This is a genomic window from Streptomyces sp. NPDC091416, from assembly GCF_044756845.1.
GTDB lineage: Bacteria > Actinomycetota > Actinomycetes > Streptomycetales > Streptomycetaceae > Streptomyces.
Map to the genome: position 1 here is coordinate 613,507 of NZ_JBIVTU010000003.1, position 84,506 is coordinate 698,012.

The 84,506-nt window shown below is 70.5% G+C and carries 63 protein-coding genes and 9 pseudogenes (1 of these 72 running past the window's edge); 39 read left to right on the plus strand and 33 right to left on the minus strand.

All coding sequences use genetic code 11. The features are described from left to right. From ACIQMX_RS13275 to ACIQMX_RS13300, 6 genes are all read right to left on the minus strand, one after another. Positions 1–539 carry the 5' portion of a transketolase C-terminal domain-containing protein gene (locus ACIQMX_RS13275; protein ID WP_363072477.1) on the minus strand. Its footprint begins 418 nt before the window's first position, so 539 of the gene's 957 nt are visible here — the first part of the coding sequence; the start codon lies at positions 537–539; its stop codon lies beyond the left edge, outside the window. Beyond that, complete coding sequence (locus tag ACIQMX_RS13280) at positions 536–1,444, minus strand: transketolase (RefSeq protein WP_402477369.1); 909 nt, start codon at positions 1,442–1,444, stop codon at positions 536–538. Before ACIQMX_RS13280 ends, ACIQMX_RS13275 begins: the two co-directional genes overlap by 4 nt. Next, positions 1,441–2,484: a TIM barrel protein gene (locus ACIQMX_RS13285; RefSeq protein WP_363072481.1), complete on the minus strand. Its 1,044-nt coding sequence runs from the start codon at positions 2,482–2,484 to the stop codon at positions 1,441–1,443. Before ACIQMX_RS13285 ends, ACIQMX_RS13280 begins: the two co-directional genes overlap by 4 nt. A 97-nt stretch (positions 2,485–2,581) precedes the next feature. Beyond that, on the minus strand, positions 2,582–3,982 hold the full coding sequence (locus ACIQMX_RS13290) for a glycoside hydrolase family 28 protein (RefSeq protein WP_402477371.1): 1,401 nt from the start codon (positions 3,980–3,982) through the stop codon (positions 2,582–2,584). A 184-nt stretch (positions 3,983–4,166) separates the two neighbouring features. Continuing rightward, on the minus strand, positions 4,167–6,122 hold the full coding sequence (locus ACIQMX_RS13295; RefSeq protein WP_402477374.1) for a glycoside hydrolase family 127 protein: 1,956 nt from the start codon (positions 6,120–6,122) through the stop codon (positions 4,167–4,169). 8 nt (positions 6,123–6,130) lie between these two features. Beyond that, on the minus strand, positions 6,131–6,862 hold the full coding sequence (locus ACIQMX_RS13300) for a GntR family transcriptional regulator (RefSeq protein WP_363072487.1): 732 nt from the start codon (positions 6,860–6,862) through the stop codon (positions 6,131–6,133). Positions 6,863–7,287: 425 nt separating this feature from the next. Between ACIQMX_RS13300 and ACIQMX_RS13305 the strand changes: the two genes are divergently transcribed. The 12 genes from ACIQMX_RS13305 to ACIQMX_RS13360 all read left to right on the plus strand — a co-directional run bounded on the left by ACIQMX_RS13305 (position 7,288) and on the right by ACIQMX_RS13360 (position 23,342). Next, a complete protein-coding gene (locus tag ACIQMX_RS13305; RefSeq protein ID WP_402477377.1) occupies positions 7,288–8,805 on the plus strand; it encodes a pectinesterase family protein in 1,518 nt (505 codons plus the stop codon). Between the two features lie 10 nt (positions 8,806–8,815). Beyond that, positions 8,816–10,021, plus strand: a complete 1,206-nt coding sequence (locus ACIQMX_RS13310) for a hypothetical protein (protein WP_402477380.1) — start codon at positions 8,816–8,818, stop codon at positions 10,019–10,021. A gap of 80 nt (positions 10,022–10,101) precedes the next feature. Beyond that, a complete protein-coding gene (locus ACIQMX_RS13315) occupies positions 10,102–12,390 on the plus strand; it encodes an Ig-like domain-containing protein (protein ID WP_402477383.1) in 2,289 nt (762 codons plus the stop codon). Between the two features lie 187 nt (positions 12,391–12,577). Further along, positions 12,578–13,537: a dihydrodipicolinate synthase family protein gene (locus tag ACIQMX_RS13320; RefSeq protein WP_363072495.1), complete on the plus strand. Its 960-nt coding sequence runs from the start codon at positions 12,578–12,580 to the stop codon at positions 13,535–13,537. Next, a complete protein-coding gene (locus ACIQMX_RS13325) occupies positions 13,537–15,540 on the plus strand; it encodes an ABC transporter substrate-binding protein (RefSeq protein WP_402477387.1) in 2,004 nt (667 codons plus the stop codon). Before ACIQMX_RS13320 ends, ACIQMX_RS13325 begins: the two co-directional genes overlap by 1 nt. 18 nt (positions 15,541–15,558) lie before the next feature. Continuing rightward, positions 15,559–16,560: an ABC transporter permease gene (locus tag ACIQMX_RS13330; protein ID WP_363072499.1), complete on the plus strand. Its 1,002-nt coding sequence runs from the start codon at positions 15,559–15,561 to the stop codon at positions 16,558–16,560. Between the two features lie 6 nt (positions 16,561–16,566). Then, positions 16,567–17,718, plus strand: a complete 1,152-nt coding sequence (locus ACIQMX_RS13335) for an ABC transporter permease (RefSeq protein WP_402477390.1) — start codon at positions 16,567–16,569, stop codon at positions 17,716–17,718. 9 nt (positions 17,719–17,727) lie between these two features. After that, positions 17,728–18,786, plus strand: a complete 1,059-nt coding sequence (locus ACIQMX_RS13340; protein ID WP_402477393.1) for an ABC transporter ATP-binding protein — start codon at positions 17,728–17,730, stop codon at positions 18,784–18,786. After that, positions 18,783–19,841: an ABC transporter ATP-binding protein gene (locus ACIQMX_RS13345; RefSeq protein ID WP_402477396.1), complete on the plus strand. Its 1,059-nt coding sequence runs from the start codon at positions 18,783–18,785 to the stop codon at positions 19,839–19,841. The genes ACIQMX_RS13340 and ACIQMX_RS13345 overlap by 4 nt, the downstream gene beginning before the upstream one ends. After that, a complete protein-coding gene (locus tag ACIQMX_RS13350; RefSeq protein WP_402477399.1) occupies positions 19,838–20,950 on the plus strand; it encodes an exo-alpha-sialidase in 1,113 nt (370 codons plus the stop codon). Before ACIQMX_RS13345 ends, ACIQMX_RS13350 begins: the two co-directional genes overlap by 4 nt. Then, entirely contained in the window at positions 20,947–22,368 is a 1,422-nt protein-coding gene (locus ACIQMX_RS13355; RefSeq protein WP_402477402.1) for a DUF5060 domain-containing protein, read from the plus strand. Before ACIQMX_RS13350 ends, ACIQMX_RS13355 begins: the two co-directional genes overlap by 4 nt. After that, positions 22,365–23,342, plus strand: a complete 978-nt coding sequence (locus ACIQMX_RS13360) for a DUF5605 domain-containing protein (RefSeq protein ID WP_402477405.1) — start codon at positions 22,365–22,367, stop codon at positions 23,340–23,342. The genes ACIQMX_RS13355 and ACIQMX_RS13360 overlap by 4 nt, the downstream gene beginning before the upstream one ends. Position 23,343: 1 nt before the next feature. On the opposite strand, the gene ACIQMX_RS13365 is transcribed toward ACIQMX_RS13360, so the two are convergent. Then, a complete protein-coding gene (locus ACIQMX_RS13365) occupies positions 23,344–24,828 on the minus strand; it encodes an extracellular solute-binding protein (RefSeq protein ID WP_363072513.1) in 1,485 nt (494 codons plus the stop codon). 145 nt (positions 24,829–24,973) lie between these two features. Between ACIQMX_RS13365 and ACIQMX_RS13370 the strand changes: the two genes are divergently transcribed. After that, positions 24,974–27,031 carry a hypothetical protein gene (locus ACIQMX_RS13370; RefSeq protein WP_402477409.1) on the plus strand — a complete coding sequence of 686 codons (2,058 nt, stop codon included), beginning with the start codon at positions 24,974–24,976 and terminating at the stop codon, positions 27,029–27,031. Here the strand turns inward: ACIQMX_RS13370 and ACIQMX_RS13375 are convergent. Genes ACIQMX_RS13375 through ACIQMX_RS13390 form a run of 4 tightly spaced genes read right to left on the minus strand, consistent with a single transcriptional unit; the run spans position 26,977 to position 33,122 of the window. Further along, complete coding sequence (locus ACIQMX_RS13375; RefSeq protein ID WP_402477412.1) at positions 26,977–28,656, minus strand: DapH/DapD/GlmU-related protein; 1,680 nt, start codon at positions 28,654–28,656, stop codon at positions 26,977–26,979. The two genes, ACIQMX_RS13370 and ACIQMX_RS13375, sit on opposite strands and share 55 nt — an antisense overlap. Continuing rightward, complete coding sequence (locus ACIQMX_RS13380) at positions 28,643–29,995, minus strand: glycoside hydrolase family 28 protein (RefSeq protein WP_402477415.1); 1,353 nt, start codon at positions 29,993–29,995, stop codon at positions 28,643–28,645. The genes ACIQMX_RS13375 and ACIQMX_RS13380 overlap by 14 nt, the downstream gene beginning before the upstream one ends. Further along, a complete protein-coding gene (locus tag ACIQMX_RS13385; protein WP_363072520.1) occupies positions 29,992–31,404 on the minus strand; it encodes a glycoside hydrolase family 28 protein in 1,413 nt (470 codons plus the stop codon). Before ACIQMX_RS13385 ends, ACIQMX_RS13380 begins: the two co-directional genes overlap by 4 nt. Beyond that, complete coding sequence (locus tag ACIQMX_RS13390; protein ID WP_402477419.1) at positions 31,401–33,122, minus strand: hypothetical protein; 1,722 nt, start codon at positions 33,120–33,122, stop codon at positions 31,401–31,403. Before ACIQMX_RS13390 ends, ACIQMX_RS13385 begins: the two co-directional genes overlap by 4 nt. Before the next feature lie 237 nt (positions 33,123–33,359). Here ACIQMX_RS13390 and ACIQMX_RS13395 point away from each other — a divergent pair, with 237 nt between their 5' ends. Genes ACIQMX_RS13395 through ACIQMX_RS13415 form a run of 5 tightly spaced genes read left to right on the plus strand, consistent with a single transcriptional unit; the run spans position 33,360 to position 42,663 of the window. Continuing rightward, complete coding sequence (locus ACIQMX_RS13395) at positions 33,360–34,367, plus strand: zinc-binding dehydrogenase (RefSeq protein WP_402477422.1); 1,008 nt, start codon at positions 33,360–33,362, stop codon at positions 34,365–34,367. 34 nt (positions 34,368–34,401) lie between these two features. Continuing rightward, a complete protein-coding gene (locus ACIQMX_RS13400; protein WP_402477424.1) occupies positions 34,402–35,667 on the plus strand; it encodes a RuBisCO large subunit C-terminal-like domain-containing protein in 1,266 nt (421 codons plus the stop codon). Next, entirely contained in the window at positions 35,664–37,049 is a 1,386-nt protein-coding gene (locus ACIQMX_RS13405; protein ID WP_402477426.1) for a four-carbon acid sugar kinase family protein, read from the plus strand. The genes ACIQMX_RS13400 and ACIQMX_RS13405 overlap by 4 nt, the downstream gene beginning before the upstream one ends. Beyond that, the gene (locus tag ACIQMX_RS13410; protein ID WP_402477429.1) at positions 37,046–39,598 is read left to right on the plus strand and encodes a family 78 glycoside hydrolase catalytic domain; all 2,553 of its coding nucleotides are present in this window, start codon (positions 37,046–37,048) and stop codon (positions 39,596–39,598) included. Before ACIQMX_RS13405 ends, ACIQMX_RS13410 begins: the two co-directional genes overlap by 4 nt. A gap of 56 nt (positions 39,599–39,654) precedes the next feature. Continuing rightward, on the plus strand, positions 39,655–42,663 hold the full coding sequence (locus ACIQMX_RS13415; RefSeq protein WP_402477431.1) for a glycoside hydrolase family 2 TIM barrel-domain containing protein: 3,009 nt from the start codon (positions 39,655–39,657) through the stop codon (positions 42,661–42,663). On the opposite strand, the gene ACIQMX_RS13420 is transcribed toward ACIQMX_RS13415, so the two are convergent. After that, positions 42,606–44,831, minus strand: coding sequence for a beta-galactosidase (locus ACIQMX_RS13420; RefSeq protein WP_402477433.1), 2,226 nt, complete (start codon positions 44,829–44,831; stop codon positions 42,606–42,608). The genes ACIQMX_RS13415 and ACIQMX_RS13420 overlap by 58 nt on opposite strands. A 50-nt stretch (positions 44,832–44,881) precedes the next feature. On the opposite strand from ACIQMX_RS13420, the gene ACIQMX_RS13425 reads away from it, so the two are divergent. Beyond that, positions 44,882–46,408 (plus strand): alpha-L-fucosidase, encoded by a 1,527-nt coding sequence (locus tag ACIQMX_RS13425; protein WP_402477436.1) that lies wholly within the window; start codon positions 44,882–44,884, stop codon positions 46,406–46,408. A gap of 11 nt (positions 46,409–46,419) precedes the next feature. Continuing rightward, positions 46,420–49,155, plus strand: coding sequence for a family 78 glycoside hydrolase catalytic domain (locus ACIQMX_RS13430; protein WP_402477438.1), 2,736 nt, complete (start codon positions 46,420–46,422; stop codon positions 49,153–49,155). A gap of 225 nt (positions 49,156–49,380) precedes the next feature. Here ACIQMX_RS13430 and ACIQMX_RS13435 read toward each other — a convergent pair whose 3' ends face one another. Beyond that, entirely contained in the window at positions 49,381–50,376 is a 996-nt protein-coding gene (locus tag ACIQMX_RS13435) for an aldo/keto reductase (RefSeq protein ID WP_402477441.1), read from the minus strand. A 260-nt stretch (positions 50,377–50,636) separates the two neighbouring features. Here ACIQMX_RS13435 and ACIQMX_RS13440 point away from each other — a divergent pair, with 260 nt between their 5' ends. Genes ACIQMX_RS13440 through ACIQMX_RS13450 form a run of 3 tightly spaced genes read left to right on the plus strand, consistent with a single transcriptional unit; the run spans position 50,637 to position 53,835 of the window. Then, positions 50,637–51,959 (plus strand): four-carbon acid sugar kinase family protein, encoded by a 1,323-nt coding sequence (locus ACIQMX_RS13440; protein WP_402477444.1) that lies wholly within the window; start codon positions 50,637–50,639, stop codon positions 51,957–51,959. A 41-nt stretch (positions 51,960–52,000) separates the two neighbouring features. Continuing rightward, positions 52,001–53,053, plus strand: coding sequence for a 4-hydroxythreonine-4-phosphate dehydrogenase PdxA (gene pdxA, locus ACIQMX_RS13445; protein ID WP_402477446.1), 1,053 nt, complete (start codon positions 52,001–52,003; stop codon positions 53,051–53,053). Further along, complete coding sequence (locus ACIQMX_RS13450) at positions 53,050–53,835, plus strand: DeoR/GlpR family DNA-binding transcription regulator (RefSeq protein ID WP_363072545.1); 786 nt, start codon at positions 53,050–53,052, stop codon at positions 53,833–53,835. Before pdxA ends, ACIQMX_RS13450 begins: the two co-directional genes overlap by 4 nt. Before the next feature lie 200 nt (positions 53,836–54,035). Here ACIQMX_RS13450 and ACIQMX_RS13455 read toward each other — a convergent pair. Further along, positions 54,036–55,257, minus strand: a pseudogene (locus ACIQMX_RS13455) (oxygenase MpaB family protein). A 1,234-nt stretch (positions 55,258–56,491) separates the two neighbouring features. On the opposite strand from ACIQMX_RS13455, the gene pepN reads away from it, so the two are divergent. Continuing rightward, the gene (gene pepN, locus ACIQMX_RS13460; protein ID WP_402477449.1) at positions 56,492–58,924 is read left to right on the plus strand and encodes an aminopeptidase N; all 2,433 of its coding nucleotides are present in this window, start codon (positions 56,492–56,494) and stop codon (positions 58,922–58,924) included. A 557-nt stretch (positions 58,925–59,481) separates the two neighbouring features. Here pepN and ACIQMX_RS13465 read toward each other — a convergent pair. Then, a complete protein-coding gene (locus ACIQMX_RS13465; RefSeq protein ID WP_363072551.1) occupies positions 59,482–60,108 on the minus strand; it encodes an alpha-ketoglutarate-dependent dioxygenase AlkB in 627 nt (208 codons plus the stop codon). A gap of 228 nt (positions 60,109–60,336) precedes the next feature. On the opposite strand from ACIQMX_RS13465, the gene ACIQMX_RS13470 reads away from it, so the two are divergent. After that, the gene (locus tag ACIQMX_RS13470; RefSeq protein ID WP_363072553.1) at positions 60,337–60,630 is read left to right on the plus strand and encodes a hypothetical protein; all 294 of its coding nucleotides are present in this window, start codon (positions 60,337–60,339) and stop codon (positions 60,628–60,630) included. 516 nt (positions 60,631–61,146) lie between these two features. Here the strand turns inward: ACIQMX_RS13470 and ACIQMX_RS13475 are convergent. Further along, positions 61,147–61,662 carry a hypothetical protein gene (locus ACIQMX_RS13475; protein ID WP_363072555.1) on the minus strand — a complete coding sequence of 172 codons (516 nt, stop codon included), beginning with the start codon at positions 61,660–61,662 and terminating at the stop codon, positions 61,147–61,149. A gap of 593 nt (positions 61,663–62,255) precedes the next feature. Between ACIQMX_RS13475 and ACIQMX_RS13480 the strand changes: the two genes are divergently transcribed. Further along, positions 62,256–62,624 (plus strand): hypothetical protein, encoded by a 369-nt coding sequence (locus ACIQMX_RS13480; RefSeq protein WP_363072557.1) that lies wholly within the window; start codon positions 62,256–62,258, stop codon positions 62,622–62,624. Positions 62,625–63,017: 393 nt separating this feature from the next. On the opposite strand, the gene ACIQMX_RS13485 is transcribed toward ACIQMX_RS13480, so the two are convergent. Beyond that, positions 63,018–63,458, minus strand: a complete 441-nt coding sequence (locus tag ACIQMX_RS13485; RefSeq protein WP_363072559.1) for a hypothetical protein — start codon at positions 63,456–63,458, stop codon at positions 63,018–63,020. A 96-nt stretch (positions 63,459–63,554) separates the two neighbouring features. Here ACIQMX_RS13485 and ACIQMX_RS13490 point away from each other — a divergent pair. The 3 genes and pseudogenes from ACIQMX_RS13490 to ACIQMX_RS13500 form a co-directional block, all read left to right on the plus strand. Beyond that, positions 63,555–64,191: pseudogene (locus tag ACIQMX_RS13490) on the plus strand (transcriptional regulator); the annotation flags it as partial. Then, positions 64,180–64,358: pseudogene (locus ACIQMX_RS13495) on the plus strand (XRE family transcriptional regulator); the annotation flags it as partial. The pseudogenes ACIQMX_RS13490 and ACIQMX_RS13495, both read left to right, overlap by 12 nt. Before the next feature lie 224 nt (positions 64,359–64,582). Beyond that, positions 64,583–65,143, plus strand: a complete 561-nt coding sequence (locus tag ACIQMX_RS13500; protein WP_363072560.1) for a hypothetical protein — start codon at positions 64,583–64,585, stop codon at positions 65,141–65,143. 98 nt (positions 65,144–65,241) lie between these two features. Here ACIQMX_RS13500 and ACIQMX_RS13505 read toward each other — a convergent pair whose 3' ends face one another. The 3 genes from ACIQMX_RS13505 to ACIQMX_RS13515 form a co-directional block, all read right to left on the minus strand. Further along, positions 65,242–65,442 (minus strand): hypothetical protein, encoded by a 201-nt coding sequence (locus ACIQMX_RS13505; RefSeq protein WP_402477454.1) that lies wholly within the window; start codon positions 65,440–65,442, stop codon positions 65,242–65,244. Positions 65,443–65,581: 139 nt separating this feature from the next. After that, positions 65,582–65,953, minus strand: coding sequence for a MerR family transcriptional regulator (locus tag ACIQMX_RS13510; protein WP_402477456.1), 372 nt, complete (start codon positions 65,951–65,953; stop codon positions 65,582–65,584). Between the two features lie 26 nt (positions 65,954–65,979). After that, a complete protein-coding gene (locus ACIQMX_RS13515) occupies positions 65,980–66,747 on the minus strand; it encodes an SDR family NAD(P)-dependent oxidoreductase (protein ID WP_402477458.1) in 768 nt (255 codons plus the stop codon). A gap of 424 nt (positions 66,748–67,171) precedes the next feature. On the opposite strand from ACIQMX_RS13515, the gene ACIQMX_RS13520 reads away from it, so the two are divergent. Further along, positions 67,172–68,047 (plus strand): glycosyltransferase family 2 protein, encoded by an 876-nt coding sequence (locus ACIQMX_RS13520; protein WP_402477460.1) that lies wholly within the window; start codon positions 67,172–67,174, stop codon positions 68,045–68,047. Between the two features lie 321 nt (positions 68,048–68,368). On the opposite strand, the pseudogene ACIQMX_RS13525 reads toward ACIQMX_RS13520, so the two are convergent. The 7 genes and pseudogenes from ACIQMX_RS13525 to ACIQMX_RS13555 form a co-directional block, all read right to left on the minus strand. Continuing rightward, positions 68,369–68,686: pseudogene (locus ACIQMX_RS13525) on the minus strand (NAD-dependent epimerase/dehydratase family protein); the annotation flags it as partial. A 246-nt stretch (positions 68,687–68,932) separates the two neighbouring features. Continuing rightward, positions 68,933–69,535, minus strand: a complete 603-nt coding sequence (locus ACIQMX_RS13530) for a gamma carbonic anhydrase family protein (protein ID WP_402477463.1) — start codon at positions 69,533–69,535, stop codon at positions 68,933–68,935. Further along, positions 69,519–69,801: pseudogene (locus tag ACIQMX_RS13535) on the minus strand (hypothetical protein); the annotation flags it as partial. The pseudogene ACIQMX_RS13535 and the gene ACIQMX_RS13530, both read right to left, overlap by 17 nt. A gap of 396 nt (positions 69,802–70,197) precedes the next feature. After that, positions 70,198–70,806 (minus strand): annotated as a pseudogene (locus ACIQMX_RS13540) (hypothetical protein); the annotation flags it as partial. A gap of 56 nt (positions 70,807–70,862) precedes the next feature. Further along, positions 70,863–71,630 carry a phosphatase PAP2 family protein gene (locus ACIQMX_RS13545; RefSeq protein WP_402477465.1) on the minus strand — a complete coding sequence of 256 codons (768 nt, stop codon included), beginning with the start codon at positions 71,628–71,630 and terminating at the stop codon, positions 70,863–70,865. Between the two features lie 6 nt (positions 71,631–71,636). Further along, positions 71,637–72,590 (minus strand): YihY/virulence factor BrkB family protein, encoded by a 954-nt coding sequence (locus tag ACIQMX_RS13550; protein WP_402477468.1) that lies wholly within the window; start codon positions 72,588–72,590, stop codon positions 71,637–71,639. Beyond that, positions 72,591–74,345, minus strand: coding sequence for a diacylglycerol kinase family protein (locus ACIQMX_RS13555; RefSeq protein ID WP_402477471.1), 1,755 nt, complete (start codon positions 74,343–74,345; stop codon positions 72,591–72,593). A gap of 245 nt (positions 74,346–74,590) precedes the next feature. Between ACIQMX_RS13555 and ACIQMX_RS13560 the strand changes: the two genes are divergently transcribed. Continuing rightward, a complete protein-coding gene (locus ACIQMX_RS13560) occupies positions 74,591–75,892 on the plus strand; it encodes a hypothetical protein (protein WP_402477473.1) in 1,302 nt (433 codons plus the stop codon). A gap of 448 nt (positions 75,893–76,340) precedes the next feature. Here ACIQMX_RS13560 and ACIQMX_RS13565 read toward each other — a convergent pair. Then, positions 76,341–76,697, minus strand: a pseudogene (locus ACIQMX_RS13565) (diguanylate cyclase domain-containing protein); the annotation flags it as partial. Between ACIQMX_RS13565 and ACIQMX_RS13570 the strand changes: the two are divergent. Together ACIQMX_RS13570 and ACIQMX_RS13575 are read left to right on the plus strand one after the other, a co-directional pair. Next, the gene (locus tag ACIQMX_RS13570; protein WP_402477523.1) at positions 76,605–76,823 is read left to right on the plus strand and encodes a hypothetical protein; all 219 of its coding nucleotides are present in this window, start codon (positions 76,605–76,607) and stop codon (positions 76,821–76,823) included. The pseudogene ACIQMX_RS13565 and the gene ACIQMX_RS13570 sit on opposite strands and share 93 nt — an antisense overlap. Before the next feature lie 371 nt (positions 76,824–77,194). Beyond that, positions 77,195–78,127 (plus strand): aminoglycoside phosphotransferase family protein, encoded by a 933-nt coding sequence (locus ACIQMX_RS13575; protein ID WP_402477475.1) that lies wholly within the window; start codon positions 77,195–77,197, stop codon positions 78,125–78,127. On the opposite strand, the gene ACIQMX_RS13580 is transcribed toward ACIQMX_RS13575, so the two are convergent. From ACIQMX_RS13580 to ACIQMX_RS13590, 3 genes are all read right to left on the minus strand, one after another. Next, entirely contained in the window at positions 78,098–78,562 is a 465-nt protein-coding gene (locus ACIQMX_RS13580; RefSeq protein ID WP_402477477.1) for a hypothetical protein, read from the minus strand. The two genes, ACIQMX_RS13575 and ACIQMX_RS13580, sit on opposite strands and share 30 nt — an antisense overlap. 130 nt (positions 78,563–78,692) lie before the next feature. Beyond that, positions 78,693–79,124, minus strand: coding sequence for a hypothetical protein (locus tag ACIQMX_RS13585; RefSeq protein WP_402477479.1), 432 nt, complete (start codon positions 79,122–79,124; stop codon positions 78,693–78,695). Next, positions 79,091–79,354 carry a helix-turn-helix domain-containing protein gene (locus tag ACIQMX_RS13590; protein WP_402477482.1) on the minus strand — a complete coding sequence of 88 codons (264 nt, stop codon included), beginning with the start codon at positions 79,352–79,354 and terminating at the stop codon, positions 79,091–79,093. Before ACIQMX_RS13590 ends, ACIQMX_RS13585 begins: the two co-directional genes overlap by 34 nt. Positions 79,355–79,530: 176 nt before the next feature. Here ACIQMX_RS13590 and ACIQMX_RS13595 point away from each other — a divergent pair, with 176 nt between their 5' ends. After that, positions 79,531–79,917 (plus strand): hypothetical protein, encoded by a 387-nt coding sequence (locus tag ACIQMX_RS13595; RefSeq protein ID WP_402477484.1) that lies wholly within the window; start codon positions 79,531–79,533, stop codon positions 79,915–79,917. Then, positions 79,914–81,176, plus strand: coding sequence for a caspase domain-containing protein (locus ACIQMX_RS13600; protein ID WP_402477485.1), 1,263 nt, complete (start codon positions 79,914–79,916; stop codon positions 81,174–81,176). Before ACIQMX_RS13595 ends, ACIQMX_RS13600 begins: the two co-directional genes overlap by 4 nt. 118 nt (positions 81,177–81,294) lie before the next feature. Here the strand turns inward: ACIQMX_RS13600 and ACIQMX_RS13605 are convergent. After that, positions 81,295–81,507: pseudogene (locus ACIQMX_RS13605) on the minus strand (transposase); the annotation flags it as partial. Between the two features lie 75 nt (positions 81,508–81,582). Between ACIQMX_RS13605 and ACIQMX_RS13610 the strand changes: the two are divergent. The 3 genes and pseudogenes from ACIQMX_RS13610 to ACIQMX_RS13620 form a co-directional block, all read left to right on the plus strand. Next, positions 81,583–82,400, plus strand: a protein-coding gene (locus ACIQMX_RS13610) for an IS5 family transposase (protein ID WP_402477515.1) whose coding sequence is annotated in 2 segments (ribosomal slippage) — positions 81,583–81,906 and positions 81,909–82,400 — 816 coding nt in all. Because the reading frame shifts where the segments join, the coding sequence is not laid out codon by codon here. Between the two features lie 130 nt (positions 82,401–82,530). After that, a complete protein-coding gene (locus ACIQMX_RS13615; protein WP_402477518.1) occupies positions 82,531–82,989 on the plus strand; it encodes an SMI1/KNR4 family protein in 459 nt (152 codons plus the stop codon). Between the two features lie 92 nt (positions 82,990–83,081). Beyond that, positions 83,082–83,291, plus strand: a pseudogene (locus tag ACIQMX_RS13620) (hypothetical protein); the annotation flags it as partial. On the opposite strand, the gene ACIQMX_RS13625 reads toward ACIQMX_RS13620, so the two are convergent. Next, the gene (locus ACIQMX_RS13625; protein WP_402477488.1) at positions 83,251–83,823 is read right to left on the minus strand and encodes a hypothetical protein; all 573 of its coding nucleotides are present in this window, start codon (positions 83,821–83,823) and stop codon (positions 83,251–83,253) included. The pseudogene ACIQMX_RS13620 and the gene ACIQMX_RS13625 sit on opposite strands and share 41 nt — an antisense overlap. A gap of 272 nt (positions 83,824–84,095) precedes the next feature. Here ACIQMX_RS13625 and ACIQMX_RS13630 point away from each other — a divergent pair. Continuing rightward, positions 84,096–84,506: hypothetical protein (locus ACIQMX_RS13630; protein ID WP_402477490.1), on the plus strand; the 411-nt coding region annotated here is incomplete at its 3' end.

Sequence of the window (84,506 nt, forward strand, 5' to 3'; positions counted from 1 at the left end):
TCCGGCATGACGGCGGGCACCTTGAACCGGGGGATGCGGAGGTATGCGGGCCTGCCGGAGGCGGCCGCGTAGCGCACGGCCCCACGGGTCTCGGACGGATCGGCCGGAACGATGAGCTCCAGGCCGGGAACCGCGCGCATCCACGACAGATCCTCGATCGAGTGATGGGTGGGGCCCAGTTCCCCGTACGCCATGCCCGGGCTCTGGCCGCACAGGACGACATGGCGTCGGGTGTAGGCGATGTCCGCCTTGATCTGCTCCAGGGCGCGACCGGTGAGAAACGGCGCGGCGGCGGACACGAACGGGATGAATCCGGCGTTGGCGAGTCCTGCGGCGACACCGACCATGTCCTGCTCGGCGATGCCGACGTTGATCAGCCGGGTGGGGAACTCCTCCCGGAACCGTGCGAGGTTGCTGGAGCCGACCGAGTCGTTGCACACCGCCACGATCCGCTCGTCGGCACGTGCCAGGGCGGCCAGCTCGGCGGCGAAGTCGACCCGGCAGTCGTACAGCACCGTCTCCCGCGCAAGGCGGTTCACCGGCCCAGCTCCGCGAGTCCGAGGCGCACCTGCTCGTCGGTGGGTACTTTGTGGTGCCACTCGACCCGGTCCTCCATGAACGAGACGCCCTTGCCCTTCACTGTCCGCGCGATGACCGCGACCGGGCGTCCGGTGGCCGACGGCGCGTAGGCCTCCTTGATCGCCCGGTGGTCGTGCCCGTCGATGGAGCGGACCTCCCACCCGAAGCTCTCCCACTTCCTGCCGAGGGGTTCCAGGGACGATGTGTCCTCCGTGCGGGCCCCCTGCTGGAGCCTGTTCCGGTCCACCACGGCGGTGAGGTTCGCCAACCCGTAGTGGGCGGCCGTCATGGCGGCCTCCCAGTTGCTGCCTTCCTGCATCTCTCCGTCGCCGAGGACGACGACGGTTCGCCAGCTCTCCCCCAGCAGGAGCGAACCGAGTGCGATTCCGGTGGCGACGGGGAATCCGTGGCCGAGCGGACCGGTGTTGGTCTCCACGCCGGGCACCTTGAGCCGGGCGGGATGGCCGTTCAGAGGCGACAGGGGTGCCATGAACTCGCGCAGCCGGGCACGTGGGAAGAATCCGCAGGAGGCGAGCGTCGAGTACAGAGCCGCGGCGCAGTGCCCCTTGCTGAGCACGAAGCGGTCGCGCTGCGGGTGGTCCGGCTCCTCGGGGTGCATGCGCAGGGTCCCCCAGACCGCGGTGACCAGCAGATCGGTGACGGAGAGGTCGCCGCCGACATGCCCCATCCCCGCCGCCTGGATCGTGGTCAGGACATCGCGTCGAACGGCGGCGGAGAGTCCGGCGAGTTCGGCGGCCGCCCCGGCGGGCGAGGCGGCGCGCAGGCGCGCGCCGGTCCGGTGGTACGCCCGGGCCGCGGGCTCGTCGACGGCGAGCGGGGCGGTGGCCTGTGAGGTGGCGGTCACGCGGACTCGCTCTCCGACTCGGCGAGGGCGCGGAACAGCGCCCGCTTCGCTGTGCGCTGGGCGCCGAGCGCGTCCTGCGAGGCCTGAGCTGCGGCCAGCGCGTCGCGGTCGAGGTAGCCCAGGGCGCGGTGGAAGGCGCGCATCGTGCGGATGCCGGCGCGTGCGGCCTCCACCGGGTCCTCGCGGAAGGGGAACTGGTCCAGCTGCCACACCCCGTCCCACCCGGCGTCGTGGAGGGCGAAGAAGAACTCGAACGTCTCGAGAAGGTGGACGGAACCGACGACCATGTCGTCGTCCCAGCCCCGGAAGTTGTCGTTGACGTCGATGGCGAAGAGCTTCGACCGGGCGATCGCCATCCGGGCGGCCTCCGCGGGGGTCTCGCCCCCGTACAGCGAGTGCCCGAAGTCCAGCAGCACTCCCACGTTGTCCACCCCCATGTCCTCGATGGCGAGAAGGGTTCGCGCGACGGAGGAGAAGACCATCCGGTTGCGTGGCTCACGGGGCTTGTACTCGATGGCGAAGTTCACGTCGGGGAAGGTCCGGGCGAGTTCGCGCAGCGCACCCACCGACTTGGCCCACAGATCCGTGTAGTCGGCCTGGAAGGGGTAGTCGTACCCGTCCTGCCCCGGCCAGATCTTCACGTACTCGACGCCGAGCTCGCGCCCCACTTCGGCGGAGGCGGCGACCAGGTCGATGGCCTGGCGGCGTACGGCCGGGTCGGGGTTGGTGAAGCCGCCCCTGGCGAACTTGCCCGTGTAGAACTCAGGAGTCACGGCGATGGCCCGCAGCTTCTGCTCGGCCAGCGCGTCGCGTACCTCCGAGGTGCTGATGCCCCCGGGTGGGAAGGGCCAGTTGAGGTCCAGAACGGACAGATCGCCGACGGCACCGGCCAGTTCGATGGCGTCCAGGACCGTGCGCGGTTCGCCGTATCCGTCGGTGGCGTAGCGGTCGACGTACGTGGCGAAGTGCCAGACGCCGGCACCGTACACCGGCTCACTCGGACTCGATGGGTGAATATCCATGCGTGGGTGAGTGGACATGCTCATCAACGTACGAACGCGCGTCGGTCGCGTCAACCCCCCGTACGGCGAGAGCTGTTGACCGTGCACGGCAGCCCCTGGGGGAGGCCTCCTGGGGCTACGGCGCGCCTTCCTGGAGGCGGCCGTTGACCACGACGCGTCGCACGGTCAGGTCGTTCACGGACTGGAGCAGGATGTCCTGCGCGGCGTCGTCGAAGATCAGGCGGTCCAGGGTGACGTCGCTGACCGGCGCCTCGGGCCGGGCCCGTACGCGCACCGGGTACTCGCAGGGACCGCGCATCGACCAGCGCGCCGCCGACAGCCGGGTCACCTCGGCAGGCGTGGTACCGCCGGCGTCGCCGGCGTACTGGAACGTCACCTCGAACGGAACGTACGTCCAGGCCGGCGCGTCCACGTCGACGACACGGACGTCCCTGACGTAACCACCGCGTGCCGGGGTGGACTTGACGACCAGGACCGAGGCGACGGACGCTTCGCCCGGAACGGGGTCGAAGGGCAGGCTGAGCCGCTGGGCGAGCACGTCCGACACGCCGCCGCTCATCTCACTGCCGATGGCCACGGCGGCTCCTCCGCTGAGGTACACGCAGTCCCGGATCCGGATGTGCCGTGACGGCACGCCCACCCGGCGGCCGTCCCGGTCGCGGCCGGACTTGATGGCGATGCAGTCGTCGTGCGTGGCGAAGGTGACCCGTTCGATCGTGACGTTCTCGCACGAATCGGGGTCGCAGCCGTCGCTGTTGGGGCCCTCGCACTCGATCCGGACGTCGCGCACGGTGATGTCACGGCTCAGCACCGGGTGGATGTTCCAGAAAGCGGAGTTGCGGAGCGTGACGCCCTCGATCAGGACGTCCGTGCACGCGTACGGCTGGATGAAGCTGGGGCGCAGGTAGTGACCCTCGCCGAGCACACGCTCCATGACCGGCACGTTCTGCGCGCCCCACTCCTCCAGCGTTGCCCAGTCGGCCCGTTCGCTGGGCATTCCGGGCTTCCAGCCGTACTGTCCGGAGCCCTTCCACGGCCACCAGTGGGCGTTGTCGCTCCGGGCGTCGAGGATTCCTCGCCCGGTGACGGCGATGCCGTGCTGGCCGTAGGCGTAGATCATCGGTGAGTAGTTGAACACCTCGATGCCCTGCCAGCGGGTCCGCACCACCGGCAGATAGGCGGTCGGATCGGTGCTGAACAGCACGGTCGCGCCCTCGGCCACGTGCAGGTCGACGCCGCTGAGCAGGTGGACGGGGCCCGTCGCCCAGCGTCCGGCGGGTATCAGTACGTGCCCGCCCCCGGCCGCGTGGCAGGCGCTCACTGCCGCCCGGACGGCGGCGGTGCAGTCCGTGACGCCGTCGCCGACCGCACCGTGGCCGGTCACGGGGAACCATGCGTCGGGGAAACGGGGGCCGCCGCGGCCGGCGGCCGCCGCGCCGACCGGGCGGGCCGCCGGCAGAGCGGCGGCGGCCAGCGCTCCGAGGCGGAGGAGTTGTCTGCGTACGGGATCACTCATGGATGTCTCCCTCGGTGGGACGGATGGTGGTCCGCGGTCACTTCACCGCATGCCGGAGGCGCCCCGGCCGGCTGGGCGGTCGGGGCCAACGGCGCGAAGGCGTTCCGTCGGGAGGGACGCCAGATGCTTTCGAGGGCGCCTGCACGCAGGCCGCCGGCCCCGGGGGCCTGCGTGCACGGAGGGGTTATGCGGAGGCCGGCCCGGTGTCCGCGGCGTACAACGGCATCCAGACCCGCATCGCGCCGTCACCGCGGTTGTCCCACAGGTGGTAGGGCACGGCGGTGGCGGTGACGGGCCGTGCGGTGTCCACCGCGAAGGGGCCGCCGAGCGTGCGGTAGGGGAGTCCCGCCTCATGGGCTCCCGACACGGCGACGGCGGGGGCCCGCAGGGTGACGGCGGGACCCAGACCGCCGAGGTCGCCGTGCGCGACCTCCTCGAAGACCGTGTCGGGGGAGATCGCCAGGTCGTCCACCTCGACGCCGTCCGGCTGGTCCACCTGCTCGAAGCAGTAGACGAGCGGGCCGCGTTCGACGGCCACGCATCCGCGCACCGCGTCGACGCGCGGGTGCGGGAGCGTCAGCCGGGGAGTCATGTCCAGATTCAGCACCACGGTGTCCCCGGCCCGCCACTCACGCTCCACCACCACGTAGCCGTCCCGGTCGGCGGTGACCGCGACGTCCTTGTGGTCCGGGGTGTCCAGCCGGGTCCGGGCGGACCACGGCGGGACGCGCAGCGCCAGCGCCCACGGTCCTCCGGGCGCCTCGGCGACGGTGATCGCGACCCGGCCCTGCCAGGGGTAGTCGGTCTCGACCCGCAGTCCGATCCGGCCGCCGGCGAAGGGGGCGGTCAGGGAGAGCGGCGCGTACTGGTGCAGATGCACGGTCGGCACACCGGCGTGCTCGGAGAGCGTCGCGGCATAGTGCTCCAGGGAGGCCACCAGCCGGGTGACCGCAGGGGGACAGCAGGCCGAGAAGAACCACTCGTCGCGGCAGCGTGGATCGCCGACCGCCTCGGCGTGGTCGGCCCGGCGCTGGAGCGGGTTGCCCTTGTAATAGGTCCGGCCGTCGGCCGAGCGCGCGGCGGCGAAGGCGTTGTAGAGGGTGCGCTCGATCAGGTCGGCGTACCGTGCCCGGCCGGTGGCCAGCAGCAGCCGCCAGCTCCACTGGATGCTCGCGGCCGACGCGCACGTCTCGTTGTACGAGAGGTCCGGCGGGAGTTCGTACCGTTCGCCGAACACCTCGCCGACCTGGCGCGAGCCCAGACCGCCGGTCAGGGACGTCCGGGCGGCGACCATGTCCAGCCATCGGCGCTCCGAGGCATCGACCAGGGAGGCGTCGCCCGTCTCCGAGGCGAGGTCCACGACGCCCGCCTCCAGATAGAGGCCCCGCACCGCGTGACCGGTGACCGCCGGAGCCTCGCGCACCGGCAGATGGTCCTGACGGTGCCTCGTGCCGTGCTTGTGCGCGCCCACCAGCCCGCGCCCGCGCCGCTCCACGAAGACGGAGGCCAGCGCGAGATGGCGTTCCTCACCCGTCGTCCGGTACAGCTCGACGAGGGCGGTCTCGATCTCGGGATGCCCGTCCAGTCCGGGCCCCTCGTCCTCCAGGAACACATCGGCCAGGTGGTCCGCGAACCGGCGCGCGACGTCGAGCAGCGCGGTGTCGCCGGTGGCGCGGTGGGCGGCCACCGCGGCCTGGATCAGATGGCCCGCGCAGTACATCTCGTGGCTGTCGACCAGCCGGGTGTAGCGCTGATCCGGCCGCTTCACGTCGTAGGCGGAGTCGAGATAGCCGTCGTCCCGCTGGGCGCGGGCCAGTAGCCGGGTCGTGTCCGCGAGGAACCCGGCCAGATCGGGATCGGCTGCGGACCCGAGTTCCCAGGCCGCCGTTTCGAGGATCTTGTACACGTCCGAGTCCATGTAGACGGGACCGCGGTGCTCACCGGCAGCCTCCCCCGTGGCGATCCGGAGATTGTCCAGATTGCCGGCGCGCTCCAGCCACTCCAGGGCGAGCGGCAGGCTGACGGCGCGGTTGACGTCGCGCCACCGGCGCCACGGTCCGCCGTTCAGCTCCGGTCGCTCCAGTTTGAGCGGACGGTGTGCGGTGCGCGCGTTGCCGGTGGGTACCGCAGGTCCCGACATGGTCTCCCCTAGATCGTGGGACGGGCCAGAAAGGCGATCGTCTGGTCACGCACCCGCAGGATGTGCGCCTCCAACAGGTCCCGGGCCGCCGACCGGTCGCCACGTTCCAGCGCGTCGACCACGGCGCGGTGTTCCGAGACGGCGGTGCTCAGCCTGGACGCGGTGATGGGGGCCTCCATACCGGTGCGGGTGACATGGATGCTGAGATGCAGGTCGTCGTGGAGCTCCAACAGCCGGGGGAGTCCACCCAGTTCCACCATGGCGCGGTGGAACCGACCGTCGTTCTCCCGGAAGTCGATGTAGCGCGTGTGGTCCGCCACCGACTCCCGGGCCAGTACGTCGGCCTCGTCCACGAGTTCGCGCAGCCGGGCCGGCGGCTGCCGGTCGGTGCGCTCTCCGAAGAGGCGCAGGGCGTGCGATTCGAGCATCAGCCGCAGCTCGAACAGTTCGTAGATGCTGGACAGTGAGGGAATGGCGACGGTGAAACCGGCGACGGGGTCGTAGGCGAGCAGGCCGCGCTCGTAGAGACGGCCGACCGCGCTGCGCACCGGGGTGCGGCTCATCCCCAGCCGCCGGGCGAACTCCCGCACAGGGACCGGCTGGCCGGGAGCGGGGTGCTCCTTCGTCAGCCAGTCCACCAGCGCTTTGCGTGCCCGGTTCTCCAGGCTCTCCTCTGCCGCGACGGCGATCGACGACGTGGCCGGTTCGCGCGGGGTCGAATCCGCCTTCGGTGGGGTCATGCCGTCCTCCTGGCACTCCGTGACTGTGGTCCGGGCCACCGTACCGTTCGTCCCGCACGCCCGTGACGAATGGTATGCCACTGGTAGGCCAACTGTCCGCCCCTTGGGCGAGATCGATCCCGTGAGCACCTCGGGGGCAGGTCTCGGCGCGGGGGATCTCCCCTCTGCGGGATGCGATCGGACGGACGACGGAGGGCGGCCCCATGCCGCCCCGACCAGCGGTTCCGAGGGCCGGCATCCGTCCGGACGGGTGCCGGACCATGGCGAAGAGACCCGGTCGGTCCGGCTGGTCCGCCTTGTCCGCGTCGATCCCAAGTCGTCGTGCGGGCCGTCGTTCCGGCGCTGTGCAAGGGGTGTTCACCCTGCGGGTCATGTGCTTCCATCGCTGGCATGCCATAGGTATGCCGGGATGAGGAGCCGCTCCCATGCGAACGCAATTACGTCAGCTCGTTGCCCTCGTACGACCGGCGCTCCGCGCCGGTTCTGTCCTCGCCGTCCTGCTCGCCCCGACGGCCGTGCCCCTGCCCGCGACCGCCGGGGTACAGCCCGGCACCCCCGGGCTGCCGGCCGCGGTCGCCCCCAGCGGCACCGAACGCGCCGTCTGCGCCGACACACCACTGAGCCTCACCTTCGACTCGGACGTCCGGGCCGGTTCCGGGGGCCGCCTGACCGTGCACCGCCCCGACGGCAGCGCCGTCGACACCATCGACCTCGCCGACCCGGCGTCGTACCAGCGCCTCATCGGCGGGGCACGCTCCGACTACGGCGAACCGCATCGCTGGACCTACGAGCCGGTCGTCGTCGAGGGCCGCACCGCCACCGTCCTGCTGCACCGCCCCCTGGACCCGGGGAAGCAGTACTACGTCACCGTGGACCCGGGCTTCTTCGAAGGGCACGCGGGCATCACCTCGCCCCGTGCCTGGCGATTTCGCACCGCCGCCGCGCCCCGCCGCACAACCGCGGAACTGCGCGTGGACGCACACGGCGGCGGCGACTTCTGCACCGTGCAGGGCGCTGTCGACTTCGTGCCGGAGGGAAACGGGCAGGAGACCACGATCGATGTGGCCCCCGGCACCTACCGGGAGATCGTCTACATCGGCCAGAGCCGGCCGCATCTGCGGGTGAACGGCTCCGGAGCAGGCCGTACCGTCGTCGCCTACCCCAACAACAGCGTGCTCAACGGCGACTCCGCCATGGCAGACGTGCCCCCGGAGCAGAGCTACTGCCCGCGACGGGTACTGCCGGAGCCGGACCGGTTCAACTGCTGGCGTGCGGCGTTCGGCGTGGACGCCGACGACTTCCGGCTGCGGAACATCACCGTGCACAACCTCACCCCCGACGGCGGCTCGCAGTCCGAGGCGTTCCGGGGCAACGGCGACCGCATCGTCCTGGACCGGGTGCGCGTCCTGAGCCACCAGGACAGCCTCCGCCTCCAGGGGCGCGCGTACGTGACCGATTCGTACATCGAGGGAGACGTCGACTTCTTCTGGGGGACCGGCGGCGTGTTCGTCCGCAACTCCGAACTCAAGGCGCTCGACCTCGGATACATCAGCCAGGTCCGCAACGCTCCCGACGGGCCGGGGGTGGTCCTCTCCGGCACCCGGCTCACCCGCGCGCCGGGCGTGGCCGACGGCAGCGTCCTGCTCAGTCGCATCGACAGCCGCTTCCCGGCCAGCCAGGCCGTCTTCATCGACACCGCCATGGACGCCCATGTGGCGCCCGTCGGCTGGGGCCTGACCGGATTCGACTGCACGACCGGTCAGCAACTGCGCTTCTGGGAGTACGGCAGCACGGACCTGCGCGGGGCTCCGAAGGACACCTCGCAGCGACTGTCCTGCTCACGGCAGCTGACCGAGGCCGAGGCGCTCACCTGGCGCGACCCGGCGACCCTGCTGGACGGCTGGGACCCGTCCGCCACGACCGGCCGCGGCCGGGGAAACTGAGGTGCCCACCATGTCGAACGTCAGCCGCAGAGCCCTCCTGGGAACGGCGGGCGCCGCCGCGACCACCCTCGCCCTCGCGACCGGCACCGCCCGGGCGCAGAGCGCCACGCCCCCGGCCCGCCCGGCACGTCCCCGCCCGGTGGCGCCCGTCAACCAGGAGGTGGCCGCCGCCCACGGCATCGACTACAAGGCACTGCCCCAGCAGGTCGTCGGGGTCGACGCCGAGCAGTTGATGACCGTGCACACCGAGGCGGACGTGGAACGGCTCCGCGCCCGACTCGTCGCCGAGGTCTGGAAGTCCGCCGACGGCCTGCTGCCCGACACACTGCCCGAGGTCGAACAGGGCGTCGTCGTACCCGAACTGCCCGCCTTCACCGGACTCCGGCGCGTCGACCGCCTCACCGTCACCCTGCCGTACGACCTGAAATCCATCGTCTACCTGCTGCTGCCGCGCCGCCCCGCCGCCCACGGGCGCTTCGCCATCTACCACAACGGACACGGCGAGACGCCCGAGACCATGCAGCGCACCGCACAAGCCCTGGTGGACGCCGGTTACGGCGTATTGCTGTGCGCCATGCCGCTCTACCACTGGAACCCCAGGCAACTGCGCAGCCCCACCGACCCGGGCACCTTCGTGACCCCGGAGAACCACAACGACTTCGGCACCTGGGAGACCGCGGAGTTCTCCACCCTCCGGTTCTTCCTGGAACCCCTCACGGTCGCCGTCAACCACGTCACCCGGACCTACCGGCCCCCCTCCCTCCAGATGATCGGCCTGTCCGGCGGCGGCTGGACCACCACGGTCTACCCGGCACTCGACCCGCGCGTCACCCGCAGCTACCCGACGGCCGGGTCGCTGCCGTTCTTCCTGCGCTCCGCACCGCCCAAGCCGAGCCCGACGACGGGCGACTGGGAGCAGAGGCTCGACCGGCACCCGGTCTTCTACGGGATCAGCGACTTCCCCGACATCTACGCGCTGGCTTCCGTCGGCAGGCACCGCCGGCAGATGCAGATCCTCAACCGGTTCGACGCCTGCTGCTTCAACGGCGTCGGCCACCGCAGCTACGAACCGGTCGTGCGCCAGCGCATCGAGGTGATCGGCAACGGCCACTGGGAGCTCCTGGAGGACGCCACACACGGCGAGCACGCCATCAGCCCGCACGCGCTCGACGTCATCCTCTGGGACCTCGACGTGAACTGCTCCGACGAGCCCTGAGCCGTGCCCGCCCCGACGGTGTACCGGGCCGCACGCCCGGTGCGCCGGACCACCTTCCACCCACCGAGGAGAGCAACGTCATGACCCCACTGAACGCAACCGCAGCCACGGGCAAGGAGAAGGGCGATGCGATGGCCCGCCGCGCCTTCGTCGTCGGAGCCGGCGCGCTCCTGGGCACCGCGGCACTCCGAGTGCCGACGGCCCAGGCGTCGGAGAAGCTCGACGCGGCGGCCGAGGCGGCCGGCGATGTACTCGCCTTCCCCGGGGCGGAGGGCGGTGGCCGGTACGCCACCGGGGGCCGCGGCGGCTCGGTCTACGAGGTCACCACCCTCGCCGATTCCGGGCCCGGCTCGCTGCGCGACGCCGTGTCCGGCAGCGACCGAACCGTCGTCTTCCGGGTGTCCGGAAACATCGAGCTCAAGGGCGGACTCGACATCACCGGGTCCAACCTCACCATCGCGGGCCAGACGGCCCCCGGTGACGGCATCTGCGTGGTCGGCAACGAGACCAAGGCCAACGGGGTCGAGAACATCATCATCCGGCACCTGCGCTTCCGCGGTACGGACATGCTCGGCACCGCGATCGACACCTTCGGGATGGAGGGCTGCCGCAACGTCATGATCGACCACTGCTCCTTCAGCTGGGCGGTGGACGAGTGCTGCTCCGTCTACGGCAACGAGAACCTCACACTCCAGTGGTGCATCGTCGCGGAAGGTCTTTCGGTCTCCGTCCATCCGAAGGGCCGGCACGGCTACGGCGGGCTGTGGGGCGGCGACAACGTCACCTACCACCACAACCTGCTGATCCACCAGGGCGGCCGCAACCCGCGGTTCAGCTTCGTCGAGGACGTCCCCATGCACACCGACCACCGCAACAACGTCATCTACAACCACGGCTACACCTCCTGCTACGGCGGCGAGTGGGCCGACGGGGTCAACATCGTCGGCAACTACTACAAGCCGGGCCCCAACACCCTGGCCGAGATCGCGCCGGTCATCGTCTCGCCCGACCGCGGCGGGAGCTGGCACGTCGAAGGCAATGTCGTGGAGGGGCAGGCGGAGGTCACCGGTGACAACGGCCGGGGCGTCAAGTTCCCGCTCGGTGGCGTGACGTTGCGCGAGGAGCCGTTCGAGGTCCTGGACCCGATCGAGTCGCAGACCGCCAAGGCGGCCTACAAGGCGGTGCTCGACAACGTCGGAGCCCTGCTGCCGCGCCGCGACGCGACCGACGCCCGCCTCGTGGCCGATGTGCGCAACGGGACCGGCCGCATGATCAATTCGCAGAAGGAGGTCGGCGGCGTTGCTCCGCTCGCCACCGCCGAGGCGCCGAAGGACTCCGACAAGGACGGCATCCCCGACGCCTGGGAGAAGCAGCACGGCCTGAAGGGCAAGGACGCCGCCGACGGCAGCGCGATCGACCCGGCCACCGGCTACAGCAACCTGGAGCTGTACCTGAACTCCCTCACCCGTACCGGGGCCGCCAACCCGGTGGTGAGACTGACCGCCCCGCAGACCGACGCGGTGCACACCTCGGACACCGGGGTCCACGACATCACCTTCCGCGCGGAGGCGGAGGCCCAGGACGGTGCGGTCATCGCCTCCGTGGTCTTCTTCGCCGACGACAAGCAGGTCGGCGAGGCGACCTCGGCACCCTTCGAGGCAGTCTGGAAGAACGCCCCCGAGGGCACCCACCACCTCACCGCGCGTGCCACCGACTCCACCGGCACGTCCACCACCTCCAGCATGGTGCCCGTCCACGTCGACCGGGTCGGACCGCTCGGGAACTGGACGGCCGTCGACATCGGCGCGGTGCCCATTCAGGGCGGATCGGCCCTGGCCGGCAGCTCGTTCACGCTGCGCGGCTCGGGCAAGCTCCGCGGCCGCGCGGACTCCTGTCACTTCGTTTACCAGCAGGTCGACGCCCCCGGCGACGAGGTGGTGGAGCTGATCGCCCGCCTCGACTCGGTCAGCGACGTCTACCAGGAGGTGCTCGGCGGCATCATGATCCGGGAGAACCTGACGCCGGACTCACCGTTCAACCTCATCGGCGTCCACCTCGGCGACGGCGGCCACAAGGGAGTCGTCAAGCGCATCCACTCCCACGGCACCGAGATGAGCGTCGGCACCTGGCCCTACGAGGAGGACGAGGTGCTCAGCGCGAAGCCGTACTGGCTGCGCATTACCCTGCGCGGCGACGAGTTCACCTCGGAGATCTCACCCGACTCGCTCCAGTGGACCCGCATCGGCTACGAACGCATCCCCATGGGCGACAAGGTCTATGTGGGCATGTTCGTGGACGGCAACAAGGAGGCCAACGGTGTCGCCCACTACACGACCGCCAAGTTCAGCCAGGTGAAGATAAACCACTGACCCCGCGCCCGGCTTTCCGGGCCGCGGAGAGACGTCCGAACGTCTGTGAAGACACCTGGTATGCCGCAGGTGGACCACTGCTGATGGAACATCACGTGCACGGACTATTGCCTTTGTCGAAAGGGTTGACGACCGATGTCGCACTCAAGAGACTCGTGGCATTCCACCGACATACCGCGAGGAACCGATGTCGACGCATGAACTCCACGGGATCATCGCGCCCACCGTTCTGCCCATGGACGAGAACGGGTGCCTCGCGCGGAAGTCGCTGGAACGCCACCTGACCGGACTGATCGAGGCCGGCGTACACGGACTGTGGATCAACGGAACCACGGGCGAGTTCCACGCCCTGGACCACGAGGAGCGGGCGCTCGCGGTGGCCGTCGCCGCCGAGGCGGCGGGCGGCCGGGTACCAGTCATCGCCCATGTGGGCGACGCGGCAACCGCTGTGACGGTGCGTCATGCCCGAGCCGCCGTGGCCGCCGGGGCTGACGAGATCGCCGTCATCGCCCCCTACTTCGCCGGCTACGGCAAGCAGGAGCTCCGCGACCACTACCGCGCCGTCGCCGAGGCGGTGGGCACCCCCGTCCTCGCCTACCACATGCCCCAGCTCACCCCGTCCGCCCTGACCGTCGACTGCGTCGTCGAACTCACCCGTGAGGGAGTGCTCTGCGGCATCAAGGACAGCGCGGGCGACATGAGCTGGCTGCGGCAGCTGCTGCGCCGCGGCGCACGCCAGGGGGTGGAGGTGCGCTGCTTCGCCGGCGGAAGCAGCCTGACCGACGTCTCGCTCTACGCGGGGGTGGCGGGCGCCACCACCTCGCTCGCCAATGTCACTCCCGTCCTCCTGGTCGAGCTCTACGAGTCCGCCCGTGCCGGGGACTGGGAACACGCCCGGAGCCTCCAGGAAGAGCTGGAGGACCTGCTGGATCTCATGCGCGAGGCCCGCCGCGAACCGACGCTCGCCGCACTCGTCGCAACCTTCAAGTTCGTCCTGGCGGCCCTGGGCCGTATCGACGAAGCCCACGCCGCCGAGCCGCTGGCACGCCTGGACGACGAGGAGCGGGGCCGGCTGGCCGCGACCGTCGTCCCCAGGGTCCGCGAGCTGGAAGAGGCGGCACGTACACGCAAAGGAGCGTGGACCTGATGACCTACCGCACGCCATCTTCCGACCGGCGCGGCATGCTCGACCGGCGTTCGCTCCTGCGGGCGGGCGGCGGCCTGGTGGTGGCCGCCTCGCTGTCCGGCTGCGGGTTCTTCGACACCGAGCCCGAGGGCGCGGGAGCGGCGACCGGCGCCAAGGGAAAGGAGGCGCCCGCCCTGAAGAAGCTCGCCGACGCGGGGAAGCTGCCCAAGGTCGCCGACCGGCTTCCGGCCTCACCGCTGAAGGTGAGGCCGTTGGAGAAGACCGGCGCCTACGGCGGCACCTGGCACTCGGCCATGATCACGCAGGAAGACGTGATGTGGCTGCACTACAGCATGGGATATGAGCCGCTCGTCGCCTGGGGCCCCGCCTGGCAGGGCATGACGAAGACGGAACTCCTGCCGAACGTCTGCGAGAAGTACGAGGTCAAGCAGGGCGGCGCGGAGTTCGTCTTCACCCTGCGCAAGGGCCTGAAGTGGTCCGACGGCCGGCCGGTGACCACGGACGACTTCGCCTTCGCCTTTCACGACTACAACGTCGACCCCGACCTCCACCCGGGCGGCGTGTACGACCTGTGGATGTCGAAGTCCGGGAAGAACGCGACCTTCGAAGTGGTCGACGACCACACGGTCCGTTATGTGTACGAGGAGCCCAAGCCCGGCTTCCTGGAGGAGATGGCGGGTACCTCGGGCATCGTCATGCTGCTGCCGGCGCACTACATCAAGCAGTTCCACCCCAAGTACGGCAAGAGCGCCGACGCGCTTGCGAAGAAGGCCGGCCTGAGCAGTTGGGCCGACTACCTGCCGCTGCGCGCCGACTGCTGGGCCAACCCTCAACTTCCCTCCCTCAACGCCTGGCTGTCGAAGAACGAGCTGGGCAAGGGCAGCAGCCTGGTTGCCGAGCGCAACCCGTACTACTGGAAGGTCGACCCGGACGGGAGCCAGCTCCCGTACATCGACAAGGTCGTCGTGGAGAACATCCAGGACGTCGAGGTCGAGGTGCTCAAGGTCACCAACGGCGACCTCGACATGCAGCTCACCCACTTCGGGACGATCCGCAACAAGCCGGTGATCTCCCGCAACCGGAAGAAGGGCGCCTACCGTCTGATCGAGGTGAAGTCGGCCCTCGCCAACACGATGATCATCGGGTTCAACCAGACCCACTCCGACCCCGAGAAGCGCAAGCTCTTCGCCAACAAGGACTTCCGGATCGGCCTGTCGTACGCCATCGACCGGAAGAAGATCATCGACACCATATACGGCGGCCAGGGCATCCCCTGGCAGTGCGGTCCCGCGGAGGGCGACGAGCTCTACAACGAGCAACTCGGAAGCCAGTACACCGAGTACAGCGTCGAACGTGCCGGCGAGTACCTCGACAGGGCCGGCTTCACCCGCCGCAACGGCGACGGAATCCGCCTCACGAAGGACGGCGACGCGGTCGCCTTCACCGTGCTGGTCGTCTCCGACCAGCCGGACCAGGTCGACGCCTGCGACCTGATCCGCGGCGACTGGGCGAAGGTCGGCGTCAAGGCCAACATCCAGCGGCTCGCGGAGACCCTGTACTGGGAGCGTGTCGAGGCCGGCAAATCCGAGGCCGCGACCTGGCAGGGCGGCTCGTTCGACCTCCGCACCGGCGCCGGCGGCAACCACTACTACCTGCCGACCAACCCCCGCGGCTCCTCCCGCTTCGGCGGCAAGTGGGCCGAGTGGTACACCAGCGAGGGCAAGTCGGGCGAGGAGCCGCCGGCCCGCGTACGCGAGCAGCTCGAACTCAACGACAAGCTGCGGGGCACCTTCGACGCCGGCCAGGCACTGGGCCTGGCCAGGAAGATCCTGGCCATCACCCAGGAGGAGTTCTACTACATCGGGATCTCCACCCCGCCCTCGGAGTACGGCATCGTCCGCAACAACATGTTCAACGTGCCCGAGGACTTCAGCGGGGCGGTGGCGCACCAGGCCCCCGGGCCGAGCAATCCCTCGACCTACTTCTTCTCCGGCAAGGCCTGACCCGGACGGGGGACACCCATGCTCTCGTTCCTCTCCCGCCGTGTCATGTGGATGGTCGTCACCCTGTGGGCGGTCTCCCTGGCCTCGTTCTTCATCATCAGCCTGCCCCCCGGCGACTACGTCTCGACCCTCCAGGCCGAGGCGGAGAGCCGCGGCGAGATGATGAGCGATTCGCAGCTGACCGCCCTGCGCTCCCGCTACGGCCTGGACCAGTCCTTTCTCGCCCAGTACTGGAAATGGATCTCCAACATCGTCTTCCACGGGGACTTCGGGCAGGCGTTCGCCTGGAACAGCCGCCCGGTCTCCGACCTCATCTGGGACCGCGTCGGACTCTCGTTCTTCCTCTCCGTGTCCACCCTGCTGTTCGTCTGGGCCATCGCCTTCCCGATCGGGATCTTCTCCGCGGTGCGCCAGTACTCGGCCGGCGACTACCTCGCCACCTTCTTCGGGTTCTTCGGCATGGCCGTGCCCGAGTTCCTGCTCGCCCTGGTCTTCATGTGGGCCGGCATGCGGTTCTTCGGGACCAGCCCCGGCGGCCTGTTCTCCCCCGAGTACCAGGACGCCGCCTGGAACCTCGGCAAGGTGCTCGACCTGGGAGCCCACCTGTGGCTCCCCATCGTCATCATCGGACTGTCCGGAACGGCCGGCCTGATCCGCATCACGCGCGCCAACCTCCTGGACGAGCTGTACAAACCGTACGTCGTCGCGGCGCGCGCCCGCGGGATGCCCGAATGGAAGCTGCTGCTGAAGTATCCGGTCCGGATGTCGATGAGCCCGTTCTTCTCCACCGTCGGATGGCTGCTGCCGGGCCTCATCAGCGGCGAGACCATCATCTCCATCGTCATGAGCCTGCCCACCACCGGACCGCTCCTGCTGAGCGGTGTGGAGAACCAGGACATGTACCTCGTGGGCAGCTTCATCCTGATCCTGTCCACCCTCACCGTCATCGGGACCCTGATCAGCGACCTCGCCCTCGCCTGGTGGGACCCCAGAATCCGGCACCGCTACGAGGGAGGGTGAGCCGCCGTGCTGACCAGGAACCACAAGCCGGCCGCACCGCCGGCCCAGGCGGACCCGGAGCTCGAATTCGATGCCGCGGCCGCCAGGAGCTCTCCCTGGCGGCTGGTGTGGCGCAAGTTCCGCAAGCACAAGCTGGCCGTGGCGGGCGCGGTGGTCGTGCTCCTCGCGTACGTCGTCGTCGTCTTCGCCGAGTTCCTCGCGCCCGCCTCGACCAGCACCAGTGACTCCACCCTCACCTACGCCCCGCCCCAGATGGTCAAGGTCGACCTGAGCTGGTCGGACGGTCTGCAGATGTACGTCAACGGCTACCGCACCGAGCGGGACCCCGAGACCTTCGAGCAGATCCACACCCTCGACCCCGATCTGCGCGTCCCCCTGAGGTTCCTCCCGCGCGGGGACTCCTACGAGATGTGGGGGCTCATCCCCTGGGACCGCCATCTCTTCGGCGCGGCCCACGCCAAGGACAAGGTCTTCCTGCTCGGCAGCGACCGGCAGGGACGCGACCTGCTGTCCCTGATCATCCAGGGATCGCGGGTCTCGCTCTCCATCGGCCTCATCGGGGTCGCGGTGAGTTTCCTGCTCGGCCTGCTGTTCGGCGGCATCTCCGGCTACTACGGCGGCGCCCCCGACACACTCATCCAGCGCGTCATCGAGTTCCTGATGGCGATCCCCACCCTGCCCCTGTGGCTCTCGCTCTCCGCCGCCGTGCCGGCCGACTGGGGGCCCATGATGCGGTACTTCGCCATCACCACCATTCTGTCCGTCCTCGGCTGGACCGGACTCGCCCGCGTCGTGCGCGGACGGTTCCTCTCACTGCGCGAGGAGGACTTCGTGACAGCCGCGCGGCTGGACGGCTGCGGCCGCATCCGGATCATCTTCCGGCACATGGTCCCTTCGATGTCCAGCCACGTCATCGCCTCGCTCACCATGGCCGTCCCGGCGATGATCCTCGGCGAGACCGCCATGAGCTTCCTCGGCCTGGGCCTGCAGTCGCCCGCGGTGAGCTGGGGCGTCCTGCTCCAGGAGGCCCAGAACGTGCGGACGCTGGAGACGGCGCCATGGCTGCTGATACCCGGCGCCGCGGTCTTCGTGACCGTGCTCGCCATGAACTTCGTCGGTGACGGGCTGCGGGACTCCGCGGACCCGTACAAACAGTAAGGAGGTGCGATGCCGACGACAGAGGCGTCGCGGGAGCGTCAGCAGACGCCACCGCGACAGAACATTCTCGAAATCGAGTCTCTGCACACGCAGTTCGAACTCGATGACGGCGTCGTGCAGGCCGTCAGCGGCGTCGACCTCACCATCGCCCGGGGCGAAGTCCTCGCCGTGGTGGGGGAGTCGGGCTGCGGCAAGAGCGTCATGGCGCGTTCCGTGCTGCGCCTCGTGGACCGGCCCGGAAGGATCACCGGCGGACAGATCCGGGTGCGCACCGACGACGGCGCGGCGGACATGGTGAGCGCCGCCCCCGAGACCGTCCGGGAGGTGCGGGGCAAGCGGGTCGCCATGGTCTTCCAGGAACCGATGTCCTCGATGAGCCCCATGCACACGATCGGCAACCAGATCGGCGAGGCGATCCGGCTCCACGAGCGTGTCACCAAGGCCGAGGCCCGTGCCCGCGCCGTCGAACTCCTCGGCCGCGTCGGCATCCCCGCACCCGAACGGCGCGTCGACGAGTACCCGTTCCAGATGAGCGGCGGCATGCTGCAGCGCGTCATGATCGCCATGGCGCTCTCCTGCGGTCCGCAGCTGCTCATCGCCGACGAGCCGACGACCGCGCTCGACGTCACCACCCAGGCCCAGATCCTCGACCTGCTGCGCGGCCTCCAGGAGGAGACCGCGATGGCGGTCATGCTGATCACCCACGACCTCGGGGTCGCCGCCCAGATGGCCGACCGGGTCGCCGTGATGTATCTGGGCACCGTCGTCGAGGAGGGACGCGTCGAGGACGTGTTCCGGGCGCCGCGCCATCCGTACACCAGAGCGTTGCTGCGCTCGGTGCCCAGGCTCGGGTCCGGATCGCGTGAACGGCTCCGGCCGGTACGGGGCATGGTGCCCCATTCCTATCGGCGGCCGCCCGGATGCCCCTTCCACCCGCGCTGCGACGAGTTCATGGCCGGCCGTTGCGACGTGACGGTCCCGCAGCCGCAGCGGGACCGGAGCCGTCCGGGCGCGGTGAGCTGCCTGCTGTACGAGGAGCACGAGGAGCACGAGGAGACCACCCCATGACGGCACCGCCCTCCGAAGTCACGGCCCCGGCAACGGCCACCGGGACCGCCCCGCTGCTGCGGACACACGGCCTCACCAAACACTTCCCCATCCGGCGAGGACTGCTGGGCCGCGCCGTCGGCCGGGTACGCGCGGTGGACGGAGTGGACCTGACCGTCCCCGCAGGCCGCACGGTGGCCCTGGTGGGGGAGTCGGGCTGCGGCAAGAGCACCCTGGGCCGCTGCCTGATGCGGGTCTTCGAACCCACCTCGGGCGAGATCTCCTACCGTCGCACCGACGGCACCGTGATCGACCTGGCCAAGCTCGACGAACGCGCCCTCAAGCCCTACCGCAGCGAGATCCGGCTGGTCTTCCAGGACCCGTTCGCCTCGCTCAACCCCCGCATGACGCTGCTCCAGATCATCGGCGAACCCCTGCGCGTCAACCTCGGTCTCGGCGCGGCCGAGACCGAGGAGCGGGTCGCCGGGCTCCTGCGCCGCGTCGGGCTGCGCCCCGAGTACCTGCGGCGCTACCCCAACGCCTTCAGCGGCGGCCAGCGCCAGCGCGTCGGGATCGCCCGCGCCCTCGCGCTCGCCCCCCGCATGGTCGTGGCGGACGAGGCCGTCAGCGCGCTCGACGTGTCGGTGCGGGCGCAGATCCTCAACCTGCTGAAGGACCTCCAGGACGAGTCCGACCTGACGTATCTGTTCATCTCCCACGACCTGGGCGTCGTGGAGTACATGGCCGACGAGATCGCGGTGATGTACGTGGGCAAGGTCGTGGAGACGGGGGCTACCGACGAGCTGTACGGGCAGCCGCTGCACCCCTATACCGAGGCCCTGCTGTCCGCGGTGCCCGAACCCGACCCTGCGGCGCGCCGCCGGGAGCGCGTGGTGCTGCGCGGTGAGGTGGCCGACGCCTCGAACGTCCCGAAGGGCTGCCCGTTCCATCCGCGCTGCTTCTACGCGCGCGACCGCTGCCGAACGGAGGTGCCGGCCTTGCGGGAGGTCGCCCCCGGCAGGACATCGGCCTGCCATTTCGCCGGAGAGCTCGAACTGAAGGGAGTCGGAGCATGACGGGTACCGAACAGCAGAGCGGGCCGGTGCACGACCCGAGATTCGACGGTGTGCTGCGGCCCCGGCCGGATGATCCCGGGGTGCGGGAAGCGCTGCTCCCCGCTCCGCACCCGGGCGACAGCCACTCCGCGAGCCTCCTCGAACTCGACGACGGCGACCTGCTGTGCGCCTGGTTCAACGGACCCGACGAGGGCGACCGCGACACCAACGTCGTGCTGTCCCGGCTGCCGCTCGGCGGAGACCGCTGGGCCGGGGCCGTGGCCCTGTCCGCCGACCCGCACCGCTCCGAGCAGAACCCGGTGCTCGACCAGCGGCCGGACGGCACCGTGTGGCTGTTCCACCCGTCCAACGAGCCGCACGACCAGAAGACCGCGCACCTGGTCGCCCGCACCTCGCACGACGGCGGCCGCACCTGGGACCCCGCGCACATCGCCCATGACGGGCCGGGCGTCTTCGTCCGCAATCCACCGCTCGACCCCGGTGACGGAAGCCTGCTCCTGCCCGCCTACCGCTGTCGTGCCGAGGGAGAGCACAGCACCGTGCTGATCAGCGAGGACGAGGGTGCCTCCTGGAAGGAGCACGACGTCGGGGGGTCCGACCACCTGGTCCAGATGAGCGTCGTGCGGCGGGTCGACGGTACGCTGCTCGGCCTGCTGCGCAGCCGCGCCGCCGACCGCATCCACGCCACCGTCTCCACCGACGCCGGACGCACCTGGAGCGGGGCGGTGCCGACCGAACTGCCCAACAACAACTCCGGCGTCCAGGTCACCCGGCTCGACAGCGGTGCCCTGGCGCTGGTCTACAACCACGCGAGCCTGGAACGCGGCGAGTTCCGCTGGGTCGGCGAGGGCGAGGGCCGCCGCAGGAAGGCACTGCGCACCCCGCTCACGGTCGCCCTCTCCGACGACGACGGCCGCACCTGGCCGGTGCGCCGGGACCTCCAGCGCGCCGACGACGAGTACTGGGAGGCCGGCGAGTTCGGCTACTCCTACCCCTGCGTCATCCAGAGCCGCCGCGACGGCCTGCTCCACATCGCCTACTCCTACCTCCGCCGGACGATCAAACACATCACCGTCTCCGAGGACTGGATCAGGGAAGGACACTCATGACCACCGGCACCACGGTGGAGCGCTGGGGCACCTTCGAGCTGACGCTCGACGGCCCGGCCGACGGGAACCCCTACCGCGACGTCGAGTTCGGCGCGCAGTTCCGCCACGGCCACCGGGTGGTGCCGGTCGACGGGTTCTACGACGGCGGCGGCGTCTACCGCGTCCGGTTCATGCCGGACCGGGAAGGCGCCTGGACGTACACCACGCGCTCCCATGTCCCGGCCCTCGACGGCACCACGGGCGGCTTCACCTGCACCCCGGCCGGCCCGGACAACCACGGCCCGGTCCGGATCGCGGGCCCGAGGACCTTCAGGTACGCCGACGGCACCCGGTACCTGCCGTTCGGCACCACCTGCTACCACTGGACCCACGACGAGGACCCCAGGGCGGAGGAGGAGACGCTGCGCACCCTCGCCGCGTCCCCCTTCAACAAGCTCCGCATGTGCCTGCTGCCGACGCTCGACATGACACCGCCCCGGCTGGTCTTCCCCGGCACCGGCCCGGGACGGCCCGGGCCCGGCAAGCTGGACAGGTCCCGTTTCGACCCGGCGTTCTTCGCCCACTTCGAAGCGCGGGTGCGCGACCTGCTGGAACTGGGCGTCGAGGCCGACGTCATCATCCTGCACCCGTATGACAAGGGGCACTGGGGCGTGGACGACATGAGCCCCGAGGAGGACCTCTTTCTTGTCCGGTACGTCGTGGCCCGCCTCGCCGCGTACCGCAACGTCTGGTGGTCGGTCGCCAACGAGTACGACTTCAACAAGGCCAAGACCGTGGAGGACTGGACCCGCATCGGCCAGTACGTCCAGCGCCGGGACCCCTACCAGCACCTGCGGTCCATCCACAACGGCACCCGGATGTACGAGTACGAGCAGATCTACGACTTCCGCCACGCCTGGACCACCCACCAGTCCATCCAGCACTGGGACGCGCGAATGGCCCCCGAGTGGCTGGATGCGGTGAGCAAGCCGGTGGTGATCGACGAGATCGGCTACGAGGGTGTGCTCGGCCGCCGCTGGGGCAACCTCTCCGGCCGGGTGCTCCTGCGCCAGTTCTGGCACGGGATGGCCGCGGGCGCCTATGTCGGGCACGGAGAGTGCTTTCCCGAGCAGGATCCGGACGACTGGGCCTGGATCTCCCGGGGCGGCCGACTGCACGGCGAGATCCCGGAACGTCTCGCGTTCCAGCGCCGGCTGTGGGAGGAATCGCCGGACGCACGGTTCCGGTACTTCGGTGACCGGCTGCACCGCCACTACGACGTGGAACTGCCCGACGACGGTGCCCCACGGGTCCTCGACCTGATCGATACCTGGAACATGACGGTGAGTGCGCTGCCCGGCGGGCCGCACCGCGGCACGGTCCGCGTACCGCTGGACCGCCGGCCGGACCTGGCCCTGCGAATCCGGAAGGTGACATGACCACGCACGCCGCGACTGCGCGAACGGACCACGGGCCCGTTCGCGTCCACGGAACCCGCTTCCGGCACGAGGACGGCACCCCCTTCCACCCGTTGGCCACCAGCGTCCCGCGGGCCGACGAGCAGACCCTGCGGGCCCTCAAGGACGCCCCGTTCACCAAGGTGCGGCTGCTCGACCACGCCCTTGCGCTGGACGTCCTCGACCATCAGGTCGCCGCGCTCGGCGCGCTCGGCCTCCAGGCGGAGGTGATGCTGGAGGGCCGGGACATCCCCCGGACCGTCGCCCGGCTGGCCGGCCGGTCCAACGTCTGGTGGTGCGCGCCCCCCGTCCACGAGGCGCAGACGGATGTGCAGGAGTACGACCACGGACACCATCCGCTGACCGTGCACGGCCCGCCCGGGACCGACTTCGGTGCCCCGTGGATCACGCACGCCTCGGTCGCGCACCCGCAGACGCGGGCCGTGTCGGGCCTGGTGCGGGATCTCGGCAAGCCGGTCCTCGTGGACGACTGCGGCGCCGAGGGCGACGACCCGGAGGATCCGGAGCGCGCCCTGACCGGAACGGAGCTGCTCTGCCGCCTCTGGGAGGCGGTGTGCCGCGGCGGCTACGGCGGGCACGCCGAGGCGTGGGGCGAGGACGCCTGGAGCGACGGCGGCGGCCGGCTGAGCGGCACCGCGGTGGAGCGCGTCGCCTTCCTCGGGGATGTGCTCGGCTCGGCCCCGGCGGGCCTCGGCCACACCCCCGAGACGTACGACGCCTCGACCCTGGAGGCGCCCGGCGAGTACGTCCTGCAGTACCTCGGGCCGCACCGCTACCCCAGGCGTTCCTTCGCGCTGCCCGGCGGCACCTGGAGCGTGGAGGTCCTGGACACCTGGAACATGTCGGTGCGGGAGCTCGGCCACGCCGGCGGTGACCGGGTGACGGTCGAGCTGCCCGCGGAGCCGTACCTCGCGATACGGCTCCGCAGGCGGTGACTCACCAGTCGAAACCGGCCGCCACCTGGGACTTGATGTAGGCGGGGATGTCGGTCTTCTCGGTGATCTCCAGCGCCGAGGAGACCTTCAGCCCGTCCCGCAGGACGTGCTGCCGGAACACCATGTACAGCGGCAGGTCCCAGAACTCCGTGTTCTCGTAGTCCCGCACGACGGCGTTGTCGCCCCAGAAGACCGCCGAGGTGTCGATCCTGTCCAGTTCGGGGATCGCGGTGCCGAAGGCGGCCTCGACGGCGCCCGAGCGCAGCGCGGGCTTCAGGGCGTGGCGGGACAGCTCGGTCTGGCCCTCCTGCGACACCAGCCACTTGAGGACCTGGAGCGCCTGGGCCTTCTTGGAGGACTGCGGCGGCAGGAACGCGGCGATGGTGTTGGGCTGGTAGACGGCGTTGTCGCCGCTGCCGAGGACCGGCACGGACGTGATCCCCAGATCGATCTTCTTGGCCAGCTCGCGCCACTCGTCCGCGTCGTCCTCCTCCAGGTACAGCGAGCTGCCGGCGTACGCGGGAAGCTTGCGGAGGTTGTCCACGGCCATCGCCACGCTGCCGGTGGTCAGGTAGTCGTCCACCGTGGTGAAGATGTTGTGCGGGTGGAGCAGGAAGCGCTCCAGGTTGGCGCCGAGCCGCTGCCAGCCCTGCGAGGTGATGTTCACCTTCACGTCCTCGGGCGCGGGTGTGCCGCCCTGCCCGGGCACGAACGGATACAGACCGAGCTGGTTGAACTCCAGGTACATGTCCGGATGCTGGAGGTATCCCTTGTACGCGACCAGGTCCTGCTCGAAGGTCAGCTTCTTGGCGAGGCGGAAGGCCTCGTCGTAGGTGACGCCGTTGGCCGGGGTCCGCAGCCCCTTCCGGTCGAAGACCTTCTTGTTGTGGAACATGATGTACTCGTCCAGGAACACCGGAACGCCGTAGAGGCCGCCGTCCGAGCGGGCCTTGATCTGGGCGACGGCGCCCGGGTTGAGGGAGCCGAGGTCGATGCCGGTGGCCCGCAGGTCGTCGGTGAGGTCGCGGGTCCAGCCACGCGGTTCCAGGTCACGGTCGATGCGCCGGCGCGGGTCCTCCAGGATGATGTCGGGAACGACGCCCGCCTTGTCCAGGTCCTCGTACCGGACCGGCTGGTCCCAGGCCACGGCCTTGATCTTGAGGCCGGGGAAGGCCGCGCGCATCGCGTCGCCCACGACCGTGTCGAAGAAGCCGGGGTACTCGAACGGCTTGTAGTTGGCCATGAAGACGAACAGCTCGTCGTCGCAGACCTCGAACGGCTCGCCGTACTTGTTCGGGACGGCGGTGCAGGAGGCACCGGACGCGGAGGTGGTGACCCGCCCGGTGGCGGTACGGGCCTGGGCCGGAGTGGACGCGCCGATGCCTACTCCGGTGAGCGTCGCGGCGCCGACCGCGGCGGCGGCTCCGCCGACGAACTTACGGCGGCTCGGTGGCTGCTGTTCACTCTGGTGCGGGTGCGGGGTCATACGTGTGTCTCTCCTTCTGGGGGGAATCGCCGACGGCAGGACGAGGAGGCCGACCAGGAACGCCACTGGTATGCCAGGCGAATGCCACAATGGTTCACCTGACGGATCGAACGGTCAACAGTGCCTACAGAAAAGGGAGTTGTGAATGCTGAGGATCAGCAGCGGAGCCAGGTACGCCGAGTTCGCCGAAGACGACGGAAGGAGCCCGTCGCGGCTGGTGCTCGGCCACGACGACGAGGTGGGTCCGGACCGGCTCGCCATCCCGCTGGACGACCTCCTCGTCGTTTCCACCGGCCGCCCCTGGGCCCCCGCCCGGCCCGGCGTCAGAGCCTTCGAAGCCCGGTCCGCAGGGAACCGGCTGGAGATCCGCTGCACCCTCGCGGACCCGTCCGAGCTGGAGGTCCGCCTCCGCCTGGCCTTCGAGGGCGACCTGCTGCACCTCCGGACCACCTGGCGCTGGAACGGCGGCACCCCCTGCCGGGACGCCGTCCTGGGCATCGCCCTGCCGCTGCCCGGCGTGCACCCGGAGGCGGTCACGCTGCCCCAGGTCCTCTACCGGGGCAACCCCTCCTCCGACCCCGGCCGCGTCGTCCCGCGCCTGGCGGCGGACACCGGCGGACTCGTCGTCGAGGACCACCGGCTGCCCGTTCCCTGCGCACACGCCGAGTGGGCGAGTGGTGGCGCGGACCGGTATGCCACTCTGTTCGCGGCCCGGCCGGGCCCGGGCTCCCTCGGCGCGGTCCACCGGCCCCGGGGCGTCACCCTGCTCGGCGTGAGCGGCGCCCTGCTCCTCAACGGAGAGCCCGACGTCGCCTACGTCCACAAGGCCCGCACCGCCCCGTGCGCGGCCGGCTACCGCGACCTGGCCCCCGGCGACGAGCACCACGCCCACCACGCCCTCGACTGGGGCCGCACCAGCCGGCCGGGACACGGCTTCCGCACCCTCGTCCACCGCGGTCTGGCCCTGTACCGGCCGCGGGGCGCGAACCCGCTCTCCCAGGACGCACTGGTCCGCCTCAAGACCCAGGCCCTCGACCGGCGCTGGTACGACGACGGCGAGGCCGCCGGCTACCTCAAGTTCACCGGCCCCGGCCACCGGGCCGGGTTCATGTACGGATGGACGGGCCAGAGCCTCCGGCTCGCCTGGTGCGACGCCCGCCTGGGCATCGAGAACGACGAACCCCGGCGCGTCGAACGCTGCCGCAGGGCCGTGGAGTTCCATCTCGCCGGCAGCGCGGTCCCCGGCACGCCCGGACTGCGCCTCAGCTTCTACGCCACCCGGGAACGCCTCTGGACCGGGTTCGACGGGGATCAGGGCCCGTACGTATCGGCCCGGGCGTTCGGCGACAACCTCTGCGATCTCGCCGACATCGTACGGCTGTTCCGCCGGCACACCCTCGACGTCCCCGACGCATGGGTGCGGACGCTCACCGCGGGTGTCGCGGCGGCCTGCGGTGACGGGCCGCCGCCCTTCGGCTGGCACACCGACGGCACGCCCCTGGCCTCCTTCGCCGGGACGGCCGGGCTGCCCTGTGTCCTCGCGATGCTCAAGACGTACCGCGTCACCGGCGAGCCGCACCTGCTCCGGGACGCCGAGGCGCTCGTGGAGGTGTACCACCGGCGCTTCGCCGACGACTACACGACCCCCTTCGCCCGCGCCACGCTCGACGCCGCCTGCGAGGACAAGGAAGGCGGCATGGCCTACTTCCTGTGTGCCTACGAGCTGCTGCGGCTCACCGGCGCGCAACGGTGGGCCGATCGTGCCCAGGAGGCCGCCGACTGGCTCCTGACCTGGGTCTACCAGTGGGACACGCCCTTCGGGCACGGCTTCTCCACCACCGGCTGGCCCGCTGTCAGCGTCCAGAACCACCACGTCGACGTGTTCTTCCCGGCGTACGAACTCGCCCGGCTGGGCGACCTCGTGGACCGGCCGGTCTACCGCGAGCTCGGCGAGCTCATCCTGAACGCCCTCGGCCAGGGCGTCTGCACGCGGCCGGGGGAGTGGGGCTTCGACGACCCGGGAGAGCAGGCCGAGGGCTTCTTCCCCACGAACTGGCAGGACCGCGGAAGCAGCAACACCTGGAACCCCTCCTGGGTGACGGCCCAGGTGTTGTCCCAGGTGCTGCGCATGCGGTCCGGCCGGTCGCCTCAGCCGGCGCCGCCGGGCGCCGGCTCGGGCCGGTGGATGCCCCGGGGGCGGTAGCCGAGCGCCTCGCCGACCCCCAGCAGGTCGGCGAGCAGCCAGGTCACCGCGAGCCACATCTCCGTGCCCTGCAGTCCGGGAAGGCGGTCCTTGCGCTCCCCGGGCTCCAGGGCGAAGGAGAACCCGGCGCCGTCCTGCCACCTGCTCAGAACCCGCTCCAGCTGTCCCCGCGCCCAGTCCCGGCCCTCGCCGGCCCGGTGCCCGGTGCGCCGGGCGCAGAGCCACAGCGGATGGGCCACGTCCAGGACGTCGCACGCCGTGCCCCGGTCCGGACCGAACCACGCCGGATCGAGGCTGTGCTCCAGCACCGTGTCCACCACCCGCTCCGGATACGGAACCGGCAGCCCGAACTGCGCGAAGGACCCGCGCGAGACCCGGTAGAAGCCGTTGACCGGCTGCCGCCAGCCCTCCCTGGCATCCGGCTCGCCCCACAGGCCGTGCCGCGGGTCGGCCCGCGACAGCAGCCAGCCGAACAGCGCCTCGGTCTGTGGCGAGGCGCCCGGGGAGCCGTCCCGGGAGGCGAAGTACAGCGCCGTCCCCACCCCGTCCACCCAGTTCCCGCTGCGCCACGCCTCGGTACGCCACGGCAGCGCGTCCAGCCGCTCCACCAGCCGCCCGGCCGGAAGTCCGGTGACGGCCCGCACCGGGTGCGCGAAGCGTGAGCCGAGCAGGCCGAGCGCGTAGCCGGCACAGAGGATGTGGTACATCGCCGCGTGGTCGTCCAGCGACGGGGCGGGACCGCTGATCTCCGGCACGAGGCCCGTTTCAGGGTCCTGGAGCGCCCGCAACCGCTCCACCAGCGCGTCGCGGTCCTCACCGGGCGGCGGGCCGCCCAGCAGCAGGTCGGCGATCTCCACCGCGTCGCAGCCGGCGCGCACCGTCGGCGCGGCCCCCGGCCGGTCGGCGGGCACGCCCTGCGTACGGCAGCGGTCCAGTACCCCGGTCGCCTGCTCCCGGGCCCGCCGCGCGAACGCCTCCAGCCGTGCGTCGAGACCGCCCGCCGGCGTCCGGGCGGAGGAAGAACCCGGGGCCGGCGCGGTGTCCCGCCGGTCCCGCAGCCGCCGTGCGGGGCTGCCCGCCGCCACCGACCAGGCCGGCAGGTCCTTGGTGACCACCGCCCCCGCCCCGACGACGCAGTGGTCGCCGATGGTCACCCCGTCCACGACCACCACGTGGGAGCCGATCCACACGTCGTCGCCCAGCACGATCCCCTTCGAGGTCAGGGGCTGTTTGTGGACCGGCGCGCCGGGCGCGAAGCCGTGGTTGAACCCCAGCAGCGAGGTGTGCGCCCCCACTCGGACCCCGTCTCCCATCAGCACTTGGCCGCGGGCCGTGGAGAACGGGTTGAGCGTGCAGTTGCGGCCCATCGACACCTCGTCGGTGACGACCGCGTGCGCGCCGACGTACGACCGGTCGCCCATGCGCAGGGAATCGGTGTGGACGCCCGCCCACGGAGACACGAACACCCGGTCGCCGAACTCGGCCGTCCCGCCGTCCGCGCGCAGCCGCTCGGCGAGCGCCGCCTGGTGGGCGAGCTGCGCGGCCCGCTCCTCGTCGTCGCTCCTGCTCCAGAACTCCCAGGGGCAGTGATCGAACCGCCCGGGGCGTGCCTCACCGGCCGTCATGGCCACCCGTCACCTTCTCCCTCATGTATCCGGACACGTGCGTGACGATGTCCTCCTCCGCCAGTTCCCCGAAGCTCACGTCCTCCAGGAGCAGTTCCCGGATCGGCGCGTGGGCGTATCCCCGGGCGAGCACGCCCCGGCGGGCCCGGCCGACCGTCGCCCGGCTGACGCTGACGTTCTCCACCCGGGGCGGGTGGGCACCCGTGTCACCCTCGCCCCGGTCGAAGTCGCAGGTGATGAACTCCTTGGTCAGGTGGGTGACCGTCAGGTCCGTCAGGTGGACGTTCTCCGCGAAGCCGCCGCGCACCGAGTTGGTCTTGATGTACAGGCCGAAGTACAGGCCCGGGCCGCCGATGCGGCAACGCCGTACGTACACGTTGCGGATGCCCCCGGTCATGTCGCTGCCCAGGGTGATCGCTCCGTAGCGGTGACGCAGCACGCAGTCCTCGACCACGATGTTCTCGCTCGGCGTGGCGACCCGGCGGCCGTCGGCCTCGCGCCCCGACTTGATGGCGATGCAGTCGTCGCCGGCCGTGATGTCGCAGCGCCGGATCACCACGTCCCGGCAGGACTCCGGGTCGATGCCGTCGTTGTTGGGGCCGATGCTGTCGATCACCACGTCCTGGACGGTGACGTTGGTGCACAGCACAGGGTGGATCTCCCACATGGGCGAGCGGATGATCGTCACCCCCTCGATCAGCACGCCGTGACACCGCCGGAACTCGATGAAGTCGGGGCGGAAGTACCGTCCGTCGGCGTACACGCGCTGTTCGACCGGGTCGTTGTCCTCGGCCTGCCGCCACAGCTCGGGCCAGTCCTGCTCCTGGTGCGGCATGCCCGGACGCCAGCCGAACTCCTCCTGCCCGGCCCAGGGCCACCAGTGCTCCTCGTCGGCCTGGCCGTCCAGCACACCGGAACCGGTGACCGCGATGTCCCGCTCGTCGTGGGCATGGATGAACGGGGCGTAGCCGTAGCACTCCACGCCCTGGAACCGGGTCAGCACGGGCGGCAGGTACCGGGCCGGCTCCTGGACGAAGCGCAGCGTGGCGCCCTCCTCCAGATGCAGCTCGACCTGGCTGCGCAGCCGCACGGGACCCGTGAGGAAGACTCCGGGCGGGACGGTGACCCGGCCGCCGCCCGCCGAGTGGCAGGCGGTGACGGCGAGTCTGATCGCGAGCGTGCAGTCGGTCCGCCCGTCGCCGGACGCGCCGTACGTGGTCACCGGGAAGTCGCGGGCGGGGAACCGGGGCGGCACCACCCTGGCGGTCACCGCGTCCGCCTCGGCCCACGGGTCCCGGACCGGAGGACCGGCCGGATCCATCGTCCGCGGGCCGGTCAAGGCGACGCCTCCTGGCCGTTGATGGTGACGTTGCGCAGCACCAGCCCCTCGATGTTGCGCTGCTCGTTCGGGCCGGTCATGCCGTTGAAGGCGCAGTCGCTCAGCAGTACGTCGTGGATCGGGTTGGCGTCGTTGCCGATGAAGGTCCAGGCGCGCGGTCCCGCGCTGGTGGTGACCCGGTGGATCTCGATCCGCCTCACATCCGGGTAGAAGTCGCCGCTCTCCACCCGCTCGTAGTCCAGCGCGATCTCCACGACGGCGTCCCCGACCTCGCCGACGGTGATGTCGTGGCACAGCACATCGCGCAGGTAACCGCCGCGCAACGGGTTCGACTTGAGGCGGATGGCCCGGTCCAGGCGCGGGCTGTCCATCACACAGTTGCGTGCGACGATGTCGGAGATGCCGCCGGAGTTCTCGCTGCCCAGCGTGACGCCGCCGTGCCCGTCACGCATCTCGCAGCGCTCGACCAGGGCATGCTCCATCGGCACACCCACCCGCCGGCCGTCGGCGTTCTTGCCGGCCTTGAAGGCGATGCAGTCGTCGCCGGTGTCGAAGAGGCAGTCCTGGATGAGGACGTACGAGCACGACTCGGGGTCCACACCGTCGTTGTTCGGCCCGACCGGGCTGTCCACGGTGACACCGCGCACGGTGACGTTGGTGGACAGCACCGGGTGGATGTTCCACATCGGCGAGTTGCTGACCGTGACGCCCTCGACGAGCACGTCCTGGCAGCGGTAGAACTGGATCATGTTGGGCCGCAGATGGTGACCCGCGCCGAACACCCGTTGCGGCACGGGGACGTCCGCCTCCCCCATCGCCAGCAACTGCTTGATGTCGGGGTTCTGCGGTGAAGGGCCCCCGTCCACCCCCTTGGTCCAGTCCCACCAGTGCGTCCAGTCGGCCTGCCCGTCGAGGGTGCCCCGCCCGGTGACCGCCACCGTGCGGCACTCGAAGGCGTACACCAGCGGCGAGTAGTTGAAGCACTCGACGCCCTCGTACCGCGTGTAGACGGCCGGCAGATACGCCTCCGGCTCCTGCCGGAACCGCAGGGTGGCGCCCTCCTCCACATGGAGATCGATCCGGTCCCGGAGGTGGACCGCCCCGGTCAGCCATTCGCCGGGCGGCACCACGACGTGCCCGCCGCCCGCCCGCGCACATGTCTCGATGGCGTCCCGGATGGCGTCCGTGCAGTCGTGCACGCCGTCCCCGACGGCTCCGTGGTCGGCGATCGACACCCGCCGGTCGGGGAAGCGCGGGTCGTGGATCCTGGCGAGAATGCGGGCGGCCCGGCGCTGCGCCCCGGGCACGGCGGACCCTTCCGCCTGCGCGGCGGATGCGGTGCCTGCGGCCACCCCGGCGGCGGCGAGCCCCGCCGTGGCGAGGAAGGTCCTTCGGTCGGGGGCGTTCACCAGGACCACTCCTTCGCGGGAACGTGCAGCGTGTGCTCGCGCAGGGGGGCCTGCGGCGAGGGGGTGCGGTGGGGATACATGGGTCGGGTGACTCCTTCCGGGTCGATGCCGATGACGTCGTCGCCGCGCCAGCGCGTGCGGTACACACGTCCGGCGGCGGTCTCGTCGGTGACGTTCTCGGGCAGGGGAAAAGTGACGGTGACTCGCTCGCCCGCGCGGGGCTCGCGGACCGAGAGCGATCCGTCGAAGGCCCACAGGCCGGGCTCGTGCCCGTGCAGGGTGCGCTCGCTCCCGCCGGGCGTGGCGCGCACCACCCGTACCTGCGCGTAACCCGCCCAGGCGGGGACGCGCAGCCGCAGTTCGCGGCAGTCCTCGCGGATGTCGAGGTCCACCCTCCCGGTGTGCGGGAGGTGGCTGAGCACATGGACGAACCGGCTGCCGCGGTTGAGCAGCAGGTTGACGCGGACCAGCCGCTCGTCGCCGGTGACGGCGAGGGACCAGCCGGTGAACAGGCCGCGGACGCCGGATCCGACGCAGCAGGCCTGTACGTCCGCGGTGTGGCCCCGGCCGAGGACGCTGTCGCTGACGTAGTCGTTGGGCGCGCCGTATCCGGCGAACGCGCCGCGCAGCCGCTCACCGATCCGGTGGTGGGTCACCCATCCCGGCTCGTCGAGCGTGCGGTCGGGGGCCGAGCGGACCCACGAGACGTCCAGGAGCTGAGCGGAGGTCAGATGGCCTCGCAGGAAACGCTCCAGTACGCCCCAGTAGCGGTGGTGGCCCGCGCCGGCCAGGGTACCCGCGATGGCGATCAGGTCCACCAGGGAGCAGGTCTCGTGCTCGTAGCGCTGGCCGGCCAGGTCGCCCGGCGTCCACCCGAAGGCGGTGCACCGGCCGAGCGCCCAGTCGAAGGAGCGGCGCACGAACTCGGTCAGGGCGTGGTCGCCCGAGTCCACCGCGTACCGCGCCAGGCCGTCCAGGGTGCCGAGCCGGGTGTGGAAGTGCCCGCTGCGGTAGGCGAGCGCCGCGTTGAACGAGCCGTCCGGCAGGAACACCCCGCTGTGCTCGGTGATCAGCCGGGCGAACCGCCCGCACAGTTCCCAGGCCTGTTCGTTGCCGGTCAGCCGGTGCCAGCGCAGCAGCGGCATGATGAGCCGCCCGCAGAACGACGCCGGATCCGGGGCCAGATGGAGCTGTACCGCGTTGGCGGAAGGCCAGCCGCGGTCGGTGTACTCGGACGCCGGGTAGTACCAGACGTCGCGTTCCTTGACCGCGATCCGGTGCAGTGCCGCAACCAGCCGGTCGGCCGCTGACGCGGCCTCCTCGTCGCCGCACTCCTGGTACCGGGTGGTGAGCGCGAGCAGGGTGGCGCGCTGGTCGATCATGTTCGCGTTCGGCTCCCAGTGGCCGCGCGGATGGCTGCGCCGCCGGGTGAGCCCGTCGTCGCCGATCAGGGCGATCAGTGTCTTCCTGTACACCGCCTCCACGTCGCCCCACGACGAGACGCCGGTCATCTGCCGGGCGAGTACGCAGGCGTCGGTGAGCCGGCCGTGGCTGGAGCCGTAGTCCCAGTCGCCGTGCCGCAGTTCGGCCGGTTCGGCGGTCAGGTCGGCACCGAAGAAGGGGATGCCGCCGAGATCGGGGTCGGCCAGACCCACCACGGCGTTCATGGCCAGCTCGGCCCGTTCTTCCAGGAGCAGGGTTGCTGGTATGCCAGTCATCTTTTCCACGCCGTCTCTGAGTCCGGTGATTCAGTGGTGCGCGCGTCGGGGAAAGACGCTAAGCGTGGTGGCCAAGGGCGTCAAGAGCGGCGAAAGTGCTGTACACGACCGCTTGTTGGGGTGGTTGAGGGTGTTGACGTCACCTTTCAGGGGTTCTACGGTTCCGGACGTTCGCCCCTCTCCAGGTGGCATGCCAGCAACCGGTGAGACAGGGGTGAGGGAGTGGGCGGAGGACCGATGCGCAGTGCCGTGCTGAAACGGGCCGGCGGAATCGAGATCGAGGATTCGGGGATTCCGTCCTTCGGTGAGGGGGAGGCCCTGGTCGAGATGCGGGCGGTCGGCCTGTGCGGCAGCGACACCGCGGCCTTCCGCGGCCGCCATCCGTTCCGGGAGCCACCGGTGGTTCTGGGCCACGAAGGAGCGGGCCGGGTGGCGGAGGCCGCCGACGGGACGGTTGCCCGGGGCACCAAGGTCGCCGTACTGCCACTGGCCTCCTGCGGGCGGTGCGGACACTGCGAGAGTGGGCTGTCCCATCTGTGCGCCTACCGGCGGCTGCCCGGCGCGGGCCTCCCCGGGCTTCTCGCCCAGTACGTCGTGCTGCCGCGGCGCGCCCTGGTTCCGCTGCCGGGTGCGCTGTCGTACGCGCAGGGCGCGCTGATCGAGCCCGCCGCCGTGGCCTGGCACACCGTCGGGACGGCGGGCGTGCGGTACGGGACCCGCCTGGCGGTGCTCGGCGCGGGCACCATCGGCCATCTGACCGCGGCGGTCGCCCGCCTGCACGGCGCCGAGGACGTCCTCGTCACCGACGTGCGCCCCCGGGCACTCGGCCTGGCCGCCCGCGCCACCGGCTGCCGCACCCTGGACGCCCGCTACGGAGAGGTGGCGGGCGAAGGACGGGCCGGTGCCTTCGATGCCGTCGTCGTCGCCTCCGGGCACCCGGGCTGCATGGACGAGGCGCTCGCCCTGTGCCGTCCGCGCGGCACCGTCGTCGTGCTGCCGATGTTCGGCGAGACGGCGCGCACCGGCCTGAACCCGCTGGTGCTCAAGGAGATCCGGGTCAAGGGCTCCTCCCTGTACACCCCCGGCGACTTCCGCGCCGCGGCCCGTGCCGTGGCCGGCGGCGCGCTCGACGTACGACCCCTGATCACGGCCGAACCGGCGCCGCTGGCCACGGCCCAGGACGCCTTCGAGGAGCTCGACCGGGGGAGCGACGTCATGAAGGTCCTGCTGGATCCGGCGCGCTGACCCCGAAGAGAGCCCCTACGGAAGAGAGGCAGGCATGGCGGACGAACAGGTCGTCGCGGTCTACGACGTCGAAAGCTGGCTGCAGCCCCGGGCAGCGGCCGCGGTACTGGCGAACGAGCAGTCCACCGGCACCTTCGTACGCGTCCCGGGCGAGAGCGACGAACTGCGCACCCGGTTCGCGGCGACCGTCCTGGAGGTGACCGCCCTCCCCGACTCGGGCAACCCCCCGCTGCCCGGGGCGACCAGACCCCCAAGGGCCGGCCCCCGCCCACACCGTGCCCGCGTCCGGATCGCCTTCCCGCTGCACAACTTCGGCCCCTCCGTTCCGAACCTGCTGGCAGCGGTCGCGGGCAACCTCTTCGAACTCCGCGAGATGGCCGCCGTACGCCTGGTCGACCTCGACCTTCCCGCCGCGTTCGCCGGACGCTACCCGGGCCCGGCCTTCGGCACGGCCGGCACCCGGCGCCTCATGGGCGCACCCGACGGCACCCTGATCGGCACGATCGTCAAGCCCGGGGTCGGCCTCCGGCTCGATGCGCTGCGCCCTCTGGTGCGTGAACTGGCCATGTCCGGGATCGACTTCATCAAGGACGACGAACTCAACGGGAACCCGCCGCACGCCCCCCTGGCTGAGCGGATCAAGGTCGTCAACGAAGAGCTCGACCGGGCCGCCGGCCTCACCGGCCGCCGCACCATGTACGCCTTCAACATCACCGACGACATCGGACGCCTGGAGGCCAACCACGACCTGGTGCGCGAGGCCGGCGGCACCTGCGTGATGGTGTGCGTGCAGACCGTCGGCCCGGCGGGCGTCGCCCATCTGCGCGAACACGCGACGCTGCCGATCCACGGGCACCGTGCCATGAGCGGGGCGCTGCTGCGCAGCCCCCAGCTCGGCCTCGGCCCCCTGGTGTTCCAGAAACTCGCCCGGCTCTCCGGAGTCGACCAGCTCCACGTCGGCGGCATCGGCAGCAAGTTCTACGAGACCGACGAGGACGTGGTCGCCTCCGTCCACGCGATGCGCACCCCGTTCCTCGGCGGCTACGAGGCCCTGCCCGTGCTCTCCTCCGGCCAGTGGCCCGGCCTCGCCCACCGCACCCTGGAACTCACCGGCACACCCGACCTGCTCGTCCTGGCCGGAGGCGGTATCCACGCCCACCCGCAGGGCCCCGGCGCCGGCGTCGCGGCGATGCGCTCGGCGTGGCGGGCGGCGGCGGAAGGCGAACCACTGGCCGAGGCCGCCGCCCGGGACCGGACACTCGCCCTCGCCCTCGAACGGTTCGGCGGGATCCGCGGATGACGGCCGCATCCACCGGCCACGGCCCGGCCTCCGGCGTGACCCCGCCCCTGGCGGCGTTCTACGGCGACGACGTCACCGGGTCCACCGACGCTCTCGCCCAGTTCCACCGGGCAGGCCTGCGCGGTGTCCTGCTCTTCGACGCCGGCGCGGTGCGGGAGACCGCCGCAGGGGGAGGGTTCGACGTGATCGGGGTGGCGGGCGCCGCCCGCGCGCTGCCCACCGCCGAGATGGCCGCCGTGATCCGGCCCGCTCTGGAGCAACTGCGCGCCACCGGGGCCGGGTTCATTCAGTACAAGATCTGTTCCACCGCCGACTCCTCACCCCGGACGGGGAGCCTGGGCCGTGCCGCCGAGATCGGCCACGAGGTGTTCGGCCGGGCGCCCGTGCCCGTCCTGGCCGCGCAGCCCGACTTCGGACGGTACACCGCCTTCGGCCACCACTTCGCCCGGGACGACGACGGCCGGGTGCACCGTCTCGACCGCCAGCCCACCATGTCCCGCCACCCGGTCACCCCCATGGGCGAGTCCGACCTGCGCGAGCACCTCCGCAGACAGACCGGACTCCCGGTCAGCGGCCTCGACCTGACGGCGTACGAACTTCCCCTCGCCGAGGCCCGGCTCGCCTACCGGGCGGCCGCCGCCGGCCGCCCCGGACTCGTGGTGCTGGACGCGCTGACGCCCGCGCACGCCCGGCACGCGGCCCGACTGGCCCTGGGCGGTCCGTCCCCCGTCTTCGCACTCGGTTCGGGCGGCCTCAGTCTCGCGGCCGGTCAGATCCTCGCAGGCACCGGGCGGACCCTTCCCTACGGCTCGCCCGAACCCGCCCGGGCGATCGTCGTCTCGGGCAGCCGGGCGCTCCGCACCGCCGCCCAGATCCGCCACGCCACGGAGCACGGCTGGGCGGGCGTGCCCGTGCCGGTGGACCCGGACCACGGCTGCGACGACTCGCCCGCCGCCCTGGCCCGGCTCCGCGGTGCGGTGCTGCGCGCCCTCGGCGGCCGCGCACCGGGTGTCGTCGTGCACGCCGTGCCGGCCGGCCGCCGCGACGTTCCGGGCACCGACCCCGCGGACCGCCTCGGCGGCATCCTGGCCCACGCCGTACGGGCCGCCGTCGATGCCGGAGTGCGCAGGGTGGTGGTGGCGGGCGGCGACACGGCGGGACGGGTCGCCGCCCGCCTGGGCACCCGCACCGCCGAGATCGACACCCTGCTCGCCCCCGGCGCGGCCCTGTGCCGGCTGTCGTTCGAAGACCCGCGCCTCGACGGCGTGTCGGCCGTCCTCAAGGGCGGCCAGGCCGGCCCGGCCGACCTCTTCGACCGCGTTGCCGGACGCATCCGCTCCACCGATCCGACCACCGACCCACCCAGGGAGCCCGGGACGTGACGACCGCACCGCACACTCTGCGTACGGCCTATCTCGCCGACCCGCTCGGCATCGACGAGCAGCATCCGGACCTGTCATGGCGGCCCGGCGGCCGGCAGCGGGCCTACCGGATCCAGGCCGCCACCGACCCCGGCCTGCTGCGCTCCGGTACCTGCGACCTCTGGGACAGCGGACCGGTGGAGGACCCGCGCAGCACCTGCGTCCGCTACGGCGGCAAACCGCCCGGCGCCCGCCGGCGAGTCTGGTGGCGGGTCCGGGTCCGGTACGACGACGGACTCTCGCCCTGGAGCTCCGCCGCGACGTGGGAGACCGGGCTGCCCACCGCGGCGGAATGGTCCGGCGCCCGGTGGATCACCGCGCCTGACACCGGCGGGCCCACCCGGCTCCCGCTGCTCGCCCTGGACTTCCATCTGCCCTCCGCCCCGGTCACGGCCCGCCTCCACGCCACCGCCCTCGGTTCCTACGAGGCCTCCGTCAACGGCGTCCGCGCGGGCCGCGCGCTCCTCGAACCCGGCTACACCGACTACGGAACCCGTCTGATCTACACCACCTACGACATCACCGCCGCACTGCGCCCGGGCGACAACACCGTGGGGCTGAGCCTCGGCAACGGCATCGCGCACGCCCCCGAGGTCCCGGGGCGGTACGCCAAACTCCACATCGACCACGGCCGCCCCCGGGCCATCGCCGTACTCCACGCCGTCCTCGCCGACGGGACCTCCACCAGACTCGTCACCGACGGGGCCTGGCATGCCGCCGGGGGCCCCGTGACCCTGTCGGCCTGGTTCGGCGGCGAGGAGTACGACGCGCGCCTCGAACGGCACGGATGGGACCGGCCCGGACACGACCGCACGGGTTGGAGCGCCGCCGTCGAGGCCCCGCTGGCGGGCGTGACGCTGAACGCCCGCACCCACCCGCCCGTCGAGGCGGTCGACACCGTCGCGCCGGTATCGGTCGCCGGACCGAGGCCAGGCATCCATGTCTTCGACCTCGGCGTCAACGTCGTGGGCCGCCCGCGCCTGACGGTCACCGGACCCGCCGGCGCGTCCGTCGTGATCCGCCCCGCCGAACTGCTCGCCGACGACGGCACGGTGAACCAGCGCTTCACCGGGGCCCCCTGCTACGACCGCTACACCCTGCGCGGGGACCCGGAAGGCGAGGCATGGGCCCCGGCGACGGTGTACCACGGATTCCGCTACCTCCAGGTGGAGGGACTGCCCGCAGACCCCGCGCCGGACACCGTCCGCGGCGAGGTCATGCGGACCGCCAACGCGCGTGCCGGAGGTTTCAGCTGCTCGTCGGAGCTGCTGAACGGCATCCACCGCATCATCGACCGGGCCGTGCAGGGCAACATGTTCAGCGTCCTCACCGACTGCCCGAACCGCGAGAAGCTCGGCTGGCTGGAGCAGACCCACCTCGTCCTCCCCGCCGTCGCCGGCGGCTACGACGTCGCCGCGTACTACCGCAAGCTGGTGCGCGACATGGCCGACGCGCAGACCGCCGAAGGCCTCGTGCCGGGCATCGCACCCGAGTACACCGTGTTCGAGGACAAGTTCCGCGACGACGCCAACTGGGGCGGCGCCCTGGTCCTCGCCCCCTGGCACCTGTACCGCATCTACGGCGACACCACGACACTGCGCACCCACTACCCGGACATGCTGCGCTACCTCCGGCACCTCCACTCCCGCTCGGACGACGGCCTGCTGCTGCACCACGGACTGGCCGACTGGATCGCGTTCGACAACTCCACCCCCAAGGCAGTCACCGCGACCTACGCCCATCAGCGCATCGCCGCCGCGCTGGGCGACATCGCCGAGGCGATCGGCCGGCCCGACGACGCCGCCGCCCACCGCCGGCTCGCGGACCGCGTCGCCCGGGCCTTCCACACGGAGTTCTTCGACGCGGGCCGCCACACCTACGGCAGCGGCAGCCAGGCCTGCGACGCGCTGGCCCTGGAGACGGGCGCCGTCCCCGCCGAGGAGATCCCGGCCGTGCTGAACCACCTGGTCGACTCGGTCCGGGCGGCGGACGATCACGTCACCGTCGGCGAGATCGCCCTGCCCGCACTGCTGCGCGTCCTGTCCGCGCACGAACGCGACGACGTCGTCGCGGACCTGCTGAACCGCACCGACCGCCCCAGCTACGGCTACCAGCTCGCCCATGGCGCGACGGCGCTGACCGAACGCTGGGACGGCCCCACCCGCGGCTCCTCCCAGAACCACTTCATGCTCGGCGCCGCTTCCGAATGGCTCACCGCCTCCCTGGCGGGCCTGCGGCAGGCGGCGGACTCCGTCGCGTACGAGCGCATCGTCGTCCGGCCCGCCCCGGTCGGCGGCCTCACCCGGGCCGGCGCCTGGTACGAGACACCGCGGGGACGCGCCGCCGTGGCCTGGCACCGACGGCCGGACGCATTCCGGCTGACGGTCACGCTGCCGCCCGGCGCACCGTCCCGGGTGGAACTGCCACTGCCCGGCGGCGGCCGGGACGTACGGGAAGTGGAGCCAGGCACTTGGGAGTTCACGGTTCCGGGCGACTGGACGACGCGATGACCGAGCGGCCGCCGCCCGAGCGGCGACCGCAGCCGCGGGACGAAGGAGAGGGACCGATGACGGACACGGACCACCCGGCGGCGACCGCGCCGCACCACGGTGGCCCTACGGCCACCACCGCCTCGGGGGCCTACTGGGCGGATCTGACCCCGGGCAGCGGCCGTCTCGCCCCGCGCGCCCGTTTCCCGCTCGGAGGCCGGCGGCTGGACCTCGCAGGCACCTGGTCCTTCCGCCTTTCGCCGGTCGCCGACGCGCCGCTCGACTTTCTCGCGCCCGGCGGCCCCGCCGACGACGCCCCCTCCTGGTCACCGCTGACCGTCCCCGGCCACTGGGTCCTCCAGGGCCACGGCACACCGCGCTACACGAACACCGCCTACCCGTTCCCCATCGACCCGCCGCACGTCCCCGACGCCAACCCGACCGGCGACCACCACCGCACCTTCGACCTGCCCGACGACTGGCCGGTCACCGGCACCGGCTCCACCGTGCTGCGCTTCGAGGGCGTCGACTCCTGCTTCAAGGTCTGGCTCAACGGTGTCGAACTCGGCACGTCGAAGGGCAGCCGGCTGCCCTCGGAGTTCGACGCCGGACCCGCACTGCGCCGCGGCCGCAACGACCTCGCGGTACGCGTCCACCGCTGGTCCTCCGGCAGCTACCTGGAGGACCAGGACATGTGGTGGCTGCCCGGCATCTTCCGCGACGTGACGCTGCTGGAGGTCCCGCCGGGTTCGATCGGCGACTGCTTCGTGCACGCCTCCTACGACCACGAACGAGGCAGCGGCACCCTGCGCATCGAGTCCGACGTCCCCGCGCTCGTGTCGCTGCCCGGCCTCGGCATCCACGACCACCCCGCCGACCGGCCGATCACGCTGCCCGGCGTCGAACCGTGGAGTGCCGAGCTGCCCCGCCTGTACGACGCCGCCCTCGCCCCCCTCTCCGGCGCCGCGCCAGTCCGCCTGCGCGTCGGTTTCCGCACCGTGGCGATCCACGACGGCCGCTTCACCGTCAACGGCGTTCCCGTGCTGCTGCGCGGCGTCAACCGGCACGAGCACGACCCCGACCGGGGCCGCGCCATCGGCCGCGACACCATGCGCGAGGACCTGCTCCTGATGAAGCGGCACAACATCAACGCGGTGCGTACGGCGCACTACCCACCGCACCCCGCCTTCCTCGACCTCTGCGACGAGCTCGGCATGTGGGTCATGGACGAGTGCGACCTGGAGACCCACGGCTTCATCCACGCGGACTGGGAGGGCAACCCCGCAGACGACCCCCGGTGGCGCCCGATGATCCTGGACCGGATGCGGCGCACCGTCGAGCGCGACAAGAACCATCCCAGCGTCGTCATCTGGTCCCTGGGCAACGAGAGCCACCACGGAACCAACCTGCAAGCCCTCGCCGACTGGACCCGGGAGCGCGACCCGTCGCGGCCGCTGCACTACGAGCGGGACCGCACCTACCGCCACTCCGACTTCTACAGCCTGATGTATGCCCCCGTGAACGAAGTGGACCGCATCGGCCGCCATGAGGAGGAAGCGCCCCCCGAGACGGCCGACGCCCCCGAGGCAGAGGCCCGTCGACGACGACTGCCCTTCCTCCTCTGCGAGTTCGCACACGCCATGGGCAACGGTCCCGGCTCGCTCGCCGAGTACCAGCGCACCCTGGAATCCCACCCACGCTGTGCCGGAGCCTTCGTCTGGGAGTGGATCGATCACGGGCTGCGCCGCACCGGCGAGGACGGCGGGACGTACTTCGCCTACGGCGGCGACTTCGGGGACAGCCCCCACGGCGGCACCTTCTGCATCGACGGGCTGCTCTTCCCCGACCGCACGCCCTCGCCCGGCCTCGCGGCGTACAAGAAGGCCATCGAGCCGGTCGGGATCGGCCTCGACCCCGCGACCGGCCGGATCGCACTGAGCAACCGTTACGACGCGCGGGACCTGGCGCACCTGGTGTTCCGCTGGACCCTGGAGACCGACGGGACCCCGGTGGCGGAAGGCGAGCTGAAGACGCCACCGGTGCCCGCGCGCCGGCAAGCGGACATACCCTTCCCGGAACTGCTCCGTCCGTCGGACCCGCCCGGCCGCGCCGCCGGGCCTGCGGGGGAGACCTGGCTGACCGTGCGCGCCGTGCTGGCGGCCGACGAACCGTGGGCACCGGCCGGTCACGAGGTCGCCTGGGCCCAGACCCGCGTCGGCGGGCCCGTCCGCCGCCCCGCCGCCACGGGAACCGGGAGGACCCCGGCGGCCGCCTTCGACGAGCGCACCGGGCTGTTGACGGACCTGGCGGGCCTCGAACTGGAGGGCCCCTGCCTCGACGTCTGGCGGGCGCCCACCGACAACGACCGGGGAATGGGCGAGAACTCCGTGCTGCGCCTCTGGCGCAAGGCGGGCCTGGACCGCCTGGTGCCGCGCACCGAGAGCGTCGAGCGACTCCCGCACGAGTTGCTCGTGCGCTCCAGATGGGCGCCGGACGGCCTGCCGCACGGTCTGCGTGTCTGCCACACCTGGGCGCCGGACGGCGAGGCGCTGCGGCTGAGCGTCGAGATCACCCCGGACGGCCCCTGGGCCGGCCTGACCCTGCCACGTATGGGCGTGCGCTTCACGCTGCCCGCTCGCCACGACCGGGTCCGCTGGTACGGGAAGGGTCCGGGAGAGGCGTACCCGGACAGCGAACAGGCCGCCCGCGTCGGACTGTTCGCCGCGGACGCAGCGGCGCTCCAGACCCCCTATGTCGTCCCGCAGGAGAACGGACGGCGGGCGGACGTCCGCTGGGCCGAGCTGACCGACCCCGCCACCGGCCGCGGCCTCCGCGTGGAGGCGGCAGGCGGGATGGGAGTGTTCGGCCTCACCGTCCGCCCCTGGTCCGTCGAGCAGCTCGAAGCGGCCGCTCATCCGCACGATCTGATGCCGGGCGAGCGCCTCCACCTCCATCTGGACGTCGCCCAGCACGGACTGGGCAGCGCCTCCTGCGGGCCGGCGCCCCTGGGCTGGCACCAACTGCGGCCTCAGCCCTGGCGGATGGATCTCCTGCTGATTCCGCTCGCGCCCGGCGGTCCGGCGTGAGCCGCGCCGTCCGTGCGGAGCACCCGGACGTCCCACGCGCCCAGCCGCAGCTCCTCACCCGGGGCGAGGCGCTCCTCGCCGAGTACGTCCCGTACCGCTCCGGGCACCGCGACCCGCACCGGCTCCCACGCCCAGTTGTGGACGAACCACAGGCGCTCGCCGAGCCCGTTGCGGGCCGAGGTCACGTGCACCGTCGCGGGCAGCGGGCCCCAGCACGCCGCCGCGGTCATGCCGCCCGCCACCTGCCGGGCCAGCGCCTCGGCGAAGGTGCTGTCCGGCAGCGTCCCGACGTAGGTCACCCGGCCGCGCCCGTGGTCCCGGACGGTCGCGGCCGGCCACCTTCCGAAGTGCGGGTGGACGTAGTGGGCGATCGGCAGGGCATCCTCCGGCTCCAGGCCGTCGGCCCACTCCAGGGCCCGCGCGCCGGACGCGAGCCGCAGCCCGGACCCCTCGGCCGCCGTGACGGCCAGCGGTCCGCTCAGATTCGAGTGCTCCACGCAGCGCACCCCGGCCGCCGCCCGCAGCACCGCACCGGGGGCGGTCTCGGCGCGGACCCGCGCCTCCTCGTCGGCGTAACCGGTCCGCAAGGTCAGCACCAGGTGGCCACCGGAGCGCGCGTACCCGTCGAGAAGGCCGGGCAGTTCGCTGTCGCACACGTACAGAGCGGGCACCACCAGGATGCCCGGGAGCGTGTCCGGGGAAAGGCGCAGGGAGGTGGCGAGCTGTCGGGGCGACATGATCCGGGCCTGCGCGCCCGCGTCGAAGAACCCCTTGAAGAACGCGCCGAATATGCGCTCGTACGAACGGGGGTCAGGGCTGAAGGTACCCGGGAGCGACAGCGGCGGCTGGCACCGCATCGCCCAGTCGCTCTCCACGGACCGGACGAAGACCACGTCCGCGTCCGGGACCAGCCCGCTCAGGCAGTCCCCGGCGGACTCGAACTCCGACGCCACCCGGTCGACTTCGCGCAGAGTGCGGCCGGGTTCGAGGTCGTGCCCGAGCACGCCGCCCCAGTGGGTCTCCGCCCCGTACGGCAGCGTGTGCCAGTGCCAGTACTGCACCAGGCGCGCGCCCCGCGCGGCGAGCGTCCAGGCGGCCTGCCGCAACTGCCCGTCGTAACCGGGACGGCTGGAGTGCGAGGCGTCGATGGAGGAGGCGTTCGTCTCGGTGACCAGGAAGGGCTCCTGGCGCGCGCCCCACAGCCGGTCCGCCGACAGGTGGATCTGCCACACTCCCCGGCCGAACCAGCCGCCCTCGTACCGTCGGCCCTCGTCGGGCAGCGCCACCTCGTCCTGCGCCACGTAGTAGACATTGCCGGCCGTCACATCCAGTGCCTCCGTGACCGCCTCCTCGTCCACCGCCGGGCGGGTCACCGCCAGGCAGGTCGTGACGTACTGCCCCGGACGGGCGTACTCGCGCACGATGTCCGCCTGCCAGGCGATGAACTCGGACGTCAGGTCCGCCTGATAGCGGCGCCAGGCCAGGTCGTAGGACGGGGTGGTGTTGCCGCCGGGCCTCCACAGCTCGGTCCAGGAGGACAGCCGGTGCGACCAGTAGGTCAGTCCCCACGCGGAGTTGAGCCTCTCCACGCTTCCGTACCGCGCGCGCAGCCGGGCCACGAACTCCTCGAACACCCCGTCGTTGTGCAGCAGGAGCAGACCCGGCTCGTTGTCCACCTGGAACCCGGCCACCGCGGGGTGGTCCGCGTGCGCCGCGACGACACGGCGCACCACCCGCTCCGCGTACCCGCGGAACACCGGGTGGGTGAAGTCGACTTCCTGCCGGGCGCCCCACGGCACCCGGCCGCCGTCGGCCCGGACCGCGGCGATCTCCGGGTGGGCGCGCTGCAGCCACGGCGGCACCGCGTAGGTCGGGGTACCGAGCAGCACCCGGATGCCGCGGGCGTGCGCCCCGTCCAGGACCGGCACCACCCAGTCCACGTCGAAGACCCCGTCCGAGGGCTCCCAGGTGGACCACACCGACTCGCCGACCCGGATCAGCGAGATCCCCGCCGAGGTCATCAGATCGAGGTCCGTCTCCAGGCGGTCGGTGGGCTGGTACTCGTGGTAATAGGCGGCCCCCACCCGGACCCGGTCGGTATCCGCGGCTGCTCGCCCGCGTCGTACGGTGCGCCCCGGCCGTTCCGGTCGTTCGAGGAATTCAGACATGGCCAGAAGGTGGCATGCCACCTGAATGCCGTCAAGGGAGAGGGAGTTGGATGTCCGCCGACCATGACATGAGGAACACCTACCGGCCCGACTGGGATTCACTGCGCGGCCACCGGGTGCCGGACTGGTTCCGCGACGCGAAGCTCGGCATCTGGGCGCACTGGGGCCCGCAGTCCGCGGCCCGCAGGGGTGACTGGTACGCCCGCCACCTCTACGGCGCCTACGAAGGCACCGAAGGATTCGAACGGGATCGGACAGCGCGTCAGACGGCGTACCACCGGCAGCACTTCGGCCACCCATCCGTCTTCGGCCACAAGGATCTGTGCCACTCCTGGAAGGCCGAACGGTTCGACCCGGAGAAGCTGATGGACCGCTTCCGCAGGACCGGCGCCCGCTACTTCGTCTCCCTGGCGACGCACTGCGACAACTTCGACCTGTGGGACTCCTCCCACCAGCCGTGGAACTCCGTCAACGTCGGACCTCGCACCGACATCGTCGCGCGCTGGGCCGATGCCGCCCACGCCGCCGGACTGCGCTTCGGCATCAGCATGCACGCCGGCTCCTGGACGTGGCGCTGGCTCGACTCGGCGTTCGGCCGGGACGCCGACGGCCCCCACGCGGGCGTCCCGTACGACGGACACCTCACCGCGGCGGACGGCACCGGCACCTGGTGGGAAGGACTCGACCCACGGGCCCTGTACGGCCGCCCCCGGCGCCCCGGCGACAAGCCGGACGCGGCCTTCGTCGACGACTTCTACGGGCGGCTGCGCGAGGCAGCCCTCCGCCACGACGCCGACCTCGTCTACCTGGACGACTCCCGGATGCCCTTCGACGAGGGAAGCGTGTGCCAGGCGGCCCCGCCGAGCCACCGCGGTCTGGAGTTCCTCGCCGAGTACTACGCCCGCAGGCCGGAGGGAACCGTCTCCATCAAGACCATTCCCGACGAGCACCGCGGCGCGGTACTCCTCGATGTCGAACGCGGGCAGCTCGGTGGTCTCGACCCGCACCCCTGGCAGTACGACACCAGCATCGGCGACTGGTTCTACGCCGACGGTGAGCGCTACAAGACAGCGCCCGAGATCGTTCACCTGCTGGTCGACACCGTGTCCAAGAACGGCTGCCTGCTCCTCAACGTCCCCCAGCTCCCGGACGGCACCATCGACGAGGCGACCGGTGCCGTACTCGACTCGCTCGGCGCCTGGACCGACAGGTGCGGCGAAGCCGTCTTCGGCAGCCGCCCCTGGAAGGTCTACGGAGAAGGCCCCACCAACGTCACCGGCGACCGCGCGCGGGAGAAGGCGCTCGTCTACACCCCGCACGACCTCCGCTTCACCGTCGGCGCCGACCGCCGCACCCTCTACGTCTTCCTGATGGCCTGGCCCGACGACCGCACCGTCCGCATCGGGAGCCTCGCCCCTTCCCGGGGCCTGGTCAGCACGCCGCCCCGCCGCATCACCCTGCTCGGCACCGACACCCCGGTCCGCTGGACCGAGGGCCCGGACAGCCTCGACGTCCAGCTGCCCGCCGGCCGGCCCCCCACCCCGTACGCGCAGGTCCTGCGCGTCGAACTGGACTGAGAGGACCCGCCGTGCAGTACCCGACGACGGTGACCGCCCCCGCCTTCGAACACCACCGCCACGCACTCGGCATCGGCGAACCCGTCCCGCGCCTGAGCTGGCGGACCCTGACGGACGAACCCGACTGGACGCAGCGCGCCCACCACGTACGGATCACCGGAGCCGACGGTGCGGTACTCACCGACACCGGGCGCACCCCCGGTGCCGAGTCCGTGCTGGTGCCCTGGCCCGGCCCTCCGCTCGCCTCGCGCGATCGCGCCACCGTCCGGGTACGCGTGTGGGGCGGCGCCGACGACACGCCCAGCCCCTGGTCCGAGCCCGCCCACGTCGAGACCGGGCTGCTGGCCCCCGCCGACTGGAGCGCCTCGTTCGTCACCCCCGACACCGGCGACGACGAGGACGCACTGCCGGTGGCCCTGCTCCGCCGGGAGTTCCGCATCGACGCGGACATCGCCTCCGCCCGCCTCTACACCAGTGGCCTGGGCGTCTACGAGAGCGAGATCAACGGAGTCCGCGTCGGCGACGAGGTACTCGAACCCGGCTGGTCCTCCTACCACCACCGGTTGCGCCACCGCACCCACGACGTCACCGCCCTGCTGCGGCCCGGCCCCAACACGATCGGCGCCCTCCTCGGCGAGGGCTGGTACACCGGACGCCTCGGCTGGGACGGCGGCAGCCGCCACCACTACGGGAGGCGGCGCGCCTTCCTCGCCCAGCTCGAGCTGCACCACACCGACGGCACCGTCCGGACCGTCGCCACCGACTCCGCCTGGCACGCGGCCACCGGCCCCGTGCTGCGCTCCGAGCTGTACGACGGCGAACACTACGACGCCCGACTGGAGCGGGACGGCTGGTCCCGGCCGGGCCACGACACCCGTGACTGGTCCCCGGTGCGCGAACTCCCGCCGCCCACCGCCCGGATCACCGCACCCACCGGCCCACCGGTCCGCCGCACCCGCACGGTCCCCGTTCGCGAGGTACTCACCACGCCCTCCGGCCGTACCGTGGCCGACTTCGGCCAGAACCTCGTGGGACGGCTCCGGATACGCGTCACAGGACCCGCCGGACACACCGTCACCGTGCGCCACGCCGAAGTCCTCGAACACGGCGAACTCGCCGTGCGTCCCCTGCGCGGGGCCGCTGCCACCGACACCTATGTGCTGCGCGGCACGGGGGAGCCCGAGACCTGGGAGCCCCGCTTCACCTTCCACGGGTTCCGCTACGCGCAGTTCGACGGCTGGCCCGGCCCCTTCGAGGCGGCCGCGGTCGAGGCCGTCGTCCTCCACACCGACCTGGAGCGCACCGGATGGTTCGACAGTTCGGACGCGATGCTGAACCGCTTCCACGAGAACGTCGTCCACTCACTGCTCGGCAACTTCGTCGACCTCCCCACCGACTGCCCGCAGCGCGACGAACGGATGGGCTGGACCGGAGACATCGCCGTGTTCGCACCCACCGCAGCCTTTCTGTACGGCTGCACCGGCATGCTGTCCGGCTGGCTGCGCGACCTCGCAGCCGAACAGCTGGCCCGCCCCGACGGTTCGGTGCCCCTGGTGGTCCCCGACATTCTCGACCCGCCGATGGGCGGACAGCCGCATGCCCTGTGGGGAGACGCCGCCGTCCTGGTCCCGTGGGAGCTGTACCGGGAGACCGGTGATCTGGAACTCCTGCGCACCCAGTACCCGTCCATGACCGCATGGATCGCGTGCGCGTCCGGCCACGGGGCCCAGGACGGCGGGCTGTGGCGGGACCCGGACCAGCTCGGCGACTGGCTGGACCCGGGGGCGCCGCCCGACGACCCCGCCGCCGCCCGCACGGATGCCGGGCTCGTCGCACTGGCCCACCTCGTCCATTCCACGGACCTGCTGGCCGCCATCGGGGAGCTGCTGGACGAGAAGGACGACGCCGCCCGCCATCGCGCCCTGGCCATCCGTCTTCGTGGCGCGTTCGCCGACGAGTTCGTCACTCCGGCCGGACGTCTCGCATCCGACTCCCAGACCGCCTACGCGCTGGCACTGTGCTTCGGTCTGTTGCCCGGGGAGGCACAGCGGCGGCGCGCCGGGGAACGTCTCGCGCAGCTCGTGTGCCGGGCCGGGTTCCGTATCGCCACCGGCTTCGCCGGAACTCCGCTCGTCTGCGAGGCGCTCTGCCTGGCCGGCCACGCCCCGCTCGCCCACCGCATGATCGCCGAGCGGCACTGCCCGTCCTGGCTCTACCCCGTCACCATGGGAGCGACCACGATCTGGGAGCGCTGGGACTCGATGCTGCCCGACGGCAGTGTCAACCCGGGGCAGATGACGTCCTTCAACCACTACGCGCTCGGCTCGGTGGCCGACTGGCTCCACCGCACCGTGGCAGGTCTCGCCGCCGCCGAGCCCGGCTGGCGCCGCATCAGGGTGGCACCCACGCCCGGTGGCACGCTGACCCGTGCACGCGCCGTCCACCTCACGCCCTACGGAGTGGCCGAGGCCGGCTGGCGCATCGAGGGGGCGACGCTGGTCGTGGAGGTCCTGGTGCCGCCCGGAACGCGGGCCGACATCCATCTCCCGGGCGGCGCGGCGCCACTGGCCCGGGGCGCGGGACGCCATGTGTTCGAAGTCCCGCACGTCGCCGACGGCCGGACGGTGACGGCGACGGGCCACCCGTTCGTCGCGGGCAGCGACGAGGACTGCGGCTGCGGTCTGCCGGACCAGGGGGCGGCACCGCCCGGTGATTCCCGCGCCGGGGCCGGCGCCACCCTTTCGTGATCCCCGGCGACGGCGCCGGCGGCATCGTTGCGCGATCCCTGCGGCGGTGCCGCCGACCGGCGGTTGCGGGGGAGTGCGGCCGGGGTTCCAGCAAGGGGGCGGCGGCCGGACCGGACTCCGAGTGGATCCGCCTCGACCGGCGCCCACTCCGTCGCAGGGCGGGGCCGGTTGCGGCGGGAGCGTCCGAGCGGCGTCGTCGGGCGGGCCGGCCCTCAGCGCCGGCCCTCAGCGGTGGTAGGGAGGCATGGGGCCGCGCAGGCCGTTGCTCGCCCGTTCACAGGCTTCGGTGACGTCGCTGGGCAACGGGCCCGACGCGGCAGCCTCCAGGTTGCCGCGTAGCTGGACGGTGTCGGACGAGCCGATCAGGACCGCGTGGGTGGAGTCCCGGTGCAGCAGCCAGCGCAGCGCCAGGGCGGCGAGCGGGATCCCGGCCTGCTCGGCCACGTCCGTCAGCCGGGCCACGGCCGCGAGCAGCTCGTCGTTCCAGTAGCGGTCGTGGTAGGCACCGGCGAGCCGGGAGGTGGTGAACCGGCCCGCCCCGGGCTTCTCCCGCCCGGAGTAACGCCCGGTCAGCAGACCGCCCGCCAGGGCGTTGAAGGCCATCAGGCGGATTCCGCCCGCGCTGGGGTGCGCGGCGTACTCGATGAACTCCTCCTCGATGCGGCGGGCCAGCAGATTGTGCAGCTGCTGGGCCACCACGGGCCGCGGCGCGTCCATCTCGTCGGCGAGCCGCATGAGTTCGGCCACCCGCCAGGCAGGGAAGTTGGAGACCCCCAGTGCCCGGATGCGGCCTTCGGACGCCAACTCCGCCACCGCCTCCATCGTTTCGGCCGCCGGTGTCGCGTGGTCGGGCTGGTGCAGATAGAAGAGGTCGACGTACTCCGTACCGAGCCGCTTCAGGCTGCCCTCCAGCGCGGCCCGCAGTCCCGCACGCGACAGGGGGGCATGGCCTTCCTGGTCGGGGTGCGGGATGCCGGCCTTGGTGGCCAGCACCATCCGGTCGCGTCGTGACGGCAGCAGCCCCGCGAGAATGCGCTCCGTCTCTCCGCCGGCGTAGACGTTCGCCGTGTCCACCCCCGTGATGCCCGCGTCGAGCGCCAGGTCGAGCAGGTCGGCGGCGCCCGCCCGGTCGACGGTGTCGCCGAACGTCATGGTGCCGAGCACCAGAGGGGACAACGGAACGGCTACGCCCGGGAGACGGATGTCGCGGCCGGTGGCCATGGGGGATTCCTTCCACGAAGGCGGCGGTGTCGCCGAGCCTGCCCGGAACTCCGGGCCGCTGGGCGTGCGATCGACGGTGGCAGTCCTGCGCACTTCACGCAAGGGTCTCGCGCGAAATGCGCATGACTGCCATGCTGGCCGCGAAGGCCGGGACCACCGTGGGGCTGCGGCAGGCTGTATCGCGCGTGGCCCCGGCGGCTGCTCGGCCCAGCCCGCGGGCGGGGGAACCGCGCGCGACGGAAGAGAGAAGGAGGCCGCTCGTGCCGCCCGTGCCGTTCGAAGGGTTCGACGAAGCGGGCTCGTCGCTCGTGGTGCTCGCGGACGACCTGTCCGGGGCTGCGGAGTGCGCGGCCCTGCTGCCCCGCTGCCGCGTGATCGATCTCGACCCGGCAGCCCCGGGTTCCCCCGGACGGACCCGGGTCATCGACCTCGACTCGCGGCGGAGCAGCGCCGCCGGGGCGGCGCTGCTCGTGGCCCGCGCGGTACAGCGCCACGAACCGGCCGGCGGGCGGCTGCTGAAGAAGGCCGACTCGCTGCTGCGGGGCCATTTCGCCCCGGAGACCCGGGCGTTCGGGGAAGGGGCGGAAGGTCTCCTGGTGATCCCCGCACTGCCCGCTGTCGGCCGGACCGTCCGCGACGGGGTCGTACGGCTGCACGGAGTCCCCCTGCACCGCACGGACGCCTGGCGGGCGGAACCCGGACCGCCGCCCCGGTCGGTGGCCGAGGCACTCGGCGCTGCCCGCACCGCCGCCGTACGCCTGGACGGGATACGGGCCGGAGCACGGAGCCTGGAACACCGGCTGCGCTCCGCTCTCGCCGCCGGCAGGGCCGTGGTGTGCGACGCGGAGACGGACGCCGACCTGGACGCCCTCGCAGGAGCCCTGCTCAGCCTGCCGCGCACCGTACGGACCGTAGGCGCCGGCGGTATCGTCGCCGCCCTGGGACGGCGGTCCGCCGCCGGGTCGCAGCGCACCCGCCCCGAGGGACGGATCACCGGCCCCGGCCGGCCGGCACCCCAGTCCCCCCGTCCGGTCGCGGTCGTCGTCGGCACCGCACACAGCGGCGCGGCTGCGCAGATCGCGCAGCTGTCCGCGCGTGGTGCCCAGCACATCGCCCTTCCCGCCGCTTCCCTGGCCGCCGTCCCCCGGAGCGGCCGGCCCGCCGCACCCGGCCACGAGCACCGCGCCTCCGTCGGCCGCGCCCCGTACACGAGCCCCGGGTCCGTCCGACTGCCCGGCCCGGTCACCGTGTTCAGCATCGCCCCCACCGGCACACTCGATCCCTCGGCTGCGCCCCGTCTCGTGCACGGCCTGTGCCGTGCCGTCGCCGGCCGGCTGCCGCCGAACGCCGATCTGGTCCTCACCGGGGGCGAGACCGCCCGGACCCTCCTGGACGCGCTCGCGGTCACCTCACTGCTGCCCGTGGTGCAGGTGCACCACGGCGCGGTGCTCTGCCGCACCCCGCAAGGACGCCGTGTCGTCATCCGTCCGGGAAGCCACGGCGGCCCGGACTCCCTGGTGCGCATGGTCGAGGCGCTGTATCCGGACCGTGACCGCCCGGACCGCGCCCAAACGACGCCCTGAACGCCCGCAGGCAGGAACACCCCATCCGATGGAGGACCGCGATGAACGCCCCCTTGCACAGCCCCGGCCGGCCCCGGACGGCCACCCCTGCCGACGACCGCCGCCCCCTGGTCGCGGTCACGATGGGAGACGGCGCGGGTGTGGGCCCCGAGGTCGTCATGTTGGCGCTCGGGCACCCCGACACCGTCCACGGCTGCCGGCCCCTGGTCATCGGTGACGCCCGCAGGCTTCGCGAGGCCGCCGTCCTCACCGGCAGTGGCGACACCGTGGTCACGGTGACCGGACCCACGGACGCCGACTGGACTCCCGGCCTCGTCAACGTCGTCGACCTGGATCTGCTGCCCGCCGGTCTGCCCTGGGGCCGGCTCTCCCCGGAGGCGGGCGAGGCCGCCTACCGCTACGTCGAAGAGGCCGCGCGGCTCGCGGTGCGCGGCGACGTCGACGCCATCTGCACGGCTCCCCTCAACAAGGAGGCCCTGCGGCTGGCCGGTCACGAGTACGCCGGACACACCGAACTGCTCGCAGAGCTGACGGGCGTGGACGAGGTGTCGATGATGCTGACCACCCCCGACCTCAAAGTCATCCACGTCACCACCCACCTCGGCCTCATCGACGCGGTGAACCGCATCGATCCGCCGCTGGTGGAGCGCACCGTGCGCCGCGGTCACCAGGCGCTGGTGCGGTCGGGGACCGCCGAGCCCGTCATCGGTGTCTGCGGCATCAACCCGCACGCGGGCGAGAACGGCCTCTTCGGCAACGGCGAGGAGGAGGCGAAGATCGCTCCCGCCCTCGAAGCGCTGCGCGCCGACGGCATCGACGCCCGAGGTCCGCTTCCCGCGGACACGGCGTTCTTCCTGGCGGCGCGGGGCGACTACGATCTGGTCGTGGCGATGTACCACGACCAGGGCCACGCCCCGGTCAAGGTCCTCGGCATCGAGAACGGCGTCAACGTCACCGTCGGACTCCCCGTTATCCGTACCTCCGTCGACCACGGCACTGCCTTCGACATCGCCGGAACCGGCACCGCCCAGGGCGGCAGCATGGTCGAGGCGCTTCGCCAGGCGGTCGCCCTTGCCACCGAAAGGCACCGATGACGAGTACGGAAGCCCGTGCCAGGCGCGAGAGCATCGTGGAGCTGGCGCAGGACGCCGGCCCGACGGGGGTGGACGAGCTGAGTGTGCGCTTCGCGGTGAGCCCGTCCACGATCCGCCGCGATCTCGCCCGTCTCACCGCCGACGGACGCCTCGCCCGCACGTACGGCGGAGCCATGGCGCTGACCGCATCCGCGGAGACGTCCCTGCAGCGGCGTACGGCCGAGGCGGCCGAGGCCAAGCGGGCCATCGCGGCGCTCGCGGTGACCCTCATCCCGCCGGGCTCCACGGTCCTGTTCGACGCCGGCTCCACGGTGGCCGCGCTGGCCCGGACCCTGCGCGCAGTGGCGGACGGCGTCACCGTCGCGACCCCCAGTCTGTCCGCGGTGTACGAACTCGGCGGGGCCGAAGGCGTGCACCTCACCTGCCTGGGTGGCCACTACCGGCCGCTCAGCCACGCGTTCGTCGGCCCGCTCGCCGAAGCGGCGCTGGAACGGATGACGTTCGACGCGGTGTTCCTCGGCACTGACGGCGTCTCACCCGCACACGGGATCTGCGAGGCCGACGCGGAGCAGATCAGGCTCAAGGAACTGATGGCACGCAGGTCGCACCGGGTCTACGTCCTCGCCCACGCGGCGAAGCTGGGAGCGGCGCCCTTCCACGCCTGGGCCCCCTGGCAGCCCGGCTGGACCCTCGTCACCGACACCTCGGCGGACCCGTCCCTGCTCGACGCGTTGCGTGCCCGCGACGTCGAGGTGCTGCTCGCACCGCCGACGCCCGGCTGACCTGGCGACAGCGACGTCCGGCACCCCCCGGCCGCACGGGTGGAACGCGAAATGGGGCCGACGGCGCAAGGAGGCAGGTGAACGACGGCGCCGACGCCGCGGTCGTGGACATCGACTGGTGTCCGGCGCCGCCGGGACCGGCCGGCTGCCCCGGGCGCCTTGCGACCCGGGGCGCGCCGCTGCCCACCGGGCAGTAGCCGTCAGGAAGGACGGTTCGTGTCCGGGATGCTGATGGCGATCGGCTTGGCCTCGCCGAGGAAGAGCAGGACGAACTTGCGGATGGCCTCTTCCAGCACCCAGGCGACGGACGGGATGACGGGAAAGGAGATCAGGCCCTCGCGGAAGGCGACCAGCAGGGGCCAGGCGGCTGCGATGAGCGGCTTCAGGACGGGTTCCTTGGACAGCCCGATCATGTCTCCGACCCGGTCGCCGAGCGTGTACCTGGCGAAGGCGCTGATCAGGGGGCGCGTGAGGCCGAGGTCGAGCTCGGCCACGATGTCGAGGAGGACCTCGGTCAGTGCCACGCCCTCGTCACTCGCGGCCAGGATGGGGTCGAGGACTTGAGCGGACTGGGCGTTGGCCGCGTCCCAAGTGGCGGGAATGTACTCCTGCCGCACACCGAGCATGGCGGCGCTGACCTGCCACACATGCAGGTAGGCGTCCGAGTCGGCGGAGCTGATGCGCACCCGCCAGTCCTTCAGCCTCTGCATGACGAATGTGGCCAGGCTGTGCCAGGTGACGAGGATATCCGCCTGGCTGATCGGTATCGTCTGACCGCCGCTCGTCTGCGTCCACCCCGGGGACTGGGGGAGCAGGTGCCGTACGGCGGCGTGCACCATCCGCGTTTTCACGCATGTCACGATCATCGAGCCCGTCGGCCGGTAGGCGTCCAGATCTCCGATGTCGTAGCCGAGCCTCGCGGTCTTGGCGATGCGGTCCTTCATGTCGGCGCCGCCCTTGGAGTAGTACACCGCGCGCGCCTCGCGGGGTATGGCGGTACTCATCAGGCCGCTGCCGAGGCCGTACAGCGCCCCGACGTAGATCCCCTTCGTCTTGCTGAACTGGGAGCCGCGGTCGAGCTTCGTACGGTCCGCCCAGGCCGGAAGCTGGCGGGCCTTCTCCATGAAGTCCCGTACATCCGTGGGGAGTTCCGCGGGGAGGGGCTGGTCGTTGCGGGTCCACTTCGCCAGTGCCGCATTGACCCTGGCTACGTCGCCGCGGTCGATGACCGCCGCCAGGACCGGGTCGGCCTCGTCGTCCCACCCACCCCGGGTCCAGGCCGGCGCCGGCGCCCGCCACGGAGCCGGTCGCCGGCCAGGTCCACGGGGGCCGGGCGCCGGCGGGGGTGGCCATGCTCAGTGCTCCGGCGGCGCCGAGGGCTCCGCCTGCCAGTAACATCTTGCGCCTGCTCAATCCGTCCATGTGCTCGAACTCCTTGTTGAGTGCCGGTCGCTGAACCGGCGAGCGGATCGTGGGTTCCCGGGAGAGCTGTCACATCCGGTCGAAGGCCGCGGGCCCCGTCAGGGTGCGCCAATGCTCGAATGACGTGCTCACGTCATGCATGTGTGCGGTCTCGAAGTCTTGTCCCGGAATGTGTGGCGGTTTGTGACGGCGGTGCGGTTCGGCCTGCCTTGAGCGCTCCGGGCTTCGTGGGGGGTGGGGAGAGGGGCGGTCGGGACCGAGGTCCAGGGGTGACCTGTTCGCGGCCCTCGGGCGTGCGGTGAGCCGCCGGGTGGAGCGAGGTCGTCGAACGTCCGTGGGGGCAGGTTCACATCGGGCTTCAGTCTGCGGTATCCAGCGAGATTCTCCCTTGACTTACTCGCTTCATCGAAGAGGAGGAGGTCGTAACTACCTTTCAGGGCCTGATAGTTCAAGACAGCCTGCGCTCGGCGGGAAGTGTCGAAGTATGTGATTCTTCATTAACATAATGGACGCAACTGCCGTCGGCAACGGTGGTGACGATGTTCGGCATCGGGCTGGTGACCCCATGCGCGTTTCGGCGTGGTTCGTCCGCGGCCGGAGGCGCCGCGCAACGGATCGCGACCCTGGCCCCGGTCGCTCCTTGGCCCCGGGGCGCGCGGACATTCCTCGCTCGTAACCAGTCGCGTCCCGGCCCACCGGATTCGAGCCCGTAGCGGGCCCACACCGCCTTCTGCTGTGGCGACGGCCCGGTGCACGATCGCGTGGCCACCGGGACGGCGGGCGGCGGCGAGGCATCAGGGCACGCCGGCCTCCCGGAGCAGGCGCCGCTGATGTCGCGGTGTCCGGGCCGGCCTTGCGGGCCGTCTCGACCAGCAGAGCGCCCCCAGCCTGCGCGAGCAGCGTTCGGCTGCCGCCCTGGATCCGGACACGCAGGCACGCCCGGATAGGCTGCCGCACCTGGAGAGCGCTTCTTTCGGCGCAGCCGGCAGAACCCTGGACACGTCCCGTCGTTGCAGGTCAGGGTTACTATTCGGTCCTGATCAAGCACCGGACGTCCTGCCGCCTTGCGAAAGCAAGAGAGCATGCCCCGATGCTCTGCCTTCAAGGTCCTGGAGCAGGGCGCCGGTCAGCCGTCAGGAGACGCGGTGCAACCACCGGCTCGCCCGGGGTTCCTTGCGGTGGCAGCTGGGCGGCGTGGTGCGCGTGGCGCATGAAAACCATCGAGAGGAAAGCAGTGAGCGGCAGGAGTCTGACCCGAACCGAGGCCGAACAGCGCGCGAGCCTGCTGACGGTCGAGCGGTACGAGGTCACCGTGGACCTTTCGGGTCTGTTGACCGGCTCGCGGATCCGGTGCGAGTCCGTCATCACGTTCACCTGCCACCGGCCGGGGGCCGACACCTTCGCCGATTGCGCTGCGGCGGTGGAGAGCGCCACGCTGAACGGGGTGGCGCTGCCGTCAGCTGCCGAGGGACGGATCGCGCTCACGGCTCTCGCCGAACGCAACGTCCTGACAGTGGTGTCAGTGACGGAGTGCCTGGCGGATGGCCGGGGCGTACACAAAACGGTCGACCCCACCGACGGCGAGACATACGTCTGCACCGACTTCACCCCTGACTACGCCCGGTACGTGTGGGCCTGCTTCGATCAGCCGGACCTCAAGGCGCCGTGGGCGTTCACCGTGACCGCTCCTGCGGGCTGGCGAGTACTGAGCAACTGCGGTGATCCGCAGATCGAGGACCTCGGTTCCACGCGACGCTGGAGTTTCCCGCCGACACCGCCGCTGGCGACCTACAACACCGTGATCAACGCGGGCCCGTACTACGAGGTGCGTCGTCGCGGAGCCGGTCATGATCTGGGCCTCTTCGCCAGACGGTCGCTGGCGCCGATTCTTGACCGGGACGCCGACGAACTGTTCACCCTGACGACTCAGGGACTCGAGTTCTTCGCCGACAGGTTCGGCATGCCGTTTCCCCAGAACAAGTACGACCAGGTCTTCACGCCCGGGTTCCCCGGTGCGATGGAGAACTTCGGCTGTGTCACCTGGATGGACTGGTTCCTTCGCAGGACCACGCCGACCAGGGCGGAGTGGGACCTCTTCTCGCGGTATCTGCTGCACGAACTCGCGCACATGTGGTTCGGCAACATCGTCACGATGCGGTGGTGGGACGACCTGTGGCTGAACGAGGCGTTCGCGGAGTTCGCGAGCAACTGGGCCGCGGAGAGTGTGACCTCGTACACCGACGCCTGGACGGCCCACCTGGCCAACGAGCAGCTCAAGGCCTATTTCCTGGACCAGGGCCCGGTGTCGCACCCCATCCGCCAGGAGGTCAACGACGTCTCCGAGGCGGAAGCGACTTTCGACGCCATCACCTATCCCAAGGGCGCCTCGGTACTGCGCCAGATGATGACGTACGTCGGCGAGGAAGACTTCTCCGCAGGTCTCGCCGCCTACTTCGCCGCGCACGCCTGGGGCAGCACCACGCTGCAGGACCTGATGGATACGGTCGCCGGCAGCAGCGGACGCGACATGGACGCATGGCGTACGGGTTGGCTGGAGACAGCGGGCACTGACCGGCTGACTCTCGACCACGACAGCGAGGGTTTCATTCTGGTCGCCCAGGGACCGGCCGGCCTGCCGCGCCCGCATGTGCTTGCCGTCGGCGCCTACGCGCGTTCCGGGGACCGCCTGGAGCGGACGGCACGCGTCGAAGTCGAGGTGGAGGGCGAACGGACCCGGCTGGACCTGCCGGCAGGAGCCGATCTGTACCTGGTCAACGACGAGGACCTCACCTTCGCCTCGACGCGACCTGACTCCACGACCAGAGACACGTTCTTCGACAACGCAGGCCGCCTGCCCTCCCCGACCGCACGGGGTGTCGCCGTCACCACAGCCTGGGACATGCTGATGAACGGCGAGGCCACAGCCGCTGAAGCCGTGCGGTGTCTGAGCGGTGTGCTGGCCGTCGAGACGTCCGCCTCGGCGCTGGAGCCCTACCTCAACCTGGCTGTCGAGGCCGCGGACCTGTGGAGCCCCGAGCCGGAGCGGGAGAAGTTGCTGCGCGCAGTGGCCGCGACGTGCCGCAGCCTTTCCACGGTCAGCGCCCACCGCAAAGCGGCGCTACGCGGCTTCGCCCGCACCGCGACCGGGCTGGAGGACGTCGCATGGCTCCAGACCGAGGCCGGGGACGACCTCGATCTCCAGTGGCGCGCACTCGTCCGCAAGGCCCAGCTCGGAGAGCAGACCACAGCCGAGGCACAGGCCCTGCTCCAGCGGGACCCGGACCCCGATGCGTGGGTCAGCAGGCTCCAGGTCCGCGCGGCCACGCCGGACGCGGCCGAGAAGAAGGCTGTGTGGCAGACGCTGATGACGGACCGCGAGGTGCCCCTCGCATTGGTCCACTCGGTGGCGGCGCTGTTCTGGAGCGCCGGTCAGGACGATCTGCTGACAACCCACACGGCGGCATACCTCGATCTCGTGTCAACCATCCAGAACACCGGAACCATGCCGGCGACGGTCTACACCAGGAGTCTCTTCCCGCTGTTCGGTATCGACCGGACCTTCCTGGAACGAGCGGAAAGCCTGGCGGCACAGACGGTCCCGGTCGTCCGCACGAACCTCCTGGACCGGGCCGACCGAATGCGCCGCGTCCTGCGCTCCCGCGGCTGACCTCGGCGCCCCGTCAGGGGCTGCTCGGTGGCTGAGCGATGGTGCACGGCCCACTCACCGGTGCGGTACTGATCGGCATCCGGCTCGCCGGGCAGATCGAGGGCCTTCTCCAAGGCGGCCAGGGCGGTCCGGTCCTTACCGGCGTAGGTGTGACCCGCCCGTGCTCGTAGGCCAGGGCTGTGTCCGGGGAACGGTCGGCCGCCTCGAAGGCGGCGGCCCGGGGCTCGTCGGTGATACGACGGCCTGATCGAGGTGGTCGAGCTGGGCGAGGGCGTCGGCAAGGCCGTCGAAGCCCTGCTGCTCGGCCTGCTGCGAGCTCGCGCAGGGCGTTGCTGAGCTGCTCGTAGCGCGGGGCCAAGGCGCGGGCCGCGACCGCCTGGTTCATGACCGCGCGGGCGAAGACGAGCCGGAGGGCCAGTCGGGATCGACGATGACTGTGAGAGGCGGGGCAGAGCTGATTGGCGGGAGGCCGGACGCGAGGATGGGTGGCCTGTCTGGCCCACGAGGCCTGCGAGCGTCGGCCCTGCCGAGCCTCCTCGGGGCCCTTCCCCCTCACATCACCGCACTCCGTGGGGACGGAACTGGACACTGATCCGAGGCCCCCGGGCATGAGTTGTCTTGGGGATCGCGTGCTGCCACGTGCGCTGGCACGACCCGCCCATGACGATCAGGTCGCCGTGGCCCAGAGGCCTGCGCACGGTGTCGCCCCCGCGGCACGGCCTCAGGAGCAGATCGCGCGGTGCACCCAGGGAGAGGATCGCCACCATCGTGTCCTGGTGGGAGCCGCGTCCGGTCAGGTCGCCGTGCCAGGCGACGCTGTCGCGCCCGTCCCGGTAGTAGCAGAGCCCTGCCGTCGTGAAGGGTTCCCTCAGCTCGTCGCGATAGTGGGCGGAGAGCGCGTCGCGGGCCTCGTCCAGGACGCGGCTCGGCAGTGTGTTCCCGGCTCGGTAGAAGGCGAGCAACCGCGGCACGTCGACCGTCCGGTCGTACATCTGCCGCCGCTCGGCCCGCCAGGGCACCTCCGCGACCAGCGAGCTGAAGAGCTCGTCGGCGCCGCTCAGCCAGCCCGGCAGCAGGTCGATCCAGGCCCCGTCGCCGAGGACCGTCCTGTGCAGCCCGGTGAGGCGGCCCAGGTGCGGGCGATCGGCCTGATCGAACAGTGAACCCTGGAGATGAACGGACATGAGAACCAGCCTAGCGTGAATAGAACACATATTCGACATTGTGGTCGCGGTGACGAAGTGACCAGGCCTGGCCTTGTTCACTTTCGGCAGCAGCTTTCGTCGGCCTCTTCGGAGGCGGTGGGTGATCCAGGCCTCCGCAGATGTGGACGAGAATTGACGGTGCTCAGGACGTTCGGGGCATGACCGGGAGACGACCGCGGATCTGTGCGGCGAGGAGGTGCTGCGACGGTGATCAGAGGGTTGCATCCGGAGAGGACGGCCAGGCTTGAGGCGCTCGTGGATGAGTGCCGACCGCTGCTGGCGAGTGCTGGTGGGATGGATGTCGTGCAGAGGCTGCTGAGTGAGCTTGGGGTTGAGGTGCTCGACGCGGTGGTGATCACGCGCGAGCTGCTGGGGGCCGGCCCCACGGCACTCGGCGAGGCGAAGACCATCGTTCTGACGAGTCCAGGTAGGGGGCGCGAGCTTCGAGTGCACGAACAGTTCATGGATGACCTGGAGCGAAGCGGCGGTCTCGACCGGTGATGAGAACCAGCATCGTGTACGAGACCCTTCCGTCCCCGCGGCGGACCTCCTGCATCCGTCGCAGATCCCCGATGACTGTCCGTCGGTTCGCTGCCCCCCTCTCTGGCCTGGCCACACGTCGCACACGTCGCACACATCGTGCGATCGTCCGGTCAACGAGGCCGGGACGCCGAAGGCAACGCCTCCCACGCACATCAACTGCACAGCGCAAGTCGGAAAGTTGACTCGTGCGTGAAGAAGAACTCCGCGGGCCAGGGCGCCGATCTCCTCCACCATCCGCATCGACAGGGCGCGCCCTCCTCCGAGGAACGCGGTACGGAAGAGGCGTCCTTGTTCTGGAGGAGTAGTACAAAACCCAGGGGTGAGCATTGCCCGCACGAACGGCGGTCACCTTCAGGACACCGTCCTCTCGAAGCACGGTGGCCCATCGCCCTCGCGCGAGGTGCGGCACGCCTGGTGATTGGCTGGGGCTCCGGCCCATTCGTGTTGAGCCCGTGCCCACCTCGTCCGGTCCGCCTACGAAGAAGCGCCGGTCAGGTCGATGGTGAGGACGTCTTCGTCGCGCGCGGGATGCTCGATCGTGATCGAGCCTGCGGCGCCGACGTAGGCTCCGGTACCTCCGGTGACGGCGAAAACGTGGGACCACTGCCGGGCGTTGGCCAGCGGCTCGGTCACCGCAGGAAGCGGCCGCTGGAACGCGGTGACAGCCGTGATCAGGCCGTCGTCCAGGCTCAGGACCAGTGTCGCCATGACGAACGAACCGTCCAGCCCCACGGCGACGGGCAGACAGTGCGCGTTCTCGGTGCCCACACTGCGGCCCTGCGCGTCCGACAGGTCGTACCGCACGAAGTAGGGGACTCCAGCCGTGAGTACCTCCGGGATGTTTGCGCCTGTGCGCCTGCCCGTGAGGACGATGGGGCTGGCGGCACGACCGGCTCCGTGGGCGGTCCCGCCGGCCCCCACGACCACCCCGCCGCCGATCGCCGCTGCCGAGGTGAGCTGCAGAAGGCTCCTGCGATCCATGTCACTCATTGTCTGCCTCATACCTTGTCCGCCGTGTCCCTGGGCGCGGTTGCGCCGCACCGGTAACCGCCTTTCAGACCGGAACGGATCGCCTCGCGCGCACAATTCGCCGGAACGGAGGAGCGCGCGACAGGCGAAACACCTGGAGAGGCCGGCAACCCCGCGAGTCCCGTGTGATCCGGATGGCCGCCCGGGACCGGCTGCCGGTGGGTTCCGTGAGCACGCGCGGCAGATGGACGTGGAGGTGCTCGACACCGACCTGGCGGCCCCGGTTGCGGAGCGCGCGGGCAAACATCTCGGTGAGGCTGCATGCCCTGTGGCGACCTCCTGTTCCCTTGCCTATTGCGAGCCGTTGCTTCTGGTATCGATCGATCAGTCGCGGTTCACCTGGCCCCGCCCCCTGAGTCCTGCCTCAGCTGAAAGCCCTGATAGAACCCCGTAGTGTGCGCGGCATTAAGGGTTCTTACTTCATTCCGATCGATCTGCGATCGGAATGAAGGCGAGGCGTCAGCCGCAACCGCAGACTGCGGGGCTGCTGCGGCAGCCTCGTTGAGTACCGTGATGGCTGCTTGAACCGTTAAACACATCGAGAGGTCGACGCCATGCCCACCGCCAGGTTCTTCTTCGACGCAGGATCAGGCACAGTCCTGTGGGCGGCGCCGGAGGACCGGGAGGCGTGGGGGTATCCGGTTGATCCGGACCGGCTACCGATCAGTCACGACCTCCGCGACGACCTGAGCAGGCTGGTAGCTCGCTACGATACGTCGCTGAACTGGGATTATCCCCCGGATCCGGGACCGTGGCGTGAAGCGGAATGCCACGACTTCAACGAGGCGGTACGCCAAGCGCTCGGTCGCCTTCGCACCGAACTCGGCCCGGCCTGGCAGATTCACGACGAGTTCTACGCACTCCACGAAGACCCGGACCTCGACCGCTACCTGGCCGACCCAGCCGGATTTGTCCGCGCCTGAGGGACAGACCTTGACCTCACCGGACGCACCCAGCACGACTGCGCCCGGTGACGGTGCACGGCAGCGACTGGACCCTGTTCGTCGCCGACGTCAGCCCGTTCGGCGTCGACTTGGTACTGGCCGCCGCAAGCGGCACAGCGAGTCGATGACCCCGAACCCACGGGTTTGTCCCGCAGAATCAGATCAATCCGCCTCGGGTTCATTCCGAAGAACCTTCAGTGTCTGCAAACTCGCGGGCTGCCCTGTAGCAGTTCATATGGTGGGTAGAGGGCTGCTGACCTACTGGCGTGCCATGTAATTTGAGAACGTTGCCTCACGGCATTCTCAAACGGCATGACTTTCGCGGAAATCTGCTGACGGCGAGACGGCCGGCTCAGCCATCCGGCTCGTCGGTCAGACTGCTCCTGGTCGCCCGGGCGGTGCCGTGGTTGGTGGTGGCGCTTCCTCGGGCAGCAGGCACCAACCGAGGTGCGCGGTGAGGAACGTGGCGATCTCGTGCGGATGGGTGAACTCCGCAGGCAGGTCATCCGGCCGGGGCTGGCAGAGCCCAATTAGTTCATCTCGCAGCTGAGCGTCCAGGACCGGTGACTGGTAGCGGTCGATGGTCCCTCGAAAGAACAGCCAGTCGAAGACCCGGACAGCCGGGCAACGGCCAGACTGCGGCATTTCCGCCAGATGCCCGTCTTGCCAGGAGCCGACGTAGACGTAGTGCGCTTGCTTCAGTGCTCCGTCGACGGTCGGAGTGGGGAGATCCTTGAGGTTCCAGTAGATACGGGCTTCGGCTTCAGGTATGGGTTCCGGGATGGCGGCAAGCCAGAGACGATATTCGAGCACCGAATCAGCCTGACAGACCATTTCAGCTGGGATGCCCAGTCAGACGACCCATCGGCCAGTCCTCTCGCCTTCTGTCTCACGGAAGTCTCGTTCGTGGTCGTCGATGTCACGGTTGGTCAGCTGCTCGCACACTGCGTCGGCGGACTCGTCCTGGACGTGCCCGCCACGTCGGTTCCGGACCTGGTCGACTGGACCCTGCGGGAGGCGAGGCTGGGTGCGCCGAGGCTGTCCGGGCCGGACAGGGACGCGCCGACCCGCTGATCGTGCTCACCGAGGCCGCGCGCGAGCGCTTCGGTCTGCCTCTCCACCTCACCGACGAAGAGCGTCTGTCCGGCCGACCGGCGGAGGGACACAAGGTCACTGAACAGCTGGCACGCGCGGACTGGCAGCTCACCAAGCGCGGCTTCGGCCCGTGTACGAGGATCTACCGACCCGCGAAGGGCTCCGAGCGGATGTGCGTGCAACTGTGCATCCCGGGCTGGGACGCGCTCGACACCCGCCACTGGAGCGACGCCGCGACGCTTCCGCCGGCGGAATTCGCCCGGCTGCTCGTACGTACGCAGCCCGGGTGATGACAGCGTGCGGTTCGACGGAGGTGACCGGCCTGGAACTGATGACCACCCCGCACCCACCGACGCGGGCTTCCGGGAGGGACGCGGCGGGCAGGCGGCACAGCGAACACAACTCCGGCAGCCTCGGCAAGGACCCTGTACACCCGGCGCCGCACCACGCCGCCCTCCTCTTCGCCGCCCAGGAGCAGGGCGCGCGCCCGACCGACGTTTTCAGGAGAGCGCCGCCGAAGGGCTCAAGGAGGTGTGCTTCCAGGACAACGGCCGCTGCGCCGGGAGCCTGGAGGAAGTCCGGATGAGCGACGTGGAGCACATTGAGTTCGATCGGTAGCCGGTCCGCGAACAGAGAGCGGCCCGTGCCGCGTGCGACTGAGCGTTCCGGCCGGCGGGCGAGCGTATGAGCCGGCGATCAGATGTGGCTGGGCGCTCCAGCCGGAGTGGACAGCGAGTGGTGGCCGGGGCTTTCACCGCAAGGGGGTCGGTGCGGCAGGTGGGCGCAGGCGTCAGGAGGAGCGACGCTGATTGGCTGTCAGTGCCGGATGGGACTCTGACGGGATGCCGCACATTCCGATTCAGGTCAAGCGTGATCGTGTCATGGCGAAGTGGATCAAGGAGATCGGCCCCGAAGCGGCTCGCGCGAAGGCGATGGCCGACCTCACGGCCGGGGCTGTGCCGCCGTGGCGCGAGCACCGAGAAATCATCCTGACTTCCTACCTGGTGCGCAAACGGCTGCGCGAGGAGCTGCCGGAGCCGGAGAAGGAGGGCGGCCGGCTGTACGTCCTCGGATTCCAGGGCCTGCGCCCCGTGGTCAAGGTGGGATCCACCGGCAACACGGAGGGGCAGTTCGACACGTACGAGATCCAGGCGCGGAACCTCGGTTTCGCTCTGCTTGACGGATGGGTCTCCGCCCCGGTCGGAACGCGGAAGGAGGCGTTCAAGCAGGAGAGCACCATCCTCTCGCTCCTGCACCAGGTGCTGAACGGACACATCGTCGGCGGCCGGATCTTCGAGTGGTTTCACGGCCACGACTTCGAACGGATCAAGGAGCTTGTGCAACATCCGGACGTACTCCTCGAGCAGTACCTGTCAACGTTTCCGGTGAGGCCGCCGGTGTAGTCGGATCAGCATGCCCCAGTGCTCGACCCGCTGATGGATAGACCCGCACCGACCGCTTTCCTGACCGGGTATTCCGGGGCACTCGCCGTCCGTGCCGATCAGGCGGTAGCGTCGTCGGCCTCGTGTGGCCGCACCAAGGGACTCTGCGCCGGCAGCAGGCCGTCCAGCTGGTGACCCGAACCGTGGGGAAGACCGCGACCGAGGTGGTCCGCGACCTCGCGCGGCAAGGGCATCGCGGTGAGTTGCGACGCGGCGTGGGCGTTGTCCCGGTACTCCGTCGTGTGGAGCCCTTCGATCATCGCTGAGCGAGGGGCTCCACACCGGCTGGTGCGTCACCAAGGATCACGCCGATCACGCCGTCAGCCGGTGAGGCTCGTGGTCACCCTGTGGCCGTGGGGAGCGTAGCGACTCCAGATTCTTCTGCGACGAGGCGGGCGTTCAGGCCACGGGGCGGATCTGGCCGCCGGTTGCCTGTCGCAACGCGGCTTCCAGCCGGTCGCGGGCCTCGGTCTGGGCAGCGATCCGTTCGTTGAGGACCGCCAGCCGCTCCAACGCGACCCGCATGCCCTTGTCCGAGGGCGGTGCGGCGGCCACATCGCCGTCCAGGCACGGCAGGAACACTCGCACGTCGTCCAGGGTGAGCCCGGCTGCCAGCAGGTAGCGGATATTGCGGACCCGCACCACCGCCCCCTCGTCGTAGACGCGGTAGCCGTTGGGGGCCCGCCGCGAGGAGATCAGTCCGGCCTCCTCGTAGTGCCGCAGCGCACGGGCGGTTGTCCCGGCCGCCCTCGCCAGCTCACCGATCCGCACTCATCCCACCTCCCGGGCCACTCCTATCACGCCACGACTGCTCCGCCGTCGACTGGGAGTACCACTCCGGTGACGAACGACGCGGCCGGTGCGGCAAGCTGGGTGACTGCCCAGGCCACCTCTTCGGGGCGGCCGATCCGGGCCAGTGGGGTGTGCGCCAACTGCCACTTCCGCACCGCTGCCATCCGTTCCGGCGTCAGGCCCTGGTGCTCGCCGATGGGGGTGTCGATCGCGCCGGGGGCGACGGCCACCACCCGGATCCCGCGGGGTGCCAGCTCGACCGCCCAGCTGCGGGTCAGCAGCTCCAGCGCGGTCTTGGTAGCCGCATAGACCGAGCTGCCGGGCCAGGCCCGCTGCCCCACCGACGTACTGACATTGACGATCACCCCGCCCGACTTCTCCAGGAGTGGCAGCGCGACCTGGGCCAGCAGGATGGGGGCGACGAGGTTGGTGGCAAGCTGAGCTGTGATCATCTCCGGCGTCAGCGTGCCAAGGGCGCCGCTGCGCACGATGCCTGCGTTGTTGACCAGCACGTCCAGTCGGCCGTGGGTGTCCAGCACCTTCCGGATGATCCGATCCGGCTCGCCCTCGGCCGTGATGTCAGCGGCCAGCGGCGTGATCCGGCTGTGCCCGGCCCCCGTTTCCTCGAGGGGCTCGGCCCGCCGCCCGATCGCGACCACGTGAGCGCCTTCAGCGGCGAAGGCGCGGGCGGTGGCCCGGCCGATCCCGGTGCCGGCTCCGGTGACGGCGACGATCCTGCTGCTCTGCTGTGCGGTGCTGTTCATGCCGGTCATCGTGCAACCCTGCCGCCAGCGGCAAGGTCAAGCAGCTCCTGACGGGCGGTAGCCACCGCCGGTGGTCACCGGGGGCATAGTCACGCCAAGTTCCTCCGGCCTCTTCGGCGATCCGGTCGGCGACCCGCTGGGAACTACGGATCGGTGACGCCCGACCTGGTGAGTCCGTCGCGCTGCGGTGACTGCTTGATTCTGCTGCCGGCGTTCAGAGCGCACAGGACGCCGGCCGGGTCCTCGGGTGTGACGTTGCCGGGCGTGGTGGTGCGCGGCTGAACATGCGACGGATCATCAGGCGGTCTCCTGCTCGGGGCAGGTGGTGTGACTGCCCGAGGGTTCCGTGAGGACGCGCGGCAGGGTGGTCGGTGGCGGGCCCTTGGGCGACTACGCTCTCCCGCACTGGACCCGAGGAACGGAGTGTCCATCCGTGCATCACCCGCGCGTTGGCGTCGCCATCTTGACCATGGGCACGCGGCCTGCCGAACTTGCCGGGCTTCTTGATTCCGTCGCGATGCAGGACACTCCTGCGGCGCGGGTGGTGGTTGTCGGCAATGGGGCGCCGTTGCCGCCCCTGCCCGAAGGAGTGACGGGTGTCGAGCTGCCGGAGAACCTGGGGGTCACCGGCGGCCGCAACGCCGCCCTCGACCGGTTGAAGGAGTTCGGGGACGTCGATGTGGTGGTGGACCTGGACGATGACGGTCTGCTGATCAGCCCGGACGTCTTCACCCGGCTCGTGGCGCTGTACGAGGCGGATGAGGGTCTGGGGGTGGTGAGCTTCCGGGTGGCCGACGAGCGGGGCCTGACCCAGCGTCGGCACGTGCCGCGCCTGCGCGCGGGGGACCCGATGCGGGGCGGGCTGGTCACTACGTTCCTGGGCGGTGGGCACGGGCTGTCCATGCCGATGCTGGAGCAGATCGGCGGCTGGCCCGAGTCGTTCTTCTACGCCCACGAGGAGACCGATCTGGCCTGGCGGGCGATGGACGCGGGCTGGAAGGTCCTCTACGAGCCTCAGCTGCTGCTTCAGCACCCGTGGACATCGCCGACCCGGCATTCGGTCTTCTTCCGCATGGTCGCCCGGAACCGGGTCTGGCTCGCCAAGCGGAACCTTCCCGCCGTGCTCGTCCCGGTCTATCTGGGCCTCTGGACGCTGCTGACCGTGGCCCGCACCAGGTCGGTGGCGGGCCTTCGGGCGTGGGCCGGCGGGTTCGCCGAAGGTGTGCGCACCCCGTGCCCGCCCCGAAGGCCCATGCGGTGGGCCACGGTGTGGCGGATGACCCGGCTGGGCCGCCCGCCCGTCATCTGAGGTCAGGCCGGTGACGGCTCGCTCTCGGCCCGCAGCCATGCGGGAACCGCGTCTCGATGCTGGCGAGCCAGTTCGCGTAGTGCACCACACCTTGCTCGATGGTGATAGCGGGCCTCCAGCCCCGCACGGACTCCATGCGGGGGTGGCCGGGTAACCGCCCGTCGGATCGCCGGGAGGCAGCGGTGTCTCCATGAACCGCGTGCCTGGGTACTGCTCGGCGACGGGCTCGGCCACGGCGCGGATGTTCGTCGGGGTTCCCGAGCCCATGTTGATCGTTTCGTTGTGGGCCCGCGGTACGACGAGGGAGCGCACCGTGGCCTCCGCGATGTCGTCGACGTGCGCCAGGGCGCGAATCTGGTTGCCGCCGCCGTTCAGATGCAGGGGCAGGCCGAGCGAGGCCCGGTCGGCGAACCAGGCCACCACCCATGAGTGGCTGTTCTCCTTGATCACCTGCGGCTCCCCGTGGATGGAGAAGTGCCGCACCACCGTGTACGAGGTGCCCACCGGGCCGAGCGTCAACGAAGTCTGCGTCTCGCCACAGGCCTTGGTGTTGCCGTACACGGACATCGGGTGCAGCTGCACGTCCTCGCGGAACTGTGGCGGCGTTCGGTCGTAGACCGATTCGAAGAGCTGGCGCATGGTGCGGTGCTCGTCGCGCGGCGAAGCCCAGTCGTCCGGGTTCCCGTTGCCGTAGACGCTGGCCGAGGAGCGAAGACCATGCGGCGGGTCGTACTCGACGCGGCCACCGCGTCGAGTACGACCTGGGTTCCGGTGAGTTTGGCGCCGAGTGTCCCCATCGGCTTACGGGTGCATGCCGCGCTCGAGGTGCGGATCAACGACTGTCCTGGCCACCATTCACACGGGCCGGAGACACTCCTGCGTGACTCAGATCTCCTGATCGTCGGCGTGCCGGCCGAGGCTGCGGCCGAAGCGTTCCGAGATTGCAGGCATCAGGCTCTCGCCGTCGGCCGGGCGGTCGAGGCCGAAAACGTAACCGGGGAAGTCCAGTTCCTTCTGCACCGCCCAGATCCCGTCGTGCTCCTCCGGCGGAAGGATCCGCACCGGGTCGCCGACAGCGACCCATCCGATCGGCACCATCGAGTCCGCCGGCAGCACGGTGCGCAGGTGCACGATGCCGTTGATCCGCACCTCGGAGCGGGTCCCGATCCGCGCGCCGTTGAAGACGCGGCTGCCGGTGGCCAGGAAGACCTCGTCCTCGATCCGGCAGCCGGTCAGGTATGAGGCGGGGCCCACCAGCACCTGCCGGCCCAGAAGCAGCGGGTCCCGCCGGGTACCTCGCAGGACCGCGTTCTCCATCACGATGCTCCCCTCGCCGACTTCCACCGGCCCGCCCTCGGCTGTGAGCACCGCACCAAACAGCACCCGGCACCCGGCGCCCACCCGCACGTCCCCGCACAGCGTGGCGGTCGGAGCGACATAGGCCGTGGGGTGGACCCTCGGCGAGCAGCCTTCATGAGTCATCATCATGACCGCGATCATCCTGTGTCCGGGGCGCCGGCGCCCACCCATCCGGTGATCCCACCGGGTCAGCGGGCGCCCGGCGGCTCAGCCGCAGAGGCGCGCAGACGGCGGGCGCCAGGACGAAAGCACGAAGTACGCGAGGTCCGCGCCGTGCAGAGCCGCGGCCACCGGCCCACGTACGGGCTCGTGTCCAGGAACGGAACCGCCGTGCCGAAGACGACGACGAACGCCGCGAGGGCGGGCCACCACGGCTGTGGCCGGTCGTCCTCGGCAGGTCGGCTCGAACGAAGGGCAGCCCTTCTCCCCGCAGCGTGCGAACCAGGCGACGGCCACAACCGCCACGCCACGAATCCGGGGATCCAGTGGCCGACGAACAGAGACACGTTCTGGAAGCGGGCGGAGGACGTCAGCGACATCCTCCGTCAGTGCCAACTGGGTGCGGTTCTACGGGTGCGATCTCAGCCCCGCTGGTCGGGGCACGCCGCGCCGGCTTGCGTCGGCAAGGTGACTCATGTGCTCGGGCCCGGACGACGGGCCTCCGACCGGTAGGCCGCAGGGCCGCCTGCCCGCGTGTCCACGCGGCTCGTTGCGCAGGACGCGGGCCTCGAGGAACTGTCACGGTGACCGGGTACGGCCGCCGGGGCCGGGACCGTCAGCCGGCGGAGGTGGGCCGCGGCGATCTGCACGGTGGAGGTGACCCGGACGACGGGCGGGACGCGGGGCGCCGACCCGAACCCGAAGATGACCGGGGGGTCGACGGCAGCGAGTGCGCCGAGATTTCGCCCGCCCAGCACCGCGGTTGCCGCATGGTCACGGTGCAGGTCCCGGGCCCCGTACCCCTCACGGCGGCCCGGGCCTAGGCGCCCCAGCGTGCGGACACCCGGCAGCAGGCGGGCCGGTACGCCGCTGACGGCGGCCCAGGTGCGGCTGCGGGCCAGGGGCGCGGGCACCGTGCGCAGCAGTCTGCCCAGGGCGGTCCGGGGACCGGTGACGAGGTCCAGTACGAGTAGCCCCGCACTGACGTGCCGGCGGCTGCCGTCACGCCTTATCTCTATCGGTACCACCTCCAGGTGCTCGAACACGTAGGTTTCCGCGACGAATTCGGCGATCAGGCGGGAGGGGGCGAGCAGGCGGCGCTCGCCGTCCGGGTGCTCGATCATGAGGTCGCTGAACGCCCTGAAGGGAGACCGTGGCCAGTGCCCCCACACGAGCCGCGTCCCCGAGGCCGTGCCGACGGCCCCGATCCATCCGTCGAAGTGCAACCGTTTCTGTGCCATGGCGACAGTCCGGCCCGCCCCGCCCGGACACACCGGGACCGCCGCCCGCCCGTTGGTCACCGCTCCGGAGCGTCCTCGTTCAGTTCGGGCTCCAGGCCCTCACCCAACGTGCTGCGGCCACGGCCGGAGTCGGCGCGCCACGCCTCGAAGGCCCAAGTGGTCGAGGCCACCACGGCGAGGCCGAGAAGCCAGCCGCCGACCACATCGCTGAACCAGTGAACGCCCAGTGCGATCCGGGTGAAGCCCACACCCAGGACCGAGAGCACCGACACGCACCAGCAGAGGATTCGCGGCCCGCCACGGGGCACCAGCGGCAGGAGAACGAGAAGCAGTACGGCGAACGAGGTGGTGGCGGTCATCGCGTGACCGGAGGGGAAGGAGAAGCCCGGCGCCTGCGCCACCGGGTCAGGCAGGGAAGGCCTGGCCCGCTCGACGACGGTCTTGACCAGGAGCCCGGTCAGCGCGCTTGCCGCAACGGTCGAACCGGCCCAGGCGGCCAGCCGCCAGGCCCGCCGCCGGAGCAGCCATGCTGTCAGCAGGGCGACCACGATACGGAGCGTCGCCGGGTCCCAGACCCAGTCGGACAGGAAGCGGAGTGTGCTCGTCCACGCAGGGTGTGCGAGCGCGGTCCCGTGAAGCCGCCGCGCTCCGCCCGCGTCCATGACACGGAGCGGGTGCCACCGGCCCTCGACGAGGACCAGAAGGAGACCGAAGGGCACCGCGGAGAGCGCCGTGACGGCCACGGCGCCGGTCAGCCGGACACCGAATCTGCGGTCGGCCGTCCGAACCCGGCGTCGGCGACGCAGCGGGCCGGTCGTGCGCATCACCACTCACGCTCCAGGGTCGGGGTGGATGGGGCCGGGCTGTCGCGCACGCGCGGCTTCGAGCTGCGCGGCGAACGACAGACCGAGAAAGAGTGCGATGGAGGTCAGATAGGCCCAGAGGAGCAGCGACATGAAGGCGCTGAGCGGGCCGTAGACCGTGTCGAAGGACCCGCTGACCGCGAGGTAGAGGCTGAGCAGCCACGTCAGCACCGTCCACAGCACCAGGTAGACGGCGGCCCCGAACGCCAGCCAGGTGTATCCGGGTTGCCTGCGACGGGGGGACCGGCGGAAGATCGCGCTCGCGGAGATGAGCGCGAGAAGCAGGCCGCAGGGCCAGCGCAGCAGACCCCAGGAGTTCCCGGCGTCGTCGCCGAGGTCGTAGACCGTCACGGCGGCGGCGGCCAGGTCGCCGCCCACCACCATCAGGATGAACCCGATGCCCAGCGGGACACCGGCAACCAGTGCCATGACCAGGCCCCGGAAGTACTTCAGGTGGAAGGGGCGGTCGCGCTCCACCCCGTAGATCCTGTTGGCGCCGCGTTCGATCTGGCACATCGCCGTGGTGACGTTCACCAGGGAGAAGGCCAGACCGAACCAGAGCGTGAGCTGAGAACCCTCGCCCGCGCGGCGGCGGCTCCGATCAAGGGCATCGTCCACCACTTCGGCGCTCGGACCCGCGGCGATGCGGTGGATGGTCAGTTCCGCCAGCTTCCCCACATTCTCCGTATGCAGCGAGGCGGACAGTCCGACGAAGGCGATGACGAGGGGTATCACCGCGAGAACGGTCTGCAGGGCCAGCGCACGGGAGTGGCTGAAGCCATCGGCGTAGCGGAAGCGGATGAAGGAGTCACGTACCAGCGGCCAGCGACCGTAGCGGCGCAGTGAGGCCAGGGCCTCGTCGGCGGACAGCTCGTCACCTGCCATGTCGCGGGTCTGCGGGACCCGGGTCGTGGTGCCCATTCACTCATCCCCCGACGGCAGGAGCACGGTCAGGGCCCCGGGCTCGACCTCGGCCACGAGCAGCCGGCCCGGGCCCACCGGATCTCCGTCGAGCTCGCGCGGCTGCGCCGAGGCGAAGCGGAGTTCGGCGCGGCGGAAGGCGAAGTACTCCACCGGGGTGCCTGGGTGCTTCCCACCGGCAGGGAGGAAGTTGCCCCGCGCGCGAGGGCGAGGCGGTTTCGAGCGGCCCCGCAGCAGTATGCCGAGCGTGCGCAGCCAGCCGGTGGGCCCGTGGGGGTCGAAGACGGCGAGATCGATCAGACCGTCGTCGGGCTCGGCGTCGGGGACGAGGGCGGTGCCGCCTTGTACCCTGCCGATGTTGGCGAGGAGCACCATACGGGCGGTGCGGTGCAGGACCGGCCCGCTGTCCAGCCGGATCGCTACGGACATCCGCGGCGCCCGCAGGCCGCTCACACCCGCCACCATGTAAGCAGGCCAGCCCCACGCGGATTTCGCGCGGTCCCCGGTATTCTCCAGCATCGCGGCGTCCAGACCGGCACCGGCCATGGCGGTGAAGCGCGTGGCCGGGAGGCAGTCGCCCTCGATCCGCCCGATGTCGATCCTGCGAGCACTGCCCGAAAGCGCCGCGGCCAGGGCTTCCGCCGGTCTCAGGGGCAGGCCGAGGTTCCGGGCCAGCAGGTTGCCGGTGCCGCAGGGCACCACGGCCAGGGGAACTCCGGTGCCGGCCAGCGAGTCGGCCGCCGCCCGGACGGTTCCGTCGCCGCCGCAGACCACCACCAGGGACGCGCCCGCCTCGACCGCGGCGGCGGCCTGGCCACCACCCGGGTCGTCGGCGGTGGTGGTGACGAACTCCGCGGCGTGATGACCATGCTGCTCCAGGACCAGTCGCAGGCTGTCGCGTCGCGCGTCATCCGTGACGGTCGGGTTGACGATGACGACGGTATGGCCGGTGACGCGTTCGGCGCGTTCCTCCGCGGCCTTCAACGCGATCCTCAGGGCGTTCGACGGAGCGGGAGCGGGGCTGCGTCCGCCGGTCATGAGATGGCGACCGACGATCAGGAGCGACAGGCTGCCGTTCAGCAGTCCGCCGAGGACGTCGCTGGGATGATGCATCCCCCGGTAGAGGCGTGCGACCGCCACCAGCAGCGGTATGAGCAGCAGCAGTACGCCGACCGCTTTCCGCCACCGGCCCCGGAAACGGGAGAGTGCCAGAACGGCGAGGCCGCCGTAGAGCGCCGTGGCGGCACCCGTGTGGCCGGAGGTGTAACTGGCCGTCGGCGGCGAGGCGTCGAGGTGACCGACATCCGGCCTGTCGCGGTCCACGGACGCGCTGATGACCAGGAACACCAGTGCCTGGAGCGAGACGGAGACGGCGAGGAACACCGCTTCCCGCCACTTCGGCAGCCGGGGTATCAGGATCAGCCCCGCACAGACCAGGGCGGTGGTGACGACCACCGTGATGGTGTTGCCGGCCTCCGAGGCGATGAGCGAAACATCGCTGAGAGCCCCGTTGCGCAGGTGCTCGAGGCTCTCGTTGACATGGTCCTCGACGGACAGGGGATACATGCCACCGGCGGGTCCGGTGATCAGGAGACCGAGTCCCACCATCAGGGCGGCCTGGCAGACGGTCAGGGCGCCGATCCGCACGGCGGCCGGGCCCCGGCCACTGGCCAGGGCGGGTGACCACCCGGGGCGGGAGACGGGACCGCGCTCCGCGGTCCGGCGGACGGGTCTTTCCGGTGACGCGGTAGGCATGGCGCTCCCAGTCTTGAGCGCTGCGAGGTGGCAGCGGTGGCCGGGCGCAGGCTCGTCCCTCCCGGTGCTCGGCCTTCTGCCCCCGAAACCGCCCGCCAGGCATGCGTGCCTGCTCAGCGGCAGGTCGGACCCCGGTACCCTCGACGGGCGCCCGGCGGCCGTCGGCGCAGCGGCCTTCACGGCCGCGTCTGCAGCACGCAGGGGATGGGCGTGCATCTCTCGATCGTGGTGTCCCGACCTCGGTCATGAACGCGCCGGCCGATGATCTGGGCCAAACCGCCGGCCCTGTGGCGACCTCCTGTTCTCTCGCCTGTGCCGAACTGTTGCTTTCGACGCCAACCGATCACGGCTCAGCGGCTGTGACGGCGGACGTTCCTGGACACCGCGTTGTCAGAGGTCACGTCTACATTGATCCGCAAGATCACTGGCCGGGGGCGGCAGAGGTATTCAGAGCGATCGTGGGGGTTGCCATGCACTGGCGGAACAGGAAGCCCGGGGCGCGGGCGGAGTGGCTGTTGGAGCCACTGGTGAAAGTAGGGCCGCTGCGGTTCGGGATGAACCCGGACGAGGTGGCATCGGCCCTGGACGGAGCAGTTGCCCACGTCTCACAGGGGTTGGGCAGCGGCATCGGCTGGGGCTACTACACAGACTGGGGTGTGACCGCCCTCTACGGCGAGGAGAACGGCCTGGTCGCCGTAGCGATCGATGCGATGGATGGACCGCTGGTGCGCCTGCGGGACATCGACCTCATAGCCCGGGTGCCGTCCGAGGTACGCGCAGACATTCAGGACCTCGCACTCCGGGATGGGACTTCCGTGCGAGTGAACTGGAGCGGTGATCCGGAAGTCGAGGCATGGGGGGTCTCCATGGGTGCCGCACAGGAGCAAGGGCTGACGCCCGAGGGGTACACACAGCGGTTGGACACGATGATCACCAACGCGCTGCTGGTCGGTCCCGAGCTGGCGACGAACCCGTTCGGGTCCGAGCCGGTTATCTGCTGGCGCGACGTCCGTGACGAGCCTTTGAACGTCGGGGCGTGGACCGTAAGAGCTCAGCGGGAGCGACAGCACTGGGACTGGACACCATTGGAGCGCGTCGGTCCGCTCAGGTTCGGGATGAAGCCGCAGGAGGTGGCGGCTGCGCTGACCGAGGAGCCGACCACCCGCCATGGCCGGTATCCCTTCGGAGCGCAGTGGGAAGGCATGGGGCAGTGGATCTTGGGTGAGGACCGCTTCGACCACGTAGGCGTGACCGCTCACTACTCCAGTGGCTATAAGTGGCCTCCAACTCTCGGCGCTGTCACCCTTCACGGACGGACTGGGCCTCAGGTCGAGTTTGCGGGCATCCGACTGATCGGCATGACGGTTTCGGCCATTGACACAGCCCTGATCCAACACATCGAAGAACGAGATCTGGGCCTGGTGACCGGCTGTGGTGGCGATCTCGGAGTGGACGGCCTCAACATGTACGTCCGGGCCAGTAGGGCCGGGGACACCGTGGTGAGTGAGGCCCGATTCTGCCAGGCGCAATGGGAGGACCACGGTTGATCCGCAAGACGCCTTGATCGCTCCACGGTGTACCGCATCGTGCTCCCGGTCCCACGCTTCTACGCGTGGTCTCCATCAGCTGGCCTCCGCCAGGGGCTTGGTGGTGCACAGGGAGCGGGGCCGGGCGATGTACTGCGCACGGAGCAGGAGTTCGCGGCTGCGGCTCTGCTACTCCGGGGTGATCGGCCGGGGCTTCGGGCCGTGTCGGTGCCAGAGCGGGGAAGCGGGCGGCTCGGGGTAGGCGAGGGTGAGGTCGACGTCGTGCTGCGTGGTGCTGTTCACGGGGCTTCAGGAGAAGGCGGAGCTCAGGCGTGGTCGTCGTCGCGCCGGCGCTTGGGCTGGACGTCGGAGGCGAACCGTCCGAGGCGGGGCTCGGCGGGGTACTCGGGAGAGCGCCGTCGGCCGCCCTCTGTAACGCGGTCAGGTCGCGGGTGCCGAGCGCGTCCGGCGTCGCGGCGCCGACCGACGCGGCGACGTCGTCGACGGTGCGGCCATCGTCCAGGACGACCGGCGTGCGCAACATCCGCACCAGCTGTTCCAGGCGCTCCTCGCGCCGTGCGACGGGCAGCTCCAGGACCACGGCGAACTCATCGCCTCCGAGCCTGCCCACAGCCGCGCGCGGGCCTGCCCACACGGAAAGCCGGGCGGCAGTCGCGGCCAGGACGGCATCGCCGCCTGCGCGGCCTATCGTGTCATCGTTCACGGCCTTGAAGTGGTCCTGGTCGATGAGGACTACGGCCCTGTCCTCGCTGCGACGGGCCAGGAGCCGGCGAGCGCGGACGGTGTACGCATCGCGGCGCAGCAGACCGGTCCCGGGTCGCACTTCGTGGCGGCGAGCTTCCTGTGCAGTGCGACGGCGTGGACCACCCAGCCCGTCAGCGGCACGGCGGCGGTGGTGATCAGGAGGGTGCGCGGGCCGATCTGGCCCTGAACGCGCAGGGGGGGAACCTACTTGGGTTCTCCGTCTCGTCTCGTTCTGTACGGGATGGATGGGCCCGGGCAGTCGTCGAAGCCGCCAAGCAGGGCGGCTGCCCCGAGGGCAGAGCTTCATCTCGATGGGCTTGGAGTTGGGCCGGCTGTACGGGCTCATCCAGCGGCCGGCCCTCGCAGCGGGCCAGCCGAACTCCCATCTGGGCCGGTATTCGCAGACGCACCAGCCGTCCGGGCCTCCGTGGGGATTCTCAATTCCGCCTTCGGCTGCGCCGCGCGGCGCGTCGTAGACCTCGTGCGCGGCGTTCACGGCGGCGCCGCGGCTGACTTTGGGCATGGTGGCTGCGACGGGCTGATGCGTAGGGTGCCGGGATGATCTCGATGCCTGAGGAGTTCGCACAGAGCACTGTCGACCGCGAGGGGGAGACCGGAGCGGCGTGGCTTGCCGAGCTGCCCTGGATCGTGGAGGAGTTGCTGGGGCGTTGGGGGTGCGTGCCGGACGGCCCCGTCATGCACGGGGGCGTTGGTGTCATCGTTCCTGTACGGCGGCGGGCCGGGGAGAGCGCCGTGCTGAAGGTGTCGTTTCCGCATCCCGGCAATGTCCATGAGCCGGATGCGTTGGTTGCGTGGGGCGGATGCGGCGCCGTCCTGCTGCATGAGCGCGACGACGAGCGGTTCGCGATGTTGCTGGAGAGGGTTGAGCCGTCGACCCTGGCGGAGGTCGAGGACGGCGACGAGGTGGTGATGGTCGCCGGTCGGCTCAATCGCCGCCTGGCCATCCCCGCCCCGCCCGGCCTGCCCCGGCTACGCGAGCACGCCGATGCCTGGGAGAAGCAGCTGCGCAAGGACGCCGAGGACCTGACGCACGCGCTGCCGCGTCAGGTCCTGGATGCCGCCGTGGCAACCGTTCGGGACCTGGGCCGGGCCCAGCCGGACACTCTGATCCACGGCGACTTTCATGCCCGGAACATCCTGCGTGCCGACCGGGAGCGGTGGCTGGCTGTCGACCCCAAGGGATACGTGGGAGATCCCGCCTATGACGGCGGCACGCTGCTGAAGTCTCGCGCGCTGACCCTCCTCGAAGCGGATGACCTGTGCAAGGCTGTCCACCGTGTCTTGGACGTCTTCGCCGAGACCGCAGAACTTGACCGCGAACGCGTCCGGCGGTGGGCCCAGTTCCATGCCGTCCAGGCTGCGTTCTGGGGCCGGCGCCACGGTTTCCGCATCGCTCGCAGCGGCCCACGGCGGGACGGGCTCACCGAATTCGCCGACCGTCTAGCGGAAATGCTCACTGAGCGCTCGTAGAGCGTGATGGCGTGCACGCGGATTGTCCACGGGCAGCCCATACCACCGTGCCGGAGCGGTGATTGATCTCGAAACGGAGGTGGCAGCCGGGGAGCCGCGGAAGCATTCGTCGCCGTCCGGGAGGTCGCCGGGGTGAGCGGGCGCGGGTGCGGGCCGCCGACGGCCCGGCTCACCGATCCTCGCCTCCGGTCGGCGGCCGGTCGGCCAGGGCCAAGAGCTCCGCGGCGAGTTCCGGCGCGGACAGGATGGGCGCAGGATCGAGGTGATCCCGTCGCGCTCGTTGGTGTTGAGGCTGTCCCACACGGCGTGGGCGTCACTGCGGACGCCGACGGCCTTGAAGTAGTCGGCCTTGGTGGTGGCGGTGTGCTCGGCACCACACCTGCCGCACCGGAAGAGGGCCTGGTCCCAGCCACATGAGGGGGTCGTGGTCGTCATTTACTGATCGCCTCCAGGCCCTGCCGCCTCGATGTCGGCGTGGCCCTCGCACTCGTCGTCGGCAGCGCCGCTCCGGCCCGGCGTGGGCAGGGCCGGAACGGCTCCCTGAAGCCTCTTCCGTTCGTGCAGATCAGGCAGCTGCGACCGCGGCGGGGGAGTAGAGGCCGACTCCGCGCAGCGCGTCCAGGACGTACGGCTCAAGGCGGGCCTGGTGCTGGGCGGCGACCGCGTGGTCGGTGGCGCGGCGGTAGGCGTAGCAGCGCGCCACCATGCCGGCGTCAGTGTCGGTACCGACGAGGGCCTGGTCGACAGCGCTGCGTGCGAGGTGCTCGATCCAGGTCTGGGCGGCCGGTTCACTGCGTGCGTGCGAGACCGACATGGCGATGGAGTCCGCCCACCGACCGCTGCCGCAGGTGGGGCCGCCGCACTGCTCCCAGTCCCACTTCCGCTCGCGCATGCCCTCCGAGTCGGCGTCCCAGCCCGCCGCCCAGCGCGCGGCCCGCTCGGGGACCTCCTGCTGGATGACGTTCAGGACATCGCGGCCACGGGGGCCGCGCGCCATGTGCGCGTCGAGACCACTCGTGTGTCAGCGGTCCACGCACCAATTCCCGCTCCAGCTTGGCCACCCTCGCGCCACTGGCGTGGCCAACGTTCAGCCGATCGCTCCGAGACCCGCAGCGTGTCAGGGATCTCCCGGCTCTTCCCGCCAGCCTCGAAGTCAGCCACGGCCTGGCGCCGGACCCGCTCCCGCGCGGCCCTTTCGACGTCGGTCCAGCCGCCGCCCCGGCGCATATCTCACCGAACAAGGACTACCGAGGCCACCTTCACGCTCTCTGACGAACAGCCCGGCATCACCCGGTCGCGTTCAGTAGCATTATCCGGGAGGACATGACTCTGGTGCCGCCTCCAGCGTCCCCAGTCGCCCTGATGCAGAGAAAATCCGATCGATTTATCTCACTGGAGAAGCCGTGCAGATTGAATTGTCAATAGCGGGAGAGCAGGACACTCGAGAGATAATGGCGCTCTATCGTTGGTTATCTGCGAATCCTGAATTGAGGGGCGTGGGAGAGATTGCATGGGGGGACGAGGAATCCCAGGGAGCCATGGGCCCCGACCTGGAAACCATCAACGTAATACTTTCCAACTCATTGTCCGGCCTGAGTCTCATTCTCGGAGCAGTGGTTAGCTGGCGCGCCACGCGTTCACGGGGGCCTGAGATCCGAGTTACGAGCAACTCCTCGGAGATCACTCTGACCGGTGGGGATGATGAAACGATTTCACGCCTTGTGCTCCTGCTCGCAGACGTCACGGAAAGTGAAGATTCCGATGAACATGGCGCCGGTGATGGGTCGTGACTTACAAACTACCCAACCCGGCATCTTCACATGCCGTTCTGGTAGGAGCGCATGAGTACAGTAACCTGGATAATCTGCCGAGCGTGCAGAACAATCTCGTGGCGCTCGCCGACGCATTTTCCGACGTCAACGTGTGGGGTATGCCGAAGGGGAACATTTGCACCATAGAACAGCCCAACACAGCGAAAGATATTCTCGATGCAGTGATCGATGCGGGAAGAATGTCTACCGATACGCTTTTGATTTATTACGCCGGTCACGGCCTGGCTGACGAATACACGGACGAGCTCTACCTTGCGCTCCCCAGGACCATTCCCTTTCGTCTTGATACGGCATTCCGGTATGAGTACATGCGGCGTTGGTTAACGGGTCCCGAGATATCAGCGAATCGCATCGCGGTTATCCTGGATTGCTGTTGGAGTGGTCGTGCCCTCCAAGGGGGTATGGCTGCGGGTGACGCTCTTGCGGACAGCGCCGCTGTGCCCGGAAGATGCGTCCTTGCCGCCTCGGCCAGTACAGGAAAGGCGCTTGCCCCGCCGAACGAGACATACACGGCATTCACCGGCGTATTATTGGAGGCCCTCACGGAGGGGATACCAGGCGCTCCTGGTGTACTCAGCATGGAAACCATCTACTCGTTCGCGCACAACCGACTTGCGACTCAATCGCGGCCGCTCCCCGAGCTTGGCAGTCGGGGTGTCGCGGGTTCTGTGTATGTAGCGCGCAATCTCTCGAAGGATCGAATCTCCGCCGCCCCTTCCGTCACAGTGGACTCGCCACGTGTGCGCACGGAATGGCCGACGGGGAAAATTCCGGCTCGGATGGGGGCTGTCGTTCGCGAGATTCTATTCAAAAAATACCATCCCTACGTGGTCGATGTCAGAGTTCCAAAAAACGAGACCCGGAGAGAGGTACGCAATGCCCGTTCATACTTCGGCCTTGACAATGTAAATGAGGAGCTTATTGCGGCCTGGGGGTACGGGAGTGGAGTCATCGGGGCGATGTCACATCCACATAGCATTGCCTTCACGACTCGCGGAATTCACTGCCGGGACGGTGGTGGGAGAATATTTGTTCCGTACGAGAATTTCGGCAAATGTGAATTTCGGGCCGAGCGGTCATCGGGATACAATTCACAGATTCTGATAACAGGGTCAGACGTTCGGTGGAGCAGCACTTGTGCCGGAGATCAAAACTGTTTGTATATCTTCTCCGCGATCAACGAAATTAGGGATTTCCTCAAAGGGGGAAATCAATAAAAGCGCAACGCGGGAACTGGCGGTTGATGTGAGCTCTGTCAAGACCAGTGGCTGATAACCCTGCCCGACGCGATCGTCGTCTACTGAGGTTGAACTCGTGATGTCGCTGGGTTGTTCTGGCAGGTCTGATGGTCTGGCCGGTCTCGGCGAGGCAGCCGTCCATGAGGTTGCTGCGGTACTGGATGTGCCGTAAACCGCGTCGGATTCTCTGGGCGAGGTGTTCGGGGGCGCTGGAGGCGACGTTGGAGAGCCAGTCGCGCCGCAGCAGTGACCAGATCCCTTCGACGGGGTTGAGGTCGGGTGCGTAGGGCGGCAGGTAGTAGATGGTCAGTTACAACGGCTAACACAATGAGGTGGGTCGGTCATGGTGACCGTGTCTGCGTCAGGAGTTCAGCGTTGTCCGGGTATGGGGGCTTCGCCGTGGATCGTGTCGGATGGCCTGTGGGAGCGGATCGAGCCGCTGCTGCCACGCAAGGAACGCCGATTCAGGCACCCAGGTCGCAAGCCGCTGCCGGATCGACAGGTGCTGTGCGGCGTCCTCTTCGTCCTGCACACCGGCATCCAATGGGAGTACGTGCCGCAGGAGTTGGGCTTCGGCTCGGGCATGACCTGCTGGCGGCGACTGCGGGACTGGAACGAGGCCGACGTGTGGCAGAAGTTGCACGAAGTGCTGCTGGCCGAGCTCAATGCGGCAGCGCGTATCGGCTGGTCACGGGCTGTGGTCGACTCCAGTCACGTGAGAGCGATAAAAGGGGGGACGGGACGGGACCGAGTCCGGTTGATCGTGGCCGAGCCGGATCGAAACACCACCTGATCACGGACGGGCACGGCACCCCGCTCGCCGTGATTCTCACCGGCGGCAACCGCAACGACGTCACCCAGCTCTTGCCACTGATCGACGCCATCCCACCCATCAGGGGCCGGATCGGGCACCCACGACGCAAGCCGGATTCACTCTTCGCAGACCGCGGGTACGACCACGACCTTTACCGCGACCAGGTTCGACAACGCCGCATCGTGCCGGCCATCGCTCGCCGCGGAACTCTCCACGGCACTGGCCTGGGCACCTGCCGCTGGGTCGTCGAGCGCAGTTTCGCGTGGCTGCACGGTTTCAGGCGTCTCCGCATCCGCTGGGAACGACGAGCAGACATCCACGAAGCTTTCCTCAAACTCGCCTGCTGCCTCATCACCCACCGACAGCTCAGGGCATTGCTCCGACCTTGACCAGCAAGATTGCTGGTCATCCCGTGGATGTGCGCGGCGCATGTCATGATCCGCTCTCATGAGTGACCGTTCGCTTTCGCCTGCCTGGCTGGCTTCGTGGATGAGCAGGGTCTCAGAGGCCCTGAAGGCAATGACCGACGAGTTCGAGCGCCGGCACGGTTTTCCCCCGGGCGCCAATGAGGTCCGGCCGGCCGACCACGACGATCAGGCTGCGGCTGGCATGCTTGCCCAAGTGAGTCTCGCTCCTGCTGACCTGGTCACCTTCTACGACAGCATCGGTGACGTCATCTGGGAGGACGTAGGCAACGGCTACTTCGGCGGCCGGGCAGGGGATGTCCTTCTGCAGCTCAAGGAGTACGGCGCAGTCGATGTCGGCGCGGATCAGAAGGCGTGCGGCCTGGTCATTGGTTCGAACGGCGGCGGCCTGTCCTATGTCGCTGGCCCTGGCGGGGCGGTCTACCGGACGCGAACGGCATCGCTGGACGAACCTGAGCTCGATCGGGTGGCTGATGACCTGCGGCAGTTTCTGGAGCTGCTGGAGCAAGTCCTGACGCAGTTCGTCGCCACCGACGAGCCGGGATACCTCTAGGGACGGAACCCCAGCACGTCATTGTGTTAGCCGTTGTAAGGCGATACGGCCCGCGCGTTCATCCGGGCCGTGATCGACGCCCTGGAGTGAACCTCGACCGCGAGTTCTACAAAGCCCGCAACGTCGCCGAACGCTGTTTCAGCCGGCTCAAGCAGTTCCGCGCCGTCGCGACACGGTTCGACAGACTCGCCGCCCGATACCGGGCTGGACTCCACCTCGCAGCGCTCGTCCTCTGGCTCCGCGAAACCTGCCCGATGATCATTACCAGCGCACTGCACTCAGCCCGTTGCCGAGATCCGTAACCTCTGCTCCAGCAAGAACAGCCGGGACGGCGCTGAGCCGGTCCGTCCGGAACTGCACTCGGTTCGGGCGCGGGCCCATCGGCAGTCGGCCATACAGGACCAGCGCGTCATCGTCCTCGTTCGCTGTCTCGCCGCCCAGATCGACGAGCAGCGCGACAGTCCTGTCCAACTCCCGCTGGATCAAGCGCTGAAGCGCATTGGTGGCCTGCTCACGCTCGCTCTCGGTCAACCCGCCGAGCACGAAGGTGAGGACCTGGGTATCAGGCGCCACGTACCTGACTTCGCACACCACGTCCGTGTCTGCCGACAGCCAGAACTGCATGCAGTGCGGCCCGATCGACAGGCCAACAAGCTCCACAATGCGCCCGACAGGCAGCTTCACCTGCTCCCCTACGACGTCCAACAGCATCCCGCAGCCCAGTATCGGGTGCTCGACGGTCAGCCCAGACTGGGCCAAGTGGGCGGTGACCGAGCGGAACTCGGACTCGTCCATCCGGCCCTCGATGTACCAGGACAGGTAGGTCTCCAACACCGCTGACACTCCTTGTCTTCATGGCCACCTCTGTTTCCGGCCTGCCCGCCCGGCGGCCGTTGATGGCCGTCGTCGTGGCGTGCGCGACGGTGGCGAGGTGGTCGCGACCTGTGTGCTTTCCGTCGTAGAGAGCGCCGTTTCTACCGCTAGTTCGATTTGCTACTGCCCTTCGTCGGGTGGGGCTGACCTGCTGACATGTCTGACATCGAGACAACAGCACTGTTGCAGGCGCATCACCCCGTTGCGCTGATTCCGCTGCGAGGATGTGCTTCATGGTCAGCGTGGAAGAGTGGATCCAGGCCCGGATAGGCTTGCGATTGGGACAGAAGCTTTCGGGAACGGTAACCGCGGTCCCGAATCCGGGTGCGACGGGGATTTTCATTGACATCGGCCTTCCGGTTGGAGGGTTCGTCGACGTGCTGCTGCTTCCGGCCGACGCGGAGCACTGGCCGACGGTAGGGACCGTGGCGGAGTTCGAGGTCTGGTGGGCCGATGCGCGGTCGCAGGTGCGACTCAAGCCCGTAGAGCGCAAGTTCCTGCGCGAGGACTTCGACGAGTGGCTGGCCCAGTGGCGGCCGGGCTGGCCTGAGAGTGCGGGATGTGGCGTTCCGCCGGTCTTGTCATCGCTCGATGGTGTGACGTTGGGGCATCGTCGCCGGTCAGGCGTTCGGGGTTCGCTTGGG

What these genes read in the sequence shown, in the direction of transcription:
- ACIQMX_RS13285 (WP_363072481.1), bottom strand. Translation starts at nt 2,484, where the DNA reads ATGTCCACTCACCCACGCATGGATATTCACCCATCGAGTCCGAGTGAG.
- ACIQMX_RS13290 (WP_402477371.1), bottom strand. Translation starts at nt 3,982, where the DNA reads ATGAGTGATCCCGTACGCAGACAACTCCTCCGCCTCGGAGCGCTGGCC.
- ACIQMX_RS13295 (WP_402477374.1), bottom strand. Translation starts at nt 6,122, where the DNA reads ATGTCGGGACCTGCGGTACCCACCGGCAACGCGCGCACCGCACACCGT.
- ACIQMX_RS13300 (WP_363072487.1), bottom strand. Translation starts at nt 6,862, where the DNA reads ATGACCCCACCGAAGGCGGATTCGACCCCGCGCGAACCGGCCACGTCG.
- ACIQMX_RS13305 (WP_402477377.1), top strand. Translation starts at nt 7,288, where the DNA reads ATGCGAACGCAATTACGTCAGCTCGTTGCCCTCGTACGACCGGCGCTC.
- ACIQMX_RS13310 (WP_402477380.1), top strand. Translation starts at nt 8,816, where the DNA reads ATGTCGAACGTCAGCCGCAGAGCCCTCCTGGGAACGGCGGGCGCCGCC.
- ACIQMX_RS13315 (WP_402477383.1), top strand. Translation starts at nt 10,102, where the DNA reads ATGACCCCACTGAACGCAACCGCAGCCACGGGCAAGGAGAAGGGCGAT.
- ACIQMX_RS13320 (WP_363072495.1), top strand. Translation starts at nt 12,578, where the DNA reads ATGTCGACGCATGAACTCCACGGGATCATCGCGCCCACCGTTCTGCCC.
- ACIQMX_RS13325 (WP_402477387.1), top strand. Translation starts at nt 13,537, where the DNA reads ATGACCTACCGCACGCCATCTTCCGACCGGCGCGGCATGCTCGACCGG.
- ACIQMX_RS13330 (WP_363072499.1), top strand. Translation starts at nt 15,559, where the DNA reads ATGCTCTCGTTCCTCTCCCGCCGTGTCATGTGGATGGTCGTCACCCTG.
- ACIQMX_RS13340 (WP_402477393.1), top strand. Translation starts at nt 17,728, where the DNA reads ATGCCGACGACAGAGGCGTCGCGGGAGCGTCAGCAGACGCCACCGCGA.
- ACIQMX_RS13345 (WP_402477396.1), top strand. Translation starts at nt 18,783, where the DNA reads ATGACGGCACCGCCCTCCGAAGTCACGGCCCCGGCAACGGCCACCGGG.
- ACIQMX_RS13350 (WP_402477399.1), top strand. Translation starts at nt 19,838, where the DNA reads ATGACGGGTACCGAACAGCAGAGCGGGCCGGTGCACGACCCGAGATTC.
- ACIQMX_RS13355 (WP_402477402.1), top strand. Translation starts at nt 20,947, where the DNA reads ATGACCACCGGCACCACGGTGGAGCGCTGGGGCACCTTCGAGCTGACG.
- ACIQMX_RS13360 (WP_402477405.1), top strand. Translation starts at nt 22,365, where the DNA reads ATGACCACGCACGCCGCGACTGCGCGAACGGACCACGGGCCCGTTCGC.
- ACIQMX_RS13365 (WP_363072513.1), bottom strand. Translation starts at nt 24,828, where the DNA reads ATGACCCCGCACCCGCACCAGAGTGAACAGCAGCCACCGAGCCGCCGT.
- ACIQMX_RS13370 (WP_402477409.1), top strand. Translation starts at nt 24,974, where the DNA reads ATGCTGAGGATCAGCAGCGGAGCCAGGTACGCCGAGTTCGCCGAAGAC.
- ACIQMX_RS13375 (WP_402477412.1), bottom strand. Translation starts at nt 28,656, where the DNA reads ATGACGGCCGGTGAGGCACGCCCCGGGCGGTTCGATCACTGCCCCTGG.
- ACIQMX_RS13390 (WP_402477419.1), bottom strand. Translation starts at nt 33,122, where the DNA reads ATGACTGGCATACCAGCAACCCTGCTCCTGGAAGAACGGGCCGAGCTG.
- ACIQMX_RS13395 (WP_402477422.1), top strand. Translation starts at nt 33,360, where the DNA reads ATGCGCAGTGCCGTGCTGAAACGGGCCGGCGGAATCGAGATCGAGGAT.
- ACIQMX_RS13400 (WP_402477424.1), top strand. Translation starts at nt 34,402, where the DNA reads ATGGCGGACGAACAGGTCGTCGCGGTCTACGACGTCGAAAGCTGGCTG.
- ACIQMX_RS13405 (WP_402477426.1), top strand. Translation starts at nt 35,664, where the DNA reads ATGACGGCCGCATCCACCGGCCACGGCCCGGCCTCCGGCGTGACCCCG.
- ACIQMX_RS13415 (WP_402477431.1), top strand. Translation starts at nt 39,655, where the DNA reads ATGACGGACACGGACCACCCGGCGGCGACCGCGCCGCACCACGGTGGC.
- ACIQMX_RS13420 (WP_402477433.1), bottom strand. Translation starts at nt 44,831, where the DNA reads ATGTCTGAATTCCTCGAACGACCGGAACGGCCGGGGCGCACCGTACGA.
- ACIQMX_RS13425 (WP_402477436.1), top strand. Translation starts at nt 44,882, where the DNA reads ATGTCCGCCGACCATGACATGAGGAACACCTACCGGCCCGACTGGGAT.
- ACIQMX_RS13435 (WP_402477441.1), bottom strand. Translation starts at nt 50,376, where the DNA reads ATGGCCACCGGCCGCGACATCCGTCTCCCGGGCGTAGCCGTTCCGTTG.
- pdxA (WP_402477446.1), top strand. Translation starts at nt 52,001, where the DNA reads ATGAACGCCCCCTTGCACAGCCCCGGCCGGCCCCGGACGGCCACCCCT.
- ACIQMX_RS13450 (WP_363072545.1), top strand. Translation starts at nt 53,050, where the DNA reads ATGACGAGTACGGAAGCCCGTGCCAGGCGCGAGAGCATCGTGGAGCTG.
- ACIQMX_RS13465 (WP_363072551.1), bottom strand. Translation starts at nt 60,108, where the DNA reads ATGTCCGTTCATCTCCAGGGTTCACTGTTCGATCAGGCCGATCGCCCG.
- ACIQMX_RS13475 (WP_363072555.1), bottom strand. Translation starts at nt 61,662, where the DNA reads ATGAGTGACATGGATCGCAGGAGCCTTCTGCAGCTCACCTCGGCAGCG.
- ACIQMX_RS13480 (WP_363072557.1), top strand. Translation starts at nt 62,256, where the DNA reads ATGCCCACCGCCAGGTTCTTCTTCGACGCAGGATCAGGCACAGTCCTG.
- ACIQMX_RS13500 (WP_363072560.1), top strand. Translation starts at nt 64,583, where the DNA reads ATGCCGCACATTCCGATTCAGGTCAAGCGTGATCGTGTCATGGCGAAG.
- ACIQMX_RS13505 (WP_402477454.1), bottom strand. Translation starts at nt 65,442, where the DNA reads ATGATCGAAGGGCTCCACACGACGGAGTACCGGGACAACGCCCACGCC.
- ACIQMX_RS13515 (WP_402477458.1), bottom strand. Translation starts at nt 66,747, where the DNA reads ATGACCGGCATGAACAGCACCGCACAGCAGAGCAGCAGGATCGTCGCC.
- ACIQMX_RS13530 (WP_402477463.1), bottom strand. Translation starts at nt 69,535, where the DNA reads ATGATGATGACTCATGAAGGCTGCTCGCCGAGGGTCCACCCCACGGCC.
- ACIQMX_RS13545 (WP_402477465.1), bottom strand. Translation starts at nt 71,630, where the DNA reads ATGCGCACGACCGGCCCGCTGCGTCGCCGACGCCGGGTTCGGACGGCC.
- ACIQMX_RS13550 (WP_402477468.1), bottom strand. Translation starts at nt 72,590, where the DNA reads ATGGGCACCACGACCCGGGTCCCGCAGACCCGCGACATGGCAGGTGAC.
- ACIQMX_RS13555 (WP_402477471.1), bottom strand. Translation starts at nt 74,345, where the DNA reads ATGCCTACCGCGTCACCGGAAAGACCCGTCCGCCGGACCGCGGAGCGC.
- ACIQMX_RS13560 (WP_402477473.1), top strand. Translation starts at nt 74,591, where the DNA reads ATGAACGCGCCGGCCGATGATCTGGGCCAAACCGCCGGCCCTGTGGCG.
- ACIQMX_RS13575 (WP_402477475.1), top strand. Translation starts at nt 77,195, where the DNA reads ATGATCTCGATGCCTGAGGAGTTCGCACAGAGCACTGTCGACCGCGAG.
- ACIQMX_RS13580 (WP_402477477.1), bottom strand. Translation starts at nt 78,562, where the DNA reads ATGACGACCACGACCCCCTCATGTGGCTGGGACCAGGCCCTCTTCCGG.
- ACIQMX_RS13585 (WP_402477479.1), bottom strand. Translation starts at nt 79,124, where the DNA reads ATGGCGCGCGGCCCCCGTGGCCGCGATGTCCTGAACGTCATCCAGCAG.
- ACIQMX_RS13590 (WP_402477482.1), bottom strand. Translation starts at nt 79,354, where the DNA reads ATGCGCCGGGGCGGCGGCTGGACCGACGTCGAAAGGGCCGCGCGGGAG.
- ACIQMX_RS13615 (WP_402477518.1), top strand. Translation starts at nt 82,531, where the DNA reads ATGACCGACGAGTTCGAGCGCCGGCACGGTTTTCCCCCGGGCGCCAAT.